At 72.7% G+C, this 115343-nt stretch carries 93 protein-coding genes (1 of these 93 running past the window's edge); 58 read left to right on the plus strand and 35 right to left on the minus strand.

Annotated features, from left to right (window positions below):
• The 7 genes from ACF07S_RS30140 to ACF07S_RS30170 form a co-directional block, all read left to right on the plus strand.
• On the plus strand, positions 1 to 206 hold a 206-nt coding region (locus tag ACF07S_RS30140), incomplete at its 5' end, for a hypothetical protein (RefSeq protein ID WP_391975633.1).
• Complete coding sequence (locus ACF07S_RS30145) at positions 169 to 1068, plus strand: NAD-dependent protein deacetylase (RefSeq protein WP_391975634.1); 900 nt, start codon at positions 169 to 171, stop codon at positions 1066 to 1068. The genes ACF07S_RS30140 and ACF07S_RS30145, both read left to right, overlap by 38 nt.
• A 468-nt stretch (positions 1069 to 1536) precedes the next feature.
• The gene (locus tag ACF07S_RS30150; protein ID WP_391975635.1) at positions 1537 to 3321 is read left to right on the plus strand and encodes an ATP-binding protein; all 1785 of its coding nucleotides are present in this window, start codon (positions 1537 to 1539) and stop codon (positions 3319 to 3321) included.
• Between the two features lie 119 nt (positions 3322 to 3440).
• Positions 3441 to 3860 carry a roadblock/LC7 domain-containing protein gene (locus tag ACF07S_RS30155; RefSeq protein ID WP_391966704.1) on the plus strand — a complete coding sequence of 140 codons (420 nt, stop codon included), beginning with the start codon at positions 3441 to 3443 and terminating at the stop codon, positions 3858 to 3860.
• Entirely contained in the window at positions 3857 to 4213 is a 357-nt protein-coding gene (locus tag ACF07S_RS30160; protein WP_391966600.1) for a DUF742 domain-containing protein, read from the plus strand. Before ACF07S_RS30155 ends, ACF07S_RS30160 begins: the two co-directional genes overlap by 4 nt.
• The gene (locus ACF07S_RS30165; RefSeq protein ID WP_391966601.1) at positions 4194 to 4811 is read left to right on the plus strand and encodes an ATP/GTP-binding protein; all 618 of its coding nucleotides are present in this window, start codon (positions 4194 to 4196) and stop codon (positions 4809 to 4811) included. The genes ACF07S_RS30160 and ACF07S_RS30165 overlap by 20 nt, the downstream gene beginning before the upstream one ends.
• Entirely contained in the window at positions 4808 to 6070 is a 1263-nt protein-coding gene (locus ACF07S_RS30170; protein WP_391966602.1) for a cytochrome P450, read from the plus strand. The genes ACF07S_RS30165 and ACF07S_RS30170 overlap by 4 nt, the downstream gene beginning before the upstream one ends.
• Positions 6071 to 6121: 51 nt before the next feature.
• Here the strand turns inward: ACF07S_RS30170 and ACF07S_RS30175 are convergent, their stop codons facing one another.
• On the minus strand, positions 6122 to 7348 hold the full coding sequence (locus tag ACF07S_RS30175; protein WP_391966603.1) for a cytochrome P450: 1227 nt from the start codon (positions 7346 to 7348) through the stop codon (positions 6122 to 6124).
• 679 nt (positions 7349 to 8027) lie between these two features.
• Between ACF07S_RS30175 and ACF07S_RS30180 the strand changes: the two genes are divergently transcribed.
• Together ACF07S_RS30180 and ACF07S_RS30185 are read left to right on the plus strand one after the other, a co-directional pair.
• Complete coding sequence (locus ACF07S_RS30180; protein ID WP_391975636.1) at positions 8028 to 8432, plus strand: peptidase inhibitor family I36 protein; 405 nt, start codon at positions 8028 to 8030, stop codon at positions 8430 to 8432.
• Between the two features lie 117 nt (positions 8433 to 8549).
• Entirely contained in the window at positions 8550 to 9494 is a 945-nt protein-coding gene (locus ACF07S_RS30185; RefSeq protein WP_391975637.1) for a hypothetical protein, read from the plus strand.
• Between the two features lie 117 nt (positions 9495 to 9611).
• Here the strand turns inward: ACF07S_RS30185 and ACF07S_RS30190 are convergent, their stop codons facing one another.
• The 3 genes from ACF07S_RS30190 to ACF07S_RS30200 form a co-directional block, all read right to left on the minus strand.
• Positions 9612 to 10772 carry an amidohydrolase family protein gene (locus tag ACF07S_RS30190; RefSeq protein ID WP_391975638.1) on the minus strand — a complete coding sequence of 387 codons (1161 nt, stop codon included), beginning with the start codon at positions 10770 to 10772 and terminating at the stop codon, positions 9612 to 9614.
• 235 nt (positions 10773 to 11007) lie between these two features.
• Positions 11008 to 11274, minus strand: coding sequence for a GlsB/YeaQ/YmgE family stress response membrane protein (locus ACF07S_RS30195; protein WP_391966606.1), 267 nt, complete (start codon positions 11272 to 11274; stop codon positions 11008 to 11010).
• A gap of 113 nt (positions 11275 to 11387) precedes the next feature.
• On the minus strand, positions 11388 to 11936 hold the full coding sequence (locus ACF07S_RS30200; RefSeq protein WP_391975639.1) for an NUDIX domain-containing protein: 549 nt from the start codon (positions 11934 to 11936) through the stop codon (positions 11388 to 11390).
• Between the two features lie 350 nt (positions 11937 to 12286).
• Here ACF07S_RS30200 and ACF07S_RS30205 point away from each other — a divergent pair, with 350 nt between their 5' ends.
• Positions 12287 to 12805: a lytic polysaccharide monooxygenase auxiliary activity family 9 protein gene (locus ACF07S_RS30205; RefSeq protein WP_391966608.1), complete on the plus strand. Its 519-nt coding sequence runs from the start codon at positions 12287 to 12289 to the stop codon at positions 12803 to 12805.
• A 143-nt stretch (positions 12806 to 12948) separates the two neighbouring features.
• Positions 12949 to 13686 (plus strand): chitinase, encoded by a 738-nt coding sequence (locus tag ACF07S_RS30210; protein WP_391975640.1) that lies wholly within the window; start codon positions 12949 to 12951, stop codon positions 13684 to 13686.
• Positions 13687 to 13943: 257 nt separating this feature from the next.
• Here ACF07S_RS30210 and ACF07S_RS30215 read toward each other — a convergent pair whose 3' ends face one another.
• Entirely contained in the window at positions 13944 to 14165 is a 222-nt protein-coding gene (locus ACF07S_RS30215) for a hypothetical protein (protein ID WP_391966610.1), read from the minus strand.
• Positions 14166 to 14353: 188 nt separating this feature from the next.
• Between ACF07S_RS30215 and ACF07S_RS30220 the strand changes: the two genes are divergently transcribed.
• The 3 genes from ACF07S_RS30220 to ACF07S_RS30230 all read left to right on the plus strand — a co-directional run bounded on the left by ACF07S_RS30220 (position 14354) and on the right by ACF07S_RS30230 (position 18573).
• Complete coding sequence (locus ACF07S_RS30220; RefSeq protein WP_391975641.1) at positions 14354 to 16477, plus strand: DUF4139 domain-containing protein; 2124 nt, start codon at positions 14354 to 14356, stop codon at positions 16475 to 16477.
• A gap of 6 nt (positions 16478 to 16483) precedes the next feature.
• The gene (locus ACF07S_RS30225) at positions 16484 to 18043 is read left to right on the plus strand and encodes a mucoidy inhibitor MuiA family protein (protein ID WP_391966612.1); all 1560 of its coding nucleotides are present in this window, start codon (positions 16484 to 16486) and stop codon (positions 18041 to 18043) included.
• A gap of 80 nt (positions 18044 to 18123) precedes the next feature.
• Entirely contained in the window at positions 18124 to 18573 is a 450-nt protein-coding gene (locus ACF07S_RS30230; protein WP_391966613.1) for a spore-associated protein, read from the plus strand.
• A gap of 118 nt (positions 18574 to 18691) precedes the next feature.
• Here ACF07S_RS30230 and hisG read toward each other — a convergent pair whose 3' ends face one another.
• The 3 genes from hisG to ACF07S_RS30245 are packed head-to-tail and all read right to left on the minus strand — an operon-like array spanning position 18692 to position 21011.
• Positions 18692 to 19597: an ATP phosphoribosyltransferase gene (gene hisG, locus ACF07S_RS30235; RefSeq protein ID WP_391975642.1), complete on the minus strand. Its 906-nt coding sequence runs from the start codon at positions 19595 to 19597 to the stop codon at positions 18692 to 18694.
• 9 nt (positions 19598 to 19606) lie between these two features.
• The gene (locus tag ACF07S_RS30240) at positions 19607 to 20308 is read right to left on the minus strand and encodes an SDR family oxidoreductase (protein ID WP_391966615.1); all 702 of its coding nucleotides are present in this window, start codon (positions 20306 to 20308) and stop codon (positions 19607 to 19609) included.
• Positions 20295 to 21011, minus strand: coding sequence for a phosphoribosylaminoimidazolesuccinocarboxamide synthase (locus ACF07S_RS30245; RefSeq protein WP_391966616.1), 717 nt, complete (start codon positions 21009 to 21011; stop codon positions 20295 to 20297). Before ACF07S_RS30245 ends, ACF07S_RS30240 begins: the two co-directional genes overlap by 14 nt.
• Positions 21012 to 21922: 911 nt before the next feature.
• Between ACF07S_RS30245 and ACF07S_RS30250 the strand changes: the two genes are divergently transcribed.
• The 9 genes from ACF07S_RS30250 to ACF07S_RS30290 all read left to right on the plus strand — a co-directional run bounded on the left by ACF07S_RS30250 (position 21923) and on the right by ACF07S_RS30290 (position 32040).
• On the plus strand, positions 21923 to 22120 hold the full coding sequence (locus tag ACF07S_RS30250; RefSeq protein WP_391966617.1) for a hypothetical protein: 198 nt from the start codon (positions 21923 to 21925) through the stop codon (positions 22118 to 22120).
• A 274-nt stretch (positions 22121 to 22394) separates the two neighbouring features.
• A complete protein-coding gene (locus ACF07S_RS30255) occupies positions 22395 to 23204 on the plus strand; it encodes a hypothetical protein (protein WP_391966618.1) in 810 nt (269 codons plus the stop codon).
• A gap of 55 nt (positions 23205 to 23259) precedes the next feature.
• Positions 23260 to 23805 (plus strand): NUDIX domain-containing protein, encoded by a 546-nt coding sequence (locus ACF07S_RS30260; protein WP_391966619.1) that lies wholly within the window; start codon positions 23260 to 23262, stop codon positions 23803 to 23805.
• Positions 23806 to 23873: 68 nt separating this feature from the next.
• A complete protein-coding gene (locus ACF07S_RS30265) occupies positions 23874 to 24338 on the plus strand; it encodes a hypothetical protein (protein WP_391966620.1) in 465 nt (154 codons plus the stop codon).
• Positions 24339 to 24681: 343 nt separating this feature from the next.
• Positions 24682 to 25680, plus strand: a complete 999-nt coding sequence (locus ACF07S_RS30270; RefSeq protein WP_391966621.1) for a Gfo/Idh/MocA family protein — start codon at positions 24682 to 24684, stop codon at positions 25678 to 25680.
• Positions 25681 to 25682: 2 nt separating this feature from the next.
• Positions 25683 to 27104 carry a cation:proton antiporter gene (locus tag ACF07S_RS30275; RefSeq protein WP_391966622.1) on the plus strand — a complete coding sequence of 474 codons (1422 nt, stop codon included), beginning with the start codon at positions 25683 to 25685 and terminating at the stop codon, positions 27102 to 27104.
• Positions 27101 to 27928, plus strand: a complete 828-nt coding sequence (locus tag ACF07S_RS30280) for a hypothetical protein (protein WP_391966623.1) — start codon at positions 27101 to 27103, stop codon at positions 27926 to 27928. Before ACF07S_RS30275 ends, ACF07S_RS30280 begins: the two co-directional genes overlap by 4 nt.
• Positions 27929 to 27931: 3 nt before the next feature.
• Entirely contained in the window at positions 27932 to 28570 is a 639-nt protein-coding gene (locus tag ACF07S_RS30285; RefSeq protein WP_391966624.1) for a histidine phosphatase family protein, read from the plus strand.
• A 440-nt stretch (positions 28571 to 29010) separates the two neighbouring features.
• Positions 29011 to 32040, plus strand: coding sequence for a BTAD domain-containing putative transcriptional regulator (locus tag ACF07S_RS30290; protein ID WP_391966625.1), 3030 nt, complete (start codon positions 29011 to 29013; stop codon positions 32038 to 32040).
• Positions 32041 to 32457: 417 nt separating this feature from the next.
• Here ACF07S_RS30290 and ACF07S_RS30295 read toward each other — a convergent pair whose 3' ends face one another.
• Complete coding sequence (locus tag ACF07S_RS30295; RefSeq protein WP_391966626.1) at positions 32458 to 33420, minus strand: phosphotransferase family protein; 963 nt, start codon at positions 33418 to 33420, stop codon at positions 32458 to 32460.
• A 211-nt stretch (positions 33421 to 33631) separates the two neighbouring features.
• Positions 33632 to 35026, minus strand: a complete 1395-nt coding sequence (locus ACF07S_RS30300) for an MFS transporter (RefSeq protein ID WP_391966627.1) — start codon at positions 35024 to 35026, stop codon at positions 33632 to 33634.
• Positions 35027 to 35289: 263 nt separating this feature from the next.
• Here ACF07S_RS30300 and ACF07S_RS30305 point away from each other — a divergent pair, with 263 nt between their 5' ends.
• The 3 genes from ACF07S_RS30305 to ACF07S_RS30315 all read left to right on the plus strand — a co-directional run bounded on the left by ACF07S_RS30305 (position 35290) and on the right by ACF07S_RS30315 (position 38271).
• Entirely contained in the window at positions 35290 to 35712 is a 423-nt protein-coding gene (locus tag ACF07S_RS30305) for a DUF6027 family protein (RefSeq protein WP_391966628.1), read from the plus strand.
• Positions 35713 to 35807: 95 nt separating this feature from the next.
• Positions 35808 to 37235 (plus strand): sulfatase-like hydrolase/transferase, encoded by a 1428-nt coding sequence (locus tag ACF07S_RS30310; RefSeq protein ID WP_391966629.1) that lies wholly within the window; start codon positions 35808 to 35810, stop codon positions 37233 to 37235.
• Between the two features lies 1 nt (position 37236).
• Complete coding sequence (locus ACF07S_RS30315) at positions 37237 to 38271, plus strand: dimethylarginine dimethylaminohydrolase family protein (RefSeq protein ID WP_391966630.1); 1035 nt, start codon at positions 37237 to 37239, stop codon at positions 38269 to 38271.
• A 24-nt stretch (positions 38272 to 38295) separates the two neighbouring features.
• Here ACF07S_RS30315 and ACF07S_RS30320 read toward each other — a convergent pair whose 3' ends face one another.
• On the minus strand, positions 38296 to 39468 hold the full coding sequence (locus tag ACF07S_RS30320; RefSeq protein WP_391975643.1) for a sulfatase: 1173 nt from the start codon (positions 39466 to 39468) through the stop codon (positions 38296 to 38298).
• A gap of 119 nt (positions 39469 to 39587) precedes the next feature.
• Between ACF07S_RS30320 and ACF07S_RS30325 the strand changes: the two genes are divergently transcribed.
• The 8 genes from ACF07S_RS30325 (at position 39588) to ACF07S_RS30360 (ending at position 48824) form a co-directional block, all read left to right on the plus strand.
• Positions 39588 to 40673, plus strand: a complete 1086-nt coding sequence (locus ACF07S_RS30325) for a ParB/RepB/Spo0J family partition protein (protein WP_391975644.1) — start codon at positions 39588 to 39590, stop codon at positions 40671 to 40673.
• Between the two features lie 35 nt (positions 40674 to 40708).
• Positions 40709 to 42391: a B12-binding domain-containing radical SAM protein gene (locus tag ACF07S_RS30330; RefSeq protein WP_391966633.1), complete on the plus strand. Its 1683-nt coding sequence runs from the start codon at positions 40709 to 40711 to the stop codon at positions 42389 to 42391.
• Between the two features lie 20 nt (positions 42392 to 42411).
• On the plus strand, positions 42412 to 43470 hold the full coding sequence (locus ACF07S_RS30335; RefSeq protein ID WP_391966634.1) for a sulfotransferase family protein: 1059 nt from the start codon (positions 42412 to 42414) through the stop codon (positions 43468 to 43470).
• Between the two features lie 155 nt (positions 43471 to 43625).
• Positions 43626 to 44393, plus strand: a complete 768-nt coding sequence (locus ACF07S_RS30340; RefSeq protein WP_391975645.1) for a class I SAM-dependent methyltransferase — start codon at positions 43626 to 43628, stop codon at positions 44391 to 44393.
• Positions 44394 to 44401: 8 nt separating this feature from the next.
• Positions 44402 to 44878: a rubrerythrin family protein gene (locus ACF07S_RS30345; RefSeq protein WP_391975646.1), complete on the plus strand. Its 477-nt coding sequence runs from the start codon at positions 44402 to 44404 to the stop codon at positions 44876 to 44878.
• Positions 44871 to 46877, plus strand: coding sequence for a methyltransferase domain-containing protein (locus tag ACF07S_RS30350; protein ID WP_391966637.1), 2007 nt, complete (start codon positions 44871 to 44873; stop codon positions 46875 to 46877). Before ACF07S_RS30345 ends, ACF07S_RS30350 begins: the two co-directional genes overlap by 8 nt.
• Positions 46874 to 48241, plus strand: coding sequence for a sulfotransferase (locus tag ACF07S_RS30355; protein ID WP_391966638.1), 1368 nt, complete (start codon positions 46874 to 46876; stop codon positions 48239 to 48241). Before ACF07S_RS30350 ends, ACF07S_RS30355 begins: the two co-directional genes overlap by 4 nt.
• Positions 48242 to 48254: 13 nt before the next feature.
• Complete coding sequence (locus tag ACF07S_RS30360; protein WP_391966639.1) at positions 48255 to 48824, plus strand: adenine phosphoribosyltransferase; 570 nt, start codon at positions 48255 to 48257, stop codon at positions 48822 to 48824.
• 31 nt (positions 48825 to 48855) lie between these two features.
• Here ACF07S_RS30360 and ACF07S_RS30365 read toward each other — a convergent pair whose 3' ends face one another.
• A complete protein-coding gene (locus tag ACF07S_RS30365; RefSeq protein ID WP_391966640.1) occupies positions 48856 to 49464 on the minus strand; it encodes a response regulator transcription factor in 609 nt (202 codons plus the stop codon).
• Positions 49465 to 49672: 208 nt separating this feature from the next.
• On the opposite strand from ACF07S_RS30365, the gene ACF07S_RS30370 reads away from it, so the two are divergent.
• Both ACF07S_RS30370 and ACF07S_RS30375 read left to right on the plus strand, forming a co-directional pair.
• Positions 49673 to 50494 carry an S-methyl-5'-thioadenosine phosphorylase gene (locus tag ACF07S_RS30370; RefSeq protein WP_391966641.1) on the plus strand — a complete coding sequence of 274 codons (822 nt, stop codon included), beginning with the start codon at positions 49673 to 49675 and terminating at the stop codon, positions 50492 to 50494.
• A 78-nt stretch (positions 50495 to 50572) separates the two neighbouring features.
• Entirely contained in the window at positions 50573 to 53296 is a 2724-nt protein-coding gene (locus ACF07S_RS30375) for an FAD/NAD(P)-binding protein (protein WP_391966642.1), read from the plus strand.
• A gap of 15 nt (positions 53297 to 53311) precedes the next feature.
• On the opposite strand, the gene ACF07S_RS30380 is transcribed toward ACF07S_RS30375, so the two are convergent.
• Positions 53312 to 54229: a glycosyltransferase family 2 protein gene (locus ACF07S_RS30380; protein ID WP_391966643.1), complete on the minus strand. Its 918-nt coding sequence runs from the start codon at positions 54227 to 54229 to the stop codon at positions 53312 to 53314.
• A 460-nt stretch (positions 54230 to 54689) separates the two neighbouring features.
• Here ACF07S_RS30380 and ACF07S_RS30385 point away from each other — a divergent pair, with 460 nt between their 5' ends.
• The gene (locus ACF07S_RS30385; protein WP_391975647.1) at positions 54690 to 56582 is read left to right on the plus strand and encodes a LamG-like jellyroll fold domain-containing protein; all 1893 of its coding nucleotides are present in this window, start codon (positions 54690 to 54692) and stop codon (positions 56580 to 56582) included.
• Positions 56583 to 56672: 90 nt separating this feature from the next.
• On the opposite strand, the gene ACF07S_RS30390 is transcribed toward ACF07S_RS30385, so the two are convergent.
• The 3 genes from ACF07S_RS30390 to ACF07S_RS30400 all read right to left on the minus strand — a co-directional run bounded on the left by ACF07S_RS30390 (position 56673) and on the right by ACF07S_RS30400 (position 58680).
• Positions 56673 to 57485: an SAM-dependent methyltransferase gene (locus ACF07S_RS30390; RefSeq protein WP_391975648.1), complete on the minus strand. Its 813-nt coding sequence runs from the start codon at positions 57483 to 57485 to the stop codon at positions 56673 to 56675.
• Between the two features lie 77 nt (positions 57486 to 57562).
• Positions 57563 to 57811, minus strand: a complete 249-nt coding sequence (locus tag ACF07S_RS30395; RefSeq protein ID WP_391966646.1) for a DUF397 domain-containing protein — start codon at positions 57809 to 57811, stop codon at positions 57563 to 57565.
• Entirely contained in the window at positions 57808 to 58680 is an 873-nt protein-coding gene (locus tag ACF07S_RS30400; protein WP_391975649.1) for a helix-turn-helix domain-containing protein, read from the minus strand. Before ACF07S_RS30400 ends, ACF07S_RS30395 begins: the two co-directional genes overlap by 4 nt.
• A gap of 393 nt (positions 58681 to 59073) precedes the next feature.
• Here ACF07S_RS30400 and ACF07S_RS30405 point away from each other — a divergent pair, with 393 nt between their 5' ends.
• Entirely contained in the window at positions 59074 to 59499 is a 426-nt protein-coding gene (locus tag ACF07S_RS30405) for an ATP-binding protein (protein ID WP_391975650.1), read from the plus strand.
• Positions 59500 to 59542: 43 nt separating this feature from the next.
• Here ACF07S_RS30405 and ACF07S_RS30410 read toward each other — a convergent pair whose 3' ends face one another.
• Positions 59543 to 60151 carry a TetR/AcrR family transcriptional regulator gene (locus ACF07S_RS30410; RefSeq protein ID WP_391966649.1) on the minus strand — a complete coding sequence of 203 codons (609 nt, stop codon included), beginning with the start codon at positions 60149 to 60151 and terminating at the stop codon, positions 59543 to 59545.
• A gap of 70 nt (positions 60152 to 60221) precedes the next feature.
• On the opposite strand from ACF07S_RS30410, the gene ACF07S_RS30415 reads away from it, so the two are divergent.
• A complete protein-coding gene (locus ACF07S_RS30415) occupies positions 60222 to 61190 on the plus strand; it encodes a DMT family transporter (RefSeq protein WP_391975651.1) in 969 nt (322 codons plus the stop codon).
• On the opposite strand, the gene ACF07S_RS30420 is transcribed toward ACF07S_RS30415, so the two are convergent.
• From ACF07S_RS30420 to ACF07S_RS30440, 5 genes are read right to left on the minus strand one after another with little or no spacing between them, the layout of a single operon-like run.
• A complete protein-coding gene (locus ACF07S_RS30420; RefSeq protein WP_391975652.1) occupies positions 61156 to 62949 on the minus strand; it encodes a hypothetical protein in 1794 nt (597 codons plus the stop codon). The two genes, ACF07S_RS30415 and ACF07S_RS30420, sit on opposite strands and share 35 nt — an antisense overlap.
• Positions 62946 to 66608 (minus strand): DUF5682 family protein, encoded by a 3663-nt coding sequence (locus tag ACF07S_RS30425; RefSeq protein WP_391975653.1) that lies wholly within the window; start codon positions 66606 to 66608, stop codon positions 62946 to 62948. Before ACF07S_RS30425 ends, ACF07S_RS30420 begins: the two co-directional genes overlap by 4 nt.
• A gap of 5 nt (positions 66609 to 66613) precedes the next feature.
• Positions 66614 to 67783, minus strand: a complete 1170-nt coding sequence (locus ACF07S_RS30430; RefSeq protein WP_391966705.1) for an AAA family ATPase — start codon at positions 67781 to 67783, stop codon at positions 66614 to 66616.
• A 35-nt stretch (positions 67784 to 67818) separates the two neighbouring features.
• Positions 67819 to 72891, minus strand: coding sequence for a hypothetical protein (locus ACF07S_RS30435; RefSeq protein WP_391966653.1), 5073 nt, complete (start codon positions 72889 to 72891; stop codon positions 67819 to 67821).
• Positions 72888 to 73742 carry a DUF4132 domain-containing protein gene (locus ACF07S_RS30440; RefSeq protein WP_391966654.1) on the minus strand — a complete coding sequence of 285 codons (855 nt, stop codon included), beginning with the start codon at positions 73740 to 73742 and terminating at the stop codon, positions 72888 to 72890. The genes ACF07S_RS30435 and ACF07S_RS30440 overlap by 4 nt, the downstream gene beginning before the upstream one ends.
• A 319-nt stretch (positions 73743 to 74061) precedes the next feature.
• Between ACF07S_RS30440 and ACF07S_RS30445 the strand changes: the two genes are divergently transcribed.
• The 5 genes from ACF07S_RS30445 (at position 74062) to ACF07S_RS30465 (ending at position 78440) form a co-directional block, all read left to right on the plus strand.
• Positions 74062 to 74256, plus strand: a complete 195-nt coding sequence (locus ACF07S_RS30445) for a hypothetical protein (protein ID WP_391975654.1) — start codon at positions 74062 to 74064, stop codon at positions 74254 to 74256.
• A gap of 116 nt (positions 74257 to 74372) precedes the next feature.
• Positions 74373 to 75116: a carbonic anhydrase gene (locus tag ACF07S_RS30450; protein WP_391966656.1), complete on the plus strand. Its 744-nt coding sequence runs from the start codon at positions 74373 to 74375 to the stop codon at positions 75114 to 75116.
• 166 nt (positions 75117 to 75282) lie between these two features.
• Complete coding sequence (locus ACF07S_RS30455; RefSeq protein WP_391975655.1) at positions 75283 to 76005, plus strand: HD domain-containing protein; 723 nt, start codon at positions 75283 to 75285, stop codon at positions 76003 to 76005.
• Complete coding sequence (locus ACF07S_RS30460) at positions 75993 to 76682, plus strand: TetR/AcrR family transcriptional regulator (protein ID WP_391966658.1); 690 nt, start codon at positions 75993 to 75995, stop codon at positions 76680 to 76682. Before ACF07S_RS30455 ends, ACF07S_RS30460 begins: the two co-directional genes overlap by 13 nt.
• Positions 76683 to 76865: 183 nt before the next feature.
• On the plus strand, positions 76866 to 78440 hold the full coding sequence (locus ACF07S_RS30465) for an MDR family MFS transporter (protein ID WP_391975673.1): 1575 nt from the start codon (positions 76866 to 76868) through the stop codon (positions 78438 to 78440).
• Between the two features lie 72 nt (positions 78441 to 78512).
• Here the strand turns inward: ACF07S_RS30465 and ACF07S_RS30470 are convergent, their stop codons facing one another.
• The 4 genes from ACF07S_RS30470 to ACF07S_RS30485 form a co-directional block, all read right to left on the minus strand.
• Positions 78513 to 79448 carry a carbohydrate ABC transporter permease gene (locus ACF07S_RS30470; protein ID WP_391966659.1) on the minus strand — a complete coding sequence of 312 codons (936 nt, stop codon included), beginning with the start codon at positions 79446 to 79448 and terminating at the stop codon, positions 78513 to 78515.
• Position 79449: 1 nt separating this feature from the next.
• Complete coding sequence (locus tag ACF07S_RS30475) at positions 79450 to 80382, minus strand: carbohydrate ABC transporter permease (protein WP_391966660.1); 933 nt, start codon at positions 80380 to 80382, stop codon at positions 79450 to 79452.
• Between the two features lie 22 nt (positions 80383 to 80404).
• A complete protein-coding gene (locus ACF07S_RS30480) occupies positions 80405 to 81775 on the minus strand; it encodes an extracellular solute-binding protein (protein ID WP_391966661.1) in 1371 nt (456 codons plus the stop codon).
• A 105-nt stretch (positions 81776 to 81880) separates the two neighbouring features.
• Positions 81881 to 83707: a glycoside hydrolase family 2 protein gene (locus ACF07S_RS30485; RefSeq protein WP_391975656.1), complete on the minus strand. Its 1827-nt coding sequence runs from the start codon at positions 83705 to 83707 to the stop codon at positions 81881 to 81883.
• A gap of 173 nt (positions 83708 to 83880) precedes the next feature.
• Here ACF07S_RS30485 and ACF07S_RS30490 point away from each other — a divergent pair, with 173 nt between their 5' ends.
• The 8 genes from ACF07S_RS30490 (at position 83881) to ACF07S_RS30525 (ending at position 95899) form a co-directional block, all read left to right on the plus strand.
• Positions 83881 to 84894, plus strand: coding sequence for a LacI family DNA-binding transcriptional regulator (locus tag ACF07S_RS30490; protein WP_391975657.1), 1014 nt, complete (start codon positions 83881 to 83883; stop codon positions 84892 to 84894).
• 252 nt (positions 84895 to 85146) lie between these two features.
• Complete coding sequence (locus tag ACF07S_RS30495) at positions 85147 to 86178, plus strand: LacI family DNA-binding transcriptional regulator (RefSeq protein ID WP_391966664.1); 1032 nt, start codon at positions 85147 to 85149, stop codon at positions 86176 to 86178.
• A gap of 898 nt (positions 86179 to 87076) precedes the next feature.
• A complete protein-coding gene (locus ACF07S_RS30500; RefSeq protein ID WP_391966665.1) occupies positions 87077 to 88174 on the plus strand; it encodes an ABC transporter substrate-binding protein in 1098 nt (365 codons plus the stop codon).
• A 66-nt stretch (positions 88175 to 88240) separates the two neighbouring features.
• The gene (locus ACF07S_RS30505) at positions 88241 to 89800 is read left to right on the plus strand and encodes a sugar ABC transporter ATP-binding protein (protein ID WP_391975658.1); all 1560 of its coding nucleotides are present in this window, start codon (positions 88241 to 88243) and stop codon (positions 89798 to 89800) included.
• Positions 89793 to 90755 (plus strand): ABC transporter permease, encoded by a 963-nt coding sequence (locus ACF07S_RS30510; protein ID WP_391966667.1) that lies wholly within the window; start codon positions 89793 to 89795, stop codon positions 90753 to 90755. Before ACF07S_RS30505 ends, ACF07S_RS30510 begins: the two co-directional genes overlap by 8 nt.
• Complete coding sequence (locus ACF07S_RS30515; protein ID WP_391966668.1) at positions 90752 to 91789, plus strand: ABC transporter permease; 1038 nt, start codon at positions 90752 to 90754, stop codon at positions 91787 to 91789. The genes ACF07S_RS30510 and ACF07S_RS30515 overlap by 4 nt, the downstream gene beginning before the upstream one ends.
• Before the next feature lie 132 nt (positions 91790 to 91921).
• Positions 91922 to 94285 carry an AbfB domain-containing protein gene (locus tag ACF07S_RS30520; RefSeq protein ID WP_391966669.1) on the plus strand — a complete coding sequence of 788 codons (2364 nt, stop codon included), beginning with the start codon at positions 91922 to 91924 and terminating at the stop codon, positions 94283 to 94285.
• A gap of 108 nt (positions 94286 to 94393) precedes the next feature.
• A complete protein-coding gene (locus ACF07S_RS30525; protein ID WP_391966670.1) occupies positions 94394 to 95899 on the plus strand; it encodes a glycoside hydrolase family 43 protein in 1506 nt (501 codons plus the stop codon).
• Between the two features lie 66 nt (positions 95900 to 95965).
• Here the strand turns inward: ACF07S_RS30525 and ACF07S_RS30530 are convergent, their stop codons facing one another.
• Positions 95966 to 99247 carry a LamG-like jellyroll fold domain-containing protein gene (locus ACF07S_RS30530; protein ID WP_391975659.1) on the minus strand — a complete coding sequence of 1094 codons (3282 nt, stop codon included), beginning with the start codon at positions 99245 to 99247 and terminating at the stop codon, positions 95966 to 95968.
• A gap of 305 nt (positions 99248 to 99552) precedes the next feature.
• Here ACF07S_RS30530 and ACF07S_RS30535 point away from each other — a divergent pair, with 305 nt between their 5' ends.
• The gene (locus ACF07S_RS30535) at positions 99553 to 100647 is read left to right on the plus strand and encodes a glycoside hydrolase family 43 protein (RefSeq protein ID WP_391966672.1); all 1095 of its coding nucleotides are present in this window, start codon (positions 99553 to 99555) and stop codon (positions 100645 to 100647) included.
• Between the two features lie 27 nt (positions 100648 to 100674).
• On the opposite strand, the gene ACF07S_RS30540 is transcribed toward ACF07S_RS30535, so the two are convergent.
• Together ACF07S_RS30540 and ACF07S_RS30545 are read right to left on the minus strand one after the other, a co-directional pair.
• Complete coding sequence (locus ACF07S_RS30540) at positions 100675 to 101862, minus strand: GDSL-type esterase/lipase family protein (protein WP_391966673.1); 1188 nt, start codon at positions 101860 to 101862, stop codon at positions 100675 to 100677.
• Between the two features lie 118 nt (positions 101863 to 101980).
• Positions 101981 to 102550 (minus strand): TetR/AcrR family transcriptional regulator, encoded by a 570-nt coding sequence (locus ACF07S_RS30545; protein ID WP_391975660.1) that lies wholly within the window; start codon positions 102548 to 102550, stop codon positions 101981 to 101983.
• A gap of 119 nt (positions 102551 to 102669) precedes the next feature.
• On the opposite strand from ACF07S_RS30545, the gene ligA reads away from it, so the two are divergent.
• The gene (ligA, locus tag ACF07S_RS30550; RefSeq protein ID WP_391975661.1) at positions 102670 to 104766 is read left to right on the plus strand and encodes an NAD-dependent DNA ligase LigA; all 2097 of its coding nucleotides are present in this window, start codon (positions 102670 to 102672) and stop codon (positions 104764 to 104766) included.
• A 372-nt stretch (positions 104767 to 105138) separates the two neighbouring features.
• Here ligA and ACF07S_RS30555 read toward each other — a convergent pair whose 3' ends face one another.
• A complete protein-coding gene (locus tag ACF07S_RS30555; RefSeq protein WP_391975662.1) occupies positions 105139 to 105900 on the minus strand; it encodes a hypothetical protein in 762 nt (253 codons plus the stop codon).
• A 273-nt stretch (positions 105901 to 106173) separates the two neighbouring features.
• On the opposite strand from ACF07S_RS30555, the gene ACF07S_RS30560 reads away from it, so the two are divergent.
• Together ACF07S_RS30560 and ACF07S_RS30565 are read left to right on the plus strand one after the other, a co-directional pair.
• The gene (locus ACF07S_RS30560) at positions 106174 to 106377 is read left to right on the plus strand and encodes a hypothetical protein (RefSeq protein ID WP_391966677.1); all 204 of its coding nucleotides are present in this window, start codon (positions 106174 to 106176) and stop codon (positions 106375 to 106377) included.
• Between the two features lie 54 nt (positions 106378 to 106431).
• Positions 106432 to 107085 (plus strand): phosphoribosyltransferase, encoded by a 654-nt coding sequence (locus tag ACF07S_RS30565; protein WP_391966678.1) that lies wholly within the window; start codon positions 106432 to 106434, stop codon positions 107083 to 107085.
• Positions 107086 to 107112: 27 nt separating this feature from the next.
• Here ACF07S_RS30565 and ACF07S_RS30570 read toward each other — a convergent pair whose 3' ends face one another.
• From ACF07S_RS30570 to ACF07S_RS30585, 4 genes are all read right to left on the minus strand, one after another.
• Positions 107113 to 107910, minus strand: coding sequence for a VOC family protein (locus ACF07S_RS30570; RefSeq protein WP_391975663.1), 798 nt, complete (start codon positions 107908 to 107910; stop codon positions 107113 to 107115).
• Between the two features lie 222 nt (positions 107911 to 108132).
• Positions 108133 to 109278 carry an RNA polymerase sigma factor gene (locus ACF07S_RS30575; RefSeq protein WP_391975674.1) on the minus strand — a complete coding sequence of 382 codons (1146 nt, stop codon included), beginning with the start codon at positions 109276 to 109278 and terminating at the stop codon, positions 108133 to 108135.
• An 8-nt stretch (positions 109279 to 109286) separates the two neighbouring features.
• Positions 109287 to 109694 carry a YciI family protein gene (locus ACF07S_RS30580; RefSeq protein WP_391966680.1) on the minus strand — a complete coding sequence of 136 codons (408 nt, stop codon included), beginning with the start codon at positions 109692 to 109694 and terminating at the stop codon, positions 109287 to 109289.
• A 302-nt stretch (positions 109695 to 109996) separates the two neighbouring features.
• Positions 109997 to 113008 carry a family 16 glycoside hydrolase gene (locus tag ACF07S_RS30585; RefSeq protein WP_391975664.1) on the minus strand — a complete coding sequence of 1004 codons (3012 nt, stop codon included), beginning with the start codon at positions 113006 to 113008 and terminating at the stop codon, positions 109997 to 109999.
• 941 nt (positions 113009 to 113949) lie between these two features.
• On the opposite strand from ACF07S_RS30585, the gene ACF07S_RS30590 reads away from it, so the two are divergent.
• Complete coding sequence (locus ACF07S_RS30590; RefSeq protein ID WP_391966682.1) at positions 113950 to 114495, plus strand: DoxX family protein; 546 nt, start codon at positions 113950 to 113952, stop codon at positions 114493 to 114495.
• A 61-nt stretch (positions 114496 to 114556) separates the two neighbouring features.
• On the opposite strand, the gene ACF07S_RS30595 is transcribed toward ACF07S_RS30590, so the two are convergent.
• Complete coding sequence (locus ACF07S_RS30595; RefSeq protein ID WP_391966683.1) at positions 114557 to 114928, minus strand: winged helix-turn-helix transcriptional regulator; 372 nt, start codon at positions 114926 to 114928, stop codon at positions 114557 to 114559.
• Between the two features lie 127 nt (positions 114929 to 115055).
• Here ACF07S_RS30595 and ACF07S_RS30600 point away from each other — a divergent pair, with 127 nt between their 5' ends.
• On the plus strand, positions 115056 to 115343 hold the beginning of the coding sequence (locus ACF07S_RS30600) for an FMN-dependent NADH-azoreductase (protein WP_391966684.1). Its footprint extends 363 nt past the window's final position; only the first 288 of its 651 coding nucleotides appear in the window; the start codon lies at positions 115056 to 115058; its stop codon lies beyond the right edge, outside the window.

Consider the following 115343-nt stretch of genomic DNA (forward strand, 5'->3'; position numbering starts at 1 on the left):
AACGGGAGATCGGCACGGACTACCCGCCGCCCGGCGACCGGGTCGACCTGCTGAGGTCGGCGGACCTGGTGGTGCACCTGCACGAGATCCGGCCGGGCCACCCGCTGCCGCGCCGCCGGGAACCTCTGTTCGACGACAGGGGCGGGGCGGTTTCCGTACCCTGGCGGCATGCGCACGCGCCCCACTCTGAGCTGGACCCCCGATGAGGACCTGCCGCCGGGCACCACGGACCCGGAGGCGGTCGTCGACGTGCTGGGCACCGGCGGCGTACTGGTGCTGAGCGGAGCCGGCCTCTCCACGGAGTCCGGCATCCCCGACTACCGGGGCGAGGGCGGGAGCCTGAGCCGGCACACTCCGATGACCTTCCAGGACTTCACCGCCGACGCCCGGGCCCGGCGGCGGTACTGGGCGCGCGGCCATCTCGGCTGGCGCACCTTCGGCCGCGCCCGGCCCAACGCCGGACACCGGGCCGTGGCCGCGTTCGGGCGGCACGGCCTGCTCTCGGGTGTGATCACCCAGAACGTCGACGGCCTGCACCAGGCCGCCGGCAGCGAGGGCGTGGTGGAACTCCACGGCAGCCTGAACCGGGTCGTCTGCCTCTCCTGCGGCGCCCGCAGCCCCCGCCGCGAGCTCGCGGCGCGGCTGACCCAGGCCAATGCGGGCTTCGCGCCGGTGCCCGCCGGGATCAATCCGGACGGTGACGCCGACCTCACCGACGAACAGGTCGGGGACTTCCGCGTGGTGCCCTGTACGGTCTGCGGCGGCATCCTCAAACCGGACGTGGTGTTCTTCGGCGAGACCGTTCCCCCGCAGCGGGTGGAGCACTGCCGCCGACTGGTCCGCGAGGCGACCTCACTGCTGGTCCTCGGCTCCTCGCTGACGGTGATGTCGGGGCTCCGGTTCGTCCGCCAGGCGGCCGGGTCCGGCAAGCCGGTGGTGATCGTCAACCGGGACCCCACCCGCGGCGACCGGCACGCCCTCACCCGGGTCGCGCTCCCCCTGGGAGCCGCCCTCACCACCGTGGCCGACCGCCTGGACGTCTCCCTCGACGGCCCGCCGGCAAACTGACCGGGGCGCCGCCGACGGCCGCGCCCCCTGCGGACCGCGGGCCGGCCGTTCCGGGGGCCGGAGACGGGACGAAGTACGCACCGCGGCCCGCCACACCCCTCCTACAGAAGTGTAGTTGACCGAAAACCACCCACTGATGCGTGATCTTGACACTCTGAAAAAACGATAAATCTCGGACAGTTGATCAAATCCACGGACCGGCCGGCTTTCGATCACCTTGCCGGACGCGTCGAAACGGCCTCATTCCAGTACCACCGCCCCCGGTCTGCTACGACTACTTCACGACGACCTTGCAACTTGAGCCCAGTAAGCAGCTCGTATGATCGCGGCAGTCGGCTTGATGACTAGCATGGGCCCGTACCAAGTCCGGAAGCACGCCGTCCTGTTGACGTACTCATCCTGACCTGCGGCCGTCCGCGTGTCGGCCGATCAATATCTTCCACTTTCAACGACCGAGGGAACCGCGGAATGTCAGTGCCTGCACCGCCCAGTCAGCACCGGCCGGCGAAGTCTCCCAAGACCTCGCCGGCCGTACCTCTGGCCGTGTTGGTGGTGAGTGCCGCCGCCGCGGGCGGGGCGGCCGCGGCGGCGCCCGACGGGGCCCGCGCGTGGACCCTCGGCGCGGTTCTGGCCGGCTGGTTGTGCGTGGCCGCCACCGTCCTCGTCAGCACGCTGCTGATCCGGCGGGCCAGCCGGTCCGGCACCCAGCACTTCTCCGAAGTCAGCCGGTACAAGGCCCAGCTGGCGCAGGCGTCGGCGGAGACCGCGCACCTGGTGAACATCACCCTGCCCGCCGTCGCCAAGCGGCTGCGGGACGGCACGAGCGCGAGCGACGCCCTGGCCACCGTGACACCGCCCTCGGACCCGCAACTGCGCCAGGTCATGCACACCTTCGCCTCCGTGGTGGAAGAGGCCGTGCAGCACGCGCTGGCCCTGGACGCCGAGCGCCGGCACCACCAGGAGGAACTCGACCTGGCCGGCGCCGAGGCGGAACGGCTCACCAACGAGACCCTGCCCGCCGGCGTGGCCGGGCTCCGCGACGGCCAGTCGGCCGATACGGTCCTCGCCTCGCTGGACTGGCCGCGCACGCCCCTGCTGCGCCGGCCCGCGGAATCGTTCGTCCGTGAACTCGCCCTCAGCGAGCGCCGGGCGGCCGCCGCGCAGGCCGCCTCGGCGAAGGCGCTCAGCCGGGTGCAGGCCAAGGCCGTCAGCATGCTCGCCGACCTCCGGGAGATGCAGGAGCGGTACGACGGGGAAATCTTCGGCGACTTGCTGAAGCTCGACCACTCCACCTCGCAGCTCGGCCTGATGACCGACCGGCTCGCACTGCTCATGGGCGGCCGCTCCAGCCGCGCGTGGAACAAGCCGATCGTGATGGAGAGCATCCTGCGCGGCGCGGTCGGCCGGATCGCCGCCTACCAGCGGGTGCGGCTGCACTGCTCGACGACCGCCGCGCTCTCCGGGTTCGCCGCGGAGGGCGTGATGCACCTGCTCGCCGAACTGATGGACAACGCCGCCAACTTCTCGCCGCCGATCGACGAGGTCCACGTCTACGTCGAGGAGCGCAGTGCCGGGATCGTCGTCACGATCGAGGACAGCGGCCTGAAGATGGCCCCCGCGGCCATGCGCCGGGCCGAGGAGGCGGTGTCCGGGCGCATGACCGACCTCGCCTCCCTGCAGGGCACCCGGCTCGGCATCGCGGTCGTCGGCCGGCTGGCGGTCAAGTACGGCATCAGCGTCAACTACCGGCCGTCGTCGCGGGGCGGAACCGGCGTCGTCGTGCTGATCCCGCCGCAGCTGCTCGCGCAGCAGCGCGACCCGGTGCCGGCGCAGACCCTGTCGCGGCCCGCCGTCACGGCGCCGGCAGCCGAGCCCGCCCCCGTCACACCGCCCGTGACGCCTCCCCGGCCCGAACCCGCCCCGCGAACAGTCGTCCGGGAACGGCCCGCCGCCCGCGCGGAGTCGCCCGAGCAGAGCCCCTCGCGCCAGCCGTCGCGCGGGGCGACACCGAACGGGCTGCCCGTGCGCATGCCGGGCCGCACCATGGCCGAGGCGGAGCGCGAGCGCGAGCAGCGCCGGGACACCGCCGCCGGTCCCGCGCAGGCCGGCACGGCCGCCGCCGAGGGGCGTGCGACGGCACGCGACGCGGGCTCCAGCTTCGGCGCCTTCCACCGCGGGCGCCAGTCCGGGAGCGCCGCCGGCCAGCCCGGTACCCCGCCCGAAGCGGAGCCCGGGTCGCCGTCCGCCCCGTAACCCCATCCTTCCCGTTCGGCGCCCGGGGTCACGGCGCCCACTTCCGTCGCTTGAGTTCGTGAGATTGGAGGAACGGGCCGGTGACCGGCGACCCGGACACCACCGTCCCATCACCCACCATGCAGACCACCGACAACAGCCTCACCTGGCTGCTACAGAACCTGCTGGAGCGCACCCCGGGCACACGACACGCCCTGGTCCTGTCCCGGGACGGCCTGAAGCTGTGCTGGACCGAACACCTGACGCAGGACCAGGCCGACCAGTTGTCGGCGATATGCTCCGGCATCCAGGCGCTCGCCCAGGGCGCGTCCGTCGAGTTCGGCGACGGGACCGGCGGGGTCCGCCACTCCATGACGGAGTTCCACGGCGGCCTGCTGTTCATCGTGGAGGCCGGCGAGGGAGCGCATCTCGCGCTGCTCGCCGAGGAGAACGCCGACCCCGGTGTCGTCGGCCACCAGATGACGGAGCTGGTCGAGCAGATCGGCGACCATCTGCGAGCCGAACCCCGCCAGCCCCTCCGGAGGAGTACCCACTCGTGATGCGCAGGCCCGTGGACACCGGTGAACCCGACCGGCTCTATACGGTCACGGGCGGACGCAGCCGTGCGGACGACGCGTTCGACCTGGTCACCCTCGTCGTCAGTGAATGCGAACCCACGACCGGGATGCAGTCGGAGCACGCCCGGATCCTCGAGCTGTGCCGGCACCCGACCGCTCTGGTCGAGATCGCCGCGGAGCTGAAGCTGCCGATCACGGTGGTCCGGATCCTGCTCGGCGACCTGCTCGCCACCGGCCGTATCACCGCCCGTCATCCCCGCGCGGCCGCGTCCGTCGCCTCGCTTCCCGACTCCGACCTTCTCAAGGAGGTGCTCCATGGGCTCCGCAACCTCTGAGCTGCCTTCCCAGCGCACGCCCCTGGCCGATGCCGCCGAAACCGGCCTGAAAATCGTCATCGTGGGCGGTTTCGGCGTCGGCAAGACCACCCTGGTCCGCTCGGTCAGTGAGATCCGGCCGCTCAACACCGAGGAGGTGATGACACAGGCCGGCGTGGGTGTCGACGACACCGACGAGGTCGCGGGGAAGACGACCACCACGGTGGCGTTCGACTTCGGACGGATCAGCCTCAACGAGCGCATGGTGCTCTACTTGTTCGGCGCGCCGGGTCAGGAGCGCTTCTGGTTCCTGTGGGACCGGCTGTTCTCCGGCACCCTCGGCGCGGTCGTGCTGGTCGACACGCGCCGCATGGACGACTCCTGGTACGCGATCGACCGGCTGGAGCACCACAAGACGCCGTTCGTGGTCGCCGTGAACCGGTTCGACGACGAGGCCACCAGATACTCCCTGGACGAGATCCGCCAGGCGCTGGCCCTGCCCGAGCACGTACCGCTGATCGACTGCGACGCACGGGTGCGGCAGTCCGGGAAGGACGTCCTGATCACCCTCGTGGACCACCTCTACGAACTGGCCATGGCCCAGGAGACGACACTGTGACCGACACCGGATCCTCTTCCGCCGGCGCGCCTCCCCCGGGCTGCCCCGCCCACACGGGCCAGGTGCGCCTCGGCGGTCTCGAGTACCAGCAGACGCCGTCCCAGCTGTACCGGTCGCTGCGCCGGGAGCACGGCGCGGTCGCGCCCGTCCTGCTCGACGGCGACATCCCCGCCTGGCTGGTGCTCGGCTACTCCGAGGTCAGCTACGTGACCAGTCACGACGAGCTGTTCGCACGGGACTCCCGGCGCTGGAACCAGTGGCCGAACATCCCGCAGGACTGGCCGCTGCTGCCGTTCGTCGGCTACCAGCCCTCCGTGCTGTTCACCGAGGGCGAGGAACACCAGCGGCGAGCCGGGGTGATCACCGAGGCGCTGGAGGGCGTCGACCAGTTCGAGCTGGCCCGCGACTGCCAGGCCATCGCCGACGAGCTGATCGCGTCCTTCGCGGGCAGCGGCCGGGCGGAGCTGATGAGCGCGTACGCGCACGCCTTGCCGGCGCGCGCCGTGGTGCAGGTGTGCGGCATGCCTCTCGGTGGCGCGGACACCGAGCAGCTCGTGGACGACCTGCGGATCTCGCTGGACGCGGCCGAGGGCGACGACCCGGTGGCCGCGTACGGGCGGGTGGCCGCACGGCTGACACAGCTGGTGAAGGAGAAGCGGGAGCAGCCCGGCCCGGACGTCACCTCGCGGATGCTGCAGCACCCGGCGGGGCTGACGGACGAGGAGATCGTCCAGGACCTGATCTCGGTGATCGCGGCGGCCCAGCAGCCGACGGCGAACTGGATCTGCAACACGCTGCGGCTGCTGCTCACCGACGCGCGGTTCGCGCTGAACGTCTCGGGCGGCCGGCTCAGCGTGGGCGAGGCGCTGAACGAGGTGCTGTGGCTGGACACGCCGACGCAGAACTTCATCGGCCGCTGGGCGGTGCGGGACACCCAGCTCGGCGGACGGCTGATCCGGGCCGGTGACTGCCTGGTCCTGGGCCTCGCCGCGGCCAACACCGACCCGCAGATCTGGCCGGAGGCGCACGTCGGCGCGGAGAACGCGGCGCACCTGTCGTTCAGCAACGGCGAGCACCGCTGCCCGTACCCGGCGCCGCTGCTGGCGGACGTCATGGCGCGCACGGCCGTGGAGACCCTGCTGGAGCGGCTGCCCGACCTGGTCCTGGCGGTGGAGCCGGAAGAGCTGACGTGGCGTCCGTCCATCTGGATGCGCGGCCTGATGTCGCTGCCGGTGGAGTTCACACCGGTCGTGCAGTGACGCACGGCCCGGGTGGGGCCCCGGCACCGGGGCCCGTGTCCGCGGGCCCTCTCAGCCGGTGACGGGGGTGAACCGGACCGGCAGGGTCTGCGGGCCCCGGGTGAACACGCCCTCCTCCACGGGGTCGAAGCCGTCGGCGAGCCGTACGTCGGGCATGGCGTCGAGGAGCTGGTTCAGGCCGATCTCGACCTCGGCCTTGGCGAGCAGGGCACCGACGCAGAAGTGCCGGCCGAGGGCGAAGGCGAGGTGGTCCGCGGCGGCGGAGAAGGCGGTCGTGGTGGTGAGGTCGTCGCGGAAGATGTCGAACCGGTCCGGGTCGGCGTAGCGGTCCCCGTCCCGGTTGGCGGCACCGATCAGGCAGGTGACGGTGACGCCGGCGGGGATGGTGCCGCCGCTCAGCTCCACCTCGGTCGCCGACTGGCGCATGATCATGTGAACGGGCGGGGTGTACCGCAGCGTCTCGGCGAACGCGCGCGGGATCAGGGTGCGGTCCTCCTGGACGGCGGCGAGCTGGTCGGGGTGCAGCAGCAGGTTCGCGAAGATGCCGGCGATCGCCTTGTCGGTGGTCTCGCCGCCGGCCGCGAGCAGCAGGCTGCAGAACGCCTTGATGTCCTCGTCGCTCATCCTGACGCCGTCGACCTCGGCGGCGCACAGGGTGGAGAGCAGGTCGTCACCGAGGTCGTCCCGGCGCCGCCGGATGATCGGCAGCATGTACTCGGCGAACTCGGCCCGGGTCCGCTCCCCCGCCGCCGCCACCTCGGGGTCGCCCGAGAGGTTGCCGAGGAAGGCGATGACCGAGGTGTACCAGCGGTGGAAGCGGGCGTGGTCGGCCTTGTCGAGGCCCAGCATGTCCGCGATCACGTTGACGGGGAAGCGCGTCGCGTAGTCGGTGACCAGGTCCGCGGAGCCGGTGTGCCGGAACGCGTCGATGAGTTCACGGGAATTGCGCTCGATGACCGGCAGGAACTTCTGCTGGAGATCCCTGCCGCGGAAGGCGGGGGCGACCAGGGCGCGCCGTACGGCGTGCTCGCGGCCGCTGAGCTGGAGGATCGTCCTGCCGTGCACCGGCTCGATCTGCCAGTCGTAGTTGTCGGTCGTGAACTGGCCCTCCTTGTCCTTGAAGACTCGCTCGACGTCCTGGTACCGCGAGACGATGTAGCTCTGCGTGGCCTCGTGCCAGATGAGAGGAGCACTCTCGCGCATCACGCGATAGGCGGGGTACGGGTCCGCGGCGAACTCGGCCGAGAGAATGTCGGGGACCTGCTGCGCGGTGGACATGGGGCTCCCTGAGTCGGTAACAGGTGTACCGCACAAGATTATTGATCAACGGTCGAACGAGACAGGGGCCCGGCCCGCTTGGTGACCGATGGACCGCCCTTGGCCGAGAAGTACCCCCCGTGTGACGCCGTGGCCGGCGGGACCGCCGGGTGGACGCCGATGTTCCGCGGTTTCGCGTGGCCGGCCGTGTGCCGGCACGGTCAAAAACATCGAGTGGCGCGGGTTGTCAAGGTTTCCGAGCGTCTTTCCCGTCGTTTCCGTGGCGCGTCACGCGCCGCGAGAGGCGTCCGGGTGCGGTCCTCGGGTCCTGCCGCCCCCGGTTCGGTCCGACGGGTCCCCGTCCCGGGAACCCAGGACGGCCGGCACCGCCGTACACGCCTGTTCGCGCAGCCGGCAGTGGGCCCGGTCGTTGTCGTAGCGCTGATGCCGCACCAGGAGCAGGTCCGTCGTTCTCCGCGGGGCACGGTTCCGTGGCCTCGTGCCCCCGTGAGGGCTTCTCGGGCACGGGGAAACCGCAGTCAATCCACACCATTGAGGGATGTTCGGCGCCATGCGCTGACCTGTCAGCCTTCGAACCCGTGTTCCAGCCAGGGCCGGATCTTCTCGACGGAGCGCCGGGGGTAGCCACAGGAGGAGTCCAGCAGGTCCACCGAGACGAGACACAGACCAAGGAGATCCCATGTTCCTCAGAAGGTTGGCCGTTGCCGGGGCGCTCATCGCGGCGACCACGGCCGGCACGCTCGGCACCGCGGGCGCCGCTCAGGCGGACACGGGGCACAACGGAGTGTGCGACACCGGCTCGAACGGAGAACTCTGCCTCTACTGGGACAGCAACCTCGGCGGCTCGTTCCACGACTACTACGCCATCACGGCCGACTTCGGCTCCGATGTGTTCCTCAGTGCCGGAGCCGGCCGGGGCCAGCGGGTGAAGAACAACTCGGCCTCGGCACTCAACAACTGGTACACCACGGCACGCGTGTACTACAACGAGAACTACGGCGGGCCGTACGACGACGTTCCGGCCTACAGCTCGCGCAACCTCGTCAGGACCTGGAACGACAACGCCTCCTTCAACTGGGTCTGACCGACCGGTCGCGACCCGGACCGGTGCGGCGAGTCGCCCGGAGGCGAGTCACCGCGTTCCCGCCGCGGCCCGGCCCCACCCGCCGGGCCGCGGGTTCCCTGCGCCGGAGACGGATACATGCGCACCGATCACTTTCCCGCCGTGGCCGCCGTGCTCCTCCTCGGGGTCGTCGGCTGCTCGCCGGCCCCTCCCGGTTCCGAGGGGGACCGGGGCGCCCGACGCCCGGCCGTGGACACCGTCCCCCGGGTGCTCGACGCCACGGACCTGCCCCTGCCGCTGGACCCGTACCAGTTCCGCGCCGCGGAGACGAGCCGGCTCGCCCGGGCGCAGAACGTTCTCACGGACACCTGCATGCGGCGCTTCGGTCTGAGACACCGGGCACCCGCGCGAACAGGGAGCGATCCGCTGCGCTCCCGCACCGAGCGCCGCTACGGCCTGACCGACTCGGTACAGGCGGCCGAGAGCGGATATCACCTGCCCGGCGCGACCACCGCCCGCCCGGAGGGACCGCACCTCACCGAGGCGCACCTGCTGGTGCTCCTGGGACCACGGCCCTCCCGCTCCGGGGAGGGCACCGCGTCGGCGGGCCCCGGAGGGACCTCCGGTACGCGCACGTACCGCGGCAGTCCCCTTCCCGAGGGTGGCTGCGTGGGCGAGGCGCAGCGCACCCTGGCGGGAGACGGGGAGCTCGGCGACGCCGAACCGATCCGCCGTATCAACACGGACAGCGTCGTCAGAGCGAAGGACGACCCCCGGGTGCGGAGCGTCCTCGCCCAGTGGTCCGCGTGCATGGAGAAGCACGGTCACCGCTACCGGGACCCGTGGCAGGCCATGAACGACAAGGCCTTCGGCGGCCCCACGGCCTCCCCCCGGGAGATCGCCGTGGCGAAGGCCGATGTCATCTGCAAGCGGCGGACGAACGTGGTCGGCACCTGGTACGCCGTCGACGCCGCCTTCCAGCGGCAGGCGCTCGCGGCCGGCGGCGACCGGCTCGAACGGATCAAGGAGCACAAGCGCGAACAGCTCGCCGCCGCCGACAAGGCCCTCGCCGGAACCGGATGACTCCCGCTCCCCGGGCATGCCGCTCATCGCCTCGGCCCGCGCCCGGACGGCGGGGTCCATGCGAACGCCCCGGCATGCTCGCGCGCCCCACGAGGCGGCCGCGAGCGCCGGTTCCGTCTACTTTCCGGCACCGAGGGGGCGTTCGGGAGCGTGCTCGCGCGGCCCGGGCCTCGTGTGGGCGGGTCTCGGCAGCGTGGGCATGAGACGCCGTGCGTTGTCGCGGTAGATGCCTCGGCGCTGGTGATCGGTGAAGGCGTGGTCGGTCTCGACGGCCGGCACGGTGAACCGGTCGATGATCTCGGCGGAGGCGGCCGGCCAGTCGGTGCCGAAGAGGATCCGGTCGGCACCGGCCGTGGTCACCAGGGTGCACGCGGGGGCGAGCGGGCCCGCCGTGTCGTAGTAGAAGCGGTGGAGGCAGTCCCGGACCCGGGAGGCGTCGAGGGGCGGGACGCAGAAGTCGCCGAACGCCTCGAGGCGGGTGGCGATCTGGGGAAGGAACCCGCCGGCGTGCGGCAGGACGACGGACAGACGGGGGTAGCGGTCGAGTGTTCCCGCCCTGATCAGGTCGACGGCGGCACGCGTGGTGTCCAGCAGGAAATCGCACATGAAATTGGGGATGCCGGGGACGGTGGGCGACCCCGGTGGCTTGCCCGGAAGATCGAGCGGGTGGGTGAACAGAATGCCGGAGCGTTCGTCGACTTCGGCCAGGAACCGGTCGTACGAGGGATCACCCAGGTACACGCCGCCGTAATTGGCCTTCACGCTCACTCCGACGGCACCGAGTTCGTCCACGGCTCGTCGGAGCGCCCACGTGCTGACTTCGGGGTGGTCCGGGAGAACCGGGCAGAGGAAGGCGAAACGGCCCGGGTACTCGTGCGTCAGGTCGGTCAGTGCCCCGAAGAGGACGGAGAGCCCTTCCCTGGCCTGCGCTGCGGAGCGGTACCGGTCCTGCATGGTGGGGTTGAGGACGGCGGTCGCGATCCCGGCCCGGTCCATCAGGGCGAGTGTGGAGTCCGCCTCCCAGCGTGCCCACCACTGCAGTTCCTCCCGGCGCAGCAGGCCTTCGCGCTCCGCCCAGTCCACCCATGCCGGAGCGGTGAAGTGGTGGTGGACGTCGATCTTCGTCCGCCGGACGTCGTCGTCCCCGTCGGGGACGCCCGGCCCGCCCGCTTCCCAGGCAAGGGCACGGGACTTCTCCGTGGCGACGGCCGCGGACGCCATGGCACCACCGGCTATGAGCAGTCCGCGCCGGCTCAAGGGCTGCGTCGAATCCGACATCCGTACGTCCTCCTGGGCTGTGTCCTGCCGCCACGGTGACCCGGCCGCGGGACCGCCGCCTCGCCGGCCTGCTCCGCCGGGGGGACGGATTCCGCCGTACGGAGCAGTCGTCCCTCCTCGGGCCCGCAGCCGGCGCCGGGTGCCGGACACAGTGGCCGCCAAAAAGCCCCCGGACGCACCGGACCCCGCCGGCGACCAGCCGGCGGGGTGGGATGCGACCTGGAAATGCCGCCGGTCAGGCGTGGTGGCGCCGCCGGGTCCACAGGGGCGTGACGAAGGCGATCAGAACGGCCGCGATGCCTATCTGGAAGACGTGGCGGATCCAGTCGATACCGCCGGTGTCACGGACGCCGAAAGCGGAGGCGAGGGCATTGCCGACCACCGCGCCGAGGATACCGAGCAGCACGGTCATCCACAGCGGAATGGGCTGGCGTCCGGGGAGGACGAGCTTCGCCAGCAGACCGATGACAAGTCCCGCGATGATAGCCCAGAGAAATGACACGATAACTCCTTCGATTCGGCGTGCTCTGCTTCCGGTTACCACGAGAACGCCTTCATACGCCTGCCCGTCGGGAACTCCTTCGCGTGACGGGCCGACAGGTGACGGCCGGTCGGCTACGGCCGCCGGCCCGGACGCCTGACAGCGGCGGGCGCGCCGTTCGCAGACGCCGCCCGGTCGCCCGTGACGTGGGCGAGGCGGGCGAGGTAGGCGTCCAGGGGCTGCACACGGCCGGGCAGCGCGTCCCGCAGGTTCCACCAGCAGAGAGCCGCGATCTCGTCGTTGGGCCGGAAACCGCGGATGGTGGTGGTGCGCCCCGCGAACAGAGCCGCGTACTCGGCCCGCCGGTCGGGTGCCAGTACGAAGCCGGCGTAGCCGATGAACCGCAAGGGACCGTCGGTGCGCTGGCCGCTCTCCTCCACCAGCTCGCGTTCGGCGGCCTCACGCGGTGATTCGCCTTCCTCCACGCATCCGCCGGGCAGTTCCCAGTCCCGGCGCCGGCGGTCGAAGACCATGAGCACGCGGTCGGCCCGCCGGACGGCGACCAGTGCGGCCTCCAGCGGAGCGTCCCGCGGGAGAACCTCCTCGGTACCGCGTACGAAGGACACCAGGGCGTTGCCGCGGTCGTCGGCCACGAGCGGTGGCACATCCGGAAGAAGTGGCATGCCTCCTTCCTGCCCGGACCGCCACCGCGCGACTCCGCTCCGGTGGTCGCGGGCGGGCGGGCGGCAGTGACCAGCCGTCCCACCAGGGCCCTGACGCCCCGGGAACGCCGTCTTTTCACACCCTTGACACGGCCACGTTCACCGCTTGTATGGTCTAGTCCAACAGAACTCGCCGCTCCGTTTCGGGAGTTGATCCTTCGCGGGCCCCGACCACTTCCCCGCGAGGACGGTGAGTGCGCGCCACCTTCGCGCCTCTTGGCCCCACCCACGAGCGGTCGTCCTGCCGCGTGCGGTCCCCCCACTCATGACCCCACGCGACCCGGCGACGATCCGAAGTGAAGGAGTTTCCCATGCGTACCGACAAGAAGAAGGCCGCGCTGATCGGCGCGGCTCTCGCCCCTGTGGTCGCCGTCTGCCTCCCCGCCTCCCCGGCGAGCGCCCACGGCTACATCTCCGATCCGCCCAGCCGTCAGGCCCAGTGCGCCGCGGGCACGGTCTCCTGCGGGGACATCACCTACGAACCGCAGAGCGTCGAAGGGCCCAAGGGGCTGACCGGCTGCAGCGGCGGCAACAGCCGCTTCGCCGAGCTCGACGACGACAGCAAGGGCTGGGTCGCCACGCCGGTTCCGAAGAACGCCACGTTCTCGTGGAAGCTCACCGCACGGCACTCGACCAGCACGTGGGAGTACTACGTCGGCGGTCAGCGGATCGCGCTGTTCGACGACGGCGGGGCCCAGCCGGGCGAAGTGGTGAACCACCAGGTCGACTTCGGCGGCCTCACCGGCCGTCAGAAGGTGCTCGCCGTCTGGAACGTGGCCGACACCGTCAACGCGTTCTACGCCTGCATCGACGTCACCGTCGGCGGCTGACCGCCCGGTCGAAGCACGTCCGAGTGGGCGGCCCGTTCCCGGAACCACGGTACGCCGTCCGGGCGAGGCGCCCACTCGCGGCGGGCCCACGCCCGCCCTCTCACGTGTCCTCCCCCCCACGACGAAGCAGGAGACCCGACACCGTGCTCCCCCGCAAACTCCCACTGCGGGCAGCCGCCACCGGTGTGGCCGCTGCCCTGTGCACCCTCACGCTCGCGCCGGCAGCCGCCGCGCAGAAGAGTGGCACGAAGGCCGCCGCCGCCGATTTCGTGGTCAGCGAGGCGCAGTTCGACGAGATGTTCCCGAACAGGAACCCGTTCTACACCTACAGCGGTCTCACCGCCGCCCTGAGCGCCTACCCGGGGTTCACCAACACCGGCAGCGACACCGTGAAGAAGCAGGAGGCCGCGGCCTTCCTCGCCAACGTCAGCCACGAGACCGGCGGGCTCGCCCATGTCGTCGAGCAGAACACCGCCAACTACCCGCACTACTGCGACGCCGCCCAGCCCTACGGCTGCCCGGCCGGCAACGACGAGTACTACGGACGCGGCCCGGTCCAGCTGAGCTGGAACTTCAACTACAAGGCCGCGGGCGACGCCCTCGGCATCGACCTGCTCAACCATCCCGACCTCGTCCAGAACGACGCGTCCGTCGCCTGGAAGACGGGCCTGTGGTACTGGAACACGCAGAGCGGGCCCGGCACGATGACACCGCACGACGCCATGGTCGACGGCGCCGGGTTCGGTGAGACCATCCGCGCCATCAACGGCAGCCTGGAGTGCAACGGCGGCAATCCGGCGCAGGTGCAGAGCCGGATCGACAACTACCGGCGCTTCACGCAGCTCCTGGGCGTCGAGCCCGGCGGCAACCTCGGCTGCTGAGTGCGGCCCCGGCTGCCCGGCCCGCCGGGCAGCCGGGGCGGACCGCTGATGGTGCGGCCGTGGGACGACGGTCCCGGCGCACAGCCGTCGTCCGGGGAGCTGGGCGAACCGGCGGGTGCCGATGTCGCCGCCGGAGAGGATGACACCGATGCGGTGCGGCACCCGGTCGGTCCGGCCCGCCGGCAGAGCGGCGCGGCCGCACCACGGCCGCCGCGCCTCGCCGCCCCACCCCGCCCCGCCCGTCTCGTCGGATCGGGTCAGCGGCGGGTACGCCATGCGTCCGGGCCGCCACCGCGCCACTCGACCAGGACGGACCGCCGCACCCAGTCGTCGTCGGCGCTCTCCAGTCCGGCAAGACGCAGGAACTCCACGACATCGAGCAGCCCGTACGCCATCCCCAGGAACCGCCCGTCCGCACGGACGCGCCGGCCGCCGTCCTCGCCGGGCGGGTAGATCACGATGGGCTGTTCGCTCGCCATGACACCAGCGTGCAGTGAGCGGCACCCGCGCGCACGCCGGTGTGCGCCGAGTACAGGGCCGGTACGGGACATGACCGGCCCCGGCCGCCGGGTGCGCCGCCGGGGAGGACGGGCGCCGGCCCCCGCGCAGCACTGTCCCGCTCGGCGTAGGCTTCCCCCGGCACGGACACGGCGGGGGTGGGGAGCACATGACGGCTGGGACAGCCCATGAGTGGGCGTCGGCACTGGATTCGGTGGTGGTGTACGCGCAGGGCGCGCTCTGCCGCCGTCTCGCCCGGGGCAGTGTGCCGGCGGACGGACGCGTGCGGGTGACGGGATTGCCCCGCTCGCTGGACCGGGGCTCGCTTCGGGCACGTGTCGTGGGCGCTCCCGGAGTGCGCGTCGCCGAGGCCCGTGTGGAGGTCGGGGCCGAGCCGCTCGGCGCGGGCCCGCCCGAGGCGCTGCGGAGCGAGGTGGAGCGGCTGCGCGAGGACTGCGCGGCCGTGCGAGGACGCCGGGACCGGCAACTGGGCCTGATCGAGGAGGTCCGCGCGCTGCGCCCGGTACCGCCGGCCCGCAGGCGGGACGACCCGCACCGCCGCACCCCGGTCGACGCGTGGCTGGAACTCTCCGACTTCGTCGACGAGCGGCTGACGAGGCTGCACCGCCGGCTCCGCGAACTGGACGAGGAGCTGCGCCGGGCCGAGCACGAGCTCACCGTCGCCGTGGACAGGCTCTCCCGCGCCTCCACCGCTTCGCCGCCGGTCCGCGTGGAGACCTCCTCGAGTGCGGTTCTGACCCTCGACGGCGCGGGTGACGCGGACATCGAGGTGGAGGTCGAGTACGGGGTACCCGGCGCCGTCTGGGTGCCGGCCTACCACCTGACGTACCGTCACGGTGACGACACGGGGCGCCTGTTGCTGCGCGCATCGGTCGCCCAGCGCACGGGCGAGGACTGGAGCGGCGTACGCATCGCCCTGGCCACCGCCGACCTGCGCCGCCGCACCGAACTGCCGCGGCTCCGCTCCCTCCGGATCGGGCGCGCTCAGCCCGCTCCCGCCCCTTCGGGCTGGCGCGAGCAACCGGCCGGACTGGCCGGCCTCTTCTCCGGCTACGACACGGCGGTCACCCGCCGCGGCGCGAACGCCGTGCCCGCGGCGCCCGTGCCCGTCGGGGCCGGTTTCGTGGACGGGACGACCGGAGCCGGCTCGGCCTCCGGTCCCCTCCCGCCGCTCCCGCCACCACCCGCGCCGGCTGCCCACGCCGCTCCGCCCGTCGCGCCACCGGTTCCCGGGGGTGCGTCCGGCCCCTTCCCCCAGGCCTTCGGCAGCGGCACCGGCGACCACCTCGCGCCGCCCTCCGCGTCCCGGCCCGTCGCGCGGCCGCGTACCGGAACACGGCCCGCCGCACCGGCACGGGCACAGGCACCCGCGTCGGCACCGCCCCCGGTGTCCGGGGCCCCCGCCGCGTACGCGCCGACGGCACCGCCGACCGGGCCGCCGCAGCCCGACGACGCGGCGCTCGACTACAGCGCGCTCGTCCTGCGCGGCCCGGACGAGCGGGACGGCCGGCGCGGACGCCTGTTCCCCGGCTCCGCCGAGGACCCGGTGGCCGTCGAGTACCGCCGCCGCGCCGGAACGGTGGCCGCGCTGCCCCTGCCGGAACACGCCGTGAGGCCCCGCGAGTCGGCGGGCTCCTTCGACCACCGGTTCGACGCCGCCGCCCCCGCCGACGTCCCCTCGGACGGGACCTGGCACACCGTCACCGTCGGCGACATCCCGGTCGGCCTGCGCACCGAGTACGTCTGTGTCCCGTCCGTGGAGCAGACCGTCTACGCGACGCTCGTGCTCTCCAACAACACCGGTCAGGCCCTGCTGGCCGGCCCGGTGGAGGTCGTCGTGAACGAGGCCTTCCTGCTGACCGCCGCACTTCCCACCCTCGCCCCGGGCGGGCTGTGCCGGGTCGGGCTCGGGCCGGCCGAGGCCGTCGGGGTCACCCGTCGTACGAACCTGCACGAGTCGACCTCGGGCCTGCGCAACAACATCACCGTGCTCGACCACCGCGTCCACGTGGAGCTGGCCAACCGGCTCGCGGTGCCCGTCTCCGTCGAGGTGCGCGAGCGGGTGCCGGTCACCTCCGACGCGGACGTCCGGATCGAGGAGCGGGCCGGCTGGACGGCTCCCGAGGGCGGCACGGGCCCGGAGGATCACACGCCGGGCACACGTCTGTGGCGGATCGAGCTGCCCGCCGGCGGCAGCGCCGCCCTCGACGGAGGCTACGAGATCCGCATTCCGGCCGGCAAGGCCCTGAACGGCGGCAACCGCAGGAGCTGACTCTTCATGTCTACGTCACCGGGGCTCATCCCCCTCCCCGTCACCGCCGTCACCTGTACGGAGGACCGCGCCCACATCGAGCGAACCGCCGTTCTCGATCTCGAGGCGGGCACCCAGCGGCTGCGGCTCGGACCGGTCAGCGCGCTGGCCGTCGACCGCACCCTGCGGGCCGAACCGGCCGGCGGCGCCCCCGTGACCGTGCTCGACGCGCGCATCGTCCGCAGCTGGACGCCGCGCGGCCCACGGCCCACCGACGACGACTCCGCCCTGCGCCGGCACGTGACGGCGCTCGAAGAGGAGCGGCTGGACCTCGAACAGCAGCGTGACCGGCTGCGTGCCCGACTCGATCTGCTGGGCCGTCTCGCCGCCGATCTGCTGCGGGAGATCGGCGAGGGCGCCGGTCTCGGCGAGACCGACAGGGCCCGCTGGACCCGGGAACTGGACCGGGCGGACGACGCGCGCGACACCCACGGCGAACAACTGCGCGCGGTGGAGGCCGGGCTGACCGCCATCGCAGCCGAACTCTCCGAGGCCGAGCGCGCGATGGGCCTGTCCGAGACGGAACCCGCCGAACTGACCGGCCACATCGAGGTGACCGTCCACGCTCCGGCCGCCGGGCGGGCCGGGCTGCGCCTGAGCCACCTCGTCCCGTGCGCGCTGTGGCGGCCCGCCTACCGGGCCGTGCTCGACGGGGACTCCCTGACCCTGGACACGGACGCGATGGTCTGGCAACGCACCGGCGAGGACTGGTCGAACGTACGGCTGACCTTGTCGACGGCCCGCTCCGCGCGGGCCACCGAACCGCCCCGGCTCCACGAGGACCGGCTGACGCTCGAGGAGCGCTCCGCCGCGGAGCGCCGCACGGTCCATGTCGACCTGCGCGAGGAGAAGATCGCAGACCTCGGCCCCGCTCCCGAGTCCGGGCCGCCGGGAGTGGACGACGGCGGCGAGGTGCGGGTACTGCGCTCCCCCGCGGTGGTCTCCGTGCCCGCGGACGGTCGCGCGCACCGTGTTCCGCTGTCCTCCTTCACCTCGCCCGCCAGGAGCGAGTTCGCCTGCTCGCCCGAGCTGTCCCCGCTGGTCGACCAGGTGGTGCGGTGCGACAACCTGTCCGGCCACGCGCTGCTCGCCGGGCCCGTCGACCTCGTCCGCGGCGGCTCCTTCAGCGGACGGGGCACGCTGGACTTCACCGCCCCCGGCGCCGCCTTGGACCTCGCCTTCGGCAGCCGGGACGACCACCGGGTCCTGCGGCACACCGAGGAAACCCGTGGCACCGCCGGCATCAGCCAGCGGACCGTCCTCACCCGGACCGTGCGGCTGCACCTCTCCCGCTTCTCCGGCCCCGCCGAACACGACGACGAGACGATCGTCCTGCGGGAGCGCGTCCCGGTCTCCGAGATCTCGGCGGTGGAGGTACGACTGCGCCCGGACGGCTGCTCCCCCGCGCCCGACGCGGTCGACGAGGACGGCCTCGTGCGCTGGGACGTCCGTATGGCCCCCGGTGACCGGCGGACCGTCACCCTCGTCTACGAGGTCTCCGCGAGCGGCAAGGTCAGCGGACTGTGACGGAGACAGTACAACCCCGCGCCCGGCTCGTGGGTCACATCGGACAGGAGCAACCGCTCCAAGAGCCGCAAGGGGGAAATATGAGATTCAGTCGTTCCGTCCTGGCCGCCTCCGCGTTGGCCGCCCTCTCGACGGGGGCCGCCACCGCCTTGGCGGCGCCGGCCTCGGCCGCGCCCGACACCACTCCCGAGAGGGTGTGCGGAAGCGGCTACAGGACCGTGAACTCGGCCTCCGTCGCATCACTGGGCACGGTCTACCTGACGTACAACTCCGCCAACGGCCGGAACTGCGTCACGACCATCCGCAACAACCCCGGCACCGCTGTGGACATGACCGCGTGGATCTACGTGCCCGACACGGAGAAGGGCGACCAGGACGGCGGGCGGTACACGTCGTACGCGGGGCCGGCCTACGTCTACGGCAAGGGCCACTGCGTCGACTGGGGCGGCAGCATCGACAACGTGTACGTGCAGGTCTACGGCTCCAACTGCGCGGCGTCGAAGGAGCAGCGGGTCACCTTCACCCGCTGACCCTTCCTTCCCGTGGGGGCCGTCCCGCTCCGGCGGGAACCGTGAGGTTCCCGCCGGAGCGGGGGTGTGTGCGGTCCCCACGCGGTGTTCGCCGTTCCGGCAGCCGGTGGTGGTGCCGTCAGCCGGGCGAGAGGCGGGAGGCGTACGCCGGTACGGTCCTGTGTATGTCCGACTCGGTGATGTCCAGGGCACCGGCGGCCAGCAGGGCGTCGGTCCTCTCCAGCAGTTCGGCGCGCGGTGCCCGTCCCTGGAGGACGACGATGTCCGCGTCGGCGAGGTCGGTACCGGCCAGCCAGGAGCCGGCGGGCATCAACGGTGTCACGGTGTGCAGGTGTGGCCCCGGCACCCGGACCGTGATCATGGTGCAGGGGGTCTCGGCGGCCGCGGCGCGCAGGAGACGGACCACCTTGTCGATGCGGTCGCGCTTGGTGTCGTCGGCGAGCGCGTGGGGGCCGGCGATGACCTGGGGGGTGCAGGTGCGGATGGTCTGCAGGACCCGCAGGCCGTTGTGGCGCAGGGAGTCACCCGTCTCGACGACGTCGATCACGGCATCGGCCAGTTCCGGGATCTTCGCCTCCGTCGCGCCGAAGGAACGCACCACTTCGGCGTTCAGCCCGGCCTCCTCGAGGAAGCGCCGCCCGATGTTGACGTATTCGGTCGCCACCCGCGTTCCGCTGCGCAGGTCGCGTACGTCTGTGGCCGGGTGGTCCGCCGGGACCGCGAGGACGATCCGCCAGGGGGCGTTCGACGTCTTGGCGTAGGTGAGGGACGCGAGGGTCTCGACCTTCGCCCCCGTCTCCTCGACCCAGTCCCCTCCGGTCAGTCCGAAGTCGAACGCCCCGCTGCCCACCACCGGCGGGATCTCGCGCGGCTTGCAGAAGACGACCCGGATCGCCCCGCCGTAAGCGATGGTGCCCCGCTGGGCGCGGGCGGAGGGGCGGCTGATCTCCAGGCCCGCCGCGGCGAACAGGTCCAGTGTGCGCTGTTCCAGGGAGGAGCCCTTGGGCAGCACCAGGGAGAGCATGCGTCCTCCTCAGACGTAGAGCAGCCGGTCGATGCCGGTGACCGGTGCCCGGAGGGGGCTGGCGGGCCTGATCTCGATCTGTCCGACGGCCATGTCGGCCGGCAGGTCGATGATCGAGGCGACGCACCGGGCGACCGAGTCGACGGTCATCTTGTACGGGGAGTCGTCGCCTTCCAGGTTGGCGATGGCTCCGGGCGCGACCAGGCATGCGCGGACGCCGTTGGCGCGTTCCTCGAGCAGCAGCGTCTCGGTGAAGGCGGCCAGGGCCGCCTTCGTCGCGCTGTAGGCGGCTCCTCCCTCGAAGTAGCGGGTTCCGGCGTGGCTGCCCATGAACACGAACTGGCCCCGGCTCGCCCGGATCGCCGGCAGCAGCGCCTGGGTGAGGTGGAAGCTGGAGGTGAGGTTGACGGACAGCATGCGTTCCCATTCCCCGGCGCTCATGGTGGCGATGGGCTCCAGGGCGCGGTCGACGGCGTTGGAGACGCAGATGTCGACACGGCCGGCCTCTTGGAGGACGCGGTCGACGGCGGGAGGGATCTCCTCGGGGACGGACAGGTCGCAGGGGATCTCCGTCAGCCAGTCCTCGTCCACAAGGGTCCGGTTGAGGCCGAAGACGCGGCAGCCGCGCTCTCGCAGGGCGGCGGCGATGCTCCTGCCCGCACCGCGGTTGCAACCGGTCACCAGTGCCACACGCGGTTCAGCCGAGTTCATCGAGCAGTCTCCGCCAGGCACTGACGATCTCCTGGTGTCCGGCCCCCTTGCGGAAGAGGTCCTTGTCCAGCGAGGAACCGTCGGCGTGGCGCAGGCGCATGCAGTCCTGGGAGACCTCCGAGATGAGGACCGGCCGGCCGTCGGGGGCGGTACCGAAGATGAGGCAGAAGTCCCACACCTCGAAGGGGTCCAGCCAGGAGATGAGACTGTCGTTCACGGTGCGGGCGAGCCGGGCGAGTTCGTCCACCTCGATTCCCAGCGCCCGCAGGTAGTCCTCCGCGATCGGCTGGTCCTCGGGATCCGTACGGTAATCGAACTTCACGACGGGGCGGGGCAGTTTCTGCTCCGGTTCGAACAGTCCCGGGTACTTGACGAGGGTCGATCCCACGGCCCGGTTCTTGACCACCACTTCGAAAGGCGGCGCGGGACAGTACCGCGCCAGATAGCAGATCGGTGAGATCCTCCTGACAAACGCCGTGCGCACGCCGTCCGCGGCCAGTCGCGCGGCCGCCCGCTCGTAGAAGTCCAGGCGGAGCGGCCCGGTGTCGGTGACCATTTCGTCACGGGTGTAGGTGAAGCTGCGCAGGCTCGGAATGAGCTCGATCAGGCAGTGGCCGTCGGCAAGCCGCCAGAGTTTCTTGCTCTTTCCCACGATGTCGGGATCCCGGCTCTCACGCAGGGCCAGGAGTTGTTCGTCAGGCATGCCTTCGGAGGGTTTGTCCGCGACAACAGAGACCGGCATGGATCCTCCCCGGATCACAGGCTTTCCGACTGGAATTTCGCTGGGCTCGAGGAACTGTCGCCCCGAGCGTAGCCACAACAGTGACGATCAGCACCTCTGACGATCAGTGCCCCGCGGCCCCGCGGCGGCGTCGTCCGGCCCCGTCGCAGTCCCTCGGTGTGGGCGGCCGGTTCCCTGGCCATCCGGGTCACCCGCTCGTCCGGCCGCCGCCGGACGGGAGACACCCGGGTGAATGCGGCGCCGCGCGATACGGGTGTTCGAGGGGGGATTTCCCCGGACGAACGGCGGCGACCGACGGGGCCTCGGCGTGTCATCGAAGCGTGGAGAAAAGGGAATTGGCCCTTTCATATCCTGCGCCGCTCCCGGGCCACGGTCTTCTCACGCGGTCATCACGCCGGTCGCCGGCGGGACGGGCGGACGGGCAGGACGGCCACTTCCTTTCGCCTTCGCTCTCCTCTTCACTCTCCCTTCGAAGTGCGACCGACCGGCCGGTCACCCCGCTTCGCATCCGCCGTCCGATGTGCCGCGGTCGTTCGCCGGCGCACACGATGCCCTTCCGCTCGCGCGGCCGGCACGACGCCCCGCGCACCAGCCGGTCCCGCGCGTCCTCGGTGCGGGCCGGTCGTCGATTCCCTTCTCGTCACCGGGAGTTCTCCTCGTGCTCGCCGCCTGCCGCACGTTCTTCGCCCAGCCCCGTGCGCTGCCCCTGTTCGCCGCGAATTTCCTCGGCCGTGTGACGGCGGGAATGGCTCCGCTCGGCATCACCCTTTTCCTGCGGCCCCACGGCCACGGCTTCGGTTTCACGGGACTGGTGCCGGCGGCCTATCAGCTCTCCAGCGCCACCGGCGCGGGCCGTCGACCGCTACGGCCAGGTGCCCGTCCTGTGCGGCAACGCGCTGGGCGCCCATCCGGCCGGCTGGGCGGTACAACAGGGCGGTCCGCGCGCGGTCTTCGTGCTGCCGGTCCTGGCGGGCCTGGCCGCGGCACTCGTCGCCCTGACCCTGGGGAGCGCGGCACGCCGTGGACCGCGGCTCACGGGGCCGCGGCCGGTGGGCGAAGCCGTGCGGTGACGACGCGGGACCCGGAAGGCGGGGGCGCACGGGCAGTGCCCGGCGCGCGGCGCGGTGGGCACGTGCACGTGAGCGGGGCTCTTCGGAGGTGACCGTTCGGCTACCTCCGACGTCCCGCCCCATGGCGCACTTGTTGTCCGTTCGGGCAGGGGGTGATGATTCCGGGTATCTGACCGGAATCTCCGGACGCTCCACGGCGGCCGCACGCGCGTTGGCGTCGAGCAGAACACCACCGTCCACGGGTGTACCAGTTACAGGAGAAGGTGCGATGGTTGTGCAAGCCGTTTCAGAACGTGTTCTCGGCGGCCTGGGGCCACTGGACCTCGAGGCCCTCCTCCGGGGACTGCCGCAGGCGACGAACGACCGTCACAGGGACTACAACCTGAGTCTTGTCCGGCGCCTGGGCACGCCGTCGTGCATGGCGGACCTGCTGGCCGGCTACCTCGCCGACGAGGAGTCGCTGCGCCGGATCGCCGACCGCTCCTATCGGCACGTCAATCACTTCGACAAGATCGTCCTGGTGGATTCGGGGGACCCGCGGGGCTACCGGCTCACCCTGCACGCGTGGTGCCCCCCGTACAGCGAGCAGGAACTGCGCGACGAGCTCATCCACGACCACCGTTTCAGCTTCTGGTCGACGATCCTGACCGGACGTCTCACGTCCGAGAACTTCGCCCGGCCGGAGGAGGGGGACTCCGCGGACGCGCCCCGGGGCCCGGTGACGGCTTTCCGGCAGTACCGCTACAGCCCGGAGAAGACGGGCGTGTCCACGCAGGCGAACTTCTACCGGTTCGTGGACGAGGCGGCGCTGGAGATGACCGGCGAGACCGTCGAGGAGCGGGGCAACGCCTACCACCTGGAGTATCAGCGCATCCACCGGGTGGTGCTGCCCAGGGAGTCGATGACCTGCACTCTGGTGTTGCGCGGGCCGCGCGAGCGGGACTTCTCCAACGTGTACAACACCTCCTATCCTTCGACCGACACCCAGTCGGCGAACGTGATGTTCACCGTCGACGAGCTGGCGGGCAAGCTGCGCAGGCTCCGGCAGGCGCTGCTCGCCCCGGGTGATGGCCGCCCCTCCTGACGCCGGCCACGGGCCGCCCGACGAGCAGCGGACGCGGGTGCGTGCCGTCCGGACCGTGACGGAGGACTGGCTGACGCGGGCCGAGTACCGCCTCGAGACACGACTGCCGGACGGCGGGACACGCTGTGTGACACGGGTGAGCGTCCACCGTGGTGACCGCGCCGCGGTGCTGTTGTGCTCCCGCAGGTACGGCACGGTCGTACTCACCCGTCAGTTCCGTCTTCCGGTGATGCTGGACGGACGGCCGGACGGACGGCTGCTGGAGGTCGCGGGCGGGCTGCTGGACGGTCAGGAGGCGCACGAGGCCGTCCGGCGCGAGGCGGAGGAGGAGACCGGTTTCCGTGTCGGTGTGCTGACGCCTGCCTTCCGCGTCTACCTCGCGCCGCAACTCAGCCGTGAACGGACGTACTTGTTCACCGCCGAATACGACCCGCACGACCGCGCCGGGCCCGGTGGCGGGGTGGCGGCCGAGGGCGAGGACATCCGCGTGGTCGAACTGCCCCTCGAGCGGGCGATCGAGCTGGTGGAGCGCCAGGAGACGGCGGACGCCAGGACGCTGCTGCTGCTGTTGCACGCCCGCGCCGGGCGTCTGTGCTCCTGAGCGGGGCGGTGGGACCGGGCGGCGCCTGCGCCGGGACGACACGTCGAAAGGACACCAGGGGGCATGACATGACCCAACCCTCCGTCGGGACACCGGCATCGGCGCAGGCCGCAGCGAGCGGCCCGCTCCCGCGCATCCGCCGACGGTACGAGGCGGAGGTGCTGCAGGTGTGCTGTGCGCGGGATCCCGGACGAACGGTGGAGCACCACGATCTGCTGCTGCACAGCGAGATCGACGGTGACGCACGGGGCCGGGTGACCGATGTCGTGGTCAAGGACCTGCCGGCCGGCGTGCTGCGGAAGCTGATCCCGCACACCCGCGCGCCCGTCGAGGAGGCCTCCCCGGCCGCGGGCATCTCGCTCGATCCCGACGCCGGCCGGCTGTGGCTGCACCTCGGTGCCGGCCGCCGGGTCCGGCGGCGCCATGTGAGGGCGCGGGTCCGGCTCACCTTCGGCGACGGCGTCCTGACCGCCGTGGAGCTGGTGGTACCGGCCGATGCGACCGGGGGCGAGGCGGAGGACTGCGCCCGGTGACGCCCTCCCCGGGCCGCCGCCGGACACGGCGGCGCGCTGCCCGGCCGGGGCCGTCGTCGCACGCGGTACAGGGCCGCCGCGCCGCGGCGCCGGTCGTGGACGGCCGGCCCCCGGGCGCGCGTACCGCGGCGGAGGCCTCGGGCGCTCGTCCTCCCGGCCCCCCGGACCCTCTCCCGAGCCCCGCGCCGGGGGTTCCCGCCGCTCCCGGCGGCCGCCGGCACGGTCCTGCACGGCTCCGGCGGAACACCCTCGCGATCGCGGTCCGGCACCGTGCCGGGCGGCCGTACCACTCGGTCCCCGGCGGCATCCGCCGGCGTCCGGGCCCTCTGGAGGAGCATCTTCGATGAACGTAGCCCTCATCGGTTCCCGGCGCGGGGCGGTGCACGCGCGCTGGCTGTCCGCGACGCCGGGCTTCACCGTCGTCGGTATCGCCCACGACGGGGACGAGCGGGCCGCTGCCGCGCTCGCCGCCCACCACCCCGGCGCGCAGGTCACCGCCGACGCCCTGTCCCTGGTCAAGCGGGAGGACGTCGACATGGTCGTGGTGGCCGTTCCGCCGGCCGCCGCCGAGGACGTGCTCGCCCTGGCGCTGCGGCGGGGGGTGCGGGTGGTCAGCGAGATGCCGCTGGCCGCCGACCGGGACACGGCACTGCGGCTGACGGAACTGGCCGCGGCCGGCGGGGCGCGGGCCTGTGCGTCGTTCCAGTGGCGGTGCAACGAGGCGCTGGGCCAGGCGCGGTCCTGGGTGCTGGGCGGGGACGTCGGGGAGCTGCTCGCCGTCGACGTCACCCTGTACGACGACTCGCACCTCGGCCCGGGCACCAGGTGGCCGTGGCGCCAGCGGGCGGGCTCGGGCGGCGCCCTGCTGGAGCTGGGCACCCACGCCTTCGACCTCGTGCGCTGGGCGACGGCCGTACCGGTCTGGGACGTCTGCTCCGCCTGGACGCACCGGGTGTCCGACACGCGTCGGGGACCGCGCGGGCCGGTCCGGGTCGAGGTCGACGATGTCGCGCAGGTGGAGATGCGGGCGTTCGGCCGGGACACCCGCGCCCGGGTGATGGTGTCGCGCGTCGGCCCGGAACACCGGCTCGTGGCAGTCTTCACCGGCAGCAAGGGCGTCCTGGAGGTCAGGGCCGACGGCACGGACGGGTCCGGGGTGGTGACGCTGAGGACCGGTTCACGTTCGGTGCGGCGGGTGACCGGCCCGGACGGGATGAACCCCTACCCGCGGCTCGCGGCGGACACCGCCCTCGGTGCCGTGGCCACCTTCGACGACGCGCTGGCCGCGCTGACGTCGGCCCACGCCGCGCTCGCCGTGGCCGCGCCCGCGAAGGGGTTCTGACCGTGCCGGCCACGGCGGGTACGACCGCCCAGTTGCTGTGCGCGCTGACGGCGCTGCTGGTCGCGGCGCACACGATGGGGCAGCTGTTCGCCCGTCTGCGGCAGCCGCAGGTGATCGGCGAGATCCTCGGCGGCCTGCTGCTCGGTCCGGTGCTGCTCGGCATGGCGGCCCCCGGGGCGCAGCGGTGGCTGCTGCCCTCGGACGGACCCGTGGCCGGGGCCCTGAGCGCCTTCTCCACGCTGGGCCTGCTGCTCCTGGTCCACTTCACCGGCGCGGACCTGCACCGCGGGGCGGGCGGTGCCCGGCGGAACACCATCGTGCTGATCACCGTCATCGGTCTGGTCCTGCCCTTCGCCGTCGGGCTGGGCATGGCGAACCTGACCGATCTGTCCGAGCTGTCCGGGCCGAACGGCTCCGCCACCACCCTCACCCTGGTCTTCGGCATGGCGATCGCGGTCACCAGCGTGCCGGTCATCTCCCGGATCATGCTCGATCTGGGCATCCTGGAGTCGGTGTTCGCCCGGATCGTCCTCGCGGTCGCCGTCGCCGAGGACGTGGTGCTGTACGTGGTGCTGGCGGTGGTGCTCGGTCTCACGCAGGCCGGCTCCTCCGGCTTCCCGCTGTGGCAGCTCCTGTCACAGGAGGCGGCGCCGCCGGTGGCCGTCTACGCCTACTACGCCGTCGTTCCGGTGGTGTTCCTGACGGCGGTGTACCGACTGGGCCCGGCCCTGTACGGTCGTACGGCGGCGGCACGTGCCAACCTGGTGGCGCGGCGCAGTCCGATGGCGTACCGGCTGCTGTTCGTGCTGCTGCTGTGCGCCGCGTGCTCGGGGCTGGGCATCGATCCGATCTTCGGTGCCGTGACGTCCGGGATGTGTGTGGCCCGGGCCGGCGCCGGGTCGCGCGAGGGCGTTCCCGTGTCCGGCGGCAGCGGGCACCGGGAGCGGGACGACGGCCTGCGCTCCTTCGCCCTGAGTGTGTTCGTGCCCGTGTACTTCGCTCTCGTCGGCGTCCAGCTGGACCTGGCGCACCACTTCGACTTCCTGTTCCTGTGCTGGTTCCTCGCCCTGGCCTGCGCGGCGAAGTCCTTCAGCGTGTGGCTGGGCGCGCGGCTGGCCGGGGAGCGCAACACGACGGCCGTGAACCTCGCGGTGGCGATGAACGCGCGGGGCGGTCCCGGCATCGTCCTCGCGTCGGTCACGCATGCCGCCGGGATCATCGACCGGGGATTCTTCACCACTCTGGTCCTGCTGTCCGTCATCACCTCCTACCTGGCCGGCCAGTGGCTGGGCCGGGCGGTGACCCGCGGCATCCCGCTCACGGAGGAGGACGCCCCCGGCCGGGCCCCGCACGGGCCGCGGGAGTCCGACACCGGTGGTCGCCGACCGGCGACCGCATCCCACTCGAAGGAGCACCTGAAGTGATCGATCCGAGGATGCCCGACAGCACCGCCGTCTACCGGAGGGCCGGGGACTTCGTCGTCTTCCAGCAGCTCGCGGTGAAGATCGAGATGGACTCGGTCGGCAACGAGGACTACTACCGCTGGCTCGACGACATGACCACGAGGATCGGCGATCTGGTTCCCGGCTCGCAGATCGTGGAGAAGGACCAGGCGCGCACCTCTCCCCCGCTCAACACCGCGATCTACTACGACACCGAGGACTTGCGGATCCTGCGGACGGGCGCGCTGCTGCGGACGTCCTGCAACAAGATCACCCACGCCTTCTGCGCCTTCAAGGCCGCGCAGGACGAGCACAACGTCCGGCGCGACCACCGCTATGTGTTCGACGGCGAGGAGAAGGCGGCCATCCAGGCGGCGCCGGACTCCCCCGAGGCGGTGGCGATCGTTCAGCGCCTGCTCGCCCGCAGCGACATCGACCATCCGGGTGTGTACCTGGAACGCGAGTACGGCATCCCGCGCACCGAGCTGCTGCCCACCGTCCGTCTGGACGACTACCGCTACACGTTCTTCGTCTGGCTCGACCGGAAGGACGCCCTGCGGTGCAGCATCGACCGGGCGTTCGTCAGCAACCTGCGTCTGCCTCCCGAGGAGCGCACCACCCGGCCCGTCAGCGAGGTGGAGCTGGCGATCTACCCGCGCATCTCCGAGGAGACGGCGCAGGATCCGCGGGTCGTTCAGCTGATCAAGGTGCTCTCGGCCGAGCTGTGCGAGCGCTTCGACACCCGCATCACCTCGGACATCAAGTACCAGCGGGCCGCCACCGCGCTGGGCATGCGAGAGAGCTGAGCGATGCCCGTGTCCCCTCGCGTCCGCGGCCGGGGGCGGTCGCTGCGGATCTATCTCGTGCGCCACGGGCAGTCCCAGTGGCAGCTGACCCCCGGGGACGACCTGGACATGCCGCTCAGTCCGCTCGGGCACGAACAGGCCGCCCTGCTGGCGGACTGGTGCGCGCGGCGCGCTCCGCTGGACGCGGACGTCCGGTTCGACTTCGGAGCGCTGTGCACCAGTCCGCTGCAGCGGGCCCGGCAGACCGCCGGCCATGTCGCGGCCGCGCTGGGTGTGGACCTGAGCACCCGGCCCGGCCTGTGCGAGGCACCGTTCCGTGTCGTCGACGAACTCCCGCGGGCCGGGACACCGCTGGAGGTACCGGTCGGCGACGTCACCGACCGGTACCGGCAGTTCCGTCGTCAGGTGCGCGGCGCGCTGGCGGAACTGGTGGAGTCGGCGGTCGACGACGACCGGCCGGTGCTCGCCGTCACCCACGGCGGAGTGATCAAGACCGTTCTGCGGATCATCGCCGGCACCGACGTCTTCTGCGCACGGCTCTACAACTGCGGCATCACCGCCGTCGACTGGAAGGACGGCATCTGGCGGGTGGCCCATGTGAACCTCTGGGACCATCTGCCGCCCGCCCTGCGCACGACGTGAGGGCTCGCCGGCGACTCGGCCGGGCCCACCCCTCGCACCCCGGGCGTCCTCGGCGGCCCGGGGTGTCGCGTGTCCGGGCCCGGACGCCGTCGCCCACCGCCGGACCCGGGCGGCGGCCACCGCGCGTGCGTCTCTCCCCGGGCCCGTGCCGGTAAGGAATCCGGCCGGCCGGGCGGGGATGCCGCCCCTCCTCGCGGGCGGGCGCCGCGCCTGGGCAGACGGAGGGAACAGGTACGTTCCCGGCCATTACCGGGGATTCTGTTGTCATGGGCAACCACAACGTTACGCTTCCATCTGGCCCGGTCCGGGCTGGCGCCACGCCGGTCCCCACCCGCCAGTGAGCCGCACCACCACGTCCGAACAGCCATCTCACCTGTGCACCCGCTGTCCGGCCCGCGGGCGTTCAGCAGGGCGCAGGGGACCAGAGGAAGGCCAGTGGGTTGACGGATGAGTTCCGCTTCGTCCTGTTGGGCGCGGTGCGCGCATACCGCGGCGACACCGAGATCCGGGTGGGGCCGCCGCAGCAGCAGGCCGTACTGTCCGTGCTGCTGCTGAACTCCGAGCGCGCCGTCTCCATGACCAGACTGGTGGAGGCGGTCTGGGGCGAGACCCCACCGGCCCGGGCCGTACCGACGGTGCGCACCTACGCCTGGCAGCTGCGCAAGCTGCTGGAGCCGGACTCGGCCGAGCCGCGCGTGCTGGTGTCCGTCTCGGGCGGCTACCAGGCGGCGGTGTCGCGGACGGCGCTGGACGTACGGCGGGCGGAATCCCTGCTCAACGAGGCGTTACGGGCCAGGGCCGAGGGCCGTGCGGGGCAGGCCGACCATCTGCTCCGGGCGGCGTTGCGCATGTGGCGGGGCGATCCGCTCACCGGTGTGCCCGGGCCGTTCGCCGACCGGCAGCGCGAACGCCTCGAGGAGCTGCGGCTGGTCGTCCTCGAGGAACGTTTCGATCTGGCGATCGAGCGCGGACGGCACCACATGGCCATACCGGGTCTCACCGAACTGACCGCCGCCCATCCCCTGCGGGAACGGCCGCACGGTCTGCTGATGCGGGCCCTGTACGCGGCCGGCCGGCAGAGCGACGCGCTGGCGGTCTTCAGCGGGCTGCGCCGCCGTCTGGTGGAGGAACAGGGCGTCGACCCGGGGGCCGATCTGACCGGTCTGCACCACCGTATCCTCGGCGCGGATCCCGCCCTGCTGCCCGGCACGCCCGCACCGTCCCGCATCCCGCGGCCGGTACCGGCCCGCGCCGACGCACCCGGGCCCGTCCGCGGCGAGACGGCCCGAAGCGGTCCCGGGGCGGCGGACACCAACCGCGGGAAAACGGCCCCCACCCTCCCTCTTCCGGCCCAACTCCCCCCGGACCTGCCCGACTTCACCGGCCGGTCGGCCCATGCGGCCCTTCTGCACGACCTGCTGACCGCACGCGACCGGACGACGCCGCCCCTGATCGCCATCACCGGAATGGGCGGTGTCGGCAAGACCGCGCTGGCCCTGCACGCCGCCCACCGGGCGCGCCACGCCTACCCCGACGGCCAGCTCCACGCCGACCTGTACGGCAGCCACGCGAACCCGGCCGATCCCGCCGTCGTCCTGAGCGGCTTCCTGCTGGCCCTGGGCGTGCCCAGCGAGGCGATCCCCGGCCGGCTCGACGAACGCAGCAAACTGTTCCGGTCGCTCGTCGACAACCGCCGGCTGCTCGTGCTGCTGGACGACGCCCGCGATGCCCGGCAGGTGCTGGACCTGCTGCCCGGCTCCGCGGAGTGCGGCGTCGTCGTCACCAGCCGGCACCGGCTGTTCGGGGCGCCCCTGAGCTCCCAGCTCAACCTGGACGTCTTCTCCCCGCAGGAAGGGCTGGAACTGCTCGGCACGATCATCGGCGAGCAGCGGCTGGCCGCCGAGCGCGGGCAGGCGCAGGAACTGCTGCGCGCCTGCGGCTTCCTTCCCCTGGCGATCCGGATCGTCGGCGCACGGCTGGCCGGCCGGCCGTGCTGGTCCATCGCCACACTGGCCGGCCGTCTCGCCAACGAGCAGCGCAGGATCGCGGAACTGCACGTCGGCGGCGTCGCCATCAGCGCCGTGTTCGAGATGGGACACCGTCAGCTCCTGCCCGCGCAGGCCCGTGCCTTCAGACTCCTGGCGGAGATCGGCGCCCCCGACATCCGGCTGCCGACCGCCGCGGCGATGCTCGCCCTGAGCGAGGAACAGGCCGAGGACGTCCTCGAGGCCCTCGTCGACGCCGCCATGCTGGAGTCCCCGCGGCCCGGTGTCTACCGCTACCACGACCTGATCCGGGTCTTCGCCCAGCAGCGCACGGACGAGCTGCGCGAACACGACCAGCGCGACCAGGCCCTGCACCGCCTGCTGCAGTTCCTGCTGGCCACGGCGTGCAACGCGTTCGGCCACGCCGTGCCGGGCGATCCGGTGGCCGAGGCGCTCGGTCCCCTCACCACCCCGGGCCTGCGCTTCGCCGACGTGCACACGGCCCGGGACTGGGTACGCACCGAACTGCCCACCATCACCGCGGCCCTGCAGCTCGTCGAACGCGCGCCGGCCACCGGTACCCGAGCCCTGCGTGTCGCGGTGGACCTGCTCATCGCGCTCAGTCCCTTCAACCGCGATCTGCCGGGCGGGCGGCTCCGTGACGCGACCCGGGCGCTGCTCGAGGCCGCCGAAACGAACGGGGACCCGCGGATCGTCGGGCGCGCCCGGCTGCTGTACGGCTCGCTGGCGCTCCGGAGCGGTTCCACGGCCGCCGCCGAGCGGCATGCCCGGTCGTCGGTGGCGGCGGCGAGGAAAGCCGACGACATCGTTATCCTCCGTCAGGCCCTCAACGATCTGGGCCTGGCCGTGCAGTACCTGCGCCGCTACGAGGAGGCCATCGGCCACTACGACGAGGCCGTCGCGCTGGCCCGGACACTCGGCCACCGGTCGGGGGAAGCCGCCACCACGCTCAACGCGGCGCTGGCCCGGGTCCTCAGCGGGCGGGCCGATCTGGCCGTGCCCTCCTGCGAGGCCATGCTCGATCTGCTGCACGGCATCGGCGACCGCGCCGGGTGCGCCTACGCGCTGTACGTGCTGGGCCTGGCCCTGCACGAGCAGCACCGCCACGACGAGGCGCTCGCGCGCTACCGGCACTGTCTGGTGGTGTGCCGCTCCATCGGACTGCGCGACCGCGAGGCCTACACCCTCTACCGGATCGCCGAAACGCTGCGGCACTCGGGCCGGCCGCGGGAGGCCGCGCACTACGCCGCCCGGGCCGTCGCCCGGCTGGAGGAACTCGACGCGCGGCGGGACCTCGCGCGGGCGCTGACGGTCTGGGGCCGGACACTGATCGATCTGGGACACCTCAGTACCGCCCGCCGCCATCTCCGGCACGCCCACACCCTGTTCACCCAGGCGGAGTCGCCCGAGGCCGCCGAGACCGGCCGGCTCCTGGACGAGCTGCGGCGGGTGCCCGTTTCCTAGCCCGCGGCCCTTCGGCGGCGGGAGCCGGTGCTGTTCCAGTCGTCCGACGTACGCCCCTGCCGGACGCCGGCCCCCACGGGCACCCGCGCCCGGCCCGCTAAAGCCGACACCCCGGGCCGGGATTCCTCCGCAACACAATTGCGTCGCATCACCGTCTCCTCGAAGATCGATACATGTAACGAACCGGCAGGCTCAAGCATGTGGATACCACAGGCACGGTATTTCACGGCACTGTTCAATTGTGGGACGACCATTGCCGGCCGCTTCTCTTTTGATGTCCGGCCGGATCCGGCGGACCGCCGGATTCCGGGCCCGTGACTTCGTCACCGTTCCGTCCCCGCCCTCCCCGTTCTCCCTTTCCGGTACATCGGCCGGTCCGCGGCCTCGCCGCCCGTGTGCCACCGGTCAGGGCGCCGGTCACCGCCAGCCGGTGCGCTCCTTGAGCCAGGCCAGTGTCGCCTCGCCCTGGGCCCGCTGGAAGGCACGCAGTCCCGCCAGGTTGAGCACCGCCGGCTGACGGGACTGGTGCAGGAAGAAACCCGTGACCGCGGCCAGGGCGCTGATCACCGCGTCCGGATCGACGCCGCGGCCGGCCAGATGCTCGTCCAGCAGTTCGATTCCGGGCCGGCCGTTGTGCATGATGACGCTGCCGGCGAAGAAGACGACGTCGAACCAGCCCGCCCCGACCGCGCCGTGGGCCCAGTCCACGAAGAGCACCCGGTCCCCGGCGAGCAGGACGTTGTCCGCCCGGATGTCCGCGTGGACCAGAGCGGTGCCCGCACACGCCCGCACCCACCCGGCCTCCGCCTCGGCCAGCCGGCGGGCGTGCCGCCGGGTCCACGGGTCGGGCCACGGGTCGGACTCCATCTCGCAAAAGCCCGTGAACAACGGCCCGTAGCGGTCCTGGAGGGTCGGGGAGCCGACCGGCGAGGGGTCCAGCACGGCGGCCAGGCCGGTCATGGCCTGAAGGACCCGGCGCAGTTCCGGCAGGTGCCACGGTTCGTGCGGCATCCGGCCGTCGACGTCCTCGAAGACCAGCACCACCCACCCGTCGAGGTCCTCGGCGGCCAGCAGGCGGGGCACCGGCGCCGCCGCCGGGAGGCGGGCGGCGATCCGGGCCTCGGAGCGGTGGAGGCGGGGACTGTCCGGATTGAGGTCGGCGCCGACCGCCTTGATGAACACGCGCCGGCCGTCCGCGAGTTCCACCCGCGCCGCGACCCCGGGGGAATAGCCGCCGGACTGGGTCCGGGCCCGCACCACGCGGGCGCCCAGCCGTGACTCCACCCTGTCCCGCACCCGGGCGGGCACCTTCTCCCACGGCAGGCGGTCGTTGGTGGCCGTGGGTGCGGTGGCCGGGGTGGCGTGTGAGGACGTATCCATGCGGATCATCCTTTCCAATGCGCGTGGCCCATGGCAAAGACACCGCCGGGCCCGGCTCACCCCCGTCCGCCCGCCCGGCGGGCGTCGCGCGGTCCGCCCGCGCCGTGGTGTCCGGGACCGGGCCCCGGCCCGGGCCCCAGGCGGCCGCGGAGCGTGGCGGCGCGGGCGCACACGGTCCCGCCGGCGCGGGACCGCCGCGCGGCTGCCGGGATCAGTCCACGGATGTGGGCGCCGGCGACGGTCCGGCCGGCCCGTCCGCGGCTGCGTGGTCACGGGGCGGTGCGCCGGCTCCGGGCTCCGTCGGTGCGGGGCGGTACGGGCGGACCGTCGCCACCGCCGCGACGGCCGCCAGCAGGCAGCCCCAGAGCACGATCGCCCCCGGCGTGGCCGTTCGCTCCCCTCCGGCCAGCGCCACGGCCACGAGCGGGCCGAAACTGGCGAGGGTGGCCCCGAGCTGGTAGGTGACCGCGAGGGCCGAGTAGCGGTGGCCGACGGGGAACATGTCGATCAGCAGGGCGGAGAAGGCGCCGTAGATCAAGGCGTGTCCGATCCCCATGGAGAGGACGAACGTCGCCGTGATCAGCACGCTGTCGCCCGAGGTCAGCCAGGCCGGCGCGACCACACCCGCCCCGGCGCACACCGCGTACCCGCACAGCATGACCGGGCCGCGTCCGACACGGTCGGAGAGCCATCCGGCGACCGGCAGCATGAACGTCTCCACGAGAGCGCCGATCAGCAGGCCGTCCAGTACGGCGGTACGGTTGCCCTCGGCCGGTCCGGAAGAGGCGTAGGACAGCAGGTAGACCGTGAAGAAGCTGACGGGCATCGCCAGGCCCAGGGCCGCGAGCACACCGCGCACGATCGGGGCCGGGCCCTGCCGCAGCACCCCGGACAGCGGAATGCGCAGTTGCCCGCCCTCGCTGCGCACGCGGGTGAACTCCGGGGACTCGGCCACCCCGAGCCGGACGAACACGCCGACCACCACCAGGAGGATCGAGGCGAGGAAGGGCAGGCGCCAGCCCCAGCTGAGCAGTTGGTCGGACGGCAGGCGGGAGACGAGCTGGAACATGGCGGTGCTGGCGCACAGCCCGATCGGGAAACCGGCGGCGGGGAAGCTGGAGTACAGGCCCCGGCGCCCGGCCGGGGCGTGCTCGCCGCTCATCAGGACGGCTCCGCCCCACTCCCCGCCGATGCCGATGCCCTGGACCACACGCAGGACCACCAGCAGGACCGGTGCGAGGACGCCTGCCTGTTCATAGGTCGGGAGCACGCCGACCAGGAAGGTCGCCACGCCCATGATGAGGAGGGTGGAGACGAGCATCGCCTTGCGGCCGACCCGGTCTCCGAAGTGGCCGAAGAGGATTCCGCCGAACGGGCGGGCGACGAAGCCCGCGGCATAGGTGGCGAACGAGGCCAGCGTGCCGGCGGTCGCGGACTGGCTGGGGAAGAACAGCGGCCCGAGCACCAGGGCCGAGGCCGTGGAGTAAAGATAGAAGTCGTACCACTCGATGGCGCTGCCGACGGTGCTGGCCACCAGGACCCGGCCGGACGTCGAACGCGGGGGCGCCGCCTTGTGGCCGCCGGCCGGTGGGCGGGAATTCTCCACGGCCGTCATATGAGGGATCCGAGGAATTCGCCATGGCTCGTCACAGGAATTCTTTCCCTTCTCGCCCTCTTTCGCCGGCAGGCGCTTTCGGCGGAGTGGGGGCACGGCACGGCGGAATGCCGCCGCGTCACGGAAAGGTTCTACTCGGCCGGGCGAGCGCACGTCCAGATCGTTCGACGGTGACGTCCCCGAGGTTGCCCGGCCAGGACGGGTGACCCGAAAATCAGCGGCGGAAATTCTTCACTGCCGGTGTGGAGGGAAGCATGGACGACACAACCGGGAAGCGGGACGTCTGGACGGACGACGACGGCCAGGAAGTCGTCCGTCTGCGCCGGTGGAAGGAGACCTGGCCCGCCGACGACCCGCACGCCAACTTCAAGCAGGAGGTGGCCGAATACGGGCGACTGGACCCGCTGGTCACCCTGCGCGGCATGTCCCGCAACCTCGACATCCCGGTGGGGGTCATCGCCCGCTACGTCCTGGCGAAGTGGGCCACCGGCGGCAGCGGCGGACTGCTGGAGGTGGGGCCCGTGATGGTGCCCCGGCTGTGGGCGCCGATCGCCGCCGCCGAGGACGCCGACAGCGACGAACAGCGCCTGGCCGCCTACCACCAGCTGCGCCACATGATCTCGTGGCTCAAGGTGCCGCTGGACAGGCCGGAGGTCTACCCCGCCCAGCACGACTGATCCGCCTGGCACGGGTGTTCAGCCGGGGAAGTTCCCCGGTCGAACACGCCGTACGCGCACCTTTTCGCCATCCCGACGCACCCTAGGTGAGGACCATGCCCGTGGAGTCGAACGCCCCTTACGACCACGTCGTACTGATCTCCATCGACACCCTGCGCAGCGACGCGCTGGCCTGCAACCCGATGCCGCTGTGGCCGCACAAGTACAGCGGGATCCGTCCGGCGCGCACCACGGTGCTGGACGAGCTCGCGGCTCAGGGAGCCTACTTCCCCAACATGATCAGTGCCGCCCCGTACACGGCGGCCGCCCACGGCTCCATCTTCAGCGGGCAGTACCCGCTGCACAACGGGCTGCACGAGTTCTACAACGGTTCGCTGCGCGCCCCTTCGGTCTTCTCCTACGGGCGGCGGGCGGGCCGTGCCACGGTGCTGAAGACGGACTTCCCGATCATCCTCGGGCCGCAGCTGGGCTTCACCCGCGACATCGACACCTACCTGGTGGAGGAGGACGACGCCTTCATCGACGCGGTCCTGGCGCGTGACTCCACCGTCTCCTGCGCCCACTTCGGCGCGGTGCACTCACCGTACGGCTTCCACAACCTCGCCTTCGGCGGGGACGCCTACCGCGAGAAGGTGGCGGAGCTGACCGCCGGCCTGCCGCCGTCGCTTCCCTTCACCGACCTCCTGGTGGAGAGCTACCGCAGCCCCGAGGACACCGAGCTGCTGGTGAACTACAAGCGGGCGATCGCCTACCTGCACGCGGAGGGCCAGTACGACCGGCTGTTGCAGATCTACCTCGACGGCGTGCAGCACTTCCTGGAGACGCGCTTCGCCGCCTTCCTGGACCGGCTGCGCGAACGGATGTCCGCGGCCGGCCGGCGCATGCTGCTGGCGGTCTTCGCCGACCACGGCGAGGAGTTCGACGAGCGGACCAACGGCCACTTCAACTCCATGGCCGAGGCGGTCCTGCGGGTGCCCCTGATCATCGTGGGCGACGACGTCGCACCCGCCGTGCACCGGAACCGGATCCGTACGGTCGACATCGCGCCCACCGTCCTGGACCTGGCCGGCATCCCGGCCCCCGCCACGGGCGTCTTCGACGGCCGGTCCCTGGCGGCCGTCGCCCGCGGCACGGAGAAGCTGCAGGGTGACGCGCCGGCCCTCGCCGAGGCCTACACCTCGGAGCTCAACGAGTTCGTCACCTACCAGCAGCGCCAGCTCACCGGGCAGCAGCCCGGAGCCCTGCGGCACTACCTCATCGGGCACGCCGCCTACCAGGACGACCGGCGCGTGGTGCGGCTGACCCGCCAGTACAGCGAGTGGTTCCAGGACATCCGGCCGGCCGAGACGTCGTGGGTGGAGCGCTTCGACGCCTCGTCGGTGCCCCAGCCGGTGCCGGAGGACGACGGCAGTGACCTGCTGGCCACGCTGGACGACTACCGTACGGCGCTGCGCGAGCCGGACCAGGTGTCCTTCACGGACGAGATCCGCGGCCAGCTGCGCGCGCTGGGCTACTCGGTCTGACATGGCCTCGTCCGACATGACGTCACCGCCGGCCGGCCGCGCCGCGTCCGGCGGTGCGCCCGGGGCCGGCGCACTCACCAGTGATCTCGGCGGTCCCGGCTGGATCCCGCGCACCGCCACCCATGAGGAGGAGGTCCGCGCCGGTGAGCGGTGGACCCGGTGCGGCTACCGCTCGGAGTGGGCTCCGCTGCGCGAGGTGCTGCTGGCCCGCCCGCACACCGGTATCGCGTCGGTCACCGACCCCGCCGCCCAGCTGATGCGCGCCCCGGTCGATCCGGGCCGTATGCGCGAGCAGTTCGCCGCGCTGACGGAGACGTACCGGGCCCAGGGGGTGCGGGTGCACGTCTTCGAGCCGCCGCCCACCGCGGGGCCCAACATCGTCTTCGCGCGGGACCTGTTCCTGGCCACCCCGCAGGGCGCGGTCCTGGCCCGCTGCGCGTCCGCGCAGCGGGCCGGCGAGGAACGCCACGCCGCGGCGGCCCTGGCCGCGCTGGGTGTGCCGCTGTTGCGGATCATGACCGGCGGGGCCGTCTTCGAGGGTGCGGACGCCCTGTGGGTCGACGGGCGCACCGTGCTGGTGGGGCGCGGCCTGCGCACCGACCGGGCGGGAGCGGCGACCGTGCGGGAGGTACTGCGCGATCAGGGCGCCGACACGGTGGAGGTGCCGGTGGGCAGCGGTGCGCAGCACCTGCTGGGCTCGGTCGTCTTCGTGGACCGCGGGCGTGCCGTGGTGCACACGGCGGCGCTGTCCGCGCAGGCGCGCGCCGAACTGGTGCGTCGTGACTACGAGTTGCTGGAGCTGCCGCCGGACGACGAGGTGGTGCGGCGGCGGTCGATGAACCTGGTGACGCTCGGGCCGGGGCGGGTGCTGATGCCGGCCGGCTGTCCGGTGACCCGACGCCGTCTGGAGGGCGCCGGCCTGGAGGTGCTCACCGCGGAGGTCGGCGAGTACGTCAAGGCGGCCGGCGCCCTGGGCTGCCTCACCGGCATCCTGCGCCGGGGGGACACGGACGGCCCGGCGGGCGGGGGCAGTTGACGGGCCGCCCGCGCGCGGCGGGGGTCAGCGGGGCTTCGTGCCGTGGGGTGCGTCGGCGGCGGACAGGGTCTGTCCGTGGTGTTCGTCCGGGTCGGCCCGCAGGTCGTAGCTTTCGACGGTGTCACCGCCGATGTGCCAGATCACCTTCCGGCGCCCGCCCTCCCCCTCGTCCCAGCGCACCGCGGACAGGGGCGACAGATCCGGGTACTGGCCGTCGGCCCGGCGTTCCTCGGGGTAGTAGGTCTCGCTGTAGGCGGGCCGGGAGGCGCCGGCCGGGTCCGTGCCCAGGAACTCCGTCAGGGACGCCCCGTCCGCGTCGTCCTGGTCGATGCCGAGCAGTTCCAGCACCGTCGGCGCGATGTCCACCAGCCGGACCTGGCTGTCGATCTCCACGCCGCGCGGCAGTCCCGGGCCGGAGATGATCAGCGGCACGTGCTGGGTGGTGTCGAACAGCAGACAGCCGTGTCCCTCCTCGTAGGGGTGGCCCCGGTCGCCGGCGTGGTCGTTGGGGTACCAGCCCGCGAGGTCCTCGCCGTGGTCGGAGAAACACACGACCAGGGTGTCGTCCAGCGCGTGTCCCAGCTCCTCGATCCGGGCGAGCATCCTGCGCAGATGGTGGTCGCTGTAGGCGACCTCCCCCTCGTAGGGGTTGGCCGCCGTGGGGCAGACGTCCTCGGGCGGCTCGTAGGGCCAGTGGGCGTCGAAGAAGTGGGCGAAGAGGAAGAACGGCGCCTCCTGCCGGGACAGCCAGTCCATGGCCCGGTCCACCACCAGGGGCGCCCGCTTCAGGGCCAGACCGCGCATCTTCACGTCGGGTGTGGTCAGCGGGTCGCTGCCGTCGGGCAGCCGGGGGATCTCGTCGTCGTAGAAGTCGAAGCCGCGGTCCATGCCGTACCACTTGTTGAGTCCGGGGCACGACACCACCGCCCCCGTGGCGTAGCCGGCCTTCTTCAGCCGCTCGGCCAGCGTGACGGCGCCGGGGGCGAGTTGCTCGCGCAGCAGGTGCCGTATGCCGTGCCGGGCGGGCTGCAGTCCGGTGAAGACACTGGCGTGGCTGATGGGGGTCAGCGGCGCCGACGAGATGGCCTGCCGGAAGGTGGTGCCCCGGCGGCGCAGTGATTCGATGCCCGGCATCTTCCCCGAGTAGGCGACATCGGCCCGGACCGTGTCCAGGGAGACCAGCAGCACGTTCGGCATGTCCTGTCCGTCCTTTCGCGAGTTGCTGATGGAGCGTTGATCCCTTACTGATCGGGCCTTTGTACGCTGCCTGACGAGAAGCGGGTGTTCCGCTGAAGTTCGTCAAGAACGGAGGCCGTATGACCCTCGGGGAAGACCAGGAAGCGCATTCCCCCCACGACCCGGTCCACCTCGTTCCCCTCGACGCCCTGTCCGCCGCCGAAGGTCCACGCCGGTGCGGTGAGGACCCCGATCATGTGCGGCTGCTGCTGGAGGCCGGAACCGACCTGCCTCCGATCCTCGTCCACCGGTCCACCATGCAGGTGATCGACGGCATGCACCGCCTGCGCGTCGCGGCCCTGCGCGGACGCACCCACATCGCGGTCCGCTACTACGACGGCGGCAGCGCCGACGCCTTCGTGCTGGCCGTGCGGCACAACATCCGCCACGGGCTGCCCCTGTCGCTGACCGACCGTACCGCCGCCGCCACCCGCATCACCCGCACCCACCCCCACTGGTCCGACCGGGCCATCGCCCGCGCCAGCGGTCTCTCCCCCAAGACCGTCGCCGCCATCCGCCGCCGTTCGTCCGGGGAAATCCCGCTCTCGAACACCCGCATAGGCCAGGACGGCCGTACCCGCCCCCTCGACGCCACCGAGGGGCGCCGCCGTGCCGGCGACCTCATCGCCGCCCACCCCACCATGCCCCTGCGCCAGGTCGCCGCGAAAGCGGGCATCTCCCTGGGCACCGCTCACGACGTCCGGGAGCGCCTGCGCACCGGACGCAGCCCGGCCCCCACCCGCGCCGGCACCGGCGCACCACCAGACGGTCACATCCCCCGGGCCCTGGCGCCAGCCCCCCGGTCCCCGCTCGCGCCCCCGCCCGTATCCCCGCCCGCGCCCGCACAGCCACCGACGCTGGTACCGGCGCCGCGGGTGGCGACCGCTCCCAGCGCCCAGCCCCGCACCCCCGCCGCCGTGCTGCACCTGCTGCGCAAGGACCCCTCGCTGCGCCTGACCGACAGTGGGCGGGCCCTTCTGCGTCTGTTCGACGCCCAAGCCCAGCTCGTGCCACAGTGGGACCGTCTGATCGACGCGTTCCCCCACCACTGCGCGGACATGATCGTCGACCTCGCAGACACCTACGCGGCCTACTGGCAGCACATCGCCACGCATCTGCGGACCGCCACCGCCGAACCCGAGACGGACCAGCGCATCCCCAGTTAGGCACAGTCCCGAGCCGACCGGCAGAAGGAGCCGTCATGGCGCCCAAGTCACTCGCCCTGGAGTTATACGCCAACGCCGACGAGCTGGTGGACAACCAGTTCATGAACCAGATGCGGGAACAGGACATCACCCCGGTGGCCACGGACCCGTCGCTGCCGCGCTTCACCCTCGTGGTGGGCCCGTCCCCGTTCACCATGCCCCGCGGCTGGGAGTTCTTCCTGACGTCCCCCTACGAGGGCGCCAGCTACATCTCCACCGTGCTGCACAACGCCGGCTATCCGGTGCGCATCGTCGACGTCCGCTACGACCTCGACCCGCTGCGGTCGGCCTACGACCAGATCGTCGGGCAGACCGACGTGCTCGGCCTGTGTACGTTCGAGGACAACTTCCCGTTCTGCCAGGAGCTGATGGCCAAGGTCCGCGAGGCGGAACCGGACGTGCCCATCATCGTGGGCGGGTCCCTGTGCACGTCGGTGCCGCACATCTTCATGGAGCACACCGCCGCCGACATCGTGGTCGTCAGCGAGGGCGAGATCACCATCCTGGAGCTGATGGAGAGCTACGCCTCGGGCAACTGGTCGCGGGACCTGCCCAACATCCGCGGCATCTGCTACCGCACCCCCGAGGGCGAGGCCAAGCGGACCCGGCCGCGCGGGCAGATGATGGACCTCGACGCGCTGCCGCGCATGCGGCTCGACCTGTGGCCGCAGTACCACAGCCCGATGGGTCTGCAGCCGCAGATCATCTCCTCGTACAGCCGCGGCTGCAAGATGGACTGCTCGTTCTGCTACCGCACCACGCCGCAGGTCAGGGCGAAGTCCCCGGAGAAGATGGACCGGGACATGGCCTGGCTGAAGAGCCAGTACAACATCGACTTCTCGTTCTTCGTGGACCTGACGTTCAGCTCCCACCGCAAGCAGACCCTGGAGATCTGCGACGTCATCAAGGACCACGACATCCGCTGGACGTGTCTGACCCGGTGCGCCGACATGGACGAGCCCCGCGTCAACGCCATGCGCGACTCCGGCTGCGACATCATCCTGTACGGCGTGGAGTCGCTGGGCACCGAGGTGCTGCGCGAGGCGCGCAAGGGCAGCAGCGAGAACCTGACCGTGCGGGCCATGCGCACCACCTTCGACGCCGGTGTGCGCTTCGGCTCCCTGCTCATCGTGGGCCTGCCCAACGAGAGCGAGGAATCCCTCAACCACATGGTCGAGTTCGCCGAGACGTACAACCACGTCACCCGGGTCAAGTACCTGTCGGCGATGCCGGGCACCACCATCTACAAGCAGGCGCTGGCGTCCGGCACGATCCGCTCGGAGATCGACCACCTGAACTGGCTGTCGGTCGAACAGGCGTTGCACGAGGACGAGTTCCTCAACGTCAGCGGTCTTCCCGAGAAGGTGTGCCGGGACGCGTACAAGCGCATCTACGACGCCTACCAGCCCGGTCCGGTGATGGACTTCCACCACTTCCCCGAGCACATGCAGTACTTCCACCCGCAGCCCGCGGACGGCCTGGAGCGTTCGACCGTCTACGCCGGGACGGGCTGGCGCCGCGAGTTCAGCTCCGCGGCCGGCCCGCTGGCCCCTGGCTCGGAGCGCTTCACCCTCGACCAGTGCAGCGATCCCGAGGTGGCCCGCGCGGGCAGCAGCCTGATGGAGTGCGGCGCCAAGAAGATGACGTCGCCCTCGCTGGCCGGCGTCGGCGAGGTATGACAGGGCAGCTCGGTCCCGTGATGATCATCGGGACCGAGCGGTCCGGATCCAACCTGCTCCGGTTGATCCTGAACGCTCACTCCCGCATCACCGTTCCGCACCCTCCGCACTTCATGCGCTACCTCGCACCGCTGGCGGATTCCTACGACCGCCTCCCGGCCGCGGCCGGGCGCGCCCGCGCCACCGCGGACGCGCTCGGCCTGCTGCGCCGGCACATCCACCCGTGGCCGCACCACGTCGACCGCGACCGCGTCCTGGCCGCGGCCGCGGCCGCGCCGGGGGACGGGCTGTTCGGGATCGTCGCGGCCATCTACGAGGAACACCGGACGGCCGTGGGCAAGGCCCGCTGGGGCTGCAAGAGCACCTTCATGGTCGATCATGTCGCCGAGGTCCTGGCCGTCCGTCCCGACGCCCGGTTCGTGTGGCTGGTCCGGGACCCGTGCGACGTGGCCTCCTCGGCCAAGCGCGCGGTGTTCGGCCCCAGCCACCCCTATCGCACCGCCCACCTGTGGCGGGCCCAGCAGGAACGCGCCCGGGCCGCCCTGGACACCTACGGCCCCGACGTGGTGCACCTGTTGCGCTACGAGGACCTGGTGTCGAACACCGGAGAGGAGGTCGGCCGGCTCTGCGCCTTCCTCGGCGAACAGGTGGAGCCGGCCATGCTGGAACACCACACCTCCGCCGACGCGCGCCAGACCGCCCGTCTGGCGCGGGCCTGGCGGCAGGCCGGGCAGCCGGTGACCGGCCGGCGCGTCGGCGCCGGCCGCACGGGGCTGTCCACCCGGGAACGCCTGCTGGTGGACAAGGTGACCGGGCCGGTCAAGCAGTCGCTCGGCTACCCGGTCGACCCGGCGGCCGGCACCGTACCCGACCCCTCGCCCCTGGCCGTGGCGCTGCGCTCGGCCTGGCTGCGCGCCCGCATCGAGTGGCGCTCGGCACGCGAGGACGACAACCACCGTGCCCGGATGCGCCGCGACGCCTACGTCCGCTTCCTCCGGATCAGGGCGGCCGCGGCACGCGCGGCGGGTCCGCCCCGGCTCGGCGGACGCCGCCCCGCACACCGCGGCACCACCGCCTGACGGCACCCGCGCCCGGCGGAACCGGACACGGACCGCGCCGGCGCGGCGCGGGGCCCCCGGCACGGACCCGAACCCGTTTTCCTCTATCCCCGATCCGCCCTGCCCCGTCCACGGACGGGGCAGGGCGGCACGGACCGACTGCGAGGAGTCCTTTCTTGACCATCAGCCGCAAGGACGTGGCCGACCACTTCGGGCTGCGCGCACCGACGTACGACCGCTCCAGTTCCTGGTGCACCGACACCGAGCTCGGCGAGCTGCTGCTGGAGCTGGCGCGGCCCGGCCCGCAGGACCGTGTGCTCGACGTGGCCTGCGGCACCGGCCTGGTGTCGCGCCTGTTCGCCGGGCGGGTGGCGGAGCTGGTCGGCGTCGACCTCACCGAGGAGATGGCCGAGCAGGCCCGTCCCCATCTCGACCGCCTGGTGGTCACGCCGGCCGAGGAACTCCCCTTCGAGGACGACACCTTCGACATCGTGGTGTGCCGGCAGGGCATCCAGTTCATGGACCTGCCCGCGGCGGTCGAGGAGATGGTCCGGGTGGTCCGGCCCGGGGGCCGGGTCGTCGTGGTCAACCTCTGCGCCTACGACGAACGCGACCGCGAGGAGTACTTCGAGATCCTGCGCCTGCGCAATCCCGTGCGGCGTCACTTCTTCCTCCCCTCGGGCCTGGAGGACGTCCTGGTCAAGGCCGGCTGCGAACGGACGCAGACCCGCTCGTACGTGTCCGTGGAGGACGTCGACGTCTGGTCGGACAACGGTGCCATCGAGGAGGAACGCCGCGAGGCGATCCGCGAGGTCTACCGGCGGGCCTCCCCCGCGTTCCGCTCGCTGCACGCCGTACGCGAGGCGGACGGGCGGTTCACCGACCACATGCTGTTCGTCCTGGCCGCCGGGACCAAACCGGGCGAGGCCGCCCATGTGCTGTGAGGAGAGCCATGACGCACATCAGTGACACCCTCGCCGGCGACCTGCGGGCGGCGCTCGCCGTGGAGGCCGCCTCCGCGCTGCGCTACACGTACTTCGCCCAGACCGCCGAGATAGAGGGACACGCCGACGTCGCACGGCTGTTCACCGAACTCGCCGACAGCCTCGTCTGCGCCGCGCACGGGCATCTGGACGTGCTGCGCGACACCGACACGGAAACCACCGGCCACCAGGACGGTGTCGGCGACAGCCGGCTCAACCTGGCCTCCTCGGTGGTCGCGGCCCTGCACGACGCCGGCGAGTTGTACCCCCGCCTCACCTCCGCGGCGCTGGAGGAAGGGCACGCCGACACGGCGAGCTGGCTGAGCACCCTCGAGGCGCTCAAGAAGCAGCACACCGCCCGTCTGAAGGCGGCGCTGGACGACCTCACCCGCACATCCGGCGAACGGCCCGACGCCGCCCACATCCCTGGAGGAGCCGATGCGTGAAGACCTCTCCACCGCGCCCCCGCCCGCGCCGGCGGGGGCGGGGACGGCGGGAGCCGGCGCGTACGACGCCGCGTCGATCGTCGTCTTCTCCGGTCTGCAGGCGGTGCGCCGCAACCCGTCGATGTACATCGGCTCCACCACCGCCGAGGGCCTGCACCACCTGGTGCTCGAGCTGCTGGACAACGCGGTGGACGAGCACAAGGCCGGTTACTGCTCCTCGGTGTCGGTGACTCTGCGCGCCGACGGCGCCTGCGTCGTGCAGGACGACGGCCGCGGCATCCCCGTCGGCATCCACCCGGAGACCGGCCGGCCCGCCTGCGAGGTCGTGCTGACCACCCTGCACTCCGGCGGCAAGTTCACCGCCGGTTCCTACGTGCACTCCGCCGGCCTGCACGGTGTCGGCCTGTCCTGCGTCAACGCCCTCGCCCGGTGGCTGCGCCTGGACGTGCGCCAGGACGGCGTCCACCACCGCCAGGACTACACCCGCGGGGAGCCGGACACCCCCCTGACCGAACTGGGTCCCACGGAAGGCCGCGGTACCACCGTCACCTTCCTGCCGGACACGGAGATCTTCGACACCGTCGACTTCTCCGCGAAGGTGCTCGGCGAGAGACTTCAGGAGATCGCCTTCCTCCACCCCGGTCTGGACACCCGGCTGGAGGACGAACGCACGGGCACCGTCACGCGCTACGCGTTCACCAGTGGGGTCCGCGGCTTCCTCGAGCACCTCAACGCCCACGCCGCCACCGTCCACCCCGAGCCCGTCGTGGTGACCCTGTCCGACGACGACACCGTCTCCTTCGACCTGGCCTTCCAGTGGACCGAGGGCTACACCGAGGAGGTCCGCAGCTTCGTCAACGGCGTGCGCACCGACCAGGGCGGAGCCCACGTGGACGGCATGCGGGCCGCGCTGTCGGAGGTGATCAACCAGTACGCCGCCGCCCACAACCTGCTCAACTCGCGCACCGCCGAACGCATCACCACCGTCGACGTGCTGGAGGGCCTGACCGCCGTCGTCTCACTGCGCATGGCCGCGCCCCGCTTCGACGGACAGACCAAGAAGCGGCTCACCAACACCGAGACGGGCCGCCTGGTGCACCGGGCCGTCAGCGAGGAGTTCACCCGCCGGATCAACAGCGACGACCAGCTCGCACGGCAGGTGACCCACCGTGTCCTGGACGCCGCGCGGGCCCGGCTCGCCGCCCGCCTGGCCGGCCGCACCGCCCGGCACCAGCGCAAGCAGCTGGACATCGACTACAGCGTGTACAAGCGCCAGTTCGGCATCCGTTCCAAGGACTGGCACGACTCCTGTGCCTGGCTCACGGACGAGGAACTGCTGGCCAAGCACGCCGAGCTGTGCCAGGTGGGCGAGGACGCCAGGATGCTGGACGTGTGCTGCGGCAGCGGTGTCGTCGGCGGTTCCTTCCGCGGCCGCGTCAAAGAGATGATCGGCCTGGACCTCACTCCCGAGATGGTCGAGCTGGCCTCCACCCGCCTCGACCGCGTCGACCGCGGCACCGTCTACGACCTACCCTACGAAGACGGCTCGTTCGACCTGGTCGTCACCCGCGAAGTCCTGCACCTGCTGCCCCAGCCCGAGCGCCCGGTCTCGGAGATCTTCCGGGTCCTGCGCCCGGGCGGCCAGTTCATCGTGGGCCAGATCGTGCCGTACGCCGACGAGGACGCCTTCTGGATGTACCGCGTCTTCAAGAAGAAGCAGCCGCTGCTGCACCAGATGTTCCGTGAGGAGGAGTTCCGCTCCCTGCTCACCGGCGCCGGCTTCACCGACGTCACCATGACGGAGTACCTGCTGTGGGAGTCCATCGACCAGTGGATCGACACCCACGAGACCACGCCCGCCCACCGGCGGGAGATCCAGCGGCTGTTCTACGACGCCCCGCCGGAGGTCCGCGCCGTCCACCCCTTCGAAGTCCTGCCCGACGGATCCATCCGGGACCAGTGGCGCTGGTGCGTCTACTCGCTCAGGAAGCCCCTGTGACCCACACCGGCCACGCACACCGCACACCGAGCCGCACCAGCAGCGCCCGGGCCGGCGCCGTCCCGCCCGGCGCGCTGTCGTCGCTGCACGAGCGTCTGGCGGCACTGCGACGCGAACGCACGCCCGCCGTGGAGGACTTCACGGCGCGGGTACGGTCCCTGCTGGTCATCGCCTCCAGTTCGCGGGGCGGATCGAGCATGCTCGCCGAGGCGCTGCGGGCCTCACCCGACCTCGTCCACCTCCAGGCGGAGATCAACCCGTTCCTGCGCCTGGCCGGTCTGGGCCATCCCGACAGCGGATCCGGCTCCGACCGGCTCGACGCCGCCCACCTCGACGCGCTCCCCGCCTCCGTCCGCACCCTTCTCGACGAGGAACTCGCCCGTGACGCCGGCGCCCCCGCCGACGGCTCCGACCCCGACCGGCTGGCCCTCGACATCGCCTGGCGGCTGACCGTCCAGTGGCCGCATCTTCCCCTGGAGCCGCTGGAGTTGGCCGACCGGGCCCGTGATCTCCTCAAGGGCGCCCCGCCGGGTGACCCGGCGACGGTGACCCTCGAACTGCTGCGGCACCTGCGCGGCCAGGGCCTGCCCGTCAGCCCCTGGTACTACGATCTGCCGCCCGACGTGCTGCGGCGGGAGGGGTTCGGCACGCCCAGTGCCGCCTCCCCCGGCCCCTTCCTCATCGAGGAACCGCCGTTCGTCCTGGCCCGCCCCTGGCGCCGGGTGGGGCCGGACGGCCTGCGGGACCGGACCGTGGTCGTCAAGACGCCCAGCAACGCCTACCGGCTGGACTTCCTGCGCGCCCTGTTCCCCAACGCCCGCATGCGTGTCCTGCACCTGACCCGCAACCCGGCCGCCGCGGTGAACGGGCTGTTCGACGGATGGCTGCACCACGGCTTCCACGCCCACCGGATGCCGGCTCCGCTGGCCATCACCGACTACGTCCAGCGGTGCCCGGACAACCGGTGGTGGTGGAAGTTCGACCTGCCTCCCGGCTGGGAGGAGTACACCACCGCGCCCCTCCTCGGCGTCTGCGCCTTCCAGTGGCGCAGCAGTCACCAGGCCGTCCTGGACCACCTCGGCACCTGCCGGACGGACAGCCTGACCCTGCGCTTCGAGGACCTCATCACCGGTCCCGAACGCCGCGCCGCCGCCTACGAGCGGCTCACCCGCTGGCTCGGCATCCCCCTGGGCGATGCCCTCCTGCGGTCCGTCCACCACGGCATCGCCCCGGTGGCCGCCACGGCACGGCCCGGCGCGGGCCGCTGGCGGGCGCGGGGCGACCTCATCACCCGGGCGCTGGACGCCCCCACCCTGGACCTGGCCGACCGGCTCGGCTACACCGACCCCGCCCACTGGGCCTGACCCGGAGAGATCCATGACCACATCGCACGAGTCGCCCGCGGCCGTCACCGGTCCCGGCCGGCATCTCGCCGACCGCATCCGTGACATCGCCGACCACCCCAGGCCCGGGGTGATGTTCAAGGACATCACCCCCCTGCTGGCCGACCCGCAGGCCTTCTCCGCCGCCGTCGACATCCTGTCCGCCGCGAGCGCGCAGTACGGCGCCACCAAGATCGCCGGACTCGAGGCACGCGGTTTCCTCCTCGCCGCCCCGGTGGCGCTGCGCTGCGGCGCCGGATGCGTGCCGGTCCGCAAGGCCGGGAAACTCCCCGGCGAGACCCTCGCCCGCGCCTACCAGCTCGAGTACGGCACCGCCACCATCGAGATCCAGCGGGGCGCGTTCGACTCCGACGACCGTGTCGTGGTGGTCGACGACGTCCTGGCGACCGGCGGCACCGCCGAAGCAGCCGTCGAACTCATCCAGTCCACCGGCGCCCACGTCACCTCCGTCAGCGTTCTGATGGAACTGAGTTTCCTCTCCGGCCGGGAACGCCTGCAGCACCTGCTGAAAAACGACCGCATACACGCCGCCATCACCGTGTGACAACGCGGACACCGGCGCGGCACCACGGATCTCACCCCCAGATCCGCAAGGCGGCCAGTGCCACTTCCGTCCGGTTGGAACAGTCGAACTTCAGCATCAGATTCGACAGGTGGCGCTTGACTCCATGTACCGAGATCCCCAGGGCCCGGGCGATCTGCTGATTCGTCAGTCCCTGTACCAGCAGACGGAGTACGGACAACTCCCGCGCGGTGAGCCTGCCGTTGCGGCGTCCCGAGCGGCCCGCCGCATCCGCCGTCGGCTCCGTCCGCAGCGGCGCGGCCGCCCCGGTCACCGGCAGCGCCAGCTGCCGGAAGGTCTCCCGCAGCACGTCCAGGGTGATGCACTGCTCCAGCAGCCAGGCGTCCACACGACGGCCATGGGCCAGGCCGGGGTGGAGCACCGCCGTGTCCGACAAGCTGAGCACCAGCCGCCCCGCGCCCGTACGAGCCAGCCTGCCCAGGGCCGGACCGTAGACGCTCAGGGGCAGGACGCACACGTCGAAGAACCCGTCCGCCAGGTGCTGTTCGACAGCAGCGCTGTCCTGGCAGACCACGTGTCCGGACACCTCCGGCACCTGACCGAGCAGGGCCGGAAGCCCGTAGAAGGCCAGTTCGCTGTGCGCGAGCCACAAAACGTCCAACTGTCGGGCATCCACCGGAACGTGTCTCCCAGCACATCAGGACAGCCATCGAAACCAGCGACAGTATCGGCCCTTCGGGCCGCCCTTCGAAGTCCGCCTTTGAACGGCCGGCAGGGTTGATCCCACCGCGAGCCGGCTCTTGGATGAACCCCACACCCCGGCACGCACGTTTCCCTCCGCGCCGCCCCTTTGCCGCAAGGAGCACAAGATGACCGACCTGCCCCACGCCGACATCGGTGTCATCGGCGGTTCCGGCCTGTATTCCTTCCTCGACGACGTCACCGAGGTGTCCGTCGACACCCCCTACGGCCCGCCCAGCGACGCCCTCCTCATCGGGGAGTACGCGGGGCGCACCATCGCCTTCCTCCCTCGTCACGGCCGCACCCACTCCGTGCCGCCCCACCGCATCAACTACCGGGCCAATCTGTGGGCGCTGCACTCCGCCGGAGTGCGCCGCATCCTCGCGCCCTGCGCCGTCGGCAGCCTCCACCAGGATCTCGGGCCCGGCACCCTCGTCGTCCCCGACCAGGTCATCGACCGCACGTACGGGCGTGAGCACACCTTCTTCGACGGCCTGCCCCGCACCGACGGCACCCTCCCGCCCGTCGCTCACGCCCCCATGGCCGACCCGTACTGCTCCACCGGGCGCGACACCGTGATCAGCACGGCCGGCGCCCAGGGGTGGCACCCGCGTCCGGACGGCACCCTGGTCGTCATCCAGGGACCGCGCTTCTCCACCCGCGCCGAGTCCCTGTGGCACCGTGCCGCCGGCGGAACCGTCGTCGGCATGACCGGACAGCCCGAAGTCACCCTCGCCCGCGAACTCGGCATCTGCTACACGTCCATCGCCCTGGTCACCGACCACGACGCGGGCGCGGAGACCGGCGACGGCGTCACCCACGAGGAAGTCCTCCACGTCTTCAAGCAGAACATCGACCGGCTCCGCCCCCTCCTCACCGGCGCCATCAAGAACCTCCCCTCCGACCGGGCCTGCTCCTGCGCCGGCGCGCCCGACACCGACCAGTCCTAGGCACCTCGCCCCGGGACCGCCGAACCGCCGGCCGTCCGGACGCCCACCCGCCCACTCGTCGTACGGACTGGAGGCAGCATGTCGTCACGCACATCCGCTCCGCGGGGTTCTGTGGCAGTGGTGGGAGCGGGGGCGGCCGGCACCCTGGTCGCCCTCCAGCTGTGCGAGGCGGCCGTGCGGCGGCGGATCCCCCTCCAGCTCCTGCTGATCGACCCGGCCCCGGAGGCCGGGCGGGGCAGGGCCTACGCCGGCCGGGAGGCGCGGCACCTGCTCAACGTCCCGGCCGGCGGCATGAGTTGCCACCCGGACGATCCGGGTCACTTCGTGCGCTGGCTGTGCCGTCACGGCCAGCCCACGATCACCACGGCCGACTTCGTCCCGCGTCACCGCTACGGCGCCTACCTCGCGGACACACTGGGCCAGGCGATCATCGCGGCCGCCGGCATCGTGAAGGTCCGGCGGCTGCGCACCCGGGTCACCGACTGCCGCTTCGACGGCGGCGCCGGGGCGGGTGCGCGGATCGAGATGGCCGACGGTACCGCCGCCGACGTCGACGCGGTCGTCCTGGCGAGCGGTCCGGCCTCCCCTTCCCCGGCCCGTCCACCGGCCGCGCTGCGCACGAGCGACCGCTTCGTCGCCGACCCGTGGACGCACGGCGCCCTGACGGGCCCGGCCGCACCGGGGTGCACGGACGACGTGCTGCTGATCGGCACGGGCCTGACGGCCATGGATGTCGCCCTGCGACTGGAACGTCCCGGCCGCACGGTGCACGCGGTGTCCCGCAACGGTCTGCTGCCTCAGCCGCACACGGTGACCGCGCTGCCCCCGGCCGACTGCGACGATCTCCTCCGCTGCCGGACGCTGCCCGCGTTACGGGCCGCGGTGCTCCGGCACATCGGCCGCGCCCTGCGCGCCCATGGCGACTGGCGCCCCGCCCTGGACGGCCTGCGCCCGCACACCGCGCGGCTCTGGGCGTCCCTGCCGCTCGCGGACCGGGCCGAGTTCCTCGCCCGGGACGCCTCCTTGTGGAACGTGCACCGCCACCGCATGCCCCCGGCGACGGCCGAGGCCGTGGCCCGCCTGCGCCGGTCCGGACGCCTGCGCATCTGGCGGGGGGAGGTCGCCGGCGCCCGGACGGCGGCATCCGGTCCGCCGGCCGTCACGCTCCGGGACGGCCGCGAGTTCCGCGTGGGCTGGGTCGTCGACTGCACCGGCCCGGGACTGCGCCCGGCGGACTCGGCGTGTCCGCTGTGGCGGAACCTCGTGCGGCGCGGCACCGCGGTGCCCGGTCCCCTGGGCATCGGCGTGGCCACGGAGGACGGACGCCTGCGCGGCCGGTCCGGGAGGGCGGAGCACCCGCTGTGGACGCTGGGTGCGCCGCGTCGCGGCGAGCTGTGGGAGACCACCGCGATCCCGGAGATCCGCGTCCAGGCCGCGACGGTGGCCCAGGCGGTGCTCGGGCTGCCGTCCGTGCGGTCCGCGGCGGGCGCACCGCCGCGTCGTGTGGTCCGGCGGCCGTCCGACGGTGCCGGGCTCGCGCTCAGTACCCACTCGTCCGCCGCGGCCGCCTTCCGTTCGGGGACGGAGCGCGTGCTGAAGGTGAGGGCCGGCGCCGAGCGTGCGTTCCGCCGGGCCACGGCCCTGGACCCCGGGTTCGCCGTGGCCCACGCCGCTCTGGCGCTGATCGGACACGACAGTGGCGCGGACGTCGATGTCGCCCTCGCCCTGGCCAGGGCGCGAAGGTGTGTGCGGGAGCGGGCCGACGGGCGCGAACGGGCCTTCGTGGACATGGTCGTCCGGCGGGTGCGGGGCACGGCCGCCGAGGCCGACGCGGCTCTCCTGCGCTACCTGGAGGAGTATCCCGGGGACCGGCTGGCGCTCGCGGCGGCGGTCCCGACCATCGCGTTCGCCGGGCTGCACGACGCCCATGGCGGGATGGCCGGGCGGGTGGTGAGGAAGACCGCGCCGGCTCACCACGGGCACTGGTTCCACACCTCCCTGCTCGCCTTCGTCCACCAGGACGAGGGGTGGTACGACGAGGCCGGTGCCCTGGCGGAGCGGGCCCTGGCGGAGGAGCCCGACTCCGGTCACGCCATGCACGCGCTGGCGCACGTGCACTACGAACGCGGGGACCACGAGGCGGGGCGGACACGCCTCGATGCGTGGCTCGGCGGTCATGGGCGCGGGAACACCCATCGCGCCCACTTCTCCTGGCACGCGGCCCTGCACGAACTGGCCCTGGACGATGCCACGGCGGTCCGCCGCCGGTGGGTGACCCAGCTGGCTCCCGGGAAGGTCAGGGGAGTCCGTGCGCTCGTCGACTCCGGTTCCCTCGTGTGGCGGGCGCGGCTGACCGGGTCGTGGAAGGGCCGGCTGCCGATCGGCGACGTGATCGACGCGGCCGGCGCGGACACCCTGGAACGCCCGGCCACCGCCTTCACCGCCCTGCACGCGGCGGTCGCCCTGATGGCCTCGGGCGACCTGCCGGGGCTACGGCGGCTGCAGACCCACGCCCTCGACGCCGACACGGTGCAGCGGGAGGTCATCGCGCCGCTGTGCGAGGCCTTCGGGCACATCGTCGAGGAGCGGTGGGCGCAGGCGGCACTGCGGCTGGAGCGCCTGCTGCCGAGACTCCCCGCCGTCGGCGGGAGCGCGGCGCAGCGCGAGGTCGTCGAGGAGACCCTGCTGTACGCACTGGTGTCCGCGGGCCGTTGTGACGCCGCCCGGGTGCGGCTGGAGCAACGGCTGGACCGTCGCTCCTCCCCTCACGACCGCCGCCGGCTCGCGGCGCTGCCGGTCTGACGCCCGCCGGGGGCCTCAGCCGCCGTGCAGGGCGGCACGGATGCCGTCCACGACACGGTCGTCGGTGTCGGGGAGCTCGCCGAGGGCGTTGTAGAGGACGCGGACCGTCCGCTCGTAGTAGTGGAAGTCGACGGGGGTGCCGTCCCGCATCATGTCGTACGCCATCCCGAACATGAGGGGCACGAAGCGGCGTACTTCCCGCACGCGCTCGCTGCCCACGGGCCACCGCTCGGTGAGCAGGTTCCAGGTGTCCTCGTAGGGCTTGAGTCCGGCGATGTCGTCGGAGGACACCGTCGTCAGACTCCGCACTCCGGGGATCCGGTGCACGGCGGCGGTGACCCGCGGCTGGTGAACGGCCTTGTATCCGTGTTCGTGGATCAGCCGCAGCCACATGTCCCAGTCCTCCTCGACCAGGAGGGCGGGGTCGAACCACGCGTCGGCCGCCCGCGGGGAGCGGCACACCACCGCTGACGGAGGAATGTGGTTCGTGACCTCGAGCAATTCGCGGCCGAGCGGGAAATCCATGCGGACGAACACTTCCGCGTCGCCGATCGTCGTACCGGTGATCCGCGTCCGGGCTATGGCGACACTGCTGTAGACGAGGTCGGCTCCGCTCCGTAAAAGCGGCAGCGCTTCGGCCAAATGCCGCGGGTCGAGGACATCGTCATCGTCCAGGAAAGCGACGTATTCGCCCTTCGCCGCCTCCAGGCCCGCGTTGCGGGCCGTGGACACGCCTCCGTTGACAGGCAGGTCGATAAGGCGGACGTTCACGGTCCGGGCGGCGTTCTCGATCACGTCGTCGACCGGTATTCCGTTGTCATTCACCACGATCGCTTCGAGTTGTCCGTCGAAGTCCAGCGTCCGCAAGCTGTCGAGAGCGACTTTCAGCCGCTCCGGCCGATCATGGGTGGGGATGACAACGCTCACCTGCACGGAACATTCCTTTGCATAGCCCGATCAGTCCGCCCGGAAGGTGACATGGAGAGGAGTCGTGCGATCCGAGGTCGGCTTCCGCATCGCCCGGCGGGCGCCCCCACAGTCTTAGCGGATCAGCCAATCGGGAGCAAGATCAGGCCTTGTGCAGATTTTCGGCACGGCCGACTTCCGGGCATCGGACAGGCGCGTTTACCACAGGTATTCCGCGGTGCCTGCACCCGTAAAAGCGGATGGAAATCCTCAGTTGAACGACGGGCGTCGCCATCCGCCGTTCCTTTACCGGCCCGTCCGTCCCGTCGGGACGGACGGGCCGGGACGCGAGAGCCGCCGCGGGCGGGGTGGTCCCCGAAGGAGCCGGCCCGCACAGCCGGTGTTCAGCTCCACGCAACCGGGCGGCCAGCGCGGGTGAGCAGCATGCGGGCTGATCCCACCCCACTACGCGGTCCGTGGAGCCCTGATGAGCACTGAGGGACAGACGAGTCACCACCAAGCCCTGCACAGACGCGCGTTGCTGCGCGCGGCGGTGGCCGTACCGGCCGCCGGCGCCGTGGCGGCCGGTACGGACGCAGGCCGGGCCGAGGCGGCGGAGGACGGCACCGTGGCGGCCGGCGGCCGGTTCGATGCCGAGAGCCCGCGTTTCGCGCTGGCGGTGCTGCCCGACACCCAGTACCTGTTCGACGCCGACAGTGCCGACCCCGCTCCGCTACGGGCGACGTTCCGGTACCTGGCCGCCGAACGGTCGGCGGCCAACATCGCCTTCATGACACACCTCGGCGACGTCACCGAGCACGGAACCGACGACGAGATCGGCCTCGCCGCCGACACCTTCCGCGTCCTGCACGGCCGGGTTCCCTACAGCGTGCTGGCGGGCAACCACGACGTCGACTCGTCCACCGACGACCAGCGCGGCGGCTCCGCCTACCTCGCCGCGTTCGGGCCCGACCGCTACCGGGCCATGCCGACGTTCGGCGGTGCCTCGCCCGACGGCTACAACAGTTACCACGTCCTGCGGGCGGGCGGCCGGCGGTGGCTCGTCCTCGCACTGGACTGGCGGGTCTCCGACAAGGGACTGGCGTGGGCCCAGGGCGTGCTCGACGCCCACCCCTCCCTGCCGGCGGTACTGACCACCCATGACATCGCCTGGTCGGACGACGACGGCAGGGCGCGGCTCTCCGGAAACGGACAGCGCCTGTGGGACCGCCTGGTCAAGGGCAACGACCAGATCTTCCTCGCCCTGGGCGGCCACTACTGGCCGCCCGGCCGTACGGTGCTGACCAACGACGCCGGCAACGACGTCCACCTCCACGTCACCAACTACCAGGACCGCTACTACGGCGGGGCCGGAATGATCCGCACCTACGGCTTCGACCTGGCGCGCAACGTCATCGACGTCGAGACGTTCTCGCCCTGGTTCCTGGCCCGGGACCAGGAGGAGCGCTCCCCACTGGCGGCCGAGACCGTCGAACTCACCGGCGGAGCCGACCGGTTCAGCCTGAGCGTGGACTTCGAGGCACGGTTCGCCGGCTTCGCCCCCGTCGCCCCGCCCGTGCCCCGGCCCGCCCGGGCCGTGATGCCCCGCGGCACCCTCGCCTACTGGCGCTTCGACGCCGACGGCACCGACGCGGCCGGCACTCCCGGCGCCGGCGTCGCCGACGGCACCGTCGTCAAGGACCTGACGGGCAACGGCAACGACCTGACGGTACGCCGGCTGCACTCCGGCGACGCCGACGTGCTGACCTGGTCGGCGGACCATCACCGCGGACAGCCGGCGCACGCCAGCCTCCGGTTCGACGGCGGGAAGAACCCCGACCGCGGTGCCGTCCTCACCACCGCCGCCCGGGCCGCCCTGAACAGCGAGAAGTTCCTGCGCGGCTACACCATCGAGACCTTCGTCCGGCTGCCCGAGCCGTTCGAGGGCGACCACAGCTGGATGGGCATCCTCAGCTGGGAGGGCCGCAACGCGGAGGCGGGCAAGACGACCGGCTGGTCGCCGCTGGAGCCGACCTGCAGCCTCAACCTGTCGCCCGAGCGGTTCCTGCAGTTCGTCGTCTACCCGCACCGCCAGGACGCCGACCCCACGTCCTGGAGCCACGCCGTGCCGGTGGGCCGCTGGATGCACATCGCCGTCGTCAACGACGGCCGCCGCACGGTGATGTACGTGGACGGTTCGAGGATCGCCCGCAATCCGGCGCAGGCGTCGACCGGCATCGCCACCCTCGGCAAGCCCTTCGTCCTGGGCGCCACCCAGTTCGACGCGTCCTTCGGGCAGGGGTTCTACGGCTGGATCGGCGACACACGGATCGTGGGGCGGCCCCTGCCGGTGGAGGACTTCCTCACCCCGTTCGGCTGAGCCGCCCGCGCACGGCCCCGCCCGGGGCTGCGGTCACGCTGCCCCGGGCGGGGCCGTGCGCGGTACACGGGCCGGGACCGGTACGCCGGCTCAGGGCTTGATGCCCACCCCCACCCACAGGCTGACTTCCGCGTCGCCGGGAGTGGTGCCGTCCGCCCGGTCGGGGCGCCAGCGGTGGCCGACGGTGACGCCCGGGTCGAGCAGTTCCAGCCCGTCGAAGAAGCGGGCGACGTCCCGCCGCGCACGGAACTGCACGGGCGTTCCGCCCTCGGTGTAGATGTCGGTGACCTTCGCCCAGGTGGCCGGGGCGAAGTCCGGGGTGCAGTGGCTGAGCGCCAGCGCGCTGCCCGACGGGAGGGCGCCCAGCAGGCGGCCCACGATGCCGTACGGGTCCTGGGCGTCCGTGACGAAGTGCATCAGGGCGTTCAGGGACAGCGCCACGGGGCGGCTCAGGTCCAGGACGTCGGCGAGTTCGGGGGCGTCGAGCAGGGCGTCCGGGTCGTTGACGTCCGCCTCGATGTACCCGGTCCGGCCCGCCGGAGTGCTGCGCATCAGCCGCTCGGCGTACTTGAGGACGAGGGGGTCGTTGTCCGCGTACACCACGCGGGCGTCGGGGACCACGCTCTGCGCCACCTGGTGCAGGTTCGGCTCCGTGGGGATTCCGGTGCCGACGTCGAGCCACTGCCGGATGCCGTGCTCGCGTGCCAGCACCCGCGTGGCCCGGTGCATGAAGGCACGGTTCTCCCGGGCACAGGTGAAGATGCCGGGATAGGCCTCGGCCACGGTTTCCGCGGCCCGCTTGTCGACGGCGAAGTGGTCTTTCCCGCCGAGGTAGTAGTCGTACATACGGGCGGAGTGCGGCCTGCTGGTGTCGATGTCCCGCGGGCCATGGGTACTGCTCATCGTTTCCCCTCTGTGTGGTGCACGACTGCCTGTGGTGCACAGCGGACCGGCCGGCGAGCCGGCGCGGTCCGGCGCCCTCAGCCGACCGCCAGGTGATCGGCTAGTCCCTGCTTGACGCCTCTGACGAACGCCGCGATCTCCTCCGGCGTGTAGATCAGCGCGGGTCCCCCGGGGTCGGTCGACTGCCGCAGCGCGACGCGTCCGTCGGCCAGGAGTTTGGTCTCCACGCACTGCCCCCCGTTGGGACCGCTCCAGGGACGCTCCCACCCCTGCTCACCGAGGGCGGACGCGGGCATCCCGTTGTACACATCGCCTTCACTGGTCATGAGTACTCCTTGCGCATGCGGTTAAGGAGCGCCCTGCTGTCCTCGGAGGAGGTCAGCAGCGACATCCGGTTGTGCGCCTCGAGGTGGTCCACGACGTCGGCTCGCTGATCGAGGTACATGGAGGCGGACAAGATCTCGCTGTAGACGACGTCGGGCAGTTCCGGCTCGTCGAACCGGAAGTAGGTGAAGGGCGCGCACGCCCCCACGTGGGCACCGGCCGTGAACGGGACCACGTCGACGCTCACGTGCTCCAGTTCGGAGACTTCCAGGAGCCGGTCCAGCTGATCCCTCATCACCGTGGCGTCACCCACCACGCGATGCAGCACCGCCTCCTCCATCACCACCCACAGCGTGGGGGCGTCCGCCTGCTCCAGCAGGCTCTGTCTGCGCAGACGCAGGTCGACCCGCCGCTCCAGGGCCTCCGCGTCGTCGTTGGGGAATCCGCCGCGCAGCACGGCTCGCGCGTAGTCACGGGTCTGGAGCAGACCGGTGACGTAGTGGGGTTCGTACGTGCGCAGGGTCCGTGCGCCGGACTCCAGGCTCACGTAGGCGGTGAACCAGCTGGGCACCACATCGCGGTAGGCATGCCACCAGCCGGGTTCGTTGGCCCGCTCCGCCAGGTCGACGAACTCGTCGACCTCCTGCCGGCCGGCGCCGTAGGTCTGCAGGAGCTTCTCCACGTACAGCGGCTTGAGGGCGACCTCCGCCTTCTCCAGACGCCGGATGGTCAACGGCTTCACGCGCAGGGCATCGGCCGCGCCCTCCAACGAGACGCCGGCGGCCAGCCGCATCTCCTGCAGCCGCCGGCCGAGGATCATGCGCAGCACCGTCGGTGCGCTGGTGCCCGTGTTCGGACGGGGTTCGCTCACGCCCTGCCTCCTGAACGCCACCGGTGACAACGTGACGGTGGCTTGACGATGCCATCGGACCGAAAGCGTCTTCCTGAAATTATCAGAGAGTCGGTTGCAGCCTGAAGTGCTTTACAACCATAGTTAGTTGGGCGAGCGACAGGGACGTCACCCGGGGACGTCTCCGCCAACAGCGGCCGTGCTCGACACCGTTGGTGTGCGCCGGACCGGCGGCATGCCCGCGTGAGCACTCCGGTGAGCCTGCCGCTCTCCTCCCTCCACCCCCTCCGGCCTTATGGAAGGCGCCCCGCCGTGTCCCCCCATACCGCCCCCTCGCCCGGCCTCTTAGGCGTCGTCGCGCCAGAGCGGACCCACTGGATCCAGCTCCCCGCACGGCAGTCCAGCATCCGGACCGTGCGCCACTCCATGCGTGAACGGCTCGTCGGCTGGCGCCTGCCCGAGGGCACGTGCTCGGACGCGATCCTGATCGCGTCCGAACTGACCACCAACGCCCTGGTGCACACGCTCAGCCGGCGTCTCCTGTGCGGCGTCGGGCTGGTCACGGACGAGTGCCTTCGCCTCGAAGTCCACGACCAGGGCGATCCGTACGTGTCCCCCGCCGCCTGCGAGCCCGACTCCGGTGAGGAGAGCGGCCGCGGTCTGCTCCTCGTCCACCACATGGCCAGCGCCTGGGGGTGCGCCAGATCGACGATCACCGGTGGCAACGCGGTGTGGGCGACCATGAGCCTTCCGTCCGGGGTCCACGCCCGCGCGCTGCCGCCCCGCGCGCACGGCACGGCGCACGCCGCCCCCGGCCGGACCGGCTTCGAGAGGGGCTGAGGCGGGGGCGCCGCGCACACCTCGCCACGCCCACGCCACGGCCTCACCGCCTCACGGCGGTGCCCCCGAGGGCGGCGAGGAGGACTTCCGCCTGCTCCCGGGCATGGGCCAGGGGGTCGGGGAAAACGTGCAGGCCGTGGGCGACGAACGCTCCTTCGTGCAGCAGCATGAGTGTCCGGCCCAGGTTTTCGGCCCTCTCCGGGGAGATGTCCCCGGCGAGGCGGGTGAACAGGCCGAGCATCCACTCCTTCTGCCCGGTGATGATCGGGTAGGCCGGGTGGGACGGATCGCTGATCTCCGCGTGGGCGTTGACCATGGTGCATCCCTTGGGGCTGTTCTCCGCCGACCACGCGCGCGAGGCGTCGAAGACGGCCAGGACGCGTGCCGACGGCGCCGGTGGCGCGGCGTCGAGGCACCGGGCGAGGAAGACCCGCCAGCGCTCGTCACGGTCCGCGAGGTACTCCACCACGACCTGCTCCTTGGAGCCGAACCGGTCGTAGAGGGTCTTCTTGGTCACCCCGGCCTCGGCGGCGATCAGGTCGACGCCGACGGCATGGATGCCGCGTTCGTAGAACAGCCTCGTGGCGGCCTCCAGGACGCGCAGCGCGGCGGGCGTCATCGTGACCCGTCGCGGCTTCTCCGTAGTGCCCATGCAGAGAAGTATACCGGTCTGTATAGTGGTCCGAGGTGGTATACCGATCTGTCTAGTGGAGGGTGTGGGCGTGAACCTCCTGCTCTCGATCGCCTTCGTGCTGTGCTGGAGCTCCGGGTTCATCGGGGCCAAGCTCGGTGCGGGCAGCGCGTCCGCGGTCACGGTCCTGATGTGGCGGTTCCTGCCGCTGGCCGTCGTCCTGACCGTCGTCGCCGCGACCGTCGCCGGAGCGTCGTGGCGGGGCCTCACGGTGCGGGACGTGGCCAGGCAGGCCATGATCGGTGTGCTGTCGCAGAGCGGCTATCTGCTCACCGTCTACTACGCGATCCAGCTGGGGGTCTCCAGCGGCACCACGGCCCTGATCGACGGCGTCCAGCCGCTCGTCGCCGGAGCGCTGGCCGGGCCGCTGCTGCGCCAGTACGTCTCCCGCAGGCAGTGGCTCGGTCTGTGCCTGGGGGTGAGCGGGGTCGCCATCGTCACCACGGCCGATGCCGCGGCCCGCACCGGCGTGGCCCGGTGGGCCTACCTCATACCCTTCCTCGGCATGTGTTCGCTGGTGGCGGCCACGTTCCTCGAAAGCCGCTCCCGCACGCGGGTCGCGCCCCTGGTGTCGCTGACCGTCCACTGCACCACCAGCGCGGTCGTCTTCTCGGCACTCGCCGTGAGCGCCGGAGCCGCCACGCCGCCCGCCGGGCTCTCGTTCTGGGCCGCGATCAGCTGGCTGGTGGTCCTGCCCACCTTCGGCGGGTACGGGCTGTACTGGCTGCTCCTGAGGCGTTCCGGAGTCACCGGGGTCAATACGCTGATGTTCCTCATGGCGCCGGTCACGGCTGTCTGGGGAGCCCTGATGTTCGGTGAACCGTTCGGTCCGCAGACCGCCCTCGGCCTGGCCGTCGGCCTGACGGCGGTCGTCATCGTCCGTCGCGGAGACACCTCGCCGCCCACGGCGGCCGTCCGGAACACGGACCCGGCAGACGGCTCGGCGCCCGTCACCCGCGAGCGTGTCAGGCCGGGGCCGCGCCGGACACCTCCGCCGTGACGGCCCCCCACGCGCTCGCGCACAGTGCCCGTTCGACCGTGTCGGTGTAGACGGCCGCGGCGAGCCAGGACCGGGCGAAGCGAGCCGTGTCGGCCGGGAGCAGGCGGCCGAAGACGTCGCGGGAGCGGTCCGCGGCGGCCGCGTGGAGGTCCTCGAGGAGGTCGCCCGCGGTGGCGAGGCCGAGACGGCGCAGGCGGGCACCGTCGCCCGGCCCGCTCCCGGCGAGGGCGAGGACACGGCGGCCTCCCGACACCGCCTGGTGGACGCGCCGGCGCAGCAGGTGCAGCGGGACCTCGTCACCGGTGGGGACGACCGCGGGCCGCGGCACGCCGGCTCCGGGGGGCAGGTCCGCGTGCTGGAGGCGGTCCAGGCCGAGGTCCACCCGGGCGGCGGGGTCGGTGGGGTGCTCCGTGGCGAGAAGCAGGGCGCGGGGGCGCGGGCCGGGCGCCAGGCGTGCGACGATCCGCAGTCCGCTGCCCCTCGCGGCGGCGAGCAGGCGCAGGTTGTCGCGGTACGGGAGTGCGGGGTCATCGTGGGCGGTGGCCAGTCGCAGGGTCACGCCGGCTCCGTCGGCCAGCAGGCAGTCGCCCGCCGTCCCGCGCACCGTGCCGGTGAGGGTCACCTCGAGGAACAGGAGGTCCTGGCCGCCGTTCAGGGCCCGGGCCACCTGCTCGGCGACGGGAACGGACCACAGCCGGTCCAGCGGTTCGGAGCGCCAGGAGGCACCGGGTGCGCGGACCGCCCGCACCCCGGCCCCCGCGCCGAGCCGGCCCGTCGGGGAGACGGTGGCACCGGACACGGCCAGCCCGGCACGCGACAGTTCACGGTGCGTCAGGGCCGTGTCGCCGATCCGTACGGCCCGGTCGGCGGCGCCGGCCGCCCGGGCGGGTCCGCCCGGTGCCACGTCCGACACCGTGTACAGGCGTCCGTGGGCGTCGGCGGTCCAGGTGACCGCGCCGGCGTAGCCGGTCGCCGTGAGGACGGGCTCGGAGAAGAGCCCGTACAGCCGCAGGGAGCCGTCCGGGCGGTACGGCTGCCGGACCGTACCGCGCAGTTCGGTCAGGTCCGCTCCGGTGGCGTGCGGGAGGCGGTGGGCGACGCCCAGGACGTCGGCCAGTGCGTCGGCGAGGTCGGCGAGACGGTACCCGGGGTCGGCGGAGCGGGCCGCGCGCACCCCGGTCACCACGGAGATCGCCGCGGCGCAGGCCCGGGGGAGGCCGGCGAGGCGGGCGGTGTGCGCGGCGTGCAGGAGTTCCGCCTGGAGCACGGCTCCGGCGCCGTCCGTGCCCGCTTCCAGGACGGCGCCGGCCGCGTCGGACACCGCCCGCGCGGCGGCGCGTTGTTCGGCGGTGGGGGTCTCTTCGGCGGTGGGGGTCCCGGTCCCCGCCTGCTCCGGGCTGCCGGCCGGCGCCGGCCCCCTCTCCCCCGTCGTCGCCGTGTCCTGCGGGGCCGGCGGGCCGGCTTCGGCGGGGTCCGCGACCGGCGCGGCCGAGGCGGCGGCCGCGCGGTGCAGGCAGCCGGGGGCCAGGAGGCATCCGCAGCGGATCGCGTCCGCGCCGGTCACCGCACCGTCCGGCGCGTGCAGTACGACGTCGGTCTCGTCGTCCACGGCGATCCGCACGCTGTCGCCGTCACGGACGGCCGGACGCGCGAAGAGCTTGGTGACGGCGGCGTCCAGCCGCTTGCGGAGCCGGGGCGAGAGCGCTTCGACGAGTTCGGCGGTGACGGACGGGAGGACCGGGGGCAGGTCCGGGCTCATGCGATCTTCTCCCCTACCCAGCGGGCCAGTTCGAGCGGACTGAGGGCGGCGACGGGCATGCCGGCGGCGACGAGCTGCCCGGCGACCCCGGTGGAGTAGCGGGGCCTGCCGGTGTCGTCGAGGCTCGCGCAGCCCAGCACGTGACAGCCGGCCGAGACCAGCGCGCGGACCTCGGCGAGCAGGCCGCCGAGCGGACAGCCCTCCTCGAAGTCACTGACGACGACGACCAGGGTGCGGGACGGCACGGTGACGAGTTCGCGCGCGTGCCGCAGTCCCGCGGCGATGTGGGTGCCGCCGCCGACGCTGACCTCCAGGAGCAGCGACAGCGGGTCGCCGACGTGCCCGGTGAGGTCGATGACCTCCGTGGAGAACGCCAGGAAGTGGGTGGAGAGCGTCGGTACGCCCGCCAGCACCGAGGCGGTCAGCGCGGCCCACACCGTGGACGCCTCCATGGACCCGGACACGTCCGTGACCAGGATCAGCCGCCAGTCCGCGGCCCGGCGCGCCCGGGTGCGGAAGACCGGACGCCCGGGGATCACCCGCACCGTTCCGTCCGGGGCGCGGCGGGCGGTCGCCAGGTTGGCCCGCAGTGTGCGGGGCAGGTCCAGGCCGCCGCCGGGCCGCCGGCTGGGACGGGGCAGTGCGGTGCCGTGCAGGGCGGGGCGCAGGCGGGTGGCGAGCTGCCGGGTCAGCGCGTCGACCAGCCGCCGTACCAGGGGGCGCAGCGCGGCCAGCCGTGCCTCGGGCAGTCCGCCCGCGTGCCGCAGCACGGCGCGCAACAGGTCCACCGAGGGCCGCGCGCTGTCCGCGTCCAGCTCGGTGAGGACGTCCCTGCGGCCCGAGGCGGCGGCCGCCGCCAGCACCTCCTCCCGGATGCCCGGCCCGAACAGCGCGGCCAGTTCCTCGGACCACTCCCGCACCCCGGGGTAGGGCGCCTGGCGTCCGCCGCCGCCCGGGCCGGTGAGGTCCCCCCGGCTGCCCTCGCCGCGTCCGCTGCCGTACAGCTCGTCCAGCGCGGTCGCGAGCGGCACGGCGGACGGTGGCAGTCCCTCCGTGCGCCGGCCGAGGAGGAGGCGCCAACGGTCGGCGGGGAGGATGAGCCGCTCCTCGGCCCGGGACCCGGCTGCCCCGGGCACGCCCCCGGTGGCCGCGCCGGCCGGCGCGGCATCCGGAGCGGGGTCCGGTGCCGGCTTCCCGGCGAGTGCGGGCGAGTGATCCGCGCCGGCCTCGGCCGCCGGGCCCCCGGCGGTCTCCGTGGCCCGTGGATCGCCGGGCGGCGGTAGCAGGCCGAGCGACCGGAGTGTCTCGCGGGCCGCGAGGTCCGCCCCCGTCCAGGCGGCGAGCGCGGCCGGGTCCACGCCGTGCGTGTCGGCGACGTGCGCGCCGCCGAGGCGTTCCCCGACGGCCGAGAAGAGGCGGTCGCGGGCCGCGGGACTCAGGGTGTCGAAGCCGCCGCGCAGCGCGGGGAGCCGGTCGAGGAACGCCCGGTCGGACAGCTCGGCCACCCGGGTGAGCAGCGGCTCCAGCGCGGGCGGCGCCGCCTCCAGCAGCGGACCGGCGGCGGTCAGCAGACCGCTGAGCCGGGCGGTGAGCGCGGCGCGCGAGTCGGGGCCGGTGGCCCCGTCGGTCCAGGAGGCCACGCGGTCGCCGAAGGCCCGCGCGTCCTCGTGCCCGAGCAGGACGCGGACGGCCCCGGCGGCGCCGCGCATCAGCGGGGAGCCGTCGGCGGCCAGGCGCCCCAGGGCGTCGGCGAGCCGGATGCCGCCCAGCGGGTCGGCCCGGTGGGCGAGTTCGAGCAGGGCATGGGCGTCGGCGAGGTCCTCGGACCCGGTCAGGCCGTCCACCTGCCGTACCGCGGCGGCCGTGAGCAGCTCCGCGACGGCGGCCGTCCGCGCCTCACGGTCCGGCTCGGCGCCGAGCCCGGGGACGTGCCCGGCCCGCAGCCGGTCCAGCAGCGCCAGACCGGCGAGCAGTTCCGGCAGGGTGCCGGCCCGGGGCAGGACGTCGGCGACGTCACCGAGCCGTTCGTCCGCGAGCCCGGCCACACCGCACTCGGCCGCCCGTTCGAGCCCTTCGAGTGCCTGCGCGGCCGTCGGCCCGCCTTCCTCGCGCTGAAGGCGCCGCCGTTCGCGCAGCACGCCCTCGGCCGCCTGGGCGGGGGTGACTCCCCGCACACCGGCCGCGGTGAGCACGGCCGCCGTGGCCGGTGTCCAGCGCACCTCCCAGCGGGTGGTGAGGGCCTCGGCGCCGCCCGCGCCGACGACCTCCTTGACCTCGCCGTAGGGCACCCCGCACACCGTCAGTCTGCGCAGCAGCAGTTCGCGGCGCCGGTCGAGGCCGGACCGCATCGGGTCCAGCCGCAGGTCCCGTGCGGCACCGGGGCCGCCGTCCTGCGGGCCGGGCAGGCCGAGCCGCGCCACCTCGGCCTCGACCGCGGGGGCGAGACCGCTGCGCGGCGCCCCCGGGGCGGGGCTTCCGCCGCGCGTGCCGACGAGGACCCGCTCCATCGCCCGTGCCACGGCCCTGCCCCGCCCGTACGGCTCGCCCTGCGCGAGCACCGTCTGCACGGCTTCGACCAGTTCGCCGCGGCCCGCCGCGGGCAGGCCGCGCAGCCGGGCGAGGTCCGAGGCGAGCCGGCTGATCTCCCGCGCGTCGGCGGGTCCCGAGGGGTGGCCGAGGTCCCGCAGTTCGGCGCAGATCCGGACGGCCGCCCGGGTCAGCGCCTCCTCCAGCGCCGCGGGGTCGCCCGCCGCGCGCATCACCATGCCCTGCCACTCCGGGTCCCGGATGCCGGCCGGGTAGCCGGACCGCGCGTCGAGAAGGGCGTACGTGTAGGGGATCAGCGAGGTGGTCCAGGCCGGCCCGTTCGCGTCGGCGGCCGTCGCGTCCTGCTCGCCGGCGTCCTCCTGCCAGGTGTCGCGCCGCACGAGTGCCGGGGCGTGGAAGGCGCCGACCAGCACGGCGGCCCGCTCGCCCCGCGCGGTGGCCTCGGCCAGCCGGGCCCGCATCCGGCGTTCGCGCCGCAGGTCCAGTTCCGGTACGCCGCCCGAGGCGAGCGCGTCCTGGCGCAGTGCCCACCCGGTGAGCAGGGCGGCCCGGCGCAGGGCCTCGGGCGGGGAGCCGGGGGCGGTCGCCTCGACGAGCCGGTCCCAGAGGTCGTCCCCGGGGCGGCCCGTCAGCCGGGCCCGCACAGCGGCGGCGAGACCGGGGGCACCGGCCCGCGTCCCTCCGGCCCGCCGGTCCCGCGCCCACGCGCCGTCGGCGAGCGGCAGGTCGCAGGCGACCACCGGCACGCGGCGCCGGACGGCCCAGCGCACGGCGGCCAGTTCGGGCGAGAAGTCGGCGAACGGATAGAACGCCGGTCCCCCGCCGCTCCCGTCGCCGGGTGCGGCGGCGAGTGCCACCGGGGCCCGTGTCTCCTCGTGCCCCAGCCAGGGCAGCCACCGCTGCATCTCGGCGGGCAGCTCGACGAGCAGCACCTCCGGTTCCGCCTGGTCGAGGAGCGCGGGCACGGCGGCGGCCAGGGAGGGCGCGTGGTGCCGTACGCCGACCAGGTAGGGCGCGGACGGGCCGGTGAGGACGGCGAGCGCCTCGTCGGGCGAGGCGGGGTGGCCGTCCGGGACGGCAGGGGCGGGGACGGCCCCGTGGGTCAGGGACACGGCCGTCAGCCCTCCAGGACCGTACGCAGGTCCCACAGGGTGCGCCAGGTGGCGGACCCCTGCTCGGCGCGGCGCCGGACCGGACCGTCCCAGTAGCCGCGCAGCCGGGCGGCGTCGGCGGGGTCGTCCTTGCGGACCACGCCGAGCAGGTGCCCCGGCAGCAGTCCGAGCACGTCCCGGTCGCCCGGGAAGTACGCCGCCGCGAGGGCGAGCGCGCCCGCGACGGACACGGCCTCCGCGGTGCTCATCACCGTCGACGGCCGCTCCACCTCCCAGCCCTCCGCCGACCGGCCCTCGCGCAGGTCCCGGAACGCGGTGACCAGGGCCTCCAGCACGGCGTCGTCGACCTGGAACGGCGCCCCGGCCCGTGTCACGGACGACCTCGCCTGGCTGCGCACCAGCGCGGTCTCCGCGTCGAGGTCCCCGATGGGGCCGACCGTCTCGAAGTTGAAGCGGCGCTTGAGGGCCGCGGACATCTCCGAGACGCCCCTGTCACGGAGGTTGGCGGTGGCGATCAGGGTGAAGCCGGGCGCCGCGTGCGCCAGGGCGTCCTCGGTGCCGGCCAGTTCGGGCACGGCGATCCGCCGCTCGGAGAGCAGCGACACCAGCGAGTCCTGCACTTCGGGCAGGCAGCGGGTGACCTCCTCGACGCGGGCGACGGCGCCCCGGGACATGGCGGTCATGACGGGCGAGGGCACGAGTGCCTGCCGGGTGGGGCCCTGCGCCAGCAACAGGGCGTAGTTCCAGCCGTACTTGAGCTGGTCCTCGGTGGTGCCCGCGGTGCCCTGCACGACGAGGCCGCTGGTGCCGCACACGGCGGCGGCGAGCAGCTCCGACAGCATCGACTTGGCGGTGCCGGGCTCGCCGACGAGCAGCAGGCCGCGCTCCCCGGCGAGGGTCACCACGCACCGCTCGACCAGCGCCCGGTCGCCGACGAACTTGCCCTCGATCACCAGGCGCCGCGGCACCCCGTCGGGCGCCTGCGCGTCGTCGGGCAGTTTCAGGACCCCGCCGGCGCTGCCCATGACGAACGTGACGACCGCGCGCGGGGTGAGCCGCCAGGCGGGTGGGCGCGGCCCGTCGTCGTGGGCGGCGAGGAAGGCCAGTTCGGTCGCGTACCGCTCCTCGGGCGGGACGATCTGACGGGCCGGGGCGGGAGGGAGGGTGGTGGTCATCTGCGCGGGTTCTTCCGGCTGCGGGTGGACGGTGGTCATCGGCGGCGGCCCTTGCGGGTGGCGCGGGTGGTGAGTTCCTCGTAGGCCGGGGCGTCACCGGCGCGGACACGGTCCCACGCGCGGGTGAACAGCTCGGGCACCGGCATCAGCGGCACCGCCCGGGAGCGGTCGCGGACCGGGTAGAGGCCCTCCTTCCAGATCTCCACCGGCAGCGCGGGCGACTTCAGGTCGAGCCAGCCGCACGGCAGGAAGAGGGCGCGCCCGGCGCGTGCCCGCTTCGCCTCGACGACCAGCTCGGTGGCCGCCAGCTCGGCGCGGGCCTTCTTCACGCGGGCCGGTTTCCAGCCCGTCCAGCGGACGCGGTCGCGGTCCGTCGGGTCGGGCAGGGCCAGCAGTTGCAGGTAGAGCGCCGCCGCGTCCTCGGTCAGACCGTGGACCCCGGCCACCTCGGCGACCAGGCCGGGCACGCTGACGGCGGGATCCTGGGCGTACCCCGTGGGCCCCGCGGGGTCGGTCCCGGCCGCGACGGCGCGGGCGAGTCCGTCGTCCAGGACGGTGCGCAGCGTCCGCATGCCCTCGCCCCGGCCGGGTCCGACGAGTCCCTCGACCAGTCCGAACACGGGGTCGTCCGCCCGGGTGAGGGCGCCGGTGCGGACCAGGACGGCCTCCTGGTCGCCGTACCAGGGGCGCAGGACGAGTGCTTCTCCGACGCGTGTCAGGCCGTCGGCGCCGGCGCCGCCGGTGGCGGGCAGTCCGTACGCCTTGCGCAGCTCGACGGCGGTCGGCGAACCCTTCTCCGTCCACGCCAGGTCGAGGTCGAGCAGCAGCCCCGGGTCCGCGACGCGGCGGCGCAGCGCGGCCAGGCCTTCCGGCAGCGCCGCGCGCAGCGGGTGTCCGTACGGCAGGGAGTAGGCGAGGCCGGCCAGGGCGGCGACGGCGCGCGTCAGGTCGTACCGCCCGGGCAGCGCCCGGGGGTCCTCCGGGACCAGGTTGCCGTCCTTGTCGGGCCGTTGCACCGTGGTGCGGCTGAGCCAGGCGGTGCGGCGCGGGTTGAGCACCTCCTCGGTGGAGCCGGTGGGCAGGCCCGCCGGGGCGAGGTCAGCGGCGAGGTCCTCGGGCAGGCGGACGAACCCGTCGAGGCGCTCGGCCCACACCCGGCCCGCGGCGGCCGTGTCCGGCCCGGACGTCCACAGGTCGGCGGGGTCCTCGGGGAGCAGCGCGCCGATGAGCGCCGTCCGGTCGGCGTGCCGCAGCGAGTCCAGCAGCCCGTCGCCGAGCTGCTTCTGCCGCGGCTTCAGTCCGGTCGTGGCGCTCACCTCGTCGGTGAGCAGGGACGGTCTCCCGGCGAGCAGCAGGGCCGCCTGTACGGGGCCCAGCCCGTCCCGCGTCGCGGCGGCCAGGGCGGCGGGCGCCTCCGGCTGCCAGGGCGCGGCGCCCTTGTCGCGGATCAGCCCGGTCACCGTGGCGAGCGCGTCGGCCGGGAACACCGGCGGGTGCGCGGTCTCCCGCTCCAGGGTGAAGTGCGCGACCGCGCCGAACGCTCCCGCCGGATCGTGGTCCAGGGCGAGCCAGTTCACGGACCCGCTGCGGTGGTCGACGTTCCGGCAGCCGAGGACGACGACGGTGCGGCCTTCGCGGCGCAGCACCTGGCCGGCGCGCTCCTGCTTGCCGTGCGGTTCGCTCAGTACGACCTCGCGCAGCGCGCCCCCGGGGGCGGCCAGCGGTCCTTCCGTGACCGCCTCGAACAGCAGCAGCAGCGCCTGCCGGTGCGCCTGTGTCAGGGCCGGTGAGGCGGCGCGGTAGGCGAGCGGGCGCAGCACGTCCAGTACGGACGGCCACTCCCCGCCGATGCCGGGGATGGTGAACTCCTCGCTGCGCCATCCGTCGGCGGGCCCGGGGAGCCGGCAGGAGGCGGGCAGGGGTTTGCCGTCGGCGGGGTTCCCGGCCAGGACGTGGTTGACGGCACGGATCTGGCGCAGTGCGCTCCAGGACCGCTCGCGGCCCCACCAGCCGTGCAGTTCCGCGATGCCGGTGGCCGCCTCGCGCAGTGTCCGGTCGTCGCCGTCCTCGGGGCTGTAGTCGGCGAACATGCCCTCGGTGCGCCGGTGCTCCGTCCTCGGCCGCTCCACCGGTGGCGTCACGAACGTGGTGACGGACTCCGCCAGGCGCAGCACGGCGTGCACGAGGGCGGTGACGCCGGTGCGCAGACGGGGTTCGGTGAGGGCGGGCAGACAGCCGGCGACGGCGTCCCGCAGGACCTCCTCGACGGTCGGACCGGCGCTCTGCCCGGTGGTGGACCCACCGGTGTTCCCCGGTCCGGCGCCCCGCTCGCCGTCAGCCTGCTCCCGTGCGGCCGCCGCCGCGGCCTGCTCCCGCCACTTCGCCAGCGCCCGGGCCCCGGCGCGCAGCAGTTCGCCCGCCTGCTCGTCGCTCAGTGCCCTCAGGACGGCCGAGGCGCTCTCGTCGCGCGGCCGCAGCGCGTGCCAGAAGTCCACCGGCGGGACGAGGCGCGTGCCCGCGGCGAACTCGCCGCCCCGCTCCAGCGGTGTGACCCGGCCCAGCTCGCGCACGCCGTCGCCGTCGTCACGGGTGTACAGGGCGATCTGGCGGTGCAGGGCGACGGCGACGGGTTCGGCGCCGCCGGGCAGCCGCAGCGCGCCGAGCGGTACGCCCTGCCTCCGGCCGCGTGCCATGGGCAGGGTGACGGTCCGGCCGTCCGGCGTGCCGGCGGTGGTGCGGGCCTCGTCCCCCTCGCCCTCGGTGCGCACCCAGCGGCCGAGGACCGCGCCGTCCGTGCCGAAGGGGCTGTGTTCCAGGCCCGGCTGGAGCGGCAGCACCGCGCAGTGCTGCTGGAGCAGGGTGGCGTCCTCGCGGACGCCGGACCGCAGGAAGGCGGGCAGCGAGGCACGTCCGTGCGTGCCGGTGGCCGGGTCGTACTCGAGCCACACCTGCTGCCGGCCCTGCCGGCCCTGACGCCAGTACGAGGTGCCGTCCCCGAGGACCGGGCGGCCGGGCGGCACGACCGTGTCTCCGGCGTGCAGCGCGCGCCCACCGGTGGCGCGGCCGCCGTCGGGCAGCGGGACGGAGGTCTCGCCGGCGTCGTTCCTGCCGTAGCGGTGCGGTTCCTTCTCGCCGAGCGGGAACACCTCGGCCGGGCGGGCCGACCAGTAGCCGTGCTGCCTGCCGTCGTGCCACCACGTCACCAGCAGTTCGCCGTCCGTGTAGCGGAACGACGGGCGCCGCCAGCGGTCCAGCTCCTGCGGCAGCCGCAGGTCGTGTTCCAGCAGGATGTCCCGCGGTCCCACGACGATCGCCTTGTGCCTGCGGGAGAGGATCAGCGCCGGCCAGGCCTCGTGGACGGCGAGCGTGTCGTCGCGGTCGCGCCGGGTCTCCGCGTCCAGACGGCGCAGCGCCTCGTCGAGCGCGGGCCAGCCCAGTTCGTCCGGGATGCCCGCGCGCAGGGTGCGGCCGAGCAGCGGTGCGACGTCGAGCGCGGCGGCCCGGGCGACGGCCTCCGGGCTGATCCGGGCGGCGACCGCACGGAACGGACGCAGCCGTTCCAGCGCCGCGCGCGCGGCGGGCAGAGCGGCCGCCGCGTCCAGTTCCCCGGCCGCGTCGTCCAGCCACTCGCGCAGCACGCCGGCGAGCACGGTGTGCCCGGCCGCCTCCTCCAGCAGTCCGGCGTCGGAGCGGTGGCCGCCGAGGTTCCCGACGGACTTGTACAGCAGGGGACGGCAGCGCGGATCGGCCGCGACGGCCGTCAGGTCGCGCCGGCCCGGCGTGGTCTCCCTCAGCCACCGGCCGAGGGGGAGGGAGACGTCCTCGTCGGACCCGGGCAGGGTCAGCGGTACGCCCTCCGCGACGCACAGGTCCAGCAGGTCGATGTCGGCGCCGGCGTGCCAGCGGCCGGTGAAGAGGTCCACGGGACGGCCCTGGGCTCGCAGGCGCGGAGCCATGCGTTCCACGAGCGCGAGGGTGGCCGGCGAGCGGCCGCTGAAGGAGCCGCCGTGCTTGCGGTGCAGGGCCCAGCGGCCGAGCCAGTCCGCCGCGTCGGCCCCCTCCGCCCCGTCCTCGCCCGTCAGCAGCCGGTCGGCGCCGGTCTCGGCGAGCAGCGCGAGCCAGAACTCGTCGTCCTCCGTCGAGCGGCCCAGCCCGGCCGGCATGATCTCCAGCAGCCGGCCCCGTACGGCGGGCCGCTGCCCGGCCAGGACCGCGAGCGTGGCCCGGTAGGCGTTCCAGAAGGACGCCGGGGCCCGGACCGCCGCGGGCGATGCGAGCAGGTCGGCGACCAGGGCGCACTCCTCGGTGACCCGGTCCAGGCCCGCGGCCTTGATCAGGGCGCGGGCGTCCTGGGGCAGCGACGCGTACGGCGGCATGCCGGCGGCGCAGCGCTCCACGGTCAGCTGCCGGAACTGGGCCCATGCCTCGGCCGGGGCGAGGCGCGCCGCGAGGGCCTTCACGTGTTCCTTGAGCGCCTTGACCGTCAGCGCCCCGGCGAAGGCGAACTCCAGGAACACGGCCCGCTGCCGCTCCTCGTCCACGGTCAGCGCGTGCACCCGCTCCGCCTCGCGGGCCTTGCCGAAGAAGGCCGACGCGTACGTGGTGTTGTCGTGCTGGAGGAAGACGCGGGCCGCCTGCTCGTAGAAGGTGGGCAGGAAGTGCGGCACGGCCCGGCCGAGGCGCTCGCCGAGCGCCTCGAAGCCCTCCTTGGCGGTTCCGGGACGGGACTTGGCCTGCCGGCCGAGCCGCTCGACGTCCTTGACCAGTGCCAGCGCGTGGTGTCCGTTCGCGGGGTCGTTGACCAGCGCCCACGCGGGAAAACCCAGGGTCTCCCGGCGTATCTGGCCGACCTCGCGGGTCTCCGGCTCGCGGACCAGTCCGAGGAAGTCCAGGGCGAGGTCCTCCGCCTCGCCGAGCGTGCCCGGGACCAGCCGGACGACCTTCCGCCCGTCCAGCGCGGTGTGCGTGTACGTGCGGACGGTGAGGGCGTCGGCGTCCTCCCGGTCCGTGGTGCCCGGGGGCAGTACGGCGCCGGCGTCGAGCAGTGCGGCGGCGGTGGCCGCGTCGTAGGCGACGCCGTCGTGGGTGATGCCGTCGTGCGTCGTCATGCCGCCCGCTCCTCGTCCTCGATGTCGCGTCCGGCGTACAGCGCGGCCGCCATGCGCATTCCCTCCGACCAGGTAACGGGTCCGACCCGACCGAGTTTCAGGGTCCGGCCCGCCGGGTCGGTGAAGACCAGGGGGCCGGTCTCCGTCTCCTCGTAGCCGTCGTAGTCGCCGACCCACACCCGGGCCTCCGCGGTCCGGCCGTCCTCCAGCACGGAGTACACGGCGTGGCCGCCGCGCACGCGGTATCCCAGTTGCGTCGCCCGGCCGTGCAGGAAGCGCAGTTCCCTGAAGGCGCCGCCCGCGTAGTCCTCGACGGAGGTGGCGTCGGCGTCGAGCGCGGCGGGCCGGTGCCACACCTCGCGGAAGAGCTGCTGGGCGCGCTGCTCGATGCCTATCTCGACGGCGAACTCCCGCAGTTCCTCCAGATCGTCGAGCAGCACCGGGTGCGGCAGGCGGACCAGGCCGGGGGTGAGCCGGACGGTGTCGCCGTCGAGGTCGACCAGACCGAGGCCGCGCTCGGGGTCGGCGTCCCGCAGGAAGCCGGCCACCACGCCGTCCGGGCCGGTGACCACCAGGTCGCGCAGGGCGGCCCGCCAGGCCGGGTCCGGCCACACCCGCGCCAGGACCTCGAAGGGCACCGGCAGCGAGCGCACCATCCACCGCTCCACGTCGGCCAGGCACTGCCGTTCGTGCCGCTCCAGCCACTCCACGAGCTGACGCAGCCCCACCACCGCGGGATCGTCGGCGATCCTGGGCGGCACGGACCTCAGCCGCCGCCCGGCCGCGTTGCGGCACACCACCTTGCCGTCGTCGAGGGCGACTTCGTAGTCGCCGGCCGACACCCACCCCATGTGTGCCTCCCGCATCCGCACTGATCAAGTGACGGGAACTGTAGAGGAGGCCGCTGACAACGGGGCCGAGGCGGCACGCCGGGTCCTGGAGCGGGGACACGGCCCGTCCCGTCCGCCCCCGGTCCGCGTCGCCCCTCGGCGACGACCGGCACCCCGCGGTCCGGCGGTCGCGGACCGGCCGCCGCCCGCGCTCCGGCCGTCGTCCCGGCCCCGCGGGGCCGCGGCCGCGGCATACGGGGGCGGGCGCGGCATACGGGCGCGGGCGCGGACCGGTGACACGGGTGCGCCGCCGCGCGGCACGCGGTGTGCCGTGCCCGTCATGTCCGTCGGCCGCTCGCCCGCACAGGCTCTCGAGTACGTCAGGGGGTTGCTGGGCGGCGAGGCCCCGGCCCGCCTGGTGGCCGTCGCCGTGGAGCAGCTCGTCGTGCCCGTCGGCCCGGTGCTCGCCGTGGGGAGCGTCCGTCCGGGAAAGCCCGGCGGGACGGCCCGACCCGTGGCGGCTGTCCGTGTCTGACCACCGTCAAGAGCTGATCAACACTCCCTCATGAAACCCCCATGGTCACGCCATGGTCACGCCATGGTTCGGCCGTGCGGCGGCACGGACCCCGCACTCGCTCATACGTTCAGGTCGTGAACATTGATTCCCCCACGGGATCCCCGCAGTCGTCCGTCCACCAGCCGGCGCGCCGCCGGCTCCTGCGCTCCGCGCTGACCGGCGCCGCGGTCGTCGGCACCGCACTGACCGTCGGCGCCCCTCCGGCCTCCGCCGCCCCCCGGACGCGTCCGCGGCCCACCACCCCCGAGGAGGCGCTGCGTGAGCTGGCCGCGGGCAACACGCGCTGGCGCACCTTCCGGGAGAGGCACCCGGACGAGTCGCGCGCGGTCCGCGAGGAACTGGTCTTCGGCCAGCACCCCTTCGCCGTGGTGCTCAGCTGCATCGACTCGCGCGTCCCGCCGGAGCTCGTGTTCGACCAGGGGCTGGGGGACCTGATGACCGTGCGCAGCGCCGGCGAGGTGCTGGACGAGGCCGTGCTCGGCAGCGTCGCCTACGGCGTGCTGGAACTGGACATACCGCTGGTCCTGGTGCTCGGGCACCAGTCGTGCGGCGCCGTGCGCGCCGCGGTCGAGGCCGAGGAGTCCGGGGAGCGGCTGCCCGCCCACATCCAGTACATCGCCGACCAGATCGCCCCGGTCATCGACCACGGCAAGCAGGGCGAGGAACGCGTCGACGCCACCGTCGACGCCAACGTGCGGCACGTCCGCGCGCGCCTGGCCTCGGAACCGGATCTGGCCGCCAGGGTGTCCGCCGGCCGGCTGGCCGTCGTGGGGGCACGTTACGAGCTGACCAACCAGCTCGTGCACCGCATCGGCTGACGCCCCGTACCACCCCGCACCACGGAACCGACGGGTCCCGTGCCGCACCGCCGGCACGGGACCCGTGGTGCGCGGCGGCGCGCGGACTCCGTCGCGTCCCGGGCACCGGCCGTGCCGCGCCCGGCGTGCCCTCTCGGTGGAGTGTGCGGTTCCCACGGGGAGGACAATGCGGGTGAGCGGGCTCCGTGAGAAGATCGCCGGCGTAGCGATCCCCGACAGCGGGCCGGCCCGGGCCGCGACCGATCTGATCCGCGGCACCACACCGCCGCCGATCTTCCACCACTCCCGCCGGGTGTACCTCTTCGGCAGTCTGCAGGCCGCGGCACGAGGGCTCCGGCCCGGCCCCGAACTGCTCCACGGGGCGGCCATGTTCCACGACACCGGCCTCGTGGCGCCGTACCGCGGCGACGGCCAGCGGTTCGAGACGGACGGCGCCGACCGGGCCCGCGCGTTCCTGCTGGCCCACGGGCTGTCCGAGGGCGACGCGGAGAAGGTGTGGACGGCCGTCGCCCTGCACACCACCCCCGGGGTGCCCCACAAGCTGGCGCCCGAGATCGCCGCCACCACGGCGGGCGTGGAGACCGACGTGCTCGGCCTGCACCTCGCCCGCCTCACCCGGACCCAGATCGACGAGGTCACCGCGGCCCACCCCCGTCCGGACTTCAAGCGGCGGATCCTCCAGGCGTTCGCCGACGGCTTCCGGCACCGCCCGGACAGCACCTTCGGCACGGTGAACGCGGACGTACTGAAGCACTTCGTCCCCGGCTTCCGGCGGATCGACTTCGTCGACGTCATCCGGAACTCCGCCTGGCCCGAGCAGGCACGGCATCGGCGGTGGCCACCGCCGATTTTGCAGGCCATGCACTTTTGCATAGCATGCAAGACATGACGGCCAAGGACACCCCGAACGGCGGGCTGCGGGAGCGCAAGAAGCGGGCGACGCGTGCCGCCCTCTCGGAGGCCGCGGTCCGCCTCGCCGCCGAACACGGGGCGGACCACGTCACGGTCGAGGCCATCAGCGCGGCGGCCGGGGTGTCCGTGCGGACCTTCTTCAACTACTTCGACTCACGGGACGACGCCTTCGTCGTCATCGACGCGGACGCGGGCCTCCGCGTCCGGCAGGCACTCCTGGACGCTCCCGCGGAGCTCTCGCCCCTGGAGGCCCTGCGCGAGGCGCTCGCCGCCGAGCTCTCGGAGGCCGAGCGGCAGCACGAACTGTGGAGCCTGCACGCCGAGGTGCTGCGCACCTCCCCGCACCTGCTGGTGCGCAGCCTCGGCGCCCACATGGCCGACGAGGCCGGCCTCGCCGAGGTCATCGCACGGCGGATCGCCGCCGGCGGCGGCACGGCGGGCCACGCCCCGGACACCCTCCTGGACGACGGTTCCGACAGCGAGCGGGGCACTGCGCCCGACCTGTATCCGCGGCTGCTGGCGGCCGTGGCCGGGGCGGCGGTCCGGGTCAGCGTGCAGCACTGGTGCGAGCGGCAGGACGCGCTCGCCTTCGCCGACGTCTTCCGCGAGGTGTTCGCCCTGCTCGCAGCCGGACTCCCGGCCCCGGCCCGGTAGGCACCCGTACGCCACCGGACACGGGGTGACCCGTGGCCACCGGCGGTACGCCTGCCGCCCGGTCCCTCCCGTCCCCCGTTCCCTCCTCCGGACGACGGAGGCACGACCCAGCACTCATCACCGACCGTCGGAAGAGAGACAGTGACCGCAGCCCAGGCGCCCGACAGCGCGCCGCCCGCCCCCATGTCCGACCGGCAGATACTCCAGGCCATGTCCGGGCTCATGGCCGGTATGTTCGTGGCGATCCTGGCGGGCACCGTGGTGTCCAACGCACTGCCCACGATCATGACCGACCTGGGCGCCGGCCAGTCCTCCTACACCTGGGTCGTCACCGCGGAACTGCTGGCCATGACGGCGACCGTCCCGCTCTGGGGCAAGCTGTCCGACCTGTTCGACAAGAAGCTGCTGCTCCAGCTGTCCCTGGGCCTGTTCGTGGCCGGCTCGCTGCTGGCGGGCTTCTCGGACGGCGTCGGACTGCTGATCTTCAGCCGGGTGGTCCAGGGCATCGGCGCGGGCGGTCTCACCGCTCTCGCCCAGGTCGTGATGGCCGCGATCATCCCGCCCCGCAGGCTCGGCAAGTACGCCGGCGTCTTCGGCGCCGTGTTCGCCGTCGGTACCGTGGCCGGGCCGCTGGTCGGGGGTGTGCTGGTCGACACCTCCTGGCTGGGCTGGCGCTGGTGCTTCTTCATCGGTGTGCCGTTCGCGCTGCTCGCCATCGTGCTGCTCCAGCGCACCCTGAGCCTGCCGGTGACCCGGCGCGCCGTGAAGATCGACTTCCTGGGTGCCTTCCTCATCGTCGCGGGCGTCTGCGCCCTGCTCGTCTGGGTGTCCCTGGCGGGCAACGAGTTCGACTGGGCCTCCTGGCAGACCGCCGCGCTCACGGGAGCCGGCCTCCTGCTGCTGGCCGCCGCCGTGTTCGTCGAGGCGCGTACCACCGAGCCGGTCATTCCGCTGGACATCTTCCGCAACCGCACCGTCACGCTCACCACCGTCGCCAGTCTGCTGGTCGGTGTGGCCATGTTCGGCGGAACCGTGTTCCTCTCCCAGTACTTCCAGGTGTCCCTGGGCAAGTCGCCCACCGTGGCGGGCCTGATGAGCCTGCCGATGATCCTGGGCCTGCTGGTGTCGTCCACCGTGGCGGGGCAGGTGATCAGCCGGACCGGCGTCTGGAAACGCTACCTGGTGGCGGGCGCGGTGATCATGACGGTCGGCCTCGGCCTGCTCTCCACCATCGACGCGGGCACCTCCTTCACCCTGCTCAGCGTCTACATGGCGGTGCTCGGCGCCGGTGTCGGCATGCTGATGCAGAACCTGGTGCTGGCCGCCCAGAACGACGTGCCCGCCAGTGAGCTGGGGGCCGCGACCTCCGTGCTGTCCTTCTTCCGCAGCATGGGCGGCACCATCGGCACCAGCGTCCTCGGCGCGATCCTCGCCAACCGGGTCGCCACCGAGATGGCCGAGGGCATGGAAACGGCGGGCATCCCGGCGGGCGGGACCTCGGGCGGCGGCGAGTCCGGGATCCCGGACATGGGCACCCTGCCCGAGCCGGTCCGGGGAATCGTCGAGCACGCCTACGGCGTCGCCACCGCCGAGCTCTTCCTCATCGCCACACCCTGCGCCCTGCTGGCACTGATCACGGTGGTGTTCCTCAAGGAGAAGCCGCTGAAGACGACCAGCGGCATGGAACGGCTCGCCGAGGAGTCCGGCCCCGCGTCCGCCGCGGACACCGCCCCGGCGAAGGAGACGCTCCGCGGCTGAGGCGGGCACGCGCCGGCGGCCCGGGGCGGGAACTCCCCCGGACCGCCGGTCCCCGCTCCCGGTCGCCGGAGGTCACTGACCGCCCAGGCCCGTCGTCGCCACCGACTTCACGATGTGCCGCTGGAAGAAGACGAACACCAGCACCAGGGGCAGCGCGGCGAGCACCGAGGACGCCATCGTCTGGGCGTACTGGACGCCGTAGGCGTCCTTCACCGCCGTGATGCCGACCGGCAGGGTCATCAGCGCGGGATCGGAGGTCGACACGAACGGCCACAGGAAGTTGTTCCACGCCCCGATGAACACGAAGATCGACACCGCGGCGAGCATCGGGCGGGACAGCGGCAGCATCACCGAGCAGAAGGTCCGTACATGGCCCGCACCGTCGATGCGGGCCGCTTCCTCCAGCTCGCGGGGGATGGTGTCGAAGTGCTTCTTCAGGATGAAGACCATCACCGGCGCGACCGTCTGCGGCAGGATCACCGCCGCGTAGGTGTCCACCAGGCCCAGGGTCAGCATCTGCTGGAACCACGGAACGATCAGCAGTTGCGGCGGGACCAGGATCGACGCCACGGTGACGGCGAACAGCCCGCGCCGCCCGCGGAAGAGCGTGCGGGAGAAGGCGTATCCGGCCATCGCCGACACCACCACGGTGACGACGGTGACGGCGGCGGAGACGAGGAAGCTGTTCAGCATCCACAGCGGCAGGTCGCCGCGCTCGATCACGGTGCGGAAGGCGTCCAGGGTGAAGCCGCCCTGCGGCCAGATCCAGTGCAGCGGATCGCTGGCGTCCTGCTCGGACTTGAACGCCGTGAACACCGCCCAGAACATCGGCAGCAGCCAGATCACCGCCATCACGGCGAGGGCGGCCAGGGCCAGTGCGCGGGCCGGCCGGCTCGCGCCCAGGGTGAGGTTCGGTCCGCGCTGCGGAGCCGGGCGGCCGCGGCGCGCGGCGGGGAGCGGGGAGACCGTGCGGCGCGCGGGCCGTGCCGGGACGTCGGTGGAGGTCATGTCACTTCTCCCTGCGGCGAAGGGCGACGAACTGCGCGGCGGAGGCGAGGATGATGAGGGCGAAGAAGACGTAGCTGACGGCGGAGGCGTAGCCGAGCCGGTAGCCGGTGAAGCCCATGTCGTAGATGTATTCCACGACGGGGCGCGTGGAGCCGTTGGGTCCGCCCTTGGTAAGCAGGTACACCTGGTCGAAGACCTTCAGCGAGGCGAGGATCTGGAGCACCGTGACGACGCCGGTGATGCGCCGCAGTTGGGGCAGCGTCACATGCCACAGCCGCCGCCAGGCGCCCGCTCCGTCCAGGGCCGCCGCCTCGTACAGGTGGTCGGGGACCGCCTGCAGCGCCGCCAGGAACAGCAGGAAGTTGAAGCCGACGGTCCACCACACGGTGGCGATCACGATCGCGTACAGGGCGATGGACTCGTCACTCAGCCAGGCGTAGCCGTCCAGGCCGACCGCCTGCAGCAGGTGGTTGTAGAGGCCGAGGTCCGGCTGGTACAGCCAGAGCCACAGCAGACCGATCACACCGACCGGCAGCAGGTAGGGGGCGAAGAACGCGAGCCGCCACACCCACTGCCCGGGCAGCCCGGTGTGCACCAGCAGGGCCATGGCGAGGGCGACGGCCACCAGGGGCACGGTGGACACGAGGGTGAACCACGCGGTGTTCCCCATCGCGCGCCACATCTCGGCGTCGCCGAGGGCCTCCGTGTAGTTGTCCGTGCCGATGAAGGACGGGTCGTGGGCGGAGAGCGAGGTGTCGGTGAGGCTCATCCAGATGCCCTGGGCCATCGGCCAGAGCATGAAGAGGACGAACAGGACGAGGAAGGGCAGGGCGAAGAGCACGCCCGGCGAAAGGGCGCGGCGCAGTGCCGCGCCGGGTCCCGGGGTGGTCCGGGCGGCCGGCGGCCGGCCGGGGGAAGCGAGGGGTGTGGGCATCTGCTGCCTCCTTCGCGGCGGCTCAGGCCGGACTGGGCTGGGACAGGGCGGTGTTGATCCGCTCGATCATGGCGCGGGCCGCCCGGTCGGGCGCGAGGCCGTCGAGCATGGACCGCTGGAGCACCTGCGACATGGAGTTCTGGAAGTCGGACCCGGCTCCCGCGAACCAGACGGCCGGGTCGAGCACGACGTGGTCGGCCGCCACCGCGTAGCGGGCCTGCGGCTCCAGCCGTGCGTAGTCCCGGGTCCGGGTCACCGGCCGGTACGCGGGAATGTGACCGGCCTTCGCCCAGACCTGGCCGGCCCTCAGGATCGCGGCCACCGCCTGGTGGGTGCGCCTGCGGTGCGCCTCGTCGGGTTCGGGGCGGCGCGGCAGTACGAAGGAGTGGGAGTCGGCGTAGACCGCCGGGGTGCCGAAGACCGTGGGGAAGGGTGCCGCCCCGATCTTGGGGTCGGCGGCCCGGAAGGTGCCGAGTTCCCATTCGCCGGAGAGGATCATCCCGGTCTGCCGGTTGGTGAAGGCGGCGATGGCCGCCGGGTAGTCGAGGCGGCGCGGGTTGACGCGTCCGTCGACCAGCTTCTGCATGAAAGCGATGACCTCGGTCATCGCGTCGAGGTCCGCCGTGACCCTGCCGCCGACGGGCAGGTCGAAGTCGTTCCCGGTCTGCCGGTAGAGCCCGTAGAACAACCGCCAGCCCTGTGCCGTGTCGTTGACGTAGCCGAAGGCGACGCCCTGCCTGCCGGAGGCCCCGGCCAGTTCCCGGCCGGCCTCGAGGAAGCGCTCGGGGGTGGAGAAGGCGTCCTGGTCGAGGGCTCCGTCGCCGGTCAGCAGCCCGGCCTCGCGGGCGGTGTCCGCGTGGTAGAAGACGATGAACGGGTGGGTGTCCAGCGGTACGGCGTAGGTCCGCCCCCGGTACTGGGTGCGGCCCCACACCGCGTCGGCGAAGTCCTGCTCCCGCACACCGAACTCGGCCAGCAGCGCGGTGTCCCAGGAGTCGAGCAGTCCCAGGGGCGCGTACCCCGCCAGGCGCGACATGTGGGAGACGGCGACGTCCGGGCCGCGCCCGCCGGCCGAGGCCATGGCGAGCTTGGTGTAGTAGGGCGTGCCCCACTCCAGGACGGTCCGCTCGACGCGGGTGCCGGGCATGTCCGGCCGTGCGATGGCGACCAGTTCGTCGAGCAGGGCGCCGTCGGCGCCGCTGAACAGGTCCCACATGCGCACGGTGCGCGGGTCCGACGCGGCGGCCGCGGCCCCGCAGCCGGCGAGGGCTCCGCCGCCGAGGAGGACGGCGGCCGAGGCCAGCGAGGCGCGGAGCACGCCTCGTCGGGACGGCGTGGCGCGGATACCTTCCGGCCTGGCGGAGGCGGCCCGTGGGCCGGGCAGGTCGACCATGGCACTACCTTTCTCTGCATCGATGCACCTCGCCGACGAGGTGGCGGGGGCGGGGCGTGCACCGGACCCGGTTCCGGTCGTCCCCCGGGCGGGTCCGGTGCGCCGTCAGTCGGTGGACTCGCAGGCGGCCGTGCGTTGTTGGACCCTGCGCAGTTCGGCGGTGTCGAACTTCTCGCCGCGGTCGAAGCCGTAGAGGCCGTTGCGTTCCTGGAAGACGTCGGTGAGCTGCGTGTAGCAGTAGCCGAACATGTCCGGGTCGTCGAGGAGGACGTCCACCAGGCCGGTGAAACGCGCCAGGAACTCCTCGGCGGTCCGAGGCCGTTCGCCGTATCCCCAGGACGTACCGGCCTCGTCGCCGGCCGCGGTCGCGGCCGCCGCCGCGTCCCACCAGATGCCGCCGAACTCGCTGCAGAAGTAGGGCTGTCCGCGGTAGGGAAGCGACCAGGTACGGCCGTCGGGGCCGGTGTTGACGTAGGGGCGGTCCTCGGCGAGTCCGGCCATGGCCCTGGCAAAGGCCTTCGGGTCCTGCTCGTAGCAGTGCGAGTCGTAGACGTCGGTCTCCGCCACGCGGTGGGCGTAGCCGGAGGCGTCGATCACGGGGCGGCTCGGGTCGGCCTGCTTGGTGGCCAGGAACATGGCCCGGGTCACGTCGTCGAGCTGGGTGATCCGGTCGTGCAGGGGCTGGTACGTCTCGTTCAGCGGGCACCAGCCGATCACCGACGGGTGCGAGTGGTCGCGTTCCAGGGCTTCCAGCCACTGGGCGACGTAACTGGCGCCGGGGCGCTGGTTGTCGTCGCGGACGCCGACCTCGCAGCCCCAGTCGCCGAACTCCCCCCACACCAGGTAGCCGAGCCGGTCGGCGTGGTAGAGGTAGCGCTCCTCGAAGACCTTCTGGTGCAGCCGGGCGCCGTTGAAGCCCGCGCGCAGCCCCAGTTCGATGTCGCGCACGAGGTCGGCGTCGGTGGGGGCGGTCATCAGGCCGTCCGGGTAGTACCCCTGGTCGAGCACCAGCCGCTGGAAGACCGGCGCGCCGTTGAGCAGCACCCGCCTGCCGTGTACCGCGACCGACCGCAGTCCCGCGTACGACGTCGCCTCGTCGACCACGCCGCCGTCGGCGTCGACCAGTTGGAACCGCAGGTCGTAGAGGTGCGGGTCGGCCGGCGACCAGGTGCGCACCCGGTCCTCCGGCACGGTCAGCACCAGCTTGGGGCACAGGTCGAGGTCGGCGCGGGCGGCGGCGGTCACCACCGCGCCGTGCCGGTCCGAGAGAACGGCCCGGACCTGGTGCCCGGGCAGGTTGCCGGTGAGCGGGAGGTCGACGTGGAAGGAGCACGATCCGAGGTCGGGGGTGATCCGCGGGCGCTTGAGGCGGGCCGTGGCGGGCACCGGCTCGAGCCACACCGTCTGCCAGATGCCGGTGGTCCGGGTGTAGTGGCAGTGTGTGTTGGCGTACCAGGTGGCCTGCTTGCCGCGGGCCTGCGGGCCGTGCCGGGTGTCCCGGGCGCGGACCACGATCACCGCCTCGTCACCGGGCGCGGCCACGCCGCGCAGTTCCGCGGTGAACGGGGTGAAGCCGCCGCGGTGGCGGGCCACCTCGGTGCCGTTGACCCAGACGGTGGCGTCGTGGTCCACCGCTCCGAAGTGCAGGAGGACGTCGGAGCCGGACCATTCGTCCGGGATCGTCACCGTGCGCCGGTACCAGACGGCCTCCATGAAGTCCGTGTCGCCGATCCCCGACAGTTCGGACTCGGGGCAGAAGGGCACGACGATGGTGCCCGCGAGATCCCGGTCGCGCAGTCCGCGCTCCAGTCCGCTGTCGCCGCGGTCCGTCTCGAACTGCCAGCGGCCATTGAGATTCAGCCACGCCTCGCGGACGAACTGGGGCCGGGGGTACTCCGGACGCGGGACATCCGGCGGCAGGGGCGTGCTCATACTGCTCCTCATCACTGCAGGTGCGCTCGGTACGGGGTCATGCGACCACACGATTACATCGATGTAAATGGGGGCGGCGGAAAGTTTCCGACGGCCGGTTCACACCGCACGCGGCCGTACCCCTCGGCACGGCGGTTACGATCCGGGGGCACCGGAAGAACGAGAAGGGAAGCATGGGCAGGCCCAGGATCAAGGACGTCGCGGAGTACGCCGGCGTCTCGGCCAAGACGGTGTCGAACGTCCTCAACGACTACGAGCACGTCTCCGAGCAGACCCGGGCCGCGGTGCGCGAGGCCATCGACGCCCTCGGCTACCGGGTCAACATCGCCGGACGCCAGCTGCGCCGGGGCCGGACCGGCATGATCGCGCTCGCCGTGCCGGAGCTGGACATCGCCTATTTCGCCGAGCTGGCCCGCCACGTCATGGCGGAGACCGAGCGCCTCGGCAGCACCACCCTGCTGGTCGAGACCGGCGGACGGCGCGAGAAGGAGCTGGCCGCCGTGCGCGGGTTCGACGCCCAGTTCACCGACGGCGTCATCCTCTCGCCGCTCGCCCTGCAGCCCCGTGACCTGGCCGACCGCGACACCCGGCTGCCGCTGGTGCTGCTCGGCGAGTGCAACCCCCCGGGCAGCGCCGACCACGTGGCGATCGACAACGTCGCGGCGGCCCGCGAGGCGACCGAGCACCTGCTGTCGCGGGGCCGCCGGCGCATCGCGGTGATCGGCGGGGACCTGCGCGGGCCGCGCAACACCAGCCGGCTGCGCACCATCGGCTACCAGGAGGCCCTGTCCGCGGCCGGGATCACGCCGCCCGACGGGTTCGTCCTGCCCGTGGGCGCGTTCCGCTGGGCGGACGGGGCCGCCGCCGCCCGGGCCCTGGTACGGCTGCCGGAACGGCCGGACGCGCTGCTCTGCCTCAACGACCACCTGGCGCTGGGTGCGGTGCGCGCGCTCCACGAGGACGGCTGGTCGGTCCCCGAGGACCTGGACGTGGTGGGGTTCGACGACATCGAGGCCACCCGGTTCAGCGTCCCCACCGTCACCACGGTCGCTCCCGACAAGCCCGGCATCGCGCGACGGGCGGTGCGGCTGCTGCTGGACCGGATCGACGCCGGCGCGCCGGGCGGGCCGGCGGTGGACGAGACGGCCGGACACCGCCTGATCGTGCGGGAGAGCTCGGGCGGATGAAGGGCCGCGCCACTCGGCCACGGCCCGACGTGGACGTGGACGTGGACGTGGACGTGAACGTGGACATGGACGCGAGCCCCGGCGGCGCCCGGCGACAGGCTCCGGGACGACCCTTCCATGGCCTTGTCAGTGTCGCGGAAGGGCATGTATAACGTTGTAAAACTTGAGCCCGGCGGCTCGGCGCGCGGCTCCTGGTCACGGCACCGTATCCGCACCGACCGACCGGGTCGGGCCGCTCACGAAGGGATTGTCGTGCGGGTCAGCCTCAAGGACGTCGCCGCGCACGCGGGGGTCTCCATCAAGACCGTCTCCAACGTGGTGAACAACTACCAGCACGTCACCCCGGCCATGCGCGAGCGTGTCCAGAGGTCCATCGACGCGCTCGGCTACCGGCCCAACCTCGCCGCCAGACACCTGAGGAAGGGGCGTACGGGCATCATCGCGCTCGCGCTGCCCGAACTCGGGAACCCCTACTTCGCCGAACTGGCCGCCTCCGTCATCGACGCCGCGGCGCAGCACGACTACATCGTGCTCCTCGACCACACCGGAGGGCTGCGCGAGCAGGAACTCCTGGTGAGCCAGGGCTTCCGGGCCCGGGTGATCGACGGACTCATCCTCAGCCCGATCGAGCTGGAGAACGAGGACCTGCGCGACCGCACCCAGGACGTGCCGCTGGTCCTGCTCGGCGAGCGGGACTACGACCTGCCGTACGACCACATCGCCATCGACAACGTCGCCGCGGCCCGTGCCGCCGTCCGGCACCTGATCGGTCTGGGGCGCCGGGAAGTGGCGTTCATCGGGGCCCGGCGCGGGCGCAGCGAGACCGCCCAGCTCCGTGTGCGCGGATGGCGCGAGGAACTGGCCGCCGCGGGGCTGCCGGCCGACGAGGGGCTCGTCGCGGCGACCGACGGCTGGGGGCACGCCGACGGGGCGGTCGCCATGAACCACATCCTGGAGAGCGGACGGCGGCCCGACGCGGTGTTCGCCTACAACGACCCGATGGCGATCGGGGCGATGCGGGTGCTGCACGAGTGGGGCCTGCGGGTGCCGGAGGACATCGCCGTCGTCGGGTTCGACGACGTGATCGAGGGGCGCTTCGGCGCGGTCACCCTCACGTCCGTGTCACCGGACAAGGCCGCCATCGGCCGCCTCGCGGTGGAGTCGGTGCTGGCCAGGCTGCACGACGGGGCGCCGGAACACCGCCGCATCTGGGCCGACTACCAGCTCGTCGAACGGGAGAGCACCCTCGGCCGGCTCCCGCGTACGGACCCGGCAGGGGCCTGACGCGTCCGTGGCCGGCGGGCCGTACGTACGCGGTGACGCCCGCCGCCGAGGACAGCGGGTACCGGGGTCTCCTCGGCGGCGTGAACACCCCGGTACCGCGAACGCCGAGCGCCGAGCGCCGGGCGCCGGGTGTGAACAGCTGGTGCGGCGTTCACCGCGACGGAACCGGAGCCGGCACACGCACACGGCGGTCACCGCCCCGCCCGCATGTCAAGCGTGAACAGACGGTGCGGCGTTCACACGGCCCGGCCGAAGCGGGTGCGCACACACCGGGCCGGCGCCGGCTCTCACGCGAGCCGTGAACGCCCCGGCGCGCATGCGGGTCGTGAACACCCCGGCGCAGTGTTCACCGCAACGGGACCGTCGTCGACGGGGCACCTCGCGGGACCGTCACACCGACGCACGCGCCCGGACGCAAGCCACGGGAGCACACGCCCCGTCAGCACCGGCCCTCCTCCGGACACCCACCCCCTGCCGCGAGCACGCGCCGCGACGGGTCACGGTCACATGCCCCGCTCGCCCAGGGCTGCGGCGCACGCCGCGACTTGGGTACTTCACACCTCACCCCCGGCCGGGGAACGGCGGCTCAGCGCTCCCCTCCCCGGCGGGCACGCCGTACGGCACCCCGCCCGACGACGCGCGCGGCCGAGCGGCCGGTGCAAGCGCTTCCTTCCCTGTCCCTCCCCGCCGGAGCGGCCGGGCGCCGCCACGGCGCGCCGCCCCTCCCCTCGTCCGCTCCGTTCGCACCTTGTGCGCAGGGGGTTTACAGCATCCTTCCAACGATGTAAAACCTCCTTGCGGCGCACCGGACGCCGTCCTGCACAAGGGGAGCAGCACCACGAAAGCGCGTCCTCGGCTCCCCAGTTACCGTTTCAGCGTCACCCGGATCGGGGTCACCATGCAGCGCAGCACTCACCGTCCTCCCCTTCTCGCCCGTCCCGTGGTCGTGGCCTTGGCCGCCGCCGTGGCCCTGACCGCCACCTCCTGCGCCAAGTCGGAGGACGACGCGTCGGACAGCAAGCAGTCGTCGACGGCGGCCGCCGACGCTGGCCAGAAGGTCGTCACGCCGAAGCCGGGCAGCAAGACCTGCACCATCGACGCCTACGGCGGCGAGAAGATCGATCTCAAGGGCGCCACGGTCGGCTTCTCCCAGTCGGAGAAGGAGGCCAACCCGTTCCGCATCGCCGAGACGCAGTCCATCAAGGACGAGGCGGCCAGGAGAGGCGTCAAGCTGCTCACGGCCAACGCCCAGTCGCAGTTCTCCAAGCAGATCAGCGACGTCCAGGACCTGCTCGCCAAGGGTGCCGACCTGCTGGTGATCGCCCCGCTCAACTCCGACGGCTGGGACCCGGTGCTGCAGGCGGCCGCCGCGAAGAAGGTCCCGATCGTCACCATCGACCGCAAGATCAACGCGACGGCCTGCAAGGACTACGTCTCCTTCATCGCCTCGGACTTCGTCGAGCAGGGCCGGCGCGCCGCCGACCGGATGATCGAGGCCACCGGCGGCAAGGGCGAGGTGGCCATCCTGCTGGGCTCGGCCGGGAACAACGTCACCACCGAGCGCACCAAGGGCTTCAAGGAGCGCCTCGCCGAGAAGGCGCCCGATCTGAAGGTCGTCTTCGAGCAGACCGGTGACTTCGCCCGGGAGAAGGGCCAGCAGGTCACCGAGCAGCTCATCCAGTCCAAGCCCGGCATCAAGGGCATCTACGCGGAGAACGACGAGATGGGCCTGGGCGCGGTGGCCGCGCTCAAGGGCGCGGGCAAGAAGGCCGGTGACATAAAGATCGTCACCGTCGACGGCACGCGCAACGCCGTCCAGGGCGTCGTCGACGGCTGGATCAGCGGAGTGATCGAGTCCAACCCGAGGTTCGGCCCGCTGGCGTTCCAGACGCTGGACACCTTCACCCAGGGCGAGGAAGTCCCCCAGGACATCGTGATCCAGGACGGCGCCTACGACGCCGGCAACGCCGAGCAGGACCTCGGCAAGGCCTACTGAGCCGTCGCGGGGCCCGGTCTGCGGGCCCCTGTCCGTCCGTCACCCCTTTTCATCCTGGAGGCACAGGTGGCTCCCCCCGCCGAAGTCCTCGCCGTCCGTGGACTGAGCAAGACCTTCCCCGGCGTCCGGGCCCTGGACGACGTGGACCTGACCCTGCACGCCGGTGAGGTCCACGCCCTGATCGGCGAGAACGGCGCCGGCAAGTCGACCCTCATCAAACTCCTTACGGGTGTGCACCGGCCCGACGCCGGTGACATCGTTTTCCAGGGCGGCGCGGTCTCCTTCGCCACACCGCTGGAGGCCCAGAGGGCCGGGATCTCGACCATCTACCAGGAGGTCAACCTCATCCCGCTGCTGAGCGTGGCCCGCAACCTCTTCCTGGGCCGCGAGCCGCGCACCCGCTTCGGGCTGCTGGACTTCGCCCGTATGCACCGCGAGGCCGAGGAGACGCTGCGCGGCTACGGCGTCCGGGTGGACGTCCGCCGGCCGCTGCGCACCCTCGGTGTCGGCGCGCAGCAGATGGTCGCCCTGGCCCGGGCCGTGGCGAGCGAGGCGCGCATCGTCATCATGGACGAACCGACCTCGTCCCTGGAACCGCGGGAGGTCGAGACGCTGTTCTCGGTCATCCGCCGCCTGCGCGACGAGGGCATCGCCGTCGTCTACGTCAGCCACCGCCTGGACGAGCTGTACGCCGTGTGCGACACGGTCACCGTGCTGCGCGACGGCCGTCGCGTCCACCACGGCCGGCTCGCCGATCTCGACCGACTCTCCCTGGTGTCCACCATGCTCGGACGGGAACTGGGCGAGGTCCGCGCGGAGGGCCTGACCAAGTTCACCGGTGACCACCACGCCACGGACGCCGAGCCCGTGCTGGAGGCGCGCGACCTGACGGTCCCGCACCAGCTGCACGGCGTCTCCGTGAGCATCCGTCCCGGCGAGGTCGTCGGGCTGGGCGGGCTGCTCGGCTCCGGGCGCACCGAGACGGCGAAGGCCATCTCCGGTGCCCTGGCGACGAGTTCGGGCAGGGTGACGGTGGCCGGGGTCCCGTTGCGCGGCGGCTCCACGCCCGCCGCGATCAGGGCGGGCATCAGTCTGCTGCCGGAGGACCGCAAGAGCGAGGGCATCGTGCCCGGTCTGTCGGTCCGCGAGAACATCTCGCTGGCCGTGCTGCCCCGGCTCTCGCGCTTCGGCCTGGTCTCCGAGGCACGCGTCGACAGCGTCGTGGACACCTTCATCGAGCGGCTGCGCATCAAGGCGTCCTCGCCGCAGCAGAAGGTCGGCGAGCTGTCCGGCGGCAACCAGCAGAAGGTGCTGCTGGCCCGCTGGCTGGCGATGAACCCGAAGGTGCTGCTCCTGGACGAACCCACCCGGGGCATCGACGTCGGCGCCAAGGCCGAGGTGCAGAAACTCGTGGACGAACTGGCCGCGGACGGCCTGGGCGTCCTGCTCATCTCCTCCGACCTGGAGGAACTGATCGAAGGGTCCGACCGCGTGGTCGTACTGAAGGACGGTGCGGTCGTCGGCGAGCTGACCGGCGACGAGGTCACCGAGGACAGGCTGATGCGCGCCATCGCCGGGCACGCCCCGGACCGGGACGCGGTCGAGGAGGCGGCCACCGATGGCTGAAGCCACCATCCGCACCGTCCCGCCGGACAGGGCCCGCGTCCTGCAGTGGCTGCAGACCTACGGCGTCTACGCCGGTGTGGCGCTGCTGCTGGTCGTCAACATCGTCATCACCCCGCACTTCCTGTCCGCGGAGAACTTCCGCACCCAGGCCGTGCAGGTCGCCCCCGTCATCATCGTCGCGCTCGGCATGGCCCTGGTCATCGGGACCGAGGGCGTCGACCTCTCGGTCGGTGCCGTGATGGCCCTGGCTGCGTCCGTGACGGCCCTCTACCTCGGCTACGGACTGCTGCCGGCGCTGCTGGTGGTGGCGGTGTTCGCGGCCGGGGTGGGGCTGGCCAACGGAGCGCTGGTGGCGTTCGTCGGGGTGCAGCCGATCGTCGCCACACTGGCCCTCATGGTCGGCGGCCGGGGCCTCGCCCTGGTGCTGCTGCCGCAGCTGGAGGACCTGCGCAACCCCGCGCTGGCCTCGCTGGGATCGGGCGACCTGCTGGGCATCCCGTACCTGATCCTGATCGCCGCCGTCCTGGCACTGCTGGTGGCCTTCGTCATCCGCCGCACCACCTTCGGGCGGCAGCTCCTCGCCATCGGCGACAGCCGCCCCGCCGCCCAGCTCGCAGGCCTCCCGGTGCGCCGGGTGCTGATCGTGGTGTACGTCGTCTGCGCGCTGCTCGCCGCCGTGGCGGGCGTGCTCGCCACCGCGCGGCTGGGGGCCAGCGACCCGACCTCGCTGGGCAATCTGATGGAGCTGTCCGCCATCACCGCCGTCGTGGTCGGCGGGACACCGCTGACCGGCGGCCGGGTGAACATCGCCGGCACCGTGGCGGGAGCCGTCCTCATCCAGCTGCTCACCGCCACCCTCATCAAGCACGATCTGCCGCCCTCGTGGACCCAGATCGCGCAGGCCATAGTGATCGTGTGCGCGGTCTACGCGGCACGGGGACGGGGGAAGCGATGACCGTCACGAGAACGGACGCACCGGTGACCGCGGCGGGCGGGGAGGGGCCGTCGCCGGCCGGCGAGCCCGTGGGCGCCGCCCGCTCCGAGCGGCTGACCGCGCTGGTCCAGCAGCACGGCGCGCTGGCGGTGCTGCTGGTCGTCTCTCTGGTGGCGTCGTTCGGCTTCGACTCCTTCGCCACCGGCGACAACCTCGGCAACATGGCGACGAGTTCGGCGTTCCTCGCGATCGTCGCCCTCGGCATGACCTTCGTGATCATCACCGGGGGCATCGACCTGTCGGTCGGCTCGCTGTTCGCGCTCGGCGGGGTCCTGGCGGCCTGGGGATCCCGGCACGGCACGCTGGTGGCCCTGCTGCTGCCACTCGTGGTGTGCGGGGCCATCGGCGTCGTCAACGGCCTGCTCGTGGCCCGTTCCCGGCTGGCGCCCTTCATCGTCACGCTGGCGGCCATGCTCGGTGCGCGGGGCCTGATGCTGGCCTTCACCGACGAGGGCGCCGACACCTACCTGATCGGCAAGGGCTCGTTCCTCGCCGAACTCGGCCAGGGTTCCACCCTCGGCATCGGCAACCCCGTGTGGATCACACTGGCGCTGTTCGTCGCCGGAGCGGTCGTACTGCGCCGCACGCGCTTCGGACAGCACGTGTACGCGGTGGGCGGCAACGAGGACGCGGCGGCCCTGATGGGTGCCCCGGTGGCCCGCACCAAGATTCTCGTCTACACCCTGTCCGGGCTGCTGGCGGGGCTGGCCGGAGCGCTCAACGCCGCCTGGCTCGCCTCCGGGGTGACCATTCTCGGCAACGGCATGGAGCTGGAGGCCATCTCCGCCGTCGTCATCGGGGGCACCCTGCTCACCGGCGGGCTCGGCTACGTCAGCGGCTCGCTGGTCGGGGTACTGCTGCTGAAGGTGATCCAGAACGTCATCAACCAGATCGGTTCCCTGGACTCCTCCTACCAGCAGGTCGTCAGCGGCGCCTTCCTGGCCGTCGTGGTGATCGCCCAGACCTGGCTGGGCCGCAGACGACAACTGATGTGAACCCCGGACGCGGCGGCCGGGCCCCTGCGACTCCCGCCGCCTCCGGCACCGGGCGGCCGGTCACGCTCCACCGCGCGACCGGCCGCTTCTCGCACGCGCACGTCTCCCACCCCCACTTCCCAAGGAGTGACGATGCGTCGGGTACCCGCACCACGCTTTTCCCCTGCCCGGTTCAGACGGTGGTCGCGGTGGTTCACCGCCGTGCCTGCCGTGCTGGCCCTCCTCGCCGGTACGGTCCTCACCGTCTCCGGCGCCGCGGCCGCGGCACCCCGGGCGTGGGCCCCGAAGCCCGCCCCGATGACCACCCCCTGGACCGACCGGGTCGCCGTCGACAACCCGCTGCCCGAATACCCCCGGCCGCAGCTCACCCGCCCCGACTGGGCCAACCTCAACGGCATCTGGGACTTCGCCGTCACGTCGGCGGACGCCGGCCGGCCCGCGTCGTTCACCGAGCAGATCCGCGTGCCGTTCGTCGCGGAGTCGGCGCTCTCCGGCATCCAGCGCAGGATCACGCAGAACGACAAGCTCTGGTACAAGCGCACCTTCACCGTCCCGTCGGGCTGGAACGGCCGCCGGGTGCAGCTCAACTTCGGAGCCAGTGACTGGCGTACGACCGTGTGGGTCAACGACCGGCAGGCCGGTGCCCCCCACAGCGGCGGCTTCGACGCCTTCTCCCACGACATCACCGATCTGCTCAACGGCGGCACGAACACCGTCGTCGTGTCCGTCTGGGACCCCACCCAGACGGGCGGTCAGGCGGTCGGCAAGCAGCGGATCAACGACGTGGCACCCCATCCGGGCGGTGGCATCTTCTACACCGCCGCGTCCGGCATCTGGCAGACGGTGTGGCTGGAACCCACGGCTGCCGCGCACATCACCCGCCTCGACATGGTGCCCGACCTCGGCAACAACCGTCTGAAGGTCACCGTGCGGGCCGCCGGGACGAGCGGCCACCGGGCGCGTGTCACCGTCTCCAGCGGCGGCACCGCGGTCGGCACCGCCACCGGCCCGGTCGGCGGCGAGTTCACCGTCCCGGTCCCCGACCCGCACCGGTGGACCCCGGACGACCCCTTCCTCTACGACGTCAGGGCCGACCTGCTCTCCGGCACGACGGCCGTCGACTCCGCGGGCAGCTACACCGGCATGCGCTCCATCGGCCTCGCCCGGGTCGACGGCGTCCTGCGTCCCGTCCTGAACGGTGAGTTCGTCTTCCAGACGGGCACCCTGGACCAGGGCTACTGGCCCGACGGCATCTACACCGCCCCCACCGACGCCGCCCTCCGGTACGACCTGCAGAAGCACAAGGACCTCGGCTTCAACATGGTCCGCAAGCACATCAAGGTCGAACCGCAGCGCTGGTTCTACTGGGCCGACCGGCTCGGCCTGCTGGTCTGGCAGGACATGCCCTCCATGGACCTGCGCACCCCCGACGCCGCCGCGCGCACCCAGTGGGAGGCGGAGTACGACCGCGTCATCGACCAGCACCGCAGCTCACCCAGCGTGGTCATGTGGGTCAACCAGAACGAGGGGTGGGGCCAGTACGACCAGGCCCGGATCGCCGACGAGGTGAAGGCGTACGACCCGTCCCGGCTGGTGAACAACATGAGCGGCGTCAACTGCTGCGGCGCCGTGGACGGCGGCAACGGTGACGTCGTCGACCACCACGTCTACGTCGGTCCCGGAACCACGGTGCCCAGTGCCACCCGGGCCGCGGTCCTCGGCGAGTACGGCGGCCTGGGCCTCAGGGTGCCCGGCCACGAGTGGTACCCGGGCGGCGGCTTCAGCTACGAGGACCAGCCCGATCCCGCCCACCTGGACAACCGGTTCGTCGGACTGCTCGACGGCATCCGCGAGGTGCGCCTGCCCCGGGGGCTGTCCGCCGCGGTCTACACCGAGATCACCGACGTCGAGAACGAGGCCAACGGCCTGCTCACCTACGACCGCCAGGTGGTCAAGGTCGACGAGGCCAGGGTGCGGGCCGCCAACCGCGCCCTGATCGACGCCTCCCGCGCACCGGCCGCTCCGGTGACACTGCCCACCGGCCAGTACAAGTCCCTCCGTGTGACGACACCGGGGTACACCGACCGCTATGTGCGGCACCAGGACGGCGCGGCGTTCACCGCGGTCGTGGGCGGCGGCAGCGACGCGCTGCTGAGGAACGACGCCACGTGGAGGATCGTCCCCGGTCTGGCCGACACCACCTGCTACTCGTTCGAGTCGCGGAACTACCCGGGCGAGTACCTGCGCCACCGCGCCTACCGTGTGTACAAGGAGGGCGGCAGCGGCGACCTGTTCCGCGCGGACGCCACTTTCTGCCCGGTCCGGGGCGCGAACGGGGGCGTGAGGCTGTCCGCCTACAACTTCCCCGAGCAGTATCTGCGCCACCACGACTCCGAGCTGTGGCTGGCCACCCCGGGCGGAACACACGCCTGGGACAGCCCCGCGCTGTTCACGGAGGACACCACCTGGGCCGTGGAGGCCCCGTGGGCCCCGTGAGCGCGCCGACATCATCCCCGTGAGGAGGGCGGTGGCGGCCCGCAGCGGACCGCCACCGCCCCCGTTCCCGTTCCCGTTCCCGTTCCCTCCCATTGGAGTTCCTGGACGATGACTGCCAAAACGACCGGTCTCGCCGCACGGTGCTGTGCGTTCCTCCTCACCGGCGGCCTGCTGGCGATGCTCTCGCCCTCCCCCGCCGCCGCGGCCGTACCCGAGCACACGACCGCCGAGGCCGGCAACCCCTTCGTCGACGGCTGGTACGCCGACCCGGACATCGCGCTCTACGACGGCGCCTACTGGGTCTTCCCCACCACCTCCAGGCCCTACGACCAGCAGACGCACCTGGACGCCTTCTCCTCCACCGACCTGGTCCACTGGACCAAGCACGGCGAGGTCCTGGCCAAGGAGGACATCTCCTGGGCCGAGCGGGCGATGTGGGCGCCCGCCCCGATCGAGCGGAACGGCAAGTACTACCTGTACTTCGCCGCCAACGACATCCAGAGCGACTCCCAGCCCGGCGGGATCGGAGTGGCCGTCGCCGACCGTCCCGAGGGTCCGTACGAGGACGCGATCGGACGGCCGCTGATCTCGGCGTTCCACAACGGCGCCCAGCCCATCGACCAGGACGTCTTCATCGACGACGACGGCCAGGCGTACATGTACTACGGCGGCTGGGGCCACGCCAACGTGGTCAAGCTCAACCCGGACATGACCAGCCTCGGCACCTTCGCCGACGGATCGACCTACAAGGAGATCACCCCGGCCGACTACGTCGAGGGCCCGCAGATGTTCAAGCGGGGCGGGAAGTACTACCTGATGTGGTCCGAGGGTGGCTGGACGGGGCCCGACTACTCCGTGTCGTACGCCATCTCCGACTCGCCGACCGGCCCCTTCGAGAAGATCGACAAGGTGCTCGCCCAGGACCCCGCGGTCGCCAAGGGTTCCGGCCACAACTCGGTCGTCAATGTGCCCGGCACCGACATCTGGTACATCTTCTACCACCGTCGTCCGCTCGGCGAGACGGACGGCAACCACCGCCAACTCGCCTACGACCGGATGCACTTCCGGACCGACGGCACGATCCGGCGGATCGAGATGAAGGTCCGGGACAACTTCGCCGACGGCAACGCGCTGGGCTGGAAGACCTACGGCGGATCCTGGGCGGCGGCCGGCGGGCGCTACCGGGCGGGCCGCTCGCTCGGCGGCAAGGCACTGCTCGACACGAATTTCGCCGACTTCACCTACGACGCCGACGTCACGCCCGCCCCGGGCCGGGGCGACGCCGGACTGGTGTTCCGGGCGAGCCGGCCGGGCACCGGCGTCGACAGCTACACCGGGTACTACGCCGGCATCGGACCGGACGGCAAGGTGGTCCTCGGCCGGGTCAACGACTCCTGGACACCGCTGGGGACCGCCCGGGCGTCCGTCACCCCGGGCTCGGCCCACCGGCTGCGGGTCACGGCCGTCGGCTCCTCCATCAAGGTGTACGTCGACGACCTGACGACGCCGGAGATCTCGGTCACCGACGACACCTACCGCAGCGGCGCCAACGGGGTCCGGGTCTTCGACAACGCCGCCTCCTTCGACGACGTGGCGATCAGTCCCGCGTCGTGAGACGGGGCGGTCCCGGCCGGGAGGGCGTCACCCTCCCGCCGGGACCGCCGGCCGCCCGCCGCGCGGCTACGGCTTCTCCTCGCCGTGCAGGGCGCTCACCTCCTCGGCGGTGAGGGCCCTGTCGTAGGCGCGGACCTGGTCCACCGAGCCGTTCCAGAAGTCGGTGTTCTCACCGTTCCACTGGGCGCGGCCCACGGCGAGGGGTCCGGAGCCGATGTAGGCGGGGCCGGCCGTGGCGGTCGCGGCCCGTTCGCCGTCGACGTAGAGCGTGATCCGGTTCGCCGCGTCGTCACGCACACCGACGAGGTGGTACCAGCGCCCGGTCTCGGGCCTGGTCTCCAGCCGTGCGCGCTGCCCGTCGGGGGTGCTGAAGGCGAAGGCGCCCTGTCCGTACTGCAGGTAGAAGGGGCTGGCCTGGCGGCGCCCGTCCTGGCTGAGGGCGGTGGCGTAGTTGCCGGGGAGGGAGTCGAGGGTGACCCAGGCGGAGACGGTGTAGCTGCCGGTGGTGTCGAGCACCGGGCCGTCGGTCTGGGCGTACTGTCCCTGGCCGTCGAACTTCAGCGCGCTGCCGCCGACTCCGGTGGTCCAGGAGGTGCCCTCGGACAGCTTCAGGGGCTTGCCGTTGGGGCCGTCGTCCTTCGCGGTGGTGCCGGTGCCCTCGTCGAGGGACCAGCGGCCGCCGCCCTTCAGCGGCTCCCGGTCCCCCGCCGCGGCACCGGCGGCGATGACCTTGCGGTTGATCTCGCGCACCGGGTCCGGGTCGACCTTGATCTCACGGCGGTCGTAGGTGTAGAGGCCGTTGAGCTCGTTCTCCAGGTCGGAGATCTGGGTGTAGACCGAACCGGAGAGTTCCGCGCCCGCCTGGTCGAGGTAGAACTTCTCGGTGTTCTCGACGTACTTGCGGGTCAGCGCCGCCTTGTCCGCCACGCCGCTGTAGATCACGGTCGGTGTGCCCGGCCACATGTGGCCCGGGGTGCGCAGGGTGAAGCCGCCGTGCTCGCCGTCCATCGCCGCCCGGTGGTCGGGGAAGGGCGGGTCGTCGTTGTTGTAGTCGTGGTGGTCGATGATGTCGCCCTTGCCCGAGTCACCCTTGGAGTTACAGCAGTTGACGCCACTGTGGGCGTTGACGATCCGGGACGGGTCGGCGGCCTTCACCGACTCCGCGATACGGCCGCTCTCCTCGCGGTTCCACTCGCCCCAGCCCTCGTTGAAGACGATCCAGCCGATGACGGAGGGCGAGTTGTGGTGCTGGCGCATCATCTCCCGGCCCTGGTCGACGAAGGCCTTCTGCCCGGTCTCGTTGGTGAGGTTCCCGGAGACGAAGTCCTGCCAGACCAGCAGACCGAGCTTGTCCGCGTGGTAGAACCAGCGCGGCGATTCGACCTTGATGTGCTTGCGGACCGCGTTGAAGCCGAGCTCCTTGTGCGCCTGGAGGTCGAAGGCGAGCGCGGCGTCGCTGGGCGGGGTGTAGAGGCCGTCGGGCCAGAAGCCCTGGTCGAGGGTGGCGAGGGAGAAGACCGGCTTGCCGTTGAGCACGAGCTTCCGGTAGCCGCCGACTTCCTCGATGCCGATCTCGCGCATGCCGAAGTAGCCGGCGACCTTGTCGGTCGACCTGCCGTCGGTCAGCCTGACGTCGAGGTCGTAGAGGTAGGGGTCGTCCGGGCTCCACAGGTGCTGCTTGGCCACCGGCAGGCGCAGCTTGCCGTTGGCCGGACCGCTGACCCGGCCGACGACCTTGCCGCGGGCGTCGCGGGCGACCGCCTCGACCCGGGCCTTGGAGGAGGCGTCGTCGGACTCGACGGTCACCGCCAGGGTGCCGGTGTCGATGTCCGGGGTGGTGACGACGTCGTCGATGGAGGCGTCGGCGACGGGCTCCATCCAGACGGTCTGCCAGATGCCGGACGACTGGGTGTAGAAGATGCCGCCGGGGTTGGTGGACTGCTTGCCTGTCGGCTGGTCGGCGCCGCCGGTGTCGGTGACCGCGACCACGATCTCCTGCGGCCCGCTGCCCTCGAGGGCGTCGGTGATGTCGGCGCTGAAGGCGTTGTAGCCGCCGGTGTGCTCGGCGACCTTCGTGCCGTTGACCCAGACGCGGGCCTGGTAGTCCACGGCACCGAAGTTCAGTTTCAGCCGCTTGTCCTTGCCGCTCCTGCCGACCTTCCAGCTCTTGGGCACGTCGACGAGCTTGCGGTAGAACATGTGGTCCTCGTGCCGCTCGAGCCCGGAGAGCTGCGACTCGACCGGGAACGGCACGATGATCTTCTCGTTCAGGTCCTTGCCGAAGACCGGCTCCTCACCGGCCTTCGCGCCACTGAACTGCCAGGGCCCGTTGAGGTTCTTCCACTGGGCGCGCACCTGCTGGGGGCGCGGGTACTCCGGCAGCGGGCTGTTCTCGTCGAGCGTGTCGCCCCACGGGGTGGTGAGCCGGTGGGTGGACGCGTTCGAGGCGTAGCGGACGATGCGCGGCACCGTCTTGCCGCCGGCCTCGAGACCGCCCTCACCGTCGTAGGTGAACCGGACCTGCTGGTTCTTCTGGATCGGCTCCGAGAGCGTGATCAGGAGGGAGTTGCGGTCGTCGTCGGCGACCGCCACCGACTCGACCGGCATGGCCGTCGTGTCGGCCTCGATCCTGAGGTGCTCCCTGACGTTCGCGAGAGCGCCGACCGCGTCCTCGAACCGGGCGCGCAGCCGCCGTCCGTCCTCCGTGACGGCCGGTTCCACCGGGAAGACCTCGAAGCCGGCGGGCGGGGTGAACGCGGACGTCGGCACGAGTTGCTTGGGCAGCGTCGGGGTCGACCAGCGCAGGAACATGTTCGCCCCGCCGACGTCCTGGAACATCTCCATGCGGAAGTCGTACGTCTGGCCGGCGGTCAGCTTCACCGGAGCGCTGGTCTGCTCCCGGTCCCAGTCGCCCACCCAGTGGTCGATGACCGGCTTGCCGTCGATGAAGAGCCGGAAGCCGTTGTCGCCGATGCCGTAGAAGGTGTACTCACCGGTCTCCGGCGCCTCGATCTGCCCGGTCCAGCGGGCGGTCGTGTGCTCCGTCCGCCCGGTCAGCTCCTCGAACGTGCTCGTCAGTCCGGAGAAGTTGATCTGCGGCTCCAGCAGGGTGCCGCCGAGTTCGGCGAAGTCCCGGGCACCCGGGGCCGACATCGTGAAGTACTCGCCCTTCACACCGTGCACCTGCACGGCGGGGTCGGCGGCCGCGGCGGCGGAACCGGCGGACGCGCCCGACATGGGCACGACGGCCGACGCGGCGGGGGCCAGTGCGCCCGTGGACAGGGCCAGCGCCGACACGGTCAGCAGGGCCCACCATCTGGATCTTGGGCGGGTGAGTTGTCTGGTCATCGAACCTTCCTCGCGCAGAGGGCATGAGGCCATGGGGAGGCAAAGCGGCCACCACCTCGGCCCAGGATTCCCTTCCAACGTTGGAAATCCGGTGTGCAGCGGAATGACAACATGCCGTCCGGCGGCTGTCCAGGCTTCTCGCACAGCTGACACGTCGTCAGCATCCAGCAATGCGGCACGGCATGGCCCCGACCCCGGGGCGGAGCGGCCGAGCCCGGCACCCCTATTGACATGTCCGGATCCAGTCACAATCCTGTGAGCACTGTTTCATCGATGTAAATCCCGGCGTGGAGGAGACGGAACCGATGGCCAGACCCATACGGAGGACACCGAGGCTGTCCCGCCGGCTGACCGGCGCCGTCGGCTTCGCCCTGTCCGGCGTCCTCGCCGCCGTGATGACCCTGACGTCCGCCGAGCCCGCCCGCGCGGACCAGACCGGCCTGCGCGCCGCGGACCCGAGCGTGATCCGGGTCGGCGGCACCTACATCTCCGTGCAGTCCACCGGCGGGGGCCTCGCCGTGCGGCAGGCCTCGTCGACGTCCGCGCTGGCCTCGGCGACGCCGCGCCAGGTCTGGTCGGACACCCGCGGCCGCGGTGAGGTCTGGGCTCCGGAGATCGTGATGGACGGCGGTCGGTACTACATCTACTTCACGGCCGGCCGCGGGGCGGCCCACCGGATGTTCGTGATCAGCTCCGCCAGCCCCGACAGCGGTTACTCCGCCGAGACCCGGCTCGCCCTGCCGGACGACAAGTGGGCCATCGACGGGACGCTGTTCACCTTCAACGGACAGCGCTGGTTCGTCTGGTCCGGGTGGGCCGGGGACACCGACGTCGAGCAGAACATCTACATCGCGCGGATGAGCAGCCCGACCACGCCGACCGGCGCGCGCCACGTCATCTCGCAGCCCCGGGAGGGCTGGGAGCGGGTGGTCGGCAACCCGTTCATCAACGAGGGCCCCGAGCCCGTCAAGGACCCGAACGGGCAGCTGCACATCACCTACTCCGCCAACGGCAGCTGGAGCGACCAGTACTGCATGGCCGACCTGCGGCTGCGGGCCGGCGGCGATCCGACGTACGTGTGGGACTGGTACAAGTCCAACGGCTGCCTGTTCGGCTCCAACCGGGCCACCATGATGGCCGGCTGGGACCCGACGCTGCACGTCAACGGCCCCGGTCATCACAGCTTCGTGCTGCTGCACGGGGACATCGCCACGAGTCCGCCCGCCGGCCCGAGGTTCCCGCTGATGTTCCACGCGGTGCCGAAGGGCACGCCGTACACGTGGGAGAACCGCTACTGGTACACGGGCACCTTCGCCTGGTGGGGCAACACCACCTACAGCCGCGCCAACGTCCCCGGTCCGAACACGGACACCGGCTGGAGCCTGAAGTTCTTCGAATGATCCGAAGCCGGGGCCGGGCCCCGGGGATCAGTCCCGGCCGGCCGTGAGCGGTCCGCCCGCCGCGAAGGCGATCGCCGCGAAGCGTTCGCCGATGCGGCGGTGGGCGGCGGCGTCGGGGTGGAGCCGGTCGGGAAGCGGCAGTTCGGCGAAGTCCGCCTCGCCGTACAGTTCCCGGCCGTCGAGGTAGTGCAGGTGCGGGTCGTCCGCCGCCCGCTGCGCGACGACGCGCTCCAGCTCGTCGCGGACGACGCCGAGCGTCAGCTTGCCCACGGCCCGTTCCGCGGCGTCGCCCGTGGCGGTGAACAGGAGCCGCCCCTCGGCCAGGTGGCCGAAGTCGAGGCCGGTGGGGCCGGGTGTGTCCTCGTGGATCGGGCACAGGAGGGGGGAGACCACCAGCAGCGGTGCGGTGGGGTGGCCCTCGCGGACGGTGTCGAGGAAGCCGTGGACGGCGGGTGTGAAGGCGCGCAGCCGCATGGCGTCGGTGTTGACCACGTTGATGCCGATCTTGACGCTGATCAGGTCGGCGGGTGTGTCGCGCATGGCCCGCGCGGTGAACGGGTCGAGCAGGGCGCTGCCGCTGAGGCCCAGGTTGACCAGGTCCACGCCGCCCCGTGCCGCGGCCAGCGCGGGCCAGGTGGTGGTGGGGGTCGCGGCGTCGGAGCCGTGGCTGATCGAACTGCCGTGGTGGAGCCACGTCCTGCGTCCGGAGGCGGGGGCGGGCCCGACGGGGGCGTCGGTGCGCAGGGCGACGAGTTCGGTGGTCTCGTTGTGCGGCAGCCATATCTCGACGGTCTTGTCCTCCTCGGACAGTCCCGTGAAGCGGAGGGTGCCGACGGCTCCGGCGCGGTTCTCGGCGGTTCCCGTGCTCATGTCGATAATCACGCTGTTGCCGCCGGTCACAGTGGCCCGGCCGGCGGGGCGTCCGTCGACGAGCAGCTCGTACACGCCGTCCGGACGGGGCGGGGCGCCCACGTAGACCTGTTTGGTGGGCAGTGTGTCCAGTTCGACGGTGGTCGCGCGGGTGCGGAAGACCAGTCGTACGCCGGAGGGCTGGGACTCGGCCATGGCGAGCTGGCCGTCGGTGTTCTGGGCCCGGGCCCGGGCGGGCAGGCGGTGCGGCAGGATCCCGTGCGGGGTGTGTTCCAGGTCCAGGGCGCCGCGGACGATGTCCGCGGTGACGGGCGTGGTGATCCGGGGGTGCGGGGTGGTGGCCATGGCTCGGTCCGTTCGTCGGGAGGGAGGGGGGAAGGGACGGGCTGGTCGCCTTGGACCGGCGCGGGAGCGGGGAACGGCCCTCGGCCGGGGGGAGGCGGGCGGTTGCGCGGGAGGGCGGTCAGGAGGCGGGCCAGTTGCGCAGGAGGGCGTCCAGCGCGTCGAGGATGCGGGACCAGGTCTCCTGCGTGTCGGGGGCGCTGTGGCTGAAACCACCGCCCATCTCGAGGCTGACGTAGCCGTGGAAGACGCTGCCCAGCAGCCGGACGGCATGGGTCTGGTCCGGTTCCGCCAGGTCGTAGCCGCGCAGCAGGGCCCGGGTCATCTGCGCGTGCCGCACTCCCGCGCTGCCCGCGGCGTCCTCGGGGCCGAGCCGGAACTGTGCGGCGGCATAACGGCCGGGGTGCTCACGCGCGTAGTCGCGGTAGACGTCCGCCAGGGCGGTCAGGGCGTCCTTGCCGGACCGACCGGCCAGGGCGTCGGCGGCCCGGTCGGCGAGTTCCTCCAGGGCGAGCAGCGCGATTCTCGTCCTGAGCTCATGGGAGTTCTTCAGATGGGAGTACAGGCTCGCCACCTTGACGTCGAACCGCCGGGCGAGCTCCGAGACGGTCACCCGCTCGAAGCCGACCTCGTCGGCCAGCTCCGCCCCGGCCCTGGCGAGGCGCTCCGGAGTCAGCCCCGCGCGAACCATATTGACCCTCCTGATCAGCTGAAGTGATTATGCGTACGCCTAAAGCCTTTAGGCAAATGCCATCAGGTCGTGATCGCCGCCGGACGCCGTTGTCAGTGGCGGGCGGCAGGATGCGGCGCATGACAACACCTGCAGCAGTGATCGTGGACGCCACCGCCTACGCCCAGGCGGTCGAGGAGGCCGTGAGCGCGGCGGCCGCCTACTACACGGGCGGCACCTCCGCGCTGGACGACGACGCCTACGACCGGCTGGTACGGGGCATCGCCGACTGGGAGGCCGCGCATCCCGACCGGATACTGCCGGGCTCCCCCACCGGGAAGGTCGCCGGTGGCGCGGTCGAGGGCGACGTGCCCCACACGGTGCCGATGCTCAGCCTCGACAACGTGTTCTCCGCGCAGGAGTTCACCGCCTGGACCGCGTCCCTGTCCCGCCGTCTCGGCCGTGACGTGACACGCTTCGGTGTGGGCCCGAAACTCGACGGGCTCGCGATAGCCGCCCGTTACAGCGACGGCAGGCTCACCCGCCTGGTCACCCGCGGGGACGGGACGGCCGGGGAGGACGTCTCGCACGCGATCGGCACCATCGAGGGGCTGCCCGAGAAGCTGCAGGAGCCGGTCACCGTGGAGGTGCGCGGCGAGGTCCTGATGACCACGGCCCAGTTCGAGCACGCCAACGAGGTGCGCACCGCTCACGGCGGGCAGCCGTTCGCCAACCCGCGCAACGCGGCGGCGGGCACCCTGCGGGCGAAGGACCGTCTCTACACGGTGCCGATGACGTTCTTCGGCTACGGGCTGCTGCCGCTGCCCGGCACCGGCGCCGCCCTCGCCGGACGGCTGAACGAGCTCGCGCACAGCGAGCTGATGGACCTGGCCGCCGGTCTCGGCGTGCACACCAGTGCCCGGACCGCGGTCCCGGACGTCGTCGCCGAGGGGACGGAGGAGGTGCTGGTCCGGGTGAAGGAGATCGCCGCGCTCCGTGCCGAGCTGCCGTTCGGCATCGACGGGATCGTCGTCAAGGCCGACCTCGCCGCCGACCGGCGGGCCGCCGGGTCCGGTTCGCGCGCGCCCCGGTGGGCGATCGCCTACAAGCTGCCGGCCGTGGAGAAGATCACCCGGCTGCTGGATGTGGAGTGGAACGTGGGCCGCACCGGCATCATCGCGCCGCGCGGCGTTCTCGAGCCGGTCGTCATCGACGGGTCGACCATCACCTACGCCACCCTGCACAACCCGGCCGACATCACCCGCCGGGACCTGCGTCTGGGCGACCACGTCATGGTGTACCGCGCCGGCGACGTCATCCCCCGCATCGAGGCACCGGTCGCCCATCTGCGTACGGGCGAGGAGCGGCCCGTCGTGTTCCCGGCCCGGTGCCCGCGCTGCGGTTCGGACATCGACACCGGCGAGGAACGCTGGCGGTGCGCGCAGGGCCGCAACTGTCATCTGGTCGCTTCCCTCGCCTACGCGGCGGGCCGCGACCAGCTCGACATCGAGGGCCTGGGCGCCACCCGTGTCGTCCAGCTCGTCGACGCGGGGCTGGTCGCCGATCTCGCCGATCTGTTCGCCCTCCGGCGCGACCGGCTGCTGGCGCTGGACCGGATGGGTGAGACCAGCACGGACAATCTGCTCGCCGCGCTCGCCAAGGCCAAGGAGCAACCGCTGTCACGGGTGCTGTGCGCGCTGGGTGTCCGGGGCACCGGACGGTCCATGTCACGGCGTATCGCCCGCCACTTCGCCACCATGGACAACATCCGTGCGGCCGACGCCGAGGCGATGCAGCGGGTCGACGGCATCGGAGCGGAGAAGGCTCCCTCGATCGTCGCGGAGCTGGCCGAACTCGCCCCGCTGATCGACAGACTCGCCGCCGCCGGCGTCAACATGACCGAGCCCGGCGCCACGTGGCCACCGGCCGCCGACGCCACCGCCACCGCCACCGCCGACGGTCCGACCGCGGCACCGGCGGCGGACGGCCCGCTGGCCGGGATGACGGTGGTGGTCACGGGCGCGATGACCGGAAGCCTGGGGAAGCTGTCGCGCAACGAGATGAACGAACTCGTCGAACGGGCCGGCGGACGCTCCTCCTCCAGCGTCTCCGGGAAGACCACCCTGGTGGTCGCGGGCGAGGGCGCCGGCTCCAAGCGCGCCAAGGCCGAACAGCTCGGCGTCCGTCTCGCCACCCCGGAGGAGTTCGCCGCCCTGATCGCCGAACTCCTGGACTGAGCCGGCCGACGCCCCCGCCTGCGCGCTCGGTCGTCGCGGGGCGCAGGCATCCCCGGTGGCCGGCCCGGGACGAGGTCGTCGCCGCCGCTCCTTCCGCCTCCGTCCAGGGTCCCGGTGCGGGATCATGCCGTGCCGGAGGTGTCAGCCGCCGTGAACGCGTGCGTGTGCTCCCCGGCCCGGCGGGCGAAGGTGCGGGCGGGCGAGCGGTTCGGCGACCACCTGGCGGCCTGCGGTTCCGGTGACGCCGGTGACAGGGATCCCGCTCCGGGCCTGGGGCCGGGTCCGGGTCCACGTCATGCCGCGACCGCGGGAGGCCCCGCGGCCGGCTTCCGTCCGCGGGGACGGGGCCGGGAATCTGGCTCGGAGTCCTCGTCAGTGCGCGGGGTACGGTGACGGCGCGTCCTCGGGTACGGCCACGGCGAACTGCCGCTCCGGGCCGAACCGCATGAACACCTCCTGCTCCCCGTCCGTCGGCCGCAGCTCCATCAGGGCCGGCGGCTCCACCGTGCGCAGGTCGACGAGGGAGGCCGTGTCCGGGAGTCCGGCGATCACCGCCGCCAGGTCGGGGTCGTCCGTGCCGCGCAGCTCGGCCACGGGCATACCGGAGACCTCCACGCCCAGGTGCCACACCGCCTCGCAGGGGAACTGGATGTCGAACTCCGCCTCGTCCCGGTCGTACGCGTCCGGGTCGGCCCTCACCCGGTCCGCGAGGGCCAGGGCCTCGCGGGCGTAGTCGACGAGGAACTCCGGGAGGGAGCGGGCGCAGTAGGCATAGGTGCCGGAGAAGTCCGCGGACCGGGAGAACACCGCGCCCCACGCCCCGGTCCCGGGGTGCACGTCGACGAAGAAGTGGTCACCGGTCGCCAGGGAGAGAAGCACCCGGCTCTCCTCGCCCGGCCCCCGCATCCACCGGCGCTCGGCCCTGCTCTCCCGGGGATCGAGGTGCAGCCGGTCGCCGGCGGCCGTGTGGACGGCGCTCACGGCCCGCAGCAGGGTACGCATGTCGTCGGGCAGCCGGGGCCCGGCCCCGTTCGGTCCGGCGTCCGTGACCCCGGGCTCGAGCGTGAACAGGTCCGGCAGGCGCCGTCCCAGTTCCCGCAGCGCCTCGATCGCGTCCTGCGCGGTGACGGCCATCGTCGTCCTCCCTCGTTCCGTGCGGTACGCGGAGAGGGTACGGAACGCCTCGGACAACGGTCCGGGACGGGGTGCGGCGGACAGCGGCCGGCAGCGGTCGCGCCCGCCCCGGCCGGCGCGCGGACCGGCCCGTCGTGCCGAGCCTGCCGCGGGTGTTCGCCGGGGACGCGGACGCGGCGCTCGCCGACGCCGTCGCGGCCGGCTCGCGCGCTGTCGCGTCGGCCGCGTCGGCCGCGTCGGCCGCGTCCCGATCGCCGGTTCCGAGAGGACGCCGTGCCCGGCCACGACCTGTACGGCGTCCTGGACGACCGGTTCCGCACCCGCGGTGTGAACGGCGGCGGCAGGCCGGAGGTCCTCCACGACGGCCGCCGCCGGCCGGAGGGTCCGCTCCGGCTGCCCGGCCGGCGCCGGCTGGTCCGGGGCGGCCTCCCCGACGACCGCGTCACCGGCCCAGGTGTTCCTGATTCCGGCAGGTGAGTGCCGGGGCGCCGGCGGTTACCCGGTACCGGTGGCCGAGGAAGGGAGCGAGCCGTGCGATTCCGAAGCCGTGAACACGCCGGACAGGAGCTGGCCGTCCGGCTGCTGGAGTGGGCGAGCGACGGCGATCTGGCGAATGTGACCGTGCTGGCGCTGCCGCGCGGTGGCGTCCCGGTCGGGGCGGAGATCGCCCGGGCGATGCGGGTCCCGATGGACGTCCTCGTCGTCCGCAGGATCGCGGTGCCCGGGGCGCCCGAGGTGGGTGTCGGGGCGATCGCCGGGGACGACCCGCCGGTGTTCGACCGCACGGGGCTGCGGGTCCTGCATCTCTCGGAGGACAAGCTCGGCTCCGAGGTGGCCCGGGAGCGCGTCGAACTGCTCCGGCGCGAGCGGGTCTACCGCGGCGGACGCCCCGCCCCGGAGGTCCGCGGCCACAGCGTCGTGGTGGTGGACGACGGGCTGGCCACGGGGATCACCGCCCGAGCGGCCCTGCGCCACCTGCGCCGCCGCGATCCCCTGCGTCTCACCCTGGCGGTCCCGGTGTGCGGTCACGGCACCGCCGCGGCGCTGCGGGACGAGGCCGACGACGTCGTCTGTCTGCACCGGCCGCCGCACGTGCGGTCCGTGGGTGAGTGGTACGACGACTTCCCCCGGGTCTCCGACCGGGAGGTACTGGACGCCCTGCGCCTGCTTCACCCGGCCGGGTGAACGCTGGACCTCGCCCGGTGCCGGTGCTCAGCTCCGGGCCGGCGTGAGGACCACGAAGTCCGCGCCGGACGGGTCGAGGCAGACGGCCAGGCGGCCGACGCCTTCCGCGTCCTGCGGCCCCATCCGCACGCTGCCGCCGTTCCCGGTGGCCTCGGCGACCGCGGCGTCGCAGTCGGCGACGGCGAAGACCGGGTGCCAGTACGGCCGGCCGCCCGCGGGCGCGAGGTCCTCCGCGCCGACCTGCAGGAGACCGCCGTGCATGCGTTCCTCGGGCAGCCCGGCGGGGGTGATCAGGGAGTACGTGCCTGCGCCGCCCGGCAGCTCCGTGTCGCTGAACCGCCAGCCGAGGACGCCGCCGTAGAACTCCTTCGCGGCCGCCGCGTCGCTCGTGTACAGCTCGGTCCAGGACAGTGAGCCCGGCTCGTCCACCAGGTCGACGCCCCGGGTGTCCCCCGGCTGCCAGACGGCGAACTGGCCTCCGAGCGGGTCGCTGTACTGGGCCATCCGACCCCATTGCTCGAGGTCCGTCGGCGCCACCCGTACCGTTCCCCCCGCGCGCTCCACGGCCTGGGTGGTGGCGTCGGCGTCGGCGACGCTGTAGTAGATCATCCAGGCGCTGCGCGCGCCTTCCTCGGTGAGTTCGCCGAGGCCGGCGACGATCTTGCCGTCCTTGCGGAACGTCCCCCCTTCCATGTCCTCCCCCTCCCCCATGGACTCGTAGTCCCAGCCGAGGACCGCGCCGTAGAAGGCGGCGGCGGCCCGCACGTCGGGGGCGCCCAGGTCGAGCCAGCAGGGCGAACCGGGGACGAAGTCAGTGGTGATCACCGCGGTGTCCTTTCGTGCGGATTGCCTTTGACTCAGCGTGCCACCGGGCACCGGCACCCGCCCTTCGGCTTCGCCGCCCGGCGGGAGGGGTGCGCGGTCGGCGGGGGCCGCCCGCTGCGTTGTGCTCCTGGAGCACGCGGTGCGCATCGGGTGCGGAGCACGGCCGGGCACGCTGTCGTACGGGGTCACGACGCGTTTCCCACGCCGCCCGGGCGCGGGGCGTCAACGGCGTCGGCGGGAGTTGAGCCGCGCGGCCTGACGCGTCAGGTGGTCGCGTTCGGCGAGGTCGGGGGCCTTCCGGGCCGCCTCGGCGTACAGCCGGGCCGCCGTCGCCAGGTCGCCGTCGCGCTCGTGGAGGTACGCCGCCACCGCGGCGTGGCGGGGCAGGGAGTCGTCCAGCGCCGCCAGCGCCGCCAGCCCGGCGCGCGGTCCGTCGGCCTCGCCGACGGCGACCGCGCGGTTGAGCCGGACGAGCGGATTGCCGGTGAGGCGCGTCAGCTCGTCGTACCACTCGACGATCTGCACCCAGTCGGTCTCCCCGGCGGTGGGCGCGTCGGCGTGGAGTGCCGCGATGGCGGCCTGCGCCTGGAACTCGCCCAGCCGGTCGCGGGCGAGTGCCGTCTGCAGGATCGCGACACCCTCGGTGATCGCCCCGGTGTCCCACCGGCCGCGGTCCTGCTCGGCGAGCGGTACCAGGCTGCCGTCGGGCGCGGTCCGGGCGGCGCGTCGGGCGTGGTGGAGCAGCATGAGGGCGAGCAGTCCCGCCGCCTCGGGGTGGTCGACCCGGGCCGCGAGCTGCCGGGTGAGCCGGATCGCCTCGGCGGCGAGGTCGACGTCCCCGGAATAGCCCTCGTTGAAGACCAGGTACAGGACGCGCAGCACGGTGCCGACGTCGCCGGGCCGGTCGAGCCGCACGCCGGAGACGGTGCGCTTGGCCCGGCTGATCCGCTGCGCCATCGTCGCCTCGGGCACCAGGTAGGCCCGGGCGATCTGGCGGGTGGTCAGCCCGCCGACGGCGCGCAGCGTGAGCGCGACCGCCGACGACGGGGTCAGCGAGGGGTGCGCGCACAGGAAGTAGAGCTGGAGCGTGTCGTCCAGCGCGGGCGCGGCGCCGGGTGCCGGCTCCTCGTCGACGAGGTCCTCCCGGCGGCGGCGGGCGGTGTCCGCCCGGGTCGCGTCGAGGAACTTGCGCCAGGCCGCGGTGATCAGCCAGCCCTTGGGGTCGCGGGGCGGGTCGGCCGGCCAGACGCGGACCGCCTCGACCAGCGCGTCCTGCACGGCGTCCTCGGCCGCCGCGAAGTCGGCTCCGCGGCGGACGAGGACGGTGAGCACGCTCGGCGTGAGGCTCCTGAGCCGGGCCTCGTCCATCGCGGAGGTCACTCCGTGATGGTGGGCGGCGCGGTCAGGAACGGGCGCACCTCGAGCCACTCGTGGATCGGCCTCCCACCCGCCCCGGGGGCGGCCGACAGTTCTCCGGCCAGTTCGACGGCGCGCTCGTGGCTGTCGACGTCGATCACCATCCAGCCGGCGACGAGGTCCTTGGTCTCGGCGAACGGGCCGTCGGTGACCGGCGGGCGCCCCTCGCCGTCGTAGCGGACCCACGTCCCCTCGGGGGCGAGTGCCTGACCGTCGACGAACTCGCCGGTCCTCTCGAGCCGGGCCGCGAAGTCGTTCATGTACTGCACGTGCGCCGAGATCTCCTCCGGCGTCCACTGGTCCATCGGCACGTCGTTGACCGCTGCCGGAGCGCCGCGGTAGTGCTTGAGCAGCAGGTACTTGGCCATCGTCTTACTCCTCGGTGCGGGTGCGACCCATTGTGGTCGCGTTCACCCCGGGGACGGAGCCCGCCGCGCGTTCTCGACATCGCCGCCCGGCTTTTTTCCGGCTCCGGCCTCGATGTGCCCGCCGGGTCGGCAGCCGGGCCCGCCGGGCCCGCCGGATCAGCGGCCGCGGGGTCCCGGCCCGGGCGCACAGCACGCTCGCCTTCCCGCGCCCGCGGGCCGGGCCGGCGCACCGGAACCGGCACCGCCGTGGAACACCCGGCCGTGGCCGGGGCACCCGGTGGGGCCCCGGCCACGGCTTCGCGCTAGCTCAGCGGCTCGATACGGATGTTGCGGTAGCGCACCGCGTTCCCGTGGTCCTGCAGCCGGACGGCTCCGGCGGCCGGACCCTCGGCGGCTCCGCCTCCGGTCGGGCTGTCGATCGCGACGTTGTCGTGGATCTTCTTGCCGTTCCAGACGACGGTGATCCGCGCGTCGGCCGTCTTCCTGCCGTCGGCGTCGTAGCGCGCCGCGCGGAAGACGATGTCGTACGACTGCCACGTCTCGGGCGCCGTGGCGGCGTTCACGTCGGGGGCCTTCTTCAGGTAGATCGCTCCTGCCTCGTTGTTGTCGAGCGTGGTGTCACCGAAGGAGTCCAGGATCTGGAGCTCGTAGCGGTCCTGGAGGTAGACGCCGCTGTTGGCGCGGTCCTGTCCCGTCACGTCCGGCGGGAGCTTGGGCAGCCGGAACTCCACGTGCAGCTTGAAGTCGTCGAAACTGTCCTTGGTGCGGATGTCCCCGCAGCAGACCTCCATCGCGCCGTCGGCCACCGGCCACTGCGCCGGGCGGCCGTCGGTGTGCTGCCAGCGGTCGAGGCCGCCGCCGTCGAACAGGGCGACGGGGCTGCCGTGCGGGTCGACGGTGATGAGGTCGAGGTTGACGTGGCCGGTGTCGCCCTCGTCGTACCGGTAGGCGATGGTGTTGTGGCCGGCCCGCAGGGGCAGGGCCTCCCGCTGCGTCGACCAGGTGTCCCAGTTGCCGGTGTCGCGCAGCTCGGTCTGTCTCACCTTGCGTCCGTTGACGTACAGGGAGAGGGACTTGGTGCCCCGGAAGGGGTCCGGGCCGTTGGCGTAGCGCAGCCCCACGTCGTACGTTCCGCGCTTGGGCACCTCGACGTCGAAGGCGGTGGTGGCGCCCCGGGTGGCGTACCGGTCGACGAAGCCGCTGCCGGAGTGGCCCGGGTGGTTGGTGTTGATGCCCGCCGCTCCGGTGATGGCCGCCTCCTCGGCCTCGTACAGCGACGACGGTGCCGGCTGCTTGCCGGGCACGGCGTTCAGCGTGTACCAGGCCTCGGTGCTCCACAGGGACTCGCCGGACGCCGAGCTGAACGGACGCGGGGACCGCAGGTGCACGACGCGGCCCGGCTTCAGCCCGTCGAGGGCGAGGGTCACCTTCTTGCGGTCGTCCGACAGCTTGGCCGACGTCACCTTCAGGGTCTCCTCGGCGATCTTGGGGCCGCCGTAGTCGCTCGTCGGGGTGTAGCGCCACTGCTGGGCCTCGTAGTGGCTGACAAGGTTGTCAGCGGTCTCCTGCGACAGGGGCTGGGTGTACTCCAGCTCGAAGCCGCCCTTCTTCGCCCGCATGGCCTGGATGTCGAAGGTGTTGCCGCCGTTGGGCGACAGCTTCTGGAGACCGTACTTGAGCTTGCCCTCCTGGCCCCAGTTGCCGTCCGCGCCCAGACCGCCGGCGTAGATCGCGCCGTCGGGGCCCATGGCGATGCGGTTCACACCGGCTTCCAGGCCCTGGGTGAAGCGGAAGACGGCGCCCTGGTACTGGCCCTTGACCTTCTCCAGGTAGGCGCGCTGGATGCCGCCGTAGGTGACGTCACCGAGGAGCAGCTGGCCCTTGAACCTGCCCTTGGTCAGATACAGGGGCGTGCTCGGCGAGTTGGCGATCTCGTTCTGCGGCAGCCAGAGCACCGGCTGGGTCACCGGCTCCGCGTCGAAGGGGCCCGCGGGATTGGTGTAGTGGTTGAAGAAGCGGTCCTGCTTGATGTGGACCAGCTTGGACGCGGGCAGCCAGCCGCCCTGGTTGTCGGTCGCGAAGATGTCGCCGCCGGGACCCCAGCCGATGCCGTTCGGGGTGCGGAGGCCGCCGGCGATGTAACTGACCTTGCCGGTCTTGCGGTTCACCTTGATGGTCGAGCCCCGGCCGGGTGCGGGCTGCGGGTCCGTGGTGGCGCCGCCGTAGTTGATGGCCACGGACAGGTTCAGGTAGAAGTGGCCCTCGCGGTACAGCAGTCCGAAGGCGAACTCGTGGAAGTTGCCGCCGTACGGCCAGGTGGCGATCGTCTTGGACTTGTCCATGACGCCGTCGCCGTCGCTGTCCCCCAGCTCCGTCAACTCGTGCTTCTGGGAGACGAAGATGGTGCCGTCGACGACCTTGAGGCCCATCGGCTCCTTGAGCCCCTCGGCGATCCTCGTGGCCTTCACCTTGTCGGGGCCCGTGCTGCCGGCGGTGTCGTCGAGGACGTAGACCTCGCCGTCCGTGTTGTCGGTGCCGCCCCAGGTGCTCACCACCAGACGGCCGTCGGGCAGCCAGTCCATGCCGGTGACCTGCGGTTCGAAGCCCTCGGGACGGAGGTCGGTGAGGGTGTGGTCGGGGCGCACGGAGTTGAGCGGGAGGCCGTCGCCCGGCGCGTCCCTGAAGCCCTCGCACTCCTTGCGGCCCGGGGCGGTCACCCGGACCACGCCGGCGTCGGTGCTCAGTGCCGTCCGCGGTACGGTCTCGAAGCCGTCGGCGCCCGGGGGCTGCCAGGCGAGGGTGATCTGCTGGTCGCCACCGCGCTCGAAGTGGTCGATGCGCAGCGAGTGCATCCCCTCGGTGAGCTGGACGGTGCCGTCCTTGGGCTCCGCGCCGTGCAGTCCGTCGTGGTCGACGACCACCTTGTCGTCGATCAGCAGCCGTGAGCCGTCGTCACTGGTCAGCCGGAAGGTGTACGAACCGTCCGCCGGCGCGTGGATGTTGCCGGTGACCTGGGTGACGAAGTTGTCGTTGAACCCTCCGAAGTCGTCGGTCGTCTTCCAGTCGACGGTCGGCATCAGCCGGTCGACGTTGGGGGTCTGCCCCGGCTTGAGGGTGCAGATCTCGTCGAGGGGGACCTGGACGTCGAAGACGCGCAGGGTGACGCCGGGCTCCTGTGGCGGCACGTCGGCCTGCGCCGCGGTGCCGGGTTGTGCCGAGGCCGGGGGAGGTCCCCAGAGCCCACCCGCGGCGAACGCGCCGACGAGCAGCCCTGTCAGACATCTTCGGGCGCGCCGGGACAGCCGTGCGCTCATGCTTCCTCCTGTGGGTCGACCGGAGGGCCGGAAGACTCCGGTACCGAAAAACGCCAGCGGTTGCGGCCGACACGCTAGGAGACTTCTGCTGAGCGCGTCCATACTTTGTCATCGATGAGTTCAAAGTCCGTGCCGGGACGAACAATCGAGGGGCGTGCCGATCCGGCACGCCCCTGGGGGTCCCGGGCCGGGCCCGCCGCGGCGTACGCGGTGGTCACCCCCGCTGGGGGACGGTGGGGAGCCGGTGGACGAAGACGTGGGAGCGCGACTCCGCGGTGAACTCGGCGCCTGTACAGTCCGCGTGCCCGCTCTCCGGGCCGAAGCCGGCGAGCCGGGCCGTGAGATGGAGTTCGGCCGGCCGGTTGGCGCGGTGGGGGCCGCGATCCGGTGGCCGGTGCGCGGGGCAGGGCGGCGCACCGTTCTCGTGGCAGGCGTCCCGGGCCCGCTCGACGACGGGGCCGGCGCCCCGCGAGCCGTCGTCCGCGCGCAGGGAGCTGCCGGACGGCGGTGCGGCCGTCAGCACTGCGTACGGTGCCACCGGTCGTCGGCGCAGCGGCTCAGGAAGGATCCCGCCCCGGGGGCCCCGGGCGCCGGCCGCGCCGTCTCAGGGCCTGTAGGAGCCCGGACAGAGCCAGCAGCGACGCGCCCAGGGCCGCCCAGGCCGGCCCGTCCCACCAGGCGGGGACGAGGTCGTGGGTGGCGCCGCTCGGATAGACGCACGTCGCCTGCGCGGGGAACACCGACCGCCGCACTTCCAGGGCTCGTTCGTGGACGCCCGTGACGGACGCCGAGCAGACGGACAGCGGCTCACGGCCGGGCGGGGCCATGACCACCGGGGCGGCCGCACGCGGGCCCGCGTCACCCGGACGGCGACCGGTGACGGGCCGGACGGCCGTGGGGATGCGACGGTGGTCGGGCCATCACTGCCCCTGGGAGACGACGTGACCCGTTACGACCGACGCGATCTGGGACTGCTGCTGCTCCGGCTGGGCACGGGAGGGGTGCTCGCGGCGCACGGCGCGCAGAAACTGTTCGGCTGGTTCGGCGGCGGCGGCATCGAGGGCACGGGACAGTTCATGGAGTCCATCGGCTACGTCCCCGGGCGGGCCAACGCGATGGCGGCGGGGATCGCGGAGGCCGGCGGCGGCACGCTGCTGGCGCTCGGCCTGGCCACCCCTGCGGCGGGTGCGGCGGCGGCCGGCGCGATGGCGGGCGCGTCAGCCGTGCACGCGCCCAACGGCTTCTTCAACCAGGAGGGCGGCTTCGAGTACGCCGCGTCCCTGGGCCTGACGGCGGCCGGCCTCGCCGTGACCGGTCCCGGCCGGTTCTCCCTGGACCACGCCCTCGGCCACGCGGTCAACCGGGGCTGGATGGTTCCGGTGGCCTTCGCCGTGACCGCGGCGGCCGCGGTGGTGACCGTGGGGGCGCGCGGCAGGCGGCTGCGGAAGGCCGAGGAGGGCGAGCAGGAGGCACTGTTCGAGGAGTAGGCGGAGGCGGCGTGCCCGGCCGTGCACCTCGCGGGGCCCGCGCGCCCATGGGCGGAGGGCTTCAGCAGCCCGTCGACTCCACGCAGGACCCGGATTCGGGCAGATACCTCTCGGCCCACCTGCCGAGCTCCTTGAGCGCGGGCCCCAGCGCCGCGCCCGATTCCGTCAGACGGTAGGTGACCCGCAGCGGCGGCCCCTCGTCGACCTCACGGGTCAGCAGTCCGGCGGCGCCCAGCTCCGTCAGCCGGTCGGAGAGCATCCGCTCGCTGATGCCGGGGACGGCCCGGCGCAGATCGGCGAAGTACGCGGGCTGCTCCACCAGCACGGCGACGATCGGTCCCGTCCACCGCTTCCCGAGCAGCTGGAAGACGCGGGTGATACCGCCGTCCACCCGCTTGCATGCCGATGCCTCGTGCGCCTGCTCGACCGCCATGTCTCAAGGGTACTACCTCGGCACAAGGGGATGAAAAAAAGTAAGTATCTGTGTTACTTATAGTCGAGTACGAAAAGTCAGCGGTGGCGTGACACGCCTCCGCCCTGCGCCCCTGGAGACATCCCCGATGGCCACCCTTCTGCACATCGACTCGTCCGTGTTCCCGGCGTCCGCCTCCGCCTCCCGCGCCGTGGCGGCGACCTTCCGCAAGGCCTGGGAGGAGCAGCACCCCGAGGGCACGGTGATCCACCGCGACCTCTCCGTGAACCCCGTTGCGCACATCACCGCCGACGCCCACACGGCGGGCTTCGCGGACCCGGCGGCGCACACCCCCGGGCAGGCCGCGGCCTTCGCCGAACGCCTGAGGCTGATCGAGGAGTTCGAGCGGGCGGACGCCCTGCTGATCGGCGCCCCC

This window comes from Streptomyces sp. NPDC016640 (genome assembly GCF_043076215.1).
Classification (GTDB): Bacteria; Actinomycetota; Actinomycetes; order Streptomycetales; family Streptomycetaceae; genus Streptomyces.

Excerpts from the sequence above, each read along its gene's own strand:
- ACF07S_RS30220 (WP_391975641.1), top strand. The coding sequence starts at position 14,354 with ATGACGGCTGGGACAGCCCATGAGTGGGCGTCGGCACTGGATTCGGTG.
- ACF07S_RS30515 (WP_391966668.1), top strand. The coding sequence starts at position 90,752 with ATGACCGTCACGAGAACGGACGCACCGGTGACCGCGGCGGGCGGGGAG.
- ACF07S_RS30265 (WP_391966620.1), top strand. The coding sequence starts at position 23,874 with ATGACCCAACCCTCCGTCGGGACACCGGCATCGGCGCAGGCCGCAGCG.
- ACF07S_RS30145 (WP_391975634.1), top strand. The coding sequence starts at position 169 with ATGCGCACGCGCCCCACTCTGAGCTGGACCCCCGATGAGGACCTGCCG.
- ACF07S_RS30545 (WP_391975660.1), bottom strand. The coding sequence starts at position 102,550 with ATGGTTCGCGCGGGGCTGACTCCGGAGCGCCTCGCCAGGGCCGGGGCG.
- ACF07S_RS30215 (WP_391966610.1), bottom strand. The coding sequence starts at position 14,165 with ATGGCGAGCGAACAGCCCATCGTGATCTACCCGCCCGGCGAGGACGGC.
- ACF07S_RS30540 (WP_391966673.1), bottom strand. The coding sequence starts at position 101,862 with ATGGCCACCACCCCGCACCCCCGGATCACCACGCCCGTCACCGCGGAC.
- ACF07S_RS30465 (WP_391975673.1), top strand. The coding sequence starts at position 76,866 with ATGTCCGACCGGCAGATACTCCAGGCCATGTCCGGGCTCATGGCCGGT.
- ACF07S_RS30345 (WP_391975646.1), top strand. The coding sequence starts at position 44,402 with ATGACGCACATCAGTGACACCCTCGCCGGCGACCTGCGGGCGGCGCTC.
- ACF07S_RS30555 (WP_391975662.1), bottom strand. The coding sequence starts at position 105,900 with ATGGCCGTCACCGCGCAGGACGCGATCGAGGCGCTGCGGGAACTGGGA.
- ACF07S_RS30595 (WP_391966683.1), bottom strand. The coding sequence starts at position 114,928 with ATGGCGGTCGAGCAGGCGCACGAGGCATCGGCATGCAAGCGGGTGGAC.
- ACF07S_RS30155 (WP_391966704.1), top strand. The coding sequence starts at position 3,441 with ATGCAGACCACCGACAACAGCCTCACCTGGCTGCTACAGAACCTGCTG.
- ACF07S_RS30185 (WP_391975637.1), top strand. The coding sequence starts at position 8,550 with ATGCGCACCGATCACTTTCCCGCCGTGGCCGCCGTGCTCCTCCTCGGG.
- ACF07S_RS30470 (WP_391966659.1), bottom strand. The coding sequence starts at position 79,448 with ATGACCTCCACCGACGTCCCGGCACGGCCCGCGCGCCGCACGGTCTCC.
- ACF07S_RS30435 (WP_391966653.1), bottom strand. The coding sequence starts at position 72,891 with ATGACGACGCACGACGGCATCACCCACGACGGCGTCGCCTACGACGCG.
- ACF07S_RS30530 (WP_391975659.1), bottom strand. The coding sequence starts at position 99,247 with ATGACCAGACAACTCACCCGCCCAAGATCCAGATGGTGGGCCCTGCTG.
- ACF07S_RS30270 (WP_391966621.1), top strand. The coding sequence starts at position 24,682 with ATGAACGTAGCCCTCATCGGTTCCCGGCGCGGGGCGGTGCACGCGCGC.
- ligA (WP_391975661.1), top strand. The coding sequence starts at position 102,670 with ATGACAACACCTGCAGCAGTGATCGTGGACGCCACCGCCTACGCCCAG.
- ACF07S_RS30535 (WP_391966672.1), top strand. The coding sequence starts at position 99,553 with ATGGCCAGACCCATACGGAGGACACCGAGGCTGTCCCGCCGGCTGACC.
- ACF07S_RS30500 (WP_391966665.1), top strand. The coding sequence starts at position 87,077 with ATGCAGCGCAGCACTCACCGTCCTCCCCTTCTCGCCCGTCCCGTGGTC.
- ACF07S_RS30330 (WP_391966633.1), top strand. The coding sequence starts at position 40,709 with ATGGCGCCCAAGTCACTCGCCCTGGAGTTATACGCCAACGCCGACGAG.
- ACF07S_RS30510 (WP_391966667.1), top strand. The coding sequence starts at position 89,793 with ATGGCTGAAGCCACCATCCGCACCGTCCCGCCGGACAGGGCCCGCGTC.
- ACF07S_RS30410 (WP_391966649.1), bottom strand. The coding sequence starts at position 60,151 with ATGGGCACTACGGAGAAGCCGCGACGGGTCACGATGACGCCCGCCGCG.
- ACF07S_RS30335 (WP_391966634.1), top strand. The coding sequence starts at position 42,412 with ATGATCATCGGGACCGAGCGGTCCGGATCCAACCTGCTCCGGTTGATC.
- ACF07S_RS30245 (WP_391966616.1), bottom strand. The coding sequence starts at position 21,011 with ATGCCTGACGAACAACTCCTGGCCCTGCGTGAGAGCCGGGATCCCGAC.
- ACF07S_RS30480 (WP_391966661.1), bottom strand. The coding sequence starts at position 81,775 with ATGGTCGACCTGCCCGGCCCACGGGCCGCCTCCGCCAGGCCGGAAGGT.
- ACF07S_RS30285 (WP_391966624.1), top strand. The coding sequence starts at position 27,932 with ATGCCCGTGTCCCCTCGCGTCCGCGGCCGGGGGCGGTCGCTGCGGATC.
- ACF07S_RS30520 (WP_391966669.1), top strand. The coding sequence starts at position 91,922 with ATGCGTCGGGTACCCGCACCACGCTTTTCCCCTGCCCGGTTCAGACGG.
- ACF07S_RS30370 (WP_391966641.1), top strand. The coding sequence starts at position 49,673 with ATGACCGACCTGCCCCACGCCGACATCGGTGTCATCGGCGGTTCCGGC.
- ACF07S_RS30420 (WP_391975652.1), bottom strand. The coding sequence starts at position 62,949 with ATGAGCCCGGACCTGCCCCCGGTCCTCCCGTCCGTCACCGCCGAACTC.
- ACF07S_RS30310 (WP_391966629.1), top strand. The coding sequence starts at position 35,808 with ATGCCCGTGGAGTCGAACGCCCCTTACGACCACGTCGTACTGATCTCC.
- ACF07S_RS30150 (WP_391975635.1), top strand. The coding sequence starts at position 1,537 with ATGTCAGTGCCTGCACCGCCCAGTCAGCACCGGCCGGCGAAGTCTCCC.
- ACF07S_RS30580 (WP_391966680.1), bottom strand. The coding sequence starts at position 109,694 with ATGGCCAAGTACCTGCTGCTCAAGCACTACCGCGGCGCTCCGGCAGCG.
- ACF07S_RS30205 (WP_391966608.1), top strand. The coding sequence starts at position 12,287 with ATGCGTACCGACAAGAAGAAGGCCGCGCTGATCGGCGCGGCTCTCGCC.
- ACF07S_RS30350 (WP_391966637.1), top strand. The coding sequence starts at position 44,871 with ATGCGTGAAGACCTCTCCACCGCGCCCCCGCCCGCGCCGGCGGGGGCG.
- ACF07S_RS30525 (WP_391966670.1), top strand. The coding sequence starts at position 94,394 with ATGACTGCCAAAACGACCGGTCTCGCCGCACGGTGCTGTGCGTTCCTC.
- ACF07S_RS30585 (WP_391975664.1), bottom strand. The coding sequence starts at position 113,008 with ATGAGCGCACGGCTGTCCCGGCGCGCCCGAAGATGTCTGACAGGGCTG.
- ACF07S_RS30175 (WP_391966603.1), bottom strand. The coding sequence starts at position 7,348 with ATGTCCACCGCGCAGCAGGTCCCCGACATTCTCTCGGCCGAGTTCGCC.
- ACF07S_RS30295 (WP_391966626.1), bottom strand. The coding sequence starts at position 33,420 with ATGGATACGTCCTCACACGCCACCCCGGCCACCGCACCCACGGCCACC.
- hisG (WP_391975642.1), bottom strand. The coding sequence starts at position 19,597 with ATGCTCTCCCTGGTGCTGCCCAAGGGCTCCTCCCTGGAACAGCGCACA.
- ACF07S_RS30385 (WP_391975647.1), top strand. The coding sequence starts at position 54,690 with ATGAGCACTGAGGGACAGACGAGTCACCACCAAGCCCTGCACAGACGC.
- ACF07S_RS30315 (WP_391966630.1), top strand. The coding sequence starts at position 37,237 with ATGGCCTCGTCCGACATGACGTCACCGCCGGCCGGCCGCGCCGCGTCC.
- ACF07S_RS30375 (WP_391966642.1), top strand. The coding sequence starts at position 50,573 with ATGTCGTCACGCACATCCGCTCCGCGGGGTTCTGTGGCAGTGGTGGGA.
- ACF07S_RS30165 (WP_391966601.1), top strand. The coding sequence starts at position 4,194 with ATGGGCTCCGCAACCTCTGAGCTGCCTTCCCAGCGCACGCCCCTGGCC.
- ACF07S_RS30320 (WP_391975643.1), bottom strand. The coding sequence starts at position 39,468 with ATGCCGAACGTGCTGCTGGTCTCCCTGGACACGGTCCGGGCCGATGTC.
- ACF07S_RS30485 (WP_391975656.1), bottom strand. The coding sequence starts at position 83,707 with ATGAGCACGCCCCTGCCGCCGGATGTCCCGCGTCCGGAGTACCCCCGG.
- ACF07S_RS30305 (WP_391966628.1), top strand. The coding sequence starts at position 35,290 with ATGGACGACACAACCGGGAAGCGGGACGTCTGGACGGACGACGACGGC.
- ACF07S_RS30200 (WP_391975639.1), bottom strand. The coding sequence starts at position 11,936 with ATGCCACTTCTTCCGGATGTGCCACCGCTCGTGGCCGACGACCGCGGC.
- ACF07S_RS30325 (WP_391975644.1), top strand. The coding sequence starts at position 39,588 with ATGACCCTCGGGGAAGACCAGGAAGCGCATTCCCCCCACGACCCGGTC.
- ACF07S_RS30455 (WP_391975655.1), top strand. The coding sequence starts at position 75,283 with ATGCGGGTGAGCGGGCTCCGTGAGAAGATCGCCGGCGTAGCGATCCCC.
- ACF07S_RS30490 (WP_391975657.1), top strand. The coding sequence starts at position 83,881 with ATGGGCAGGCCCAGGATCAAGGACGTCGCGGAGTACGCCGGCGTCTCG.
- ACF07S_RS30360 (WP_391966639.1), top strand. The coding sequence starts at position 48,255 with ATGACCACATCGCACGAGTCGCCCGCGGCCGTCACCGGTCCCGGCCGG.
- ACF07S_RS30240 (WP_391966615.1), bottom strand. The coding sequence starts at position 20,308 with ATGAACTCGGCTGAACCGCGTGTGGCACTGGTGACCGGTTGCAACCGC.
- ACF07S_RS30460 (WP_391966658.1), top strand. The coding sequence starts at position 75,993 with ATGCAAGACATGACGGCCAAGGACACCCCGAACGGCGGGCTGCGGGAG.
- ACF07S_RS30440 (WP_391966654.1), bottom strand. The coding sequence starts at position 73,742 with ATGGGGTGGGTGTCGGCCGGCGACTACGAAGTCGCCCTCGACGACGGC.
- ACF07S_RS30190 (WP_391975638.1), bottom strand. The coding sequence starts at position 10,772 with ATGTCGGATTCGACGCAGCCCTTGAGCCGGCGCGGACTGCTCATAGCC.
- ACF07S_RS30390 (WP_391975648.1), bottom strand. The coding sequence starts at position 57,485 with ATGAGCAGTACCCATGGCCCGCGGGACATCGACACCAGCAGGCCGCAC.
- ACF07S_RS30395 (WP_391966646.1), bottom strand. The coding sequence starts at position 57,811 with ATGACCAGTGAAGGCGATGTGTACAACGGGATGCCCGCGTCCGCCCTC.
- ACF07S_RS30430 (WP_391966705.1), bottom strand. The coding sequence starts at position 67,783 with ATGACCACCACCCTCCCTCCCGCCCCGGCCCGTCAGATCGTCCCGCCC.
- ACF07S_RS30575 (WP_391975674.1), bottom strand. The coding sequence starts at position 109,278 with ATGGACGAGGCCCGGCTCAGGAGCCTCACGCCGAGCGTGCTCACCGTC.
- ACF07S_RS30445 (WP_391975654.1), top strand. The coding sequence starts at position 74,062 with ATGTCCGTCGGCCGCTCGCCCGCACAGGCTCTCGAGTACGTCAGGGGG.
- ACF07S_RS30225 (WP_391966612.1), top strand. The coding sequence starts at position 16,484 with ATGTCTACGTCACCGGGGCTCATCCCCCTCCCCGTCACCGCCGTCACC.
- ACF07S_RS30180 (WP_391975636.1), top strand. The coding sequence starts at position 8,028 with ATGTTCCTCAGAAGGTTGGCCGTTGCCGGGGCGCTCATCGCGGCGACC.
- ACF07S_RS30230 (WP_391966613.1), top strand. The coding sequence starts at position 18,124 with ATGAGATTCAGTCGTTCCGTCCTGGCCGCCTCCGCGTTGGCCGCCCTC.
- ACF07S_RS30475 (WP_391966660.1), bottom strand. The coding sequence starts at position 80,382 with ATGCCCACACCCCTCGCTTCCCCCGGCCGGCCGCCGGCCGCCCGGACC.